Raw genomic sequence first — 115,343 nt, 5'->3', positions numbered from 1 at the left:
GACAGCCATAAAAGAATTCGACATGGATTCAATTCTCCGAACCCTTGATGCGGCAAGCAAAAACCATCCGCCCGGCTCGAAAGAAGAATCAACAATTCAGCTCGCCGCCATTTCCCTGCTCTACATACGTCGAACCAAAAAGCTGGATGACTTCTTAAAATACTATCACGAGTTTTTCGACCCGGCATTCAGCGTCCCTATTGCTCAAGCATTTCCGACGCAAGAGGAGGCGGATAAATGGCTAGTCAGCGGGCAAGCCTCTGACGGGGATCTTGTCAAAATCGCGGGTCAAGGCTTTCAGGTTATTCAGTTGCCAAGTGGTACGAGGTTTCTTCGGACGCCCCTTCCGGAAGAGCTTGCCCCCCCGGGCTCAGAGTAGGTGCTCGGCTACGGTCTATTCCCGGTGCGCAGTGGCAACCAGGGCCCATGCCGAGCACCACCTCGAGCCGTGGCGCCCGCCCGAGTTGGGCAGGCGTGCGACTCAAGTACCAGTGTACCCGGCTGGCGCGACTAATCTCCGGTGGCGCCAACTTCCCGCCAGAGCGTGTTGTCCATGTGCGTGACGTTCTTGCTCCCGCAGAAGTGCCACACGTAATCATCCATCCGCGGCGTCCAGTGGTACCAGAGCCTCGCGCCACAGCGGTTGAAGGTTGGCGGCAGGACGTGCAGCGGCGTCTGCGTGAACTTGAGCGCGAGGCTGATACACCCCTGGTCGTAGACCTCCCACGAGCGTTCGTGGGTCAGCATGTGAATGTAACGAGCCGCATCGAAGACGTTGCCGTGCTCGCGGGGAGAGAAGACCAGGACGCCTGAGTTGAGGTACTCCCGCTCGTAGTCGAGAGCGACACCCACCGAACGGTAGAGGTGCTCCATCTTCGCTTCGACGTTTTCTCGAAGTTGGTGGCCCTCCTGCTCGGAGCAGATGCCGCCGAAGGACTCGGCTGGCACGAGCTCGAACGGGCTGGGGCAATCAGCGCGCACCATCACGTCCCGGTCCAGGAAGACGACGCGCTCGTAGGACTGGGCGTGGCGATCCAGATTGAGCTTCTCCCAGTAGGCATCTGGCCAGGAGTACATCGGCCGGGTGATCTCGACGTACTCAGCGCCCCATCGTTCGGCCGCTGCCCGCTGCGAATCCCGAAGCGTCTGCCGCAGCCCGTCGCCGTACAGGTTGAGGGTCATGACCGCTTTGCCCCTGGCCAGGACGTTGCCGCGCAGTGCCCTCGCGCGGGAAGCGGACTCGCGGAACAGGAAGGAGATGAAGCGGTCCGACGTCAGCAACTCATGCCTCGTCAAACGCTTCACGTCATCGGCCATGCACTGGTTGCTGAGCATGTAGCAGAACGCAGACGGGTTTCCGGCCAGGTGCTTCCGATGCTCCTCGTCACTCCCCCGCACGCTGAACCGCTGTTGCTCATGCCAGACGACAGGTTGCGTGAGATACAGCGGCAGCAGGGGCATGTTCTCCCGCCCTACCTCCCGGACAATCTGTGTCAGCGGCTCGGTGCTGACCTCCAGCCACCGTGGCGCCCTGCCGGAGTTGACGACGGCCATCACCTGTTCGTGCTGCCTGGCGATGACGGGGGCGCGCGGCAGTGACGCCGTGAAGCCATAGCCGATGGTGTCATCCGTCGAGTCGTAGGACGCGAAGCCGACGCTGGATTTCTCCGCCAGGCGATAGAGCAGCTCGAACGTCCGGAGCGGGATGCAATCGATGTCGCACCACATTCCGCCGAAGTCGTGCAGCAGCGCGGTCCGGATGCAGTCCGACCGCTGGGCGACGTGCATGTGCGAGAGCTTCGCGGAATCGATGCCGTACCGCGAAAGTGTCTCCGGCACCACCAGCACCGCGTTGGGATGGAAGGCCTGCAGCAGCTCTGAGCAGAGCTGGATGTAAGCGGGCATCACTCCTTCCCAATACAGCCAGAGCGTCCATGGGCCGGTCGTCATCCACACGGATATAGGAGGCCTCCTGTCCTCTTGTCCATGCGTCGGCGGGAGGCGCGCCAGTGGCGTCCTATGAGAACGCCGCAATAGGCAGACTCGGAAGGTCCTGCGGGAAGCGGATGCGCTTCGGGCCTCTCCACTGCCAGATGCGCGCCGCGCCGCCAACCTTGACTTGCGGGCGCACCACTCGGACGGCCCCTCAGCGGCTCTCCTCGGCCCCTCCGCACCAGTCCTCGCCTTCAACAGGCCTCCCCCGCTTATGCTCTGGAACCATGGGAGGGCCGAAGATGGATGAGCTGCAGACCGCGGGCCTGGTGGTGTCCTCGCTGGGCATGGCGTGGGCGAGCAAAGAGGCCGCGGCCCAGCCTCCCGCCTCCGAGAGCCCTCCGGAGGCCCCGTGGGAGGAGCTCGCCTCGGTGAAGCACACCCAGGCCCCCACCCGGCTCTGGTTCAGCCCCGATGGACGCAGGCTGGCGACCGTCTTCCTGACGGAGTCCACGCCCGAGCGCCGGAACATCCAGCTCTGGGACCCGGGCACGAGACAGCCGTTGGCGCAGCTCGCCCCTGAAGACTCCCTGGGGCTGCCCGACATGAAGGTCTTCGCCTTCAGCTCCGATGGCCGGCACATCGCCACTGGAGAGGCCTACGCGACCGTCCGCCTCTGGGACGCGACCACCGGCAAGGAGCTCCGGCTCCTGCGCCACGGCCCCGAGTCCGCGGACCGCCCCTATGCGCCAATCCACGCCCTGGCCTTCAGCGGAGATGGCCAGCTCCTCATCACCGTGGCCAGTGACCAGAAGGTGCGCGTGTGGGACGTGGCCACCGGCAAGCGGAGCTCCAGCTTCGCCACCCGGAAGCCCTCCAACTTCCACCAGTTCAGCTCCGATGGGCGCTTCCTCGCCGCATGGACCGGCGAGGATGCTCGGTCCAACCGCTATTCGGTGTGGGACGTGGACTCGGGCAAGCAGCTCAAGCAGCTGAAGGGCCAGCGCTCCAGGGTGCACGAGCTGGCCTTCAGTCCGGACGGCCGCCGCCTCGCCGCCTGCAGCGGACATCATCTGGACAGCAACTTCGCCGCACAGGTGTGGGAGGTGGCATCGGGAGAGGAGCTCGCGAACCTGCAGCTCGACTGGATCAAGAGCCTGACCTTCAGTCCGGATGGCCAGCGCCTCTTCACAAGTGGAGGCCCCGGGCAGCTCTGGGAACTCGCCACGGGCAAGCCCCTCCTGACGATTCCCGAGACCGAGTACGGCGCCGTGGACTTCAGCCCGGACGGCCAGCGCCTCGTCACGGGTGGGAATGATCACGTCGCCCGCCTCTGGGACGCCGTGGCCGCGCGTGAACTCCAGACGTTCAAGCTCGGCAACACCGTCCGGGCCGTGGCCTTCAGCCCGGACGGCCAGCGCGTGGCAACCACCAGCCTCGACGGGTACACGAAGGTGTGGGGGCCGCCGCGGCTCTCACCGGAGCCGTCCTCCGCTCGCTGAGAGCTACCTCGGCGTGTTGATGACCGTCAGCCGCTGCGGCTCCGGCGTCGCCCAGTTCCGCGGGGTGTTGCCCGACATCGCAATCCCGTCGAGCGTCACGTTGCTGTCGAAGAAGTAGAGTCCCCCGCCCTCCTGGGCCTTGTTGTTGCGGAACTCGCCGCCACGGAACGTCCACTGGTTGTCCGCCGAGAGGTGCGCGGTGTTGACCGCCCCGCCCACGCCCCCGAACTGGGTTCGCGGACCGGTGCACTCGTTGTCGTGGAAGTTGTTCCCGGTGGCGACACCCGAGCTGGTCGGCGCAATCAGCATGAGCGCGCCAGCGTACGTGGGCGCCTTGTTGAAGCGGAACTCGTTGTAGTTCACGTTCACGTTCGCGCGCGAACCAATCCAGAGCGCGCCACCGGCGTCCTCGGAGTAGGAGCCATCCTCGCCCATGCCGTTCTGACCGCCGTCCTTGTTGCCGTACTCGAAGATGCAGCGTTCGAGGGTGTCCGACCCGGCATCCGACGTCGCCGCCAGCCGCAGTCCGGCCCAGCCGGTGGTGGGATTGCCGGCGGTGAAGACGATGGGGCTCGCGGCGGTGCCCTGCGCGGTGATTCGCCCATACACGGCGAGCTTGAAGTGCCCCATGAAGACCAGGCGGACGCCGGGCTCGACGGTGAGCCGGTTCCCCGCCGGCACCGTCAGATTTCCGGTCACCTGGTACGGCGAGCCCGCGAGCGTGAGCGTGCGCGTCGTGAGGTTCCCGGAGAGAGTCGCCCCACCGGACGTGCTCACCGCGACCGTGGTGTTCGCGGTGGTGCTGCCGCGCTCGTTGGTCGCCGTGAGCCTGTACGTCGTCGTCGCTGTCGGGCTGACCCGCACCGAGCGTCCGCTCACTTCACCCACGCCGTTATCGATGGAAACGTTCTGTGCGCCGGTGACCTCCCAGGACAGCTCGGCGGACCCGCCCTGAGCGATGGTCCCGGGGGTCGCGTCGAAACGCAGGACGTTCGGGGAGCCCGGTACCGGACCCGGGTCCGGGTCCGGTACCGGCTCCGACGAGGAGCAGGCGGTGGCGACCGCGATCGTTGCCAAGAGAGCCAGGACGAGGAGGGGCGAGCGGAGCATGCCCACCTTCTAGCCCAACGGTGGAATCCCGATAACCGCTAAGAGAAACCGGGTCCCTCCCCCAGGGAGGCGGGCGGCCGCTCCCCAAGCGGCCTCAGAGCCGAAGCCGGAAGGGGCCTGGAAGCCACCGCGGCGTCCAGGCCCTCCGTCCGGCTACTCGAACGTGGCCTTCACGTCGTAGCTACCACTGGTCCAATAGGTCGCGAGGTACCAGGTCCCCGCCGTCGGGGTCGTCCAACTGCACCCCTGCGAGATGCCCGTCGCCGTCGAAGCACAGGTGTACTGCGAGCTCGATGCGGGCTTGAGCCCCTTGACGTACAGGGAGAGCTGCCCCGGGTCGCTCGACGTCCCCGTCGGTCCACGGGTGGTGATGGTCAGCTTCGTCGCGCCGGACGGCACCTCGATCTTGAACTGGCCGTTGCCGGTCAGCTCCGTCGCGGCCACGCCATTCATCAAGGACGCGAAGGTCGTGTCATCGTTCCAGCCATCGATGCCATCGTTGATGGTGACCATGTTTCCCCAGGATGCGGTCGCCGGCGTCTTGGATTTGACCGAGATGCGCCGCTGCCCCGGGGAGCTGGAGTTGAAGGAGTCCAGGCACTGCGTGAAGCGACCGGACGTGTTGCAGGTGAAGACGTTGTTGTAGCTCATGTCCGCGAAGCGCACGTCGGTGGCGGGATTCACTCCCGACTGGACGTCGAGACGCACGAAGTCCGAGCTCGAGGCAATCGTGACGGAGAAGACCAGGGCTTCGCTGGGGCCGAGGTAGAGGTTCGGAACCGGGGTGCCCAGCGTCATCGGGATGATTTCGTTGGTCACGCTGTACCGGGCGGTCAGCACCACGTCCTTGAAGTCCGTCGCCCCGTCAACGCGAATGAGCCACGTTCCTGGCACCGGGTTCTCGAAGACGCAGACGTCCAGGCTGGTGAGACTCTGGCTCCGGCAGTCCGCCGCCGTCAGCGTCGGGCGCACGCCCCGGCTGACCGCGAGGTCCGCGTTGCCGCGGCCGCCCGACATGCCCACCACCAGCCGGTTCTTTCCTTCCGGCACCTCCACCTTGAAGTACTGGACGGAGCCTGACTTGCCCTCGAACGCCACCACGTTCTCCCCACTGGCCAGCGCCCTCACGCCCTCACCGGGAGTGCTCGCGAAGGTCGTGACCAGACGGGCATTCGTAAAGGCTTCGGTGCCGCGAACGGCCACGTACCAGGTGCCCGGCTGCGGGTTGGCGAACTCGCAGTGCTCCTCGTTGTTGGGGCGGGTGGACGCGCAGTCGTACGTCGTGCCCGGGACCTCGCCGTGCTTCACGTACAGGTCCGCGTTCCCCGTTCCGCCGCTGAGCACCACCCGGAAGTCGCTGAGCCCGGCTGGAACCTCGACCTTCCACACCCGCTCCAGGCCAGGGGCCCCGGCGAATGGCTGCTCCTCGAACCCCGGAGCCATGAGTGGGATGCCGGAGGAGGTCGTGGCCCGGACGACTCCATCGAGCGCGGACTCGCTGGCCACCAGGACGTACCACGCCCCCGCCTGCGGATTGTCGATGACGCACGTCTGCCCCGGCGGGACGTTGTTGTACGTCCAGGAAGTCGCCTGGCACGTGTACTGGAACGTCGCGGGAACGTCCCCGTACCGGACGTACAGGCGCGTCTGGGTGCCGCGCTGGAAGGCGTGGTCCACGCGCAGCTGCGCCTGTCCTTCCGGAACGTCGATGCGCCAGTACCGGAACTCACGCTGCGCGCCGGCCGTGAAGGCTTCGGGGACACCCTCCGTCAGCGAGCCGACCGGGCCGCCCCCATACCACCCGGCCAGGGTGCCGTAGACGATTCCTGTCGTGAAATACACCGTGACGTAATAGCGCCCGGCCTGGGGCCGGAAGAGCCGGCACGGAGACCTGCAGCCGTCGCTGACATTCGTTGACCACGAGCCCTGCTTCACCATGGCCCAGTTGTTGTGCTCGGTCGTCAGCGTGAAGTTGGCCTCCGTCTGCCCCTCCGGGATGTCGAAGGAGTAGTAGGCCGAGCTGCCGCCGTAGAGCACCGGCTGTCCCGGTGCCAGCGTCAGCACATTGGGACACCCCGCGGAGAAGCTCAGGCCTGAGAACGTGGTGTAGCCACGAACCAGGATGTACCAGGTGCCGGGCGTCGGATTCTGGAACTTGCAGCCTGTTCCGCAGGCCGTGCCCTCGCCCCGCTTCGGCGGAGTGCCCTGCTGGACGAAGACCTCGGCAAGGCCCGTTCCCTGCGTCGCCCGGACGTCCAGGCTCGGCTTGCCCTCGGGAACAGTGAGGGAATAGTAGCGGTCCTCGAGCGGACTGCCGGACAGCCCGCTCACCTGCTGGTAGTTCTGCAGCGGCGTCGCCGTTCCGGTGCCCGTGGAGGAGACCACGCGAGCCGTCAGGTTCAGACTGTAGATGGCACTGTTTGCCCGGACCACCAGGTACCACGTCCCCGCTTGCGGATTGTCGAACGTGCACGAAGCCGGGCCGCTTGAGACACTGGCGAGGCAGTCCACCGCGGTGCCATTGACGCCGGGGAAGGGGTCCCCGCGCTGGACGTAGAGCGAGCGAATCACAGACGAGACCTCCACCGAGAGCCGGGCCTGTCCCGTGGGGACACTGAGGGTGTAGTAGGTCAGGTCATCCCGCGCCGCGCTGATGCCCGTCACCGTCTGGCCGTTCGTGAGCGCCACGGTGGGCTTCACGCTCCCGGTCACCCAGGGGAGGATCTGGTTCCCCGACGTGTTGTTCGACATCAGGATGTAGTACCGGCCCGCCCTGGGCTTGAAGATGTCGCAGGTGCCGCTGCAATCGAAAAGCGTGTCGGTGGGCCGGGCGCCCAACCTCGCCTTCACGGTGCTGGTGCCCGAAGAATCAATCTTGAAGCGGCCCTTTCCCGCGGGGACGTCGACGAAGAACATCGTCGGCTTGTTGGAGTAGTGGAAGAAGTTGGTGTTCGCAAACAGCGGCAGGGGCTGGTTGAAGTAGACGACCAGCTTCGCGTTGGCGTACGCCGTCATTCCTTCGAGCTTCACACTCCAGGTGTCGGCGGCAGGTGCCTGCACGTTGCACTTCTCTTCGTTGTCGCTGCCTCGCGGGTTGCAGTCGTTGACGGAGTTGGTGGGGACCTGGCCGCTCTTGATGGTCATGTTCGCGTTGCCGGTTCCACCCGTCAGCGCGAAGGAGACCTCCTGGAGCCCGGCGGGCAGGTTGACATAGAAGTACGTCACCGAGGCCGCGGCCCCGGACACCGTGACGGGAACGCCATCCTGGAGCGCTGTTCCCGGTAGCGTGACGGCGCCCGCCGTCTGGGTTTCGAGCGCCGGTGGCGCGCCCGTCCCAATCGTGGGATCGCAACCCACGGCCAACATCCACAACAGTCCAACGACGAAAGCTCTGCGACTGCTTATATGCATGTCTTCTGTCCTGGGACCTTCCGGTCCGATGGTGAATCACAGGACATTTTCACGGTGCGTCTGACATGATTGGCGAGACAGGCATCCAGCAGTCCTGGCTCGTCAGCTACACGAAGGTGTACAGCGAGATTCGCTACCACCCCGCGCTCCTGAAGCGGACCCTCGTCCGCGAGTCCTTTCAGGGCAGCAACACCGAGCGCAGCTCCGCCACGGAGCGGAACAGGTGCGTGGGCGCATGCCGCGCCAGCGCCTCCGGCAGCGCGTAGCCCCACCCCACCGCGGCGGAGGGAAGGCGCGCCTCCCGCGCCGCCTCGAGGTCGCGAATCTCGTCGCCCACCGACAGGGCCTCGGCCGCCGGCACCTTCGTGCGCTTCAGCATGCGACGGAACCTGGCGGCCTTGCCGAAGATGGCGGCGCCGCAGTCGAAGTGCGCCACGGAGGCCGCGAGAGGGCCCAGCACGGTCCGCACCGACAGCTCGCTGTCCGAGCTGACGATGGCCACCGTCACCCCGGCGTCCTTGAGCGCCCCGAGCAGCTCCGGCACGCCCGGGAACAAGGGCGTGGTGGCGGCGGCGGACAGCTTCTCCTTGCGCATGTGGCTGACGATGGCGGGCAGCCGCCACATGGGCACCTTCGTGCGCGCCATGATTTCGCGCCCGGACATGCCGCGCATCGCCTCGAACTCCGTCGGCGTCAGCCGCGAGAAGCCGAAGCGGTCGGCCATGTCGTTGAAGACGGACCGGATCCACGGCAGGGAGTCCGCCAGGGTGCCGTCGAAGTCGAAGATGACCAGGCGATAGGGAGGCATGAGGCAACACCAGGTCATACCAGAAACGCCTCGCGGCGAACGTCACAGGCGCCGCGGCAGGGAGACCACCGCCTCCTGTCGGGGCTCGTGCCGGAACCGACTCCAGAGGACACGCTGACACTTGCGGATGCAGCGAGTAGGCTCGCGGCGCTCGCAACGAACCACCTCCCGCCTCGTGGGGCACACGTCATGCAATCCGGCCCACTGCCTCCAGCACGCCTGCCTCCAGGGACCCGGGTGGGACCCTGGCGTGTCCTGGAGCGGCGCGGCTGGGGCTCATACGGCGCCGTCTACCGTGCTCTCGGTGTGGAGGACATGCTCGGTCCCGTGGCGCTCAAGGTGGCCCTGCACCCCGGAGATGGACGCTTCGCGCGAGAGGTGGAGCTGCTCTCTCGCCTGCGCCACCCGAGCGTTCCGCGCCTCGTGGACCATGGGCTCTGGCTGCAGCCCGGGGGCGTTGCCTATCCCTACCTCGCAATGGAGTGGATCGAAGGCGTGTCCCTCTATGACTGGGCGCACATGCAGTGCCCCACCTCGCGCCAGGTGCTGCGCGTTCTGGCCAGCCTCGCGCGGGCGCTGGAGGCCACGCACGCAGCGGGCGGCGTCCACCGAGACGTGAAGGGCGACAACGTGCTCGTGCGCGCCGCGGACGGCCAGGTCTTCCTGACCGACTTCGGCTCCGGAAGCTACGTGGGCGCGGGGAGGCTCACGTCGCCGCCATTGCCTCCCGGGACGCAGCCCTACCGCACACCGGAGGCGTGGCGCTCCGTGCGGCTTCCCTTCCAGCCGTCGGACCCGCCCTATGCGCCCGGACCGGCCGACGACGTCTTCGCGCTGGGGATGACCGCCTACCGGCTGGTGACCGACGACTACCCTCCCACTCCAGCCCTGCTGAGCGAGGTGACGCACCTCTGGGGCCTGGAGGGCACGGGCCCCGTGCCTCCCCTTAGCGTCAATGCCCGCTGCTGCGTGGAGCTGAGCAGGCTGGTGTCACGGATGCTCTCCGTGCGTCCCGAAGCGCGTGGCGGTGCCGGCGAGCTGGCTGAGGCGCTGGAGCAGGCCGCGCGGAGCGCAGGGCCTGAAGCGGATGTGCCGCTCTTCACCGAGGAGGAGACGAGGCCCACGGGCCCCTCTCTTCCGGTCCAGCGCGTCACGGTGCGGCCACCTCCTCGCGTGGCGAGGTGGCCCTGGTTCGTGGCGGGCAGCCTCAGTGCATCCCTTGCCCTGGGCGTGGGAGTGCTGTTGAGCACTCGGTCCGTCGAACTGTCCGAGAAGACGCACCTCGCGGAGTGGGAAGAGGCGAAGGATGGGGGCACGATTGCCGTCGGAGACACCGCGCTGACGGCCCCGGTCGCGCCCGAGAGTGCACCCTCCGTGTGGTCGGCCATCCAGGCTGAGTTGCCGCCGAAGCCCTTCCCAAATCAGCGGAGACCCGACGGGGACGGACGATGTTCCGGAAAGGGGCTGGTCGCAATCAACGGCGGCTGCTGGGTGAAGTTGCCTGTGGAGCTGACGGACTGCGATTTCACCACGAACGGCGTTACGTACAGGGGCGCCTGCTACGTCCCCGTCTGGACACCGCAACGCCCTTCCACCTCAGGACCCACGAATGGCGACAACCCTCCATAGCCGGCACGGTCGAGGAGGGCCACTGACGGGTACCCTCGGGCTGTGCGTCAGTCCGGTGGAAAGGCCGCGCAGCTGCGTTTGGGCCCACGCTGGCCGGGCCTGACGTGTCTGCCGCGGTTGCCAGGGCCGTCGAAGGAGCAGTTCCGGTGGTCCAGTGGCGTCCTCGACTGTTTCCTGTCGCGGGGCAAGAATGTGGGCCATGCAAGGAAAGAGCGTGGTCGTGACGGGTGCCTCGATGGGCATCGGCGAGGAGCTGTCGGTGGCGCTCGCGGCGCGGGGCGCGAACCTGGTGCTGGCCGCGAGGAGCGAGGATGCGCTTCAGCGGGTGAAGCAGCGGTGTGAGGCGGCGGGAGGCAAGGCCGTGGCGGTGGCCACGGACGTAGGGGACCCGGAGGCGTGCCGACGGATGGTGGAGCGGGCGGTGGAGGCGTTCGGCGGCATCGACGTGCTCGTGAACAACGCGGGCATCTCCATGGACGCGCGCTTCGAGGACATCACGGACCTGGGCCTGTTCGAGCGGCTGATGCGCATCAACTACCTGGGCGCGGTGTACTGCACGCACCACGCGCTGCCCCATCTGAAGGCGCGGCGCGGGCTGTTGGTGGCGGTGTCGTCGCTGACGGGGAAGACCGGGGTCCCCACGCGCTCGGGCTATGCGGCGAGCAAGCACGCGATGAACGGGTTCTTCGACTCGCTGCGTGTGGAGTTGATGGGCACGGGGGTGGACGTCACGGTGGTGTGCCCCGGCTTCGTGGCGACGAACGTGCGCGCCAACGCGCTGGGCAAGGACGGCAAGCCGCTCCAGGTGAGCGCGCACGACGAGTCCGAGGGCAACATGGACGTGGGCACGTGCGTGTCCATCATTCTGCGCGCCATGGACCAGCGTCAGCGCGAGGTGGTGATGACCACCAAGGGCAAGGTGGGCCAGTATCTCAAGCTGTTCACCCCGGGCCTGCTGGACCGCATCGTGTTCAACACGATTCAGGGCCGGCGGCGGTAGGGCGCGCCGTCCCACGGGGCCAGCAGCCGTGCACGACGCGGGGCGCGCCTACTTGCGGCGCGACGGAGTCTTCGGCCGCCGGAGGTCTTCCTTCTTCTTCGGCAGCTTGGGCCCGCTGGCGAGGTCGAACTCATAGGTGCCGCCGAGCAGGACGCGGAACTGGTAGATTTCACTGAGGTCCGGCGTCACCGCGACGCCGGCAACGGCCTCCAGCACCAGGCCGGGAAACGCCTCGTGGCGCACCACCGGGATGATCTCCACCTGGGTCGCGTTGTCGCGCCAGACCGGGGTGATGACATCCTCGAAGTAGTGACGGCCCACCACCTCGAGCCCCAGCATCGTGTAGTTGTCGAGGTTGTACGTGCCCGCCAGCGCGAACTGCACCGCGTCCGGGACGTCGAACTCCGGCAGTTCGTCCCTGTCCCGCGTGCCCTGGTGGAGGTAGCCACCGTTGAGCATGAAGCGCAGGTCCTTGCTCGCCCGGAACTCGCCGACGAAGGTGCCCTCCCAGTCCCACGTTCCGTCGGACAGGCTCGGGATGATGCCGTCCTCGTCGCTCGGTCCCGTGGGCAGCGTGACGCGCCCGTAGACGCCCAGCGCCACCTTCGACGTCTCCAGGAACGTCCACTGCATGCCGATGGGAATGTCTCCGAAGGCGAGCTCGAACTCGTCCTCGCCCGGAAGCCCCAGCGCCAACACCTCCAGGAAGAGGTTCACCTCCAGGTTGTCGAGGATGCCGAAGCGCAGGCTCGGAGAAATCTGCTGGTAGGGCTGCGACTCCTCGAAGTCGAGGGAGAAGAAGCCCTGGTACCGCAGGCCCAGCTCCAGGTTTCCGCTCTTCGTGGTCTCCGCGGTGCGCGTCACCATGGCGCGGTACGGACGGGCACGCGCGCTGGAGGCGACGAGGCAGGTGGCGACGAGGACAAGGGTGGCCAGTCGGGTGTGCATGCCGCCGGACCCTAACCGGTGACGCGGGCCCCAGCAGCGTGCGCATTGTCCCACCACGCCCGTCCGCTGCACTTCTGCACCGCGAACGGAACTCCGCGAAGGGGCCACGGCCTGACGGACGCGCCGACCCGCGTTCCGGCGATACCCTCGGGCGTCTCCAGGAAGGGGACGACGTCGTTCCCGGTGAGGTCATCCTCCGCTTCACCGAGCCGAACCGGCGGACGCTGGGCGCGAGTGGGTTGAGGACAGAATGATTGAATTTTTTGAGTTCCGTCCCGTATACGCGGCTGCCTCTCGCCATCCGCCGAGAGGCTTTGGAGGTTCCGACACGTGATGGGTATGCGCTGGATGTTGAGCTGGACTCTTCCGCTGGTGGCACTGGGCTTCTCCGCGGCGGCCTCCACCCCTTCGGAGGCCCCGAAAGCTCCACCGGCCGCGAGCGAGAAGGCTCCGACCCCTGGCACTCCGGAGGCGCCGCAGCCCGTGGCGCTCGCCTACCAGCCGGCGAGCTGTGACCCGGAGAAGGAGCTGCGGTGCATGTGCGTGGGGAGCGTGGGCTCGGCGGAGGCGGCGCTGAAGGAAATCGGCCTGGACGCGCAGGTCATCCGTACGAGCGGCGTGCCCTGCATCCAGGGCGACTTCGACCGCGACGGCAATCCGGACTACGCGTTCCCGGGCGCCGGCTATGCGGCGTGCAATGGCGCCGCTCCCGTGCGCATCGTCTTCACGAAGAAGGGGCTCGTCCGGGAGGTCCAGTCGCTCCCCCGCGAGATGAGCTGCTTCCAGCTCTACCGCCCGCACAAGAAGTCCGGCCGTGACGGCGTGCCGGCCACGAAGCAGGACGCGCTGGTCGACTGGGGGGAGGGCAACGCCACCTGGTTCTACCGCTACGACGGCAAGCGCTGGCTGGCCACGAGCCATGCGTCCGAGTCGAACTGACGCGTTCTCCGCCGCGCTTCTCCACGGGCCATGAACCGCAGGGGTGAGCGGCGGGTCCTCATTTCTGTCGGGAACGCGACTGCCCCTGCGACAGAGGGCCGGGAGGCTCCGGGCCCGTGCTCGTGCGACGCTGGGAGCTCGCATGAGCAACTCCTCTCAACCTCCGTCCGACGAGTCCTCCAGGCTCGCGCTCGACAACACCCATATGGCGGCGACGCGGACCCTGTTCTCGCTGGTGAGGACAGGCGCGGGGATTGCGGGCGCAGGCGCGCTCGTCACCGACCTGCTCATCAAGGGATGGCCACGCTGGGTGGTCCTCACGCTCTCCTCCGCCTTCGTCGTCCTCGGCTACTCGCTGATGTGGTCGGCCTTGAAGACGGGCAGGCGCCTGCGCGCGCAGGTCGAGGACCAGCAGCACGGAGAAGCGTTCCTGTTCCCGCTCCGGAAGGTCACGGTCTGGACGCTGTCCCTGCAGTTCCTGATTGTGACGGTGCTGGTGCTCTATTTCCTCGGCTGACGCCTCGCATGTGCGCGGTCGCCAGGCGCGAACGGCCCCGGGTCGACGTCCCCAGAGCCATTCGGAATCGCGCCCCCGGGCCGGAGGAGGCGGCCGGGTGCCAGCAGGGCGAGTCACCCCGTTGACACCCGGCCTATCTCAGCACGCCCGTGTCACGGGGCGGGGGTCAGCTCGTAGCCCACGTCCACGTTGAGGATGGTGGGCACGCACGCTTCGTGCGGACTGGTCAGGTCGGCCCGCCAGCAGAGCTGGGAGCCCTGGTGCGCGGTGAGGTCCACCACCGCCTCGTTCTGTCCCGCCGCGAAGGTGACGGGGACCCAGGTGGGCGTGGGATTCGCGGAGCAGCTGGACGGGTCGCATACCCGGCAGTCCGCAGCGACGAAGTAGCTGACGAGCGGCGACGCCGGTGTGCCACAGACGGACGGGAGGTGCTCCACCGCGAAATCCTCCGCGCGGAAGCGCACGCGGGACACGTTGCAAAGGCCCGCGACGGAGGGCGACTCCGCGTTGAGGACCGTGGAGCGCACGCTCCCTCCAATGCCCGTGCCCTGGAGACGGAAGACGACGTCGTTGAAGTCCCGGTCATCGCCGCCATTGACGTCCTCGAAGCCGAGAATCCACTGGTCTGGGGAGGTGTACGGCGCCCCGAGCATGACATGCGGGGTGCCGCCACTGACGGGCGCCTGCGGCCCCGTACGCACCATCGGCAACCCGAGCTGGCCGTGGGCTTCGGAGTCGAGCCGCGAGAGGGTCTCCGGCTCCAGCCAGCCGCACAGCCTCTGGCTGGGGTTGGTCACGGGGCAGCTGTAGGCACCGGGTAGGACCGGGTTACAGGCGGGGTGGTACTGGCAGCCCATGTTGCGCTGGGCCACCGGAGTGCCGACGACGTCCGGGTCCAGGTTCCACCGCGACTGCGAGAAGAAGACCGACGTGGAGGTCTTCAGGTGCAGGGTGCACCGGCCATCGGAGGCCTTGCGGAGGCAGGGGTACACCAGGCCGTACTCGGGGTCGTGCGGAACCGAGGCCTGGACGACGAGGAAGAAGACAATCTCCCTGCCCCCTTCCACCCACCCCAGGTCCACCGTGCGGTCCTGGGCGCTGATGCCAGGGTTCGGGTTGGTGGCGCGCGGGAGGCCCGTGGCGTCGTAGGCGGACACGTCGTAGTCGGGGATGCCATCCTCGAGGAAAGACACGTCCGACACCGCGCCGAGCCGGTTGAAGACGGCCTGGTCCCCGTCATCGTCCGCCAGCAGGAAGGCCACCTTCCCCACCCCCTTGAAGCCATTGGCGGAAGCGGCCGGCTCCAGCAGGTTGGGAATGCGCGGGTAGAGCCCGCCATCCGAGAAGCCCGTCCCCGGATTGGTCGTCGAGAAGGCGCCCACCACATCCACCGTGTTGAGGAGGTGCGTCATCCCCGGTCGGGCGTCCGCCAGGGACTGTCCCGCGGCGAAGGTGCTGGCGCAGGTGGAGTTCAGGGCCAGCTCGGGCTGGCTGTACTGGAAGCCCCCGGAGACGAACGTCCGCGGCGAGCAGCGGCGAGCGTTGCCGATGTACGGGCGAGCCTGGAAGCCGGAGGGGGGCGACAGGTTGTAGAGGTCCTCATGCAGGTCCGCGATGCCGTTGGCATTGGCATCCCGCAGGACGTCGTCCGACGTATCCCAGGGCGTGTACCGCGTATCGACATAGCCGCGGGTGACGAGGTCGTCGTAGTAGAGCCAGCCGAGCGAGTGACTCGCGTCTGACTGCTCGCTGACGAACGACACGGAGAGCCGCCGATCGTTCATGAACAGGATGCGCTCCGCGTCCGGGACGCGAAGGTTTGTATGCAGGTGCAGCTTCGGCGGCATGTCATTGGAGAGCGCCACGTTCTCGAGAGAGAGCTCCATCGGGCGGAAGTCGCCCTGACGGTCCTCGCCCAGGTCACGCTGCACGTCGATGGAGAACTCCGCGGACGTGGAGAGCCCGAGCATGTTGGTGGCAGTGAAGCTCACGGGAGCGCTGCCCGTGGCGAGGCACAGCGGCGGACTCCACGAGACCTCGCTCGTGTTCACACCGTGCGTCGGGGTCCCCAGCAAGCCCGAGCTGGCTGACCAGTTGAAGGTGAGCGCGCCGCCCTGCGGGTCGCTCGCGACCACGCCGAACTGAGCGGAGTCCTCGGGGCGCACCTGGGCGGCGGACTGGGAGACGCTGACGAGCTCCGGCGGAAGCTGGGCCTCGCTTCGAGGGGCCAGGATGGACAGACATACGACGGCGGACAGGGACCAGGGCAATCGATTCATACGTGGATGCATTTCAATCTCCTCCCGGGGAGCACTCACGGGTAGGGGCTTGCATCCTGACCTCGACCCTTGACGCTTCCCACGCGCGCCGGAAGCTGGGGCATTCCACGCTGCGGCTGGGTGTCGCCGCAGAATGCCTCGAGGTGCGCGGCGCGGCGAAGCAGTAGGCTTGGGTGGATGGCGAACCACCTGGCCTGCATCGGAATCCACGCCACCGACCGGGCGTCCTTCGCACGCGTCCTGGACTCCCTGCTGGAGCACACCACGACCGCGGGCACGACGCCCGGCCATGAGCTGAAGCTGTGGTCCGACGCCTCGGGGGCCAGCTACGGCTTCGTCTTCACCCGCGAGGGCCAGGTGGAGTGCTCCACTCCGGGCTTCCGGGCGGAGTCGCGCCTACGGGTGCGCGCCACCGGCTTCGCCGCCAACAAGAGCTGCCGCTTCTGCGACCTGCTCGAGGCCGAGGTAGTCGACTCCGAGGGCCACGTCCTCTACCCGTTCGCCACGAAGCTCGAGGACCTCGTGCTGGTGCGCGAGCGCATCCAGGCCGGCGCGGCGCTGGAGCTGGCACCGTGCGCCTTCGCCGAGTCGCTGCAGGCCTGGCCGGACAAGGCTGCCTACGAGGCCTCGCGCAAGCCGGGCAAGGGGCAGTTGGGCTCGCAGTTCTTCATCCCCAACCCCGCCGCGCTCATGAAGAAGGGCGGCCCTCCTCCGCCCGTCGAGCCCCGGGCCCACTTCACCGGGCACGTCGAGGCTGCGGACGTGCGCACCAACGGCGTCACCGGCCAGCCGTTCCAGCACGCCCTCGTGCGGACCTACGGCGGTGTGTACGACGTGCTCGCGGCGGCCGACGAGAGGACGCCCCGGCTGCAGCCCGGCAACATCGTCAGGGGGACCTTCTGGCTGGTGGCGCGCGTGACGGCGGGCCTGGACTGAGCGGGGCAGTGGCCCCAACTGCGCCAGCCGCCGGAGGCTTCAGCCCAGGTGGACCGCACGCCGCAGGCCTTCACACCCCGCAGACCCGCTCCGCCTCGTTCACGCAGCCGCTCGTGTCCCGGCAGCTCTTGCAGCGCAGCTTCGTGTTGTTGTGCTTGTAGTAGCAGCTGACAGGCTCGGAGCGGGCGTCACGGACCTCGCAGAACACGATGGTCCCCGTGGAGCAGAGCGGCTCCGCCACCGGCTCGCCGCAGCAGCCCTCGCCGTCGAAGTGGGGCCGCAGCTCCGTGGTGCACTCCATTCCGGTCGGCGCGTCCGTCCCCTCGTCTCCAGGGTCCACGCCGGAACATGCAGTGAGAGTCAGGGCAAGGAGCCATCGCCACGGTCTGGAGTTCACGTGTTGTTCCTGTCTGGGAGGTGGGCGGGTGACGGTGCCTGTGGCACCACGGGGAAGCACGCGACCGTCGTTATTACCACGGTCCACGCCGCGCTCCTGGAGGAGACCTGCTCCGCCAGACGACACCCCGTGTAGGCGAAAGCGGCATTCCCGTGAACTCCGTGGGGCGGGCGTTCTATGATCATGGGATGACCACCCAGAACGGGCGCCCCGAGGACGATCTGGCGGCCGCCTTCAACCCGCTGGCCCCCGACCAGATAGAGAACCCCTTCGCGATGTACACGCGGCTGCGCCGCGAGCGGCCCATCTTCCACAGCCCCATGTTCGACCTGTGGGTCGTCACCCGGTACGCGGACATCGCCGAGGTGGAGCGGGACACCGCGCGCTTCTCCTCCGTGGGAGCGCTCGAGGCCCGGGCCGAGCCGCACCCCGAGGTGCGCAAGGTCCTCGCGCAGGGCTACTCCCGGTTCCTCTCCCTCGTGCAGAGCGACCCGCCGGACCACACGCGCATCCGCAACGTGTTCGGCCGGGCCTTGAGCCCCCAGCGCATCGCCGCGATGGAGCCCGCCATCCGGGCAACCACGAACGGGCTCATCGATGGCTTCGTGAACGACGGCCAGGTGGACCTGATTCAGCAGTTCGCCTATGCGCTGCCTGGCTTCATCATCTGCGACCTGCTCGGAGTGTCGCGCGCGGACATGCAGCAGCTCAAGGGCTGGTCCGACGACAAGACGGTGCTGATGTCGGCGACAGCGCCCATCGAGCAGCAGGTCGAGTGCGCGCACGGCTTCATCGCCATGGAGCGCTACTTCAAGGAGAAGCTCCTCGAGCGGAGCCGCAAGCCTCGCGAGGACCTGCTCACGCTCCTCGTGCCGCAGTCGATGGGCGGCACCGCGCCCATGAGCGAGCAGGAGGCGGTCTGCAACGCCATGGACCTGATGTCCGCCGGCCATGAGACGACGACGAGCTTCATCGGCAGCGGTATGTGGCTGCTGCTCTCGGCCCCCGAGCAGCTGAAGGCGGTGAGGGAAGACCTGAGCCTGCTGCCCAACGCCCTCGATGAGATGCTGCGCAAGGAGCCGCCCATCCGGGGCTTCTTCCGCCAGGTGACGACGGACACGACGCTCGGCGGGGTCTCCCTCCCGAAGGGCGCGCGGCTGTTCATCCTCTACGAGTCCGGCAACCACGACGAGACGCAGTTCTCCGACCCGGACCGCTTCGACATCCGCCGCACCGACGCGAAGAAGCACCTCGCGTTCGGCAAGGGCATCCACTTCTGCGTGGGCGCCCCGCTGGCGAAGCTGGAGGGGCGGATTGCCTTCGAGCAGCTCCTGCAGCGGCTGCCCAACCTGCGGCTGCGCACGGACGAGCCCGCGGTGCGCCGGCCGTACCTCATGCTCCGCGGCTTCGAGCACCTGCCCATCGCCTGGGACGTACCGGCGTAGGCCTCAGCGGAGGGCCGGGCGCCTCTCAGGGGCGCCCGGCGGCCTCCGTGGCGCAGCCAGCCGCTTCGCTTGCGCGCAGGATGCGGCCGGGCACAGGCGCCACCAGCGGCTTGCCTCGTGCCTTCCAGTGCTCGATGAGCGCGTCGCGCAGGGTCAGCGCATGGCGCTCGCCCAGGTCGATGCTTGCGGGAGGCAGCGCCTTGAGCGCCTCCTCCAGCCCGCTGCCACCGCGCGCCAGGAAGTCGGGCATGGCCACCCGGAAACGCTTCCCGGCCGGAAGGGGCTTTCCGGACGGAAGGGTGACGGAGACGAGCCGCTGCAGCCCGTTGCACTCCCCCACCCCCACCTTCAGCCCCGACACCTGGAAGGTGCCCTTGCGTCCATAGGCGGCCTCCAGCAGCCGCAGCAGCTCCGGTGCCGTGACGGTGACGACGGCGAGGGTGTTGTCGAAGGGAAGCACCTCGTAGACCGTGCCGTAGGTGAGCTCGCCGGCCGGCAGGTCCGCGCGCAGGCCGCCGCTGTTGAGCAGGGCCACGTCGGACCCCGTGACTTCGCGCAGCGCGTCCGCCAGCACGCTTCCGAGAGGGCTCTCCGTGTCGTGGCTGCGGGTGAGCGCCGCCGGCACGCGCACCCCCAGTGGGCGCCGCTGCACCTCCTCCACGCGGGCGAGCGCCTCGGCGAGCTGCGCCTCCAGCGTCGCGTCGGCCACCACCACGCGCCCGCGGAAGGTGGCGGAAACGAGCTCGAGCCGCTTCGCCTCCTTCAGCTTCCGCTCCTCACACGTGCCCAGCGCCGCGTCCACCCGCGCGCACACCGGGACTGAGCCCTGCAGCAAGGTCCGCTCGGGGAGCACCTTGCGCGTCACCGGGTCCACGAAGAGTTCCACGAGCCCGAAGGCGCGGCCCTTGCCCGACGTCTCGATGACCGGCGTGCCGCGGATGAAGTGGCCCACCGGCTGGTGCGTGTGCCCGGCCACCACCGCGTCCAGCGTGCCCTCTGGCAGCGACTCCAGGAGCTCGACAATCTCACTGTCCCCACGGTCGCACGAGGAGGCGTCGCGCGGGTCGTCCAGGCGCTTGCAGACCGCGCCAGCGTGGGCCACCGCGACCACCACCTCGGCCCCACGGGCGCGCAGGCGCTGGGCCGCGGCGAGCGCCGCCGGAGCCAGGGGAGCGAAGCGCAGGCTCGCCACGTTCACCGGGTTGGTCACCTTCGGGGTGTGGGGCGTGGCCAGCCCGAGGATGCCGATGCGCACCCCCCGCCGCTCCACCAGCAGCGTGCCCTCGTTGCCCAGCCAGGTAGGGCCCACACCCGTCTCGCTGTCGGTGACGTTGACGCCGAGCACCGGGAAGCGCGCCTGGGCAATGCGGGCCTTGAGCGCGCCGAAGGGGTCGTCCCCGGCGAGCGCCACCGAGCGCGGCCCCACGGGGCCGTAGTCGAACTCGTGGTTTCCGAGCGCCGAGGCGTCATAGCGGAGCGCGTTCATCGCGCCGATGACCACCTCGCCCTCGGTGAGGTTGGAGGCCAGCGTGCCCTGGAAGAGGTCTCCTCCGTCCAGGAGCAGCACCCCGTCCGGGTTCTCCGCCCGGAGGACCGCCACGTAGCCGGCGAGCGTCGCCAGCCCGCCCTGCTCCACCCCGGTGCCATCCGGCAGCGTGGCACGGGAAGGCATCACCCAGCCGTGCAGGTCATTGGTCCCCACCACGGTGATGCGGAGGGGCTCGGGCGCGGCCTCCGCCGCGCTGGGGCGCAGGGGCAGCGGCGCCACGGGGGCGGCCTCCGGCACGGGCGGAGTGGAGGCGCAGGCGGCGAGGAGGGCGGACAGCAGCCCGAGGAGGCGCGGACGGGTGGCGGAAGTCACACGCCCGTCTAGAACGGCAACACCGCCGGGTTCAAGCGGCCTCGGCGGAGGCGCCCGCAAAGACACGGGGCCCCCCGCGAGCGAACGCGAGGAGCCCCGGTATGCCCCTGTGGGCCACGGCTCCCGGAGTCAGGCCTCCGGGAGCGAGGACCGCAGGGCTAGTTGCGCACGCGCAGCAGCAGCTCGGCCTGCATCGGGCTGCGGCGGCTCGTCGCCGTGCCGAAGCGGTTGTTGGTGGCGCGGTACTGCTCCTGCACGAACGTGACGTCGCTGTTGTTGAGCACGTTGAACATGATGAGCGTGAGCTCCATCTTGGTCTCGTTCGTCTTCACCAGGCGGTTCAGGTCATACCGGGCCTGGATGTCGAACAGGAACTGGCTCGGCTGGCGCAGCTGGGAGACGGCCGCCGGGTCATTGAAGTCCGGGATGCCGTTGCCGGTGTTGTAGGAGTGGCCGGTGCCGCGCGGCGAGCGCACCACGCGCTGCCGGTCCACGGTGCCCTCCTGGAACATCCACATCGGGGCGCCGGTGCGGTAGTTGAAGCGCAGGCCGAAGTCGAGCCCGAAGCGGGTGGTGTACCCGATGGAGCCCTTCATCGTGTGGCGGATGTCCTCCGGCGACGGGCCCTCGAAGAAGCGCTTGAAACGGGGGTTGAAGCCGTAGCCGTCGAAGTAGTCACCCACCGTGCCGTTGCTGTAGGCCAGGGTGTAGTTCGCGAGCAGATCCCACGGGCCCGTCCTGCCCTGCACCCACAGGTCCATGCCCCGGTAGTCGCGCCAGGCGTCGTCCGGGTTGTGGATCTTCACCACCGTGTGATTCACACCGTCCACGTAGCCCACCACGCGCTGCCCGGACGGATCCCAGATGCGGTTGATCTCCTCGTCCACCCACATGTTCGAGTACTTGCGGTAGGTGAGGTCGACGCCGATGACGGACTGCTCGCTCAGCGCGTGGTGCAGGCCGAAAGCGAGCTCGTCCACGTGCGGCGGGGTGTGGCTGCCCTTGTCGAAGAAGCGGCCGGAGGGGCCGCCCGAGACGCTGCACTGGCTGTTGCCGACGGTGTCCGGCGCACAGTCCGCGAAGGCGCCGCCGCTGAAGGTGGAGCGCACCTGGAGCAGGTCCGGGTTGGCGTGCTGGGCGATGAAGACGTCACCCACCTCGTTCGAGCGGCCGTAGTGCGCCTTGACGAGCGTCGTCCGGTTGCCGAACAGGTCGTACGTGGCCGACAGGCGCGGGCCCACGCCCACCAGGTTGGTGATGAACTGGTCGTTGTCGCCGTACAGCCGGCCCACGTCCGCGCGCAGACCGGCCACCAGCGTGAGGTAGCGGTTGACGTTCCAGCGGTCCTGGAAGAAGGCGCCGGTGATGAGGTCGCCAGCCTCGGTGGTCAGCGGGGCCTGCACGCCCTCGGAGTTGTAGAAGTCGATGCGCTCGTTGCAGAACTGGAAGGTCGCCGGGTCGTCCGGGTTGCACTCGCCATTGCGGTCATTGAAGCGGCTGTTGCCAATCACCTGCGCCGTCTTCTCGCCGCTCAGGTAGCTGACCTGCAGGCCCGCCTTCATCTGGTGGTTCTTCACCTTGAAGAGCAGCGTCGGGTCGAACTGGTAGCGCATGCGCTGCTCGGTCACCAGGTTGCCCACCTCGTTGCGCAGCGCACCGGCGTTCCGGTACGTGGTGCTGTTGTAGATGTGGGCAATGTCCTGCGAGTCCTCGTTCATCGGGCCCTGCCAGATGTCCTTGTAGGTGGTGCCCGTCTGGAGCTGGAAGAGGACGTTGTCGGTGATGCTCCGGTCGTAGTTGACGATGGCGAAGAAGCCGCCGCGGTCAATCTGCGTCTCCGCTTCCGGGGTGGCGGACGTCTGGGCAACCTGGTTGGTGATGGCGTTGTTGTCGTAGTTGAACGCCAGAGACACGCGGTCCTTCGCCGTGGGCTGCCAGGTGAGCTTCAGGCGGGCCAGGCGCGTCTCCGTGTCGGTCCGGCGGTTCTCCTCACCCAGCGGCGTCTCGCGCTGGGAGAAGTTCCACTGGCCGGAGAGGTAGAACCACAGCTTGTCCTTGATGATGGGGCCGCCCACGCCCACCAGCGGACTGTAGAAGGCCGTCTCCGACAGCGGCACCTCGTTCTGCGTGTAGTTGGCCACGTTGGGGTTCTGGTTGGCCGCGCCCCGGTACTTCGCGTTCGCCCAGGCCGGCGAGAGAATCATCGTCACGTCGTAGGTGAACTTGTTGGAGCCGCTCTTGCTGACGACGTTCTCGATGAGGCCCAGCGAGTTGTACTGGGCATCCAGGCCGCCGGTGATGACCTCGAAGTTCTCCACCGCGTAGAAGCTCATCGGCGAGCTGATGCTGCCGTCCACCACGTCGGACGTGTCCATGCCGTCCACGTAGAACTTGCCGTAGCGCGACAGGCCGGCGCGCAGGCTGGGCGCGTTGCCCTGGCCCACACCCGCCACGAGCTGGGGCATGGCCTGCACCTGCGTGAAGACGGGCGAGGTGGCCGCCTTCTCCGCGTTCATCACCGCGCCCATCTGCGCGGAGTCCGGGTTGATGATGGGGTTGACCTTCTCGACGATTTCATAGGTGGCCACCGCCTGCGCCTCGGTGAACACCTCCAGCTTCACGTCCACCTGCGTGGCCTGGCCGAGCAGGACGGTGATGCCCGTCCTCTTGATGGGGGCGAAGCCGGGGACGTTGACCTCGAGCACGTAGCCCTCGCCCGGGGGCAGGGTGCCGAACTCGAAGCGGCCGTCCTCGCCGCTGGTGCGCGACTGGGGCTGCTGCAGCGCCGGGCCGCTCACGGTGAGGGGCACCTCGGAGAGCGGGGCGCCCGTCGGGTCGTACACGTAGCCGGCCACGCGGCCGTAGTTCTGGCTCGCGGCGAGCGCAGTCACGGGGAGGACCGCGACGAGCGCCAGCAGCAGCAGCGCGAGGCCGCCACGGAAGGAGGGAGTCTTCATGGAAGGGCTCACGGGAGAAAGGGTGGCGCTCACAGGGTGCTCCCCACGGCGAAGAGCACGCCGGAGTACCGGGTGATGGGCGTGATGTTGAGCTCGGTCTCCGTGCAGACGTCGATGCACAGGCCGGTGTAGCTGGAGGCCGGCTTCGCCGCGGTCGCGGTGAAGGTGCGCAGGCGCACCACCGGCGACCAGGCCTCCTCACCGGGCAGGGCGGCGAACAGGAACACGGGCGTCTCCGTGGCGGGGGCGCCCGTGGGGGGGCTCACCAGGACGCCGTCCATCACCTTCACATTGCCGGTTTCATCCACCGGCACGGTACCGCCGTCCAGGTAGGCCAGCTGCAGCCCGCGGTACCAGCCGCCCTGGGCGACGAACTCGGAGCCCTGGCGCAGCGGGTTGAGCTGCGCGGACACGTCGATGATGGCGCGCAGGGCGACGGTGTCGCCCTCCTCGGCGGCACCGCCGAAGGCGCCCTTGGTGAGCGAGGTGACATCCTTGGCGGCATTGCACTGCTGGCCGCCCGTGCCCGTCCAGCGCGTCACCTTGACCAGCGGTAGCACCGGCGGGGTGGTGTTGCCGGTGACGGTCAGCGGCAGCGCGGCGAAGAGGGGCCACTGCACCGTCTCCGGATAGCTGTCGGTGCGGAAGTCGAAGTCCGCCTTGCCCGTGATGCAGCCGTCCGTCAGGTCGTAGGACGTGCTCACCACCCTGCTCGCCGGCAGGTAGGGGCGCCCGTTCTCATCCACGGGGACGCCCGAGTTGGTGAGTACGCCCTTGTCGTCCTTTCGCTCGGTGGCCACCTGGCCCAGGTTGTAGAAGGGCACGCTCGTGCCCTTCGCCCGGGCCGTCGCGGGCCGGTAGACGCCGCTCGTGGGCCGGAACTTCGCATCAAGGGTCGAGGCGTCGATGACGCCCTGGTACGTGTCGCCGACCTCCTCGGTCGAATCGCTACACGCCACAGCACCCAGGGCTGCTACGAGCCCGAGTGCGTACATCTTGTTTGTCATCACGAAAGATACCTCTGGGGATGGGGACGAGGTGGCGGCGCTGTACCACGAGTACGAGGCCCGCTGGTACCAGTCGGGTGCCTTCCACGTGACAGGCGGGTCCGCCCCACCCTGGAGCAGGATGTACCTCCTGAGGCATGGCGCCGGGCTTGTGGTATGCCCTGCCCCAGCATGTTCGCGCAGCAGACCGATCCTCCTCCGCGCATCCTCGGCTTCGCCGCCTTCTCCATCGCCGTCCACGTCGGCATCGTGGCGGTGCTGGTGTTCCTGGTGAAACCCATCGTCATCGAGGCGGAGCAGCCCATCGAGGTGGTGCTGAACCTCGGCAGGGCCCCGCCTCCGCCCCCCCCTCCCCCGCCGCCCGCGGCGCGAAAGACGACTCCGCGCAAGGTGGAGAAGAAGCCCAGGACAGAGCTACGCCAGCCCGTGGAGGTGCAGCCCATTCCCGAGGAGAAGCCCGTCGAGGCGGCGACTCCGGAGCCCGAGACTCCAGAGCCCGAGACGCCCGCCGAGGGCGGTGTCGAGGGTGGCGTGGAGGGCGGTGTAGCAGGTGGGGTGGTAGGAGGCGTGGTGGGAGGCGTCGTGGGCGGCACCCTTGGGGGGACTGGCTCTGGCGAGCCGGTGAAGCCCAAGAATGTGCCCCCCTTCGTCATCCAGCGTGACGTGGTGCGCCAGTCGTCGCCGCGCCTGTCCGAGGTGTTCAAGCAGGCCCACCGCGGTCAGACGGTGCAGGGCATCTACAAGGTGTGCGTCGCCACCAACGGCAGCGTGTACGAAGTGACCCCGGTGAAGTCCGTACCCGGCGCGGATGACGACATCATCAAGGGACTCAAGGTGGGCTGGGAGTACAAGCCCCAGAAGGTCCCGGTGTGCTTCCTCTACAATATCCCCATCACCATCCAGTGAGACGGTAGCGGGCAAGGGGTTCGGCGCGGGTTGCCGTGCCTATGGAGGAGGTGGCCGGCGCTCGGGGACGCTCTTGTAGGCGGCCCACGACAGCGCCACCTCCCTGCCTACCGCGTCACGCCCATGGAGGGAGTCCACCACCTGCTTGACGTCCGGTGTCACTTCGGACGGGCGCACCGTGACGTGGCCGCGGAAGCCTCCGCGTCCCAGCTCCTCCTCCACGGTGATGACCTCGTGCCAGGGACGCGTCCGGACGTCCACCTGGTCATCCCAGCCCACGGTGACGCGCTCCACGCGCTCCCACGTGACGTCGCCGTCCTCCGGGACGTGCACCACCACCCGGCTCTTCCAGCCCTCCGCGCCGGAGGGCTCGCGCCCCAGCTCGACCTCCAGCGTCGCCCACGGGGGAACGTCAGCGGCTGGCTGCCCCCGGACCCGCGCGAAGGCCGTGGCGCTCAGCGCGCCGCCCGCTCCATCGCGCGCCGTGAGCCGCACCGTGAAGTCACCCACGTCCGTCGCCCCGAGCGCTCGCATGTCATAGGCATGGGTGGCCGTGGGCTCGACGGTGACCGACGACGTCCCATCGCCGAAGTCCCATTGGTACCCGGTGAGCGGCCCCCCGCCCGGAGTCACCGCCTGGAAGACGAAGTCCGCCGGCCCCCGCTGGGTGACCACGACGCGCAGCGGCTCCGCCGCCTGTGACTCCCCTGCCCCGCATGCGCGCACGTCGATGCCCACCACCTGCTCGGCCAGCACACCCACGCGCCGGCCTCCCAGGTCCCTGCACACCTGGAAGCGCACGTAGTACCGACCCGCCGTCTTCGGAGCGCGCCACTGGAGCCGCGCGCCCGGGTGCAGCTCGGCCCCCGTGTCGGAGCCCGGCCACACCCAGCGGTGCACGGCGTCTGGCTCCGGCGCGCCGCCCACGCGGGCGGACAGCATCATCGGCTCGCCCGCGCAGACCCACGGACGGTCCGCGTCGATGCCCTCGATGACGGCGCTGGACGCCAGCACCACCCGCTCCTCGTTCAAGGCCAGGGAGAGCGCCTCCCCCGTGGCAGCGGGGGGAACGGGCGCCGAGGCCACTGGCAACGGCCGTGCGCGCTCCACCGGAACCGGCGCGGACTCCGTCGCGCGCGGCTTCGCCACCACCACCGTGCCCAGGCTGGTGGGCCGCAGCGGTGCTTCCCCACCCTCGGGAAGCACCAGCGCCATGCCAATGAGCACCAGGGCTCCGCCCGCCACGAGGACGAGCCAACCCCGGACGCGCTTCCCACCGTCACGGTCGTCAGGAGGCATGGGAGCGGGGCATCAGAAGCCGAAGTCGTTGAGGTGCCGCCGGTAGCCCTGGGAGTTGGGCCGGTACCACTGGTCGTCCCAGCCCTTGAACTCGACGTCGTCGAGCAGCCGCTCCGTCTTGCCGTTGAGGAGCACCTGGTTGATCAACGGCACGGCCGTGGAGCCCACGTTGCGGGCTACGAGCTTGCTGCTCGTGTCGAGCATCTCCGTCTTGTACTTGCTGCAGTAGTCCTGCGAGAGGCAGCCCCTGTCACACGTGGCGAGGTTGTTGTAGGTCGCGTGCTTGTCCTCGGCGACGTACAGCGTGGGCCATCCCCGGTACGCGTTGCGTGAGTCGCTCGTGTCGTACTCGAGCTGCTCGTACGAGTACCAGGCCGACGAGTCACACACGCTCTTGCGGTGCGCGGACAGGTAGACCGAGTCCAGGTACCAGCGCCCTCCGGAGTAGTGCACCTCGAAGATCTGGAACTCGGGGTCCCCGTCATGGCCGGTGGTGACGCCGGTGTCCTCGAAGAAGGTGTCCAGGTAGAAGATGCGCAGCGTGCGCGTGGCGAAGGACTCGCTCTTCACCGCGAAGTAGGGCCGGCGGCTGTAGCCGCTCTCGCCCGTGTCGAACCAGAAGCGGGGCATGAAGGCCAGCGCGACCTGGTACTCGCAGTCGTCGGAGAGCCCGTCCCGGTCCGCGTCCGTGCCAGTGCCCCAGCAGTTGTCCCCATAGGGAATGGTGGAAAGGCCATCGGCCCGGGCCGCCGGGGCCGACATCGCGACGAGGAAACCCAACGACATGATGACGGTTCGGATACCGCGGCTCATGGAGGCACTCCGGGGGGGGGGACGTCGAGGGAGCCCGGAGGCTACCCCCGCCCTGCCTTGACTCTCCACTCCGTGCGGCCAATATCGAACGTGGGAGTTGAGTGATGACCCTGAAGGCGACGCACTCCAACCTGGACCACACCCTGATGGCGCTGGCGGACCCGACGCGGCGGGCCATCCTGCGGCGCCTCTACGAGGGCGAGGCGCGCGTCACCGAGCTCGCGAAGCCCTTCGACATGTCGCTGAACGCCGTCTCCAAGCACATCCGCATGCTCGAGCGCGCCCACCTGGTACGCCGACGCCGCGCGGGGCGGGAGCACCTCCTGTCCTTCAATCCGGAGCCGCTCGACGAGGCCTCATCTTGGATGGAGACGCAGCGGGCCTTCTGGTCCTCCCGGTTGGACGCGCTCGACACACTCCTTCGCGCCGAGCGCGCGGCCCCGCTCCCTCCTGAGAAGAAGGAGAAGGGCCGCACCCGCTGACCGGCTACCTCGCGCCCGAGGGCGGCGCCGTCACCGTGCCCGTTCCCAAGAACGTGGCGACCTGCCGCTGGGCGGCGTCCGCCAATGTCCCGTCGCCCACGCGCTGGAGCAGGAAGCCATGGCGGAGCTGGGCCGGCAGGTCGACCGGGTTCCAGAGTGACACCGGGCACCGGTTCTCCTGGCCTGCGTTGGCGGCGGCGATGAACTTCCCGGTCAGCGGCGTGGGGATGAAGTCATTGCCGGCGATGTACTGGATGAACACCTCGCGCCCGGCGGGAGCGCCCGGGCGGTCCGCGAGGGCCCGGGCCGCGTTCCACGGGTCGGCCGCGTCGAACGCCATGCGCTGGTACCGCAAGAACATGTCGAACGAGGGCGTCCCCTGGACGAGTCCCTCCGACGCGAGCCGTGAGAGATAGCCGCTCCGCTGCCCGGCCAGCCCGGGCGACGTCAGCAGCAGCCCCATCGGGTCGGCCCCCGGCACGTTGAGCACCGCGCGCTGGACGTCGTTGTTCACCGCCAGGAAGAGCGAGCCCACCATCGCGCCCATGCCAGCGCCCACGAAGTGCAGCTGCGTGGTGTCCAGCTTCACGGTCCCCAGCGCCGTGGCCAGCTCCGGGCTCCGGAGCACGCGGACCAGCTGGCGCAGGTCGACGGCAGCCTGCCGGAAGTTGTCGCGCGACGCGAAGGGCCTCGCGGGGTTGAGCATGTTCCAACCGGAGATGGCGGGCTGCCGCCAGACGGTGCTGACCTGCTTGAACGTGCCGCCCTCGCAGGCGCGCGTCCCCTCGCCCACGCTCACGCAGCGGCCCTGCGAGGCCTGGGCGCAGTACACGTCTCCAGGAATCCCGCCCGCGGGCGCGGTGCAGTCCAGGGCCTGACGGGGGTCGCGCGCCACGCAGCGGCCAAAGCCAGGCGATTGGGCATTCGTCTCGCAGCGCTGCGTGGCCGGGTCCGCGCAGGCCTCGTCGTCGCTCTGCGGGAAGCGGCTCCCCACGCAATGGCTCCGCTCGCCATGGTGGACGGCGTCCATGGCGGCGGCCGCGAAGCCCGCGCGCGCCAGCTCGTTCGCGAGGAAGAGCAGGGCCCCCCTCCCTCCCGCGAAGTCGTGGGCGAAGAGGACCACGGGCCAGCCTTCCGCGGGCCTGGCCGTATTCGGCACGGTCAGCACCAATTGCGCCTGCTCCAGCCGGGGCGGGATGCCGCCGATGGTGCCTCCGGGGCCGGTGAGGAGGTTGGCAACGGGAACCCAGGCCTCGTAGTACCCGCCGAGCTGGTCATGGGGCACGCCGAGCGACGGCAGCTGGTGCGACGCATCGAGGACGTGGGCCGGCGCTGCGGGCGCCATCTCCGCGAGCGCCGAGAGCCGGGTGAGCACGCTCAGCGTGGACTGCGTGCGGAAGCTGTTGGCCAGCGCGACCTGGGAGCGGCGAAGGCCCCGAGCCTCCAGCGTGTCCAGCATGGGCTTGAAGGCCTGACGCAGCGGCTCCAGTTGCAGGGCGAGCACGTCCGGCAGGTCCGTGAGCTGGCTCCGACCCTGGCCGTCGATGAGCGGGGCCGCGAGGCGCAGCAGCGCCCAGTACCGGGAGGCGGTCACCTGCCGGCCCGTCAGGTCCCGCAGAGCGGTGGTGATGACGGTTGCGTACGTGGTGCCCTCGTCCAGCGGGAGCTGGGGCACGAACTGGAGCTCCTGCGGCCCGGACGGCGGGGAGCCATCAGGCCCCGGACTGGAGGCGCAGCCGAGACAGGCCACCACGGAGGGCTCCGCGCCCGTGCCGTCCAGGCGGAGGGCGAGGGTTCCGGCCGCGAGCGAATCCGGCGCCACGAGCCCCTGGTCCAGGGCCGCGTGCGTCGGGCTGTTCTCCGAGACGATGACCGCCGTGGTGGAGAAGCCATCCAGCGTGTTGAGGCCGGCGAGGGTCTCCGTCAGCAGCACGCCCGCTCCTGGCGGGGCGGGCGGAAGGCTCACGCGAGGCCCGTTGGGGGAGAGGTACACGTTGCTCGGGAAGGGAACGATGCTCAGGGCAGGGTCGAAGGTCACCCGCGGGCGGCCCGACGTGGTGAACGTCCACAGTGCCGCCACGTCCTCCCGGCGAATGCCCTCGGCCACGAGCTGGTCCAGGTACGGTGCGTAGCGCAGGCGCAGGCGCTCCATGGGGGGCGCATCCGAATCCGGGAGCCCCGGGACGGTGCTGCGGCCGGAGCCGTCGACCAGCGGCGTGGTGGAGCGGACCCACTGCCAGGCGGGACTGCCCGTGACGGGCTGGCGCATCGTGTCCTTCACGCCCGAGTCGCCCCCGAGCACCGCCACGGCGTACTGCGCGCCTCGCGCCCAGCCTGTCGTCGCGATGGCGAGGATGCGCCGCGTGTCCTCGTTGTACGCGATGATGGGCGGCAGCGGGGTGGCAGGGCCACTCAACTGGAGCACCCGGACCGTCTGGCGGGTGACGGTGGTCGGCTCGAGCGCGGCCGACACCCCCGCCGTGGCGGTCACAATCTCCGGGAACCCATCCAGGGTGTTGAGGTAGTCGCGGGTGAACTCCTGCTGGGCGGCGGAGTCGCCGGGCACCACCGGCAGGCTCAACAGCCCCGTGTCCGGGTTGATGTGCAGGTCGTTCGGCTCGGGGATGACGGGCTGCAGGCCACGCGGGTCGAAGAGGATGAACGTGCCCTGGGGCCCCGCGTCCGGGACTCCCGCGTCCGAATCTCCCGCGTCCGAGTCTCCCGCGTCCGAATCTCCCGCGTCCGAATCTCCCGCGTCCGAGGGCCCTCCATCGCACGTCATCGGCCCGCAGGCAGATGGCTCGGGAGGATTGGAAGACTCACCACACGCGGAGGCCAGCAGGAGGACCAGGGCCACGGGGGCCATGAATGAAATGAGGCGCATCAGGGACTCTCTCGAAGGGTCGGCTGTCCAGGAGACGGCTGGACCCTAACATCGTGGTTCGGACCCGCTCGCCTCGGCCTTCGTGGCGCAAGCAACTCCCCGCCGCCACCATCCGGAGCTATCCCCTGTCATCATCGGGAGTGTAGGAAGTCGCCATGCGCGCTCCCTGGCGTCCCCTGCCCTGCTGCCTGTTGCTGTGTCTGGCGTTGCTGCCCCGAACGGGCGAGGCCCGGTCCACCCCGTCGAAGCCTCGCGCCCGTGAGCTGGGCATCACCTTCGGTGGGCGTCCCGGACCGCTCAACGCCATCACCGACGTGCCCGGCGTGGAGGTGGGCCACACCACGCTCATCTCAGGGGAAGGCCGGCTGGAGACGGGCAAGGGGCCGGTGCGGACCGGCGTCACCGCCGTGCTTCCCCGGGGACGCGACGGCGTGGGCGAGCCCGTGTTCGCCGCGATGTTCGCCCTCAATGGCAATGGCGAGATGACGGGCTCCCACTGGGTGGCGGAGTCGGGCCAGCTCTCCGGGCCGGTCATGCTGACCAACACCAACGACGTAGGCACGGTGCGCGACGCGGTGATTGCCTGGGCGATGAAGCGCGGCGTCGAGTGGGAGCTGGGCCTGCCCGTGGTAGCGGAGACCTGGGACGGACAGCTGCACGACGTCTACGGCTTCCACGTGAAGGCCACGCACGCGCACCAGGCGCTCGACGGCGCGCGCGGAGGCGCCGTCGCGGAGGGCTCGGTGGGCGGCGGCACGGGGATGATGTGCCATGGCTTCAAGGGCGGCATCGGCACGGCGTCTCGCAAGCTGCCCGAGGCCGAGGGCGGCTACACCGTGGGCGTGCTGGTGCAGTGCAACTACGGCTCGCGCCGGCTCCTCTCCGTGGAGGGCGTGCCGGTGGGCGAGGAGATCAGCGACCTGCGCCCCTGCTACACGGGCTCCCAGAAGCCGGGCAACGAGATGTTCGGGAAGATACCGCCCTGCTCGACCTCGGGCGGCGTCACCCGGCCCACAATCCCCGAGGGCGCGGGCTCCATCATCATCGTCGTCGCCACGGACGCGCCGCTGCTGCCCCATCAGCTCTCGCGGCTGGCCCGGCGCGTGCCGCTGGGCATCGGAAAGATGGGCGGACTGGGAGAGAACGCCTCGGGCGACATCTTCCTCGCCCTCTCCACCCAGCGCCTGAAGGCTCCCGAGGCGGCGCCGGTGGCCAGCGTGTCGGTGCTCGACAACGACCGCATCACCCCGCTCTTCGAGGCCACGGTGCAGGCCACGCAGGAGGCCATCCTCAACTCCATGCTCGCCTCGGGGACGATGACCGGCGCGGATGGCGTCCGTATCTTCGCCTTGCCCCAGGACCGGCTCGTGAAGGCGATGCGGCGATACGGGCGGCTGACGGCGGTGCCAGGGACTCCGCCGAAGAAGGCCGCGCCTCCCAGACCCACGCCCTGAGTCGCCGCTCAGGGGGCTCCGGCCGGAGTCCCCTTCCGCGCGGCCACCCAGGCCTGGACCTTCCCCTCCAGGACGTCCAGCGGCAGGGAGCCGTCGAGCAGCACCACGTCGTGGAACTCGCGCACGTCGAAGCGGGGGCCCAGCTCCCGCTCCGCGCGCGTGCGCAGCTCCCGAATCCGGAGCTGGCCAATCTTGTAGGCCAGCGCCTGCGCCGGCCACGCGATGTAGCGGTCGATTTCGTTGGTGACGTCCAGCTCCTGGCGCGGCGCGTTCTCCATGAAGAAGTCCAGGGCCTGCTGGCGCGTCCAGCCCTTCACGTGCATGCCGGTGTCCACGACGAGGCGGACGGCGCGCCACATGTCGTACGCGAGCTGGCCGAACTTGTCGTAGGGGTCTTCGTACAGGCCCAGCTCGTCACCCAGCGTCTCGCAGTACAGGGCCCAGCCCTCGCCGTAGGCCACGTAGTAGGCGAAGCGACGGAACTCGGGGATGTCAGTCTGCTCGGCGGCGAGCGCCGTCTGGAGGTGGTGCCCGGGCACGGCCTCGTGGAGCGTGAGCGGAACCATCTCCCATCGGGGGCGCGTCTCCGGGCGGTAGAGGTTCACCAGGTACGTGCCGGGGCGCGAGCCGTCCGACGCGCCGGGGTAGTAGAAGCCCGTCGTCGCGTCCGGGGCCATGGCCTCGGGCGTCGGCTCCACGCCGTACGGCTGCCGGGGCAGCGTCTTGAACAGCCGCACCAGCAGCGGGTCGATGCGCTTGGACAGGCTGCGGTAGCGCGTCAGCAGCTCGTCACCCGTGCGGTAGTAGAAGCGCGCGTCCGTGCGCAGGAAGCGGAAGAACTCCGGCAGCGAGCCCTGGAAGCCCGCCTTCACCTTCACCGCCTCCATCTCCGCGCGGAGGCGCTTCACCTCGGACAGGCCCAGCGCGTGGATTTCGTCCGGCGTCAGCGACGTCGTCGTGTAGCGGCGGGCGAGGAAGGCATACAGCTCGCTTCCCTCGGGGAGCCGGGAGATGCCCACCTGCCCCGAGCCCTTCGGGACGTACTCCCCGGTGAGGAACTGGTGGTAGCGCTTCAGCGCGGGCAGCACGCCCTGGGCGATGGCGGCGCGGCCCGCGGCGGCGAGCCGCTGCTGCTCGGCGGCGGGAATGGTGGCGGGGAAGCGGCCGAAGGGGCTGAAGAAGCCGCTCTTCGTGGGGTCGTCCACGAGCTGCTTCTCCACCTGGGGTGGCATGCGCTTCACGACGACCTGGGGATGGACGCGCCCCTCGCGCAGGCCCTCGCGCATGAGCGCCATCACCTGGTCCACGTACGTGCCGAACCGCTGGAGCCGGGTGAGCCAGTCCTCGTAGTCCTTCGCGGTCTCGAAGCGCAGCGTGTCGGCGAGCTGGTAGGCCGTCTGCACTCCCGGGGGCTGCTTGATTCCCTCGGGGATGCCGCCCAGGTGGTTCGAGGGCATCAGGTGCAGCTTGAAGCGGCGCTCCTCCACCCACAATTCGTACTCACGGAGGAACAGGTCGTAGTTGAGCTGGTCCGCGGCGGAGAGCTTCTTCCGGTCCAGCTTCTTCACCTGCGCGACGACCTGGAGGTTGTGCTGGTGGTCCGCCTCGAGCGCCTCCAGGCTCAGGTCGTCCCAGCGGTCATTCCACCGGCGGTCTCCCGAGACGGAGGCGTACGTCGGGCTGTGCTCCAATTGGTACTGCCACTCGCGCTGGATGAGGGCGTGCAGCGCGGCGGCGGTGGCGTCCGGCTTGCGGGCTTCGGCGGTGGAAGGGAGCATCGCGAGGAACCCCACGGCGAGGAGAAGGACTGCGCGGAACATCATGCTGCCTCTCTAGCCCAGGCTGGGCGTGTTCTCAGGGGCCGTCAGCACCGGCTCCTCCGGGAGCGGGCGCTTCAGGATGACCAGCGCCAGCGTGGTGGCCAGCGTGCCCACGAGGATGGCCAGGAGGTACAGGCCCACCGGCGCCACCGCGTTGGGGATGGCGAGCACGAACACGCCCCCGTGCGGCGCGCGCAGGCCGCAGCCGAACCACATGGACAGGGCCCCCGTCACCGCGGAGCCGAACACGATGGAGGGAATGACGCGCAGCGGGTCCTTGGCGGCGAAGGGAATGGCCCCCTCGGTGATGAAGGACAGGCCGAGCACCGCGGCGGCCTTGCCGGCCTCGCGCTCCTGGAGCGTGAAGCGGTTGCGGGCAACCACCGTGGCCAGGGCCAGCCCCAGGGGCGGCGTCATGCCCGCCGCCATCACCGCGGCCATCGGCGTGAAGGTGTTGGAGCCCAGCAGGCCCACCGCGAAGGCATAGGCCGCCTTGTTGACGGGGCCTCCCGTGTCCACGGCCACCATGGCGCCGAGCAACAGCCCCAACAGGATGGCGTTGGTGCCGCTCATCCCCGACAGGAACCCGGTCAGCCCGTTCATGATGGCGGCCACCGGCGTGCCAATCACGTAGACCATCAACAGCCCGACCACGAGCGACGAGAGCAGCGGGAGGATGAGGACCGGCTTGAGCCCCTCCAGCGTCACCGGCAGACGGATGTGGTCGCGGAACCACCGTGCCACGTAGCCGGCCAGGAAGCCCGCGGCGATTCCGCCCAGGAAGCCCGCTTCGAGGCGGCTCGCCAGCATGCCGCCGATGAAGCCCGGCGCCAGCCCTGGCCTGTCCGCGATGGAGTAGGCGATGTAGCCCGCCAGCGCGGGCACCATCAGCGCGAAGGCCGCCTGGCCAATCTGCATCAGCGCGGCGGGCAGCGTGCCCTCCTCCTTGAAGGCCTCGATGCCGAAGACGAACGACAGCGCCATGACGAGCCCGCCCGCCACGACGAACGGGAGCATGAAGGACACGCCCGTCAGCAGGTGCTTGTAGGGCCCGGCCGGCTCCCCCTTCGCGCGGGCACCGGCCTGCGCGGCGGCCTCGGCGGGCGTGGCACCTGCGGGTGCGACGGGCAGGGACAGCGCCCGCGTTATCACCGAGTCCGCCTGCTTCAGCGCCTCACCCACGGAGGTCTTCAGCAGCCGCTTGCCGGCGAAGCGCTCGGTGGAGACGTGCGTGTCCGCGCCGATGATGACCGCGTCCGCCGCCGCGATTTCCTCCGGCGTCAGGAGATTCTTCGCGCCCACGGAGCCCTGCGTCTCCACCTTGATGGTGTAGCCCTTCGCCTTCGCGGCGCGCGTCAGCGCCTCGGCGGCCATGAAGGTGTGGGCGATGCCGGTGGGACAGGCGGTGATGGCCACCAGCCTGCCCGAGACTCCGGGCACGGACGCGGGCACGGGTGTGGCCGTCACCACCGTGGCCTGCGCGGGTGGTGCCGCCGTCACCTGCGCGACGGGCGGCGCCACCATGGCCTGCTCCGGCCCCGGCGAGGGCACGTCCACGCGAGCCACGGCCTCGTCGATGATGTGGTCCGTCTCGCGGATGGCCTCCGCCGTGGAGGTCCGGACGATGCGCTTGCCCTGGAAGCGGGACTCGTCGACGGTGATGTCGGCCGCGACGATGACCGCGTCCGCCGCGGCGACGGCCGCCGGGTCCAGCGGCGTGCGCACGCCCTCGGAGCCGCGAGTCTCGACGGTGATTTCATGGCCCTTGAGCGCGGCCACCCGGCGCAGCGCCTCGGCCGCCATGAAGGTGTGGGCGATTCCCGTCGGGCAGGCGGTGATGGCTACCAGTTTCGCCATGGTCGTACGTTCCTCGTCGTCGCTCGCAGCTCAGGCACTGCCCAGGGAGTGAATCGCCACGTCCCGCATCAGCGCTTCCACCCGCTCCGGTGAGGGGGGCACCGGGCCGACGCGGGCCAGCTTCCCGGCAGCGAAGGCGGTGCCGTAGCGCGCGCACGCCTCCAGGTCCTTCCCCGCGAGCCGCGCGGACAGCACGCCGGCCACCATGGAGTCCCCTGCCCCCACCGTGCTCGCGACCTCCACCCGGGGCGGCACCGCCAGCAACGCTCCCTCGCGGCCGACGAAGATGGCGCCCTCCGCCCCCAACGACACCACCACCAGCCCGATGCCCGTCGCATGGAGCCCGCGCGCGGCGCGCACCACCTCGGTCCTGTCCGGGAGCGGTCGGCCGAGCAGCTCGGACAGCTCATGCGCGTTGGGCTTCACCATGTCGGGCTTCGCGGCCACCGCGTGCTTCAGCGGCGCGCCGCTGGTGTCCACCACCACCAGCGCGCCCCGGGCCCGGAGCCGCGCCATCAGCGTGACGTAGCTGTCCTCGGGCACCCCGGCCGGCAGGCTGCCCGCGAGCACGAAGCACCCGTTGTCGTCCGCCAGCCTCTCCAGCCGCTCCGTCAGCAGGTCCAGCGAGCCTTCGGGGACACGCAGCCCGGGGAGGTTGAGGTCCGTCACCGCGCCGGACGCGCGGTCCACCACCTTGATGTTGACGCGGCTGGAGCCGGGCAGCCGCATGCAGCGGTCCTGGATGCCGCGCTCGCGGAACAGCGCCTCGAACACCTGCGCATTGTCCGTGCCCAGGAACCCCGAGGCGGTGACGGGCGTGGAGCCACCCGCGAGGAAGGCGGCGACGTTGATGGCCTTGCCACCGGCCGTGCGCGTCTCCGCCACCACGCGGTTGACGGCGCCCGCCGTGAAGCCGGGACAGTCGAGCGTCTGGTCGATGGCGGAGTTGAGGCTCACGGTGACGATGCCGGGCTTCGTCGGCTTCATGCGCCCACCCCTGCCCTGGACAGCAGGCCCTGCACCAGGGCCCGCACCTCCGCCGCGCCCTCACAGGCGAGTGCCCGGCGAGCCAGCGCCTCCATGTCCGCCATCGACACGCTCCGCAGCAGCGCCTTGATTGCGGGGATGGTGGGAATGGCGACGCTCAGCTCGCTGACCCCCAGCCCGGACAGTGTCAGCGCACCGGCCGGGTCTCCCGCCACGCCGCCGCAGGCCCCCACCCAGATGCCGGCCGCGCGCGCGGCCTTCACGGTGAGGTCGACCATGCGGAGCACGGCCGGGTGGACGCCGTCCGCCTGGGGCGCGAGCACGGGGTGCTCGCGGTCCATCGCCAGCGCGTACTGCGTCAAGTCATTGGTGCCGATGGAGAAGAAGGACACCTCCTTCGCCAGCTGGTCGGCCAGCATCACCGCCGACGGGACTTCAATCATGATGCCCGTCTCCACCGGTGCCGCGCCCACCTCGCGCCGCACCTCCTCGGTGATGGCCTTCGCCCGGCGCAGCTCGGAGAGCGTGGCCACCATGGGGTACATGATGCGCACCGGCCCTTCGAGCGACGCGCGCAGGATGGCGCGCAGCTGCGTGCGGAACAGGTCCTCCCGCTCGAAGCACAGGCGGATGCCGCGCACGCCGAGGAACGGGTTGGCCTCCGCCGGCATCGACAGGTAGGGCACCTTCTTGTCCCCGCCGATGTCCAGCGTGCGCAGGATGATGGGCAGCCCGTTCAGCGCGCGCACCATGGTGCTGTAGGCCTCGTACTGCTCGTCCTCGCCGGGCGGGTCCTCACGCTGGAGGAAGAGGAACTCCGTGCGCATCAACCCCACGCCCTCGCCCCCGGCGTTGACCGCCTTCTCCGCGTCCTTCGCCGAGCCGATGTTCGCGGCCACCTCCACGCGGCGCCCGTCCCGGGTGATGGCCGGCTTGTAGCGGTCCAGCTTCTCGGCGTCGCGCTGCTCCCGCACCCGCTCGCGCTGCGTGGCCGCGCGCTCCCTGTCTTTCGCGGAGGGCTTGACGACCAGCACGCCGGCATTCCCGTCGAGGATGCACTCGTCCCCGTCGCGCAGGTCGAGCACCGATGGCCCGGCGGCGACGACCGCGGGGATGTCGAGCGAGCGGGCGATGATGGCCGTGTGCGAGGTGGCCCCGCCGCCCACGGTGCACAGGCCCAGCACCATCGCCGGGTCCAGCTTCGCGGTGTCGGACGGCGCCAGGTCCTCGGCCAGCAGCACCACGGGGTGGTCCGGCAGCGTCGCGACGCCCTCCACCACGTCCGCCAGCATGCGCAGCACGCGCCGGCCGACGTCGCGCAAATCTCCTGCGCGCCCGGCGAGCAGCGGGTCCGGGAGGCGCGCGAGCACGTCGGCCCGCTCCTCGTACACCCGCCGCCAGGCCCAGCCCGCGCTGGCCCCCGCGTCGAGGTGACGGCGCGCCTCGGCCACCATGTCCGGGTCGTCCAGCAGCTCCTGGTGGGCCTTGAAGATGGCGGCCCGGGGAGCCCCCGCCTTCTTCAGGAACTCCTGATACAGGTTCTGGAGGTCCGCCGTGGCGCCGGCCAGCGCCTGCTCCAACCGCTGGCGCTCGCGCGCCGCGTCTGGCGCCCGCTCCGACATCTCCAGGCGCTCGTGCTGGAAGGCCCACACCGGTCCCACCGCGATGCCCGGCGAGGCGGAGATGCCGGCGACGAAGGGCCCGTCGTAGTCGAGCCGCGCGGTGGGCACCGCCACCGGCGCGGGCGCGGCGGGCTGAGGCGCCACCTCTTCATCGAGCCCCGCATCGAACGCGGCGCGGATGGCGGCCAGCGCCGTCGCCGCGTCCCCGCCCACCGCGGTGATGGTCAGCGACTCGCCGCCCCGCGCGCCGAGCGTCAGCAGCGTCACCAGGCTCTTCGCGTTGGCCGTCCTGCCGCCGTACTGGACGGTGATGTCGGCACGGAAGCGCTTGGCGACCTCGACCAGCACCGTGGACGGGCGCGCGTGCAGCCCATGAGGCACGGGGGAGATGGCCTGGATGCACAGGCCCTTCCCGGCCGGAGTCGTCACCGCCGCCTCGGGCTCCGGCGTCGAGGCACCTCCGTTGAGCGTGGCGACGACGAGGCCCGCGTCGGTCGTCCGGGCCAACTCCTCCGCCTTGACCGCGTCCCCGAGCACTCCCGTGAGGTTGGCCAGGACCTGGAGGTGCTCGTCCGAGCGTGCCGCGATGCCGACCACGACGTGGGCCGGGCCGCCTCCCCACTCCACGCCCCGGGGAAACTGCACCACGACGACGCCGGTCTTCCTCACGAACTCCCGGGCATCGGGGGTGCCATGGGGAATGGCGATGCCGTTGCCCAGGTACGTCGCGGAGACCTTCTCCCGGCGGAGCATGCTGTCGACGTAGCCGGGCTCGATGAAGCCCTCGTCCACCAGGGCCTGTCCGACGAGGCGGATGGCCTCCGTCTTGCTCGTGGCGGCCTGCCCCAGTCGGACATGCGTCCTGCTCAATGTCAGCATCGGCGCTCCTCAGGCGAAGAGTTCGAGCAGGTCCTCACGGGTAATCGCGGTGGCGGCGGAGGCCTCGCTCAGGGCTGCCTCGAAGATGGCGCGCTTCTTCTCCTGGAGCCCCAGGATTCGCTCCTCCACTGTCCCCTGTGAGACGAGCCGGTACACCATCACCGTCCGCTCCTGGCCGATGCGGTGGGCGCGGTCCGCCGCCTGCGCCTCCACCGCCGGGTTCCACCACGGGTCCACCAGGAACACGTGGTCCGCCGCCGTGAGATTGAGGCCCGTGCCACCCGCCTTGAGTGACATCAGGAGCACCGGGGCACCTTCGGGCGACTGAAAGCGGTCCGTGACTTCGCCGCGGTTGACGGTGGTGCCGTCCAGACGCTCGAAGCCGATGCCCGCCGACTTGAGGTGCGGCTCGATGAGGTCCATCAGCGACGTCCACTGCGAGAAGACCAGCGCCTTGTGGCCCTCGGACACCGCCGTCTCGAGCGCGTCCACCAGCGTCTCCACCTTGGACGAAGTGCTGGCCCGCTGGCCCGGGACGAGCGCGGGGTGGCACGCGGCCTGACGCAGCCGCAGCAGCGCCTCCAGCGCCTTGAGCACGCTGCCGCCCTCGTTGAGCAGGGCGACCACTTCCTTGCGCGTCGCCGCCATCACCGAGTCGTAGACAGCGCGCTCGCGCTCATCCAACTGCACGTGCATCACCGAGTCGATGCGCGGCGGAAGCTCGGGCGCCACGTCGCGCTTGAGGCGCCGGAGGACGAAGGGCCGGATGCGCCGGCGCAGTCCCTCCGCGGCCTCCGGGCGTCCGTCGGCGATGGGCTGGGCCACCTTGTCCTGGAAGTGCCTCCGCCCCCCGAGCAGGCCCGGGTTGGTGAAGTGCATCAGGCTCCACAGCTCCTCCAGCCGGTTCTCCAGCGGGGTGCCGCTCAGCGCGAGCCGGAAGTTCGCCTTGAGGCCGAAGGCCGCGCGCGCCACCTGGCTGTCCGGGTTCTTGATGGACTGCGCCTCGTCCAGCACCAGCGTGTCCCAGGTGCGCGCCCCGAGCATGGCCGCGTCCAGCCGCATGATGGAGTACGTGGTGAGGGTGATGTCGGCGGCCGGGTCCAGCGCGCGGCCGGGCCCGTGGTACACGCAGACCTTGAGCGACGGGCGGAACTTCTTCACCTCGTTGGCCCAGTTGGGCAACACACTGGTGGGGCACACCACGAGCGAGCCCGGCCCCAGCGCGCACAGCGTCTGGAGCGTCTTTCCCAGGCCCATGTCGTCGGCCAGGATGCCGCCCAGCCCGGCCCCGCGCAGGAAGCCCAGCCAGCTCACGCCCTGAAGCTGGTACTGGCGCAGCGTCGCGGTGAGGTCCGGCGGGAGCACCGGCGGCGGCAGCTTCTCGAAGCCGGAGATGAGCGGCGCCAGCCTCTCCAGGCCGGGCGGAGGCGGCTGCTCCAGCGTCTCGCACAGCGCGGTCAGCTCCGGCAGGGCGTGGTTGGACACCTTGCCATCCGCCTGCCGCGCGGCCAGCAGGTCCGCGACGCGCTGGCCGTTCTTGTCCAGCCACGCCCGGGGCAGCGGGGCCCAGCCTCCGCCGTCCAGCGGCACCAGCCCCAGCCCCTCCGTCCACGCGCGGATGACGGCGGCGGCGTCCACCGCCTTGACCTCGCCCTTGGCCCCCTCCACCTGGAACTCCAGCGTGAAGCGCACGTCGGGGACACCCTGCCCCGTGACGCCGGACTGGACCTGAAGCAACGGCCGGAGCCGCACGTCCGGACTCACCAGGCCCGCCGCGTCGCCGGCCAGGTCTCCGCGCCAGCGGCGGAGCTTGTCTGCCCAGCGCACCATCTCCGGCCCCTGCACCGTCAGCCGCTTGCCGGGGACGAGGTTCAGCTCCTCGCGGAGCTGGTGGATGAGGCGCTGCTCGGCGGCCTCGTCGCGCAGCGGCACGGCGCCGCGCAGGTACGTCATGCGGCCGTTGTCGATGCGCACCGTGGGCGGCGCGCCGTAGACGAGCGTGGGCAGGACGGACAGGCCCGACTCCAGCTGGTTCAGCTCCAGCAGGACGCGCGGCCGCAGCTCACGGTCCAGTCGGGGCAGACGCCGGCTGCGGACGTCCACCGGCATGCGGCGGCCCAGCTCGGGGAGGATTTTGGAGGTCAGCTCCCCCATCTGCTCGGGCGCGTAGGTGCGGACGATGGGCAGGTTCTGGAGCCACGGGCCCGTCATCTGCGTCTCGCTCAGGCGGGCCAGCGCGTCACCGAGCAGCGCGACGCCCGGGCTCACCACCTCCGCCACGCGAGGGTCCTTCGTCACCGTCACCACCAGCTGCGCGCCCCGGTCCTCCACCACGGCCCTGGGCTGGACGGGCTCGTCCGACACGGCCACCGGGCGCCCGTCGAGCAGCACGTTGCGGGCGTTCTCCAGCACCTTGAGGATGGCCTCCAGCGTCTCCGGAGACAGCGTGCCGCGCGTGCGGCGCGCCTCCAGGATGCGGTCCGCGAGGAGGTCCGACTGCTCCACCTGCAGCGTCGCGGCCTTCGCCGGCTGGGCCACCAGCGACGTCAGGCTGCCCTCCAGGGGCTCCTCCGTGCCGTCCGCGTGCGCCAGCGAGCGGTGGAGCTGCAAGCCGCCGTCCGCGCGGGTGAAGTGGTAGACGACGCGGGACCAGCGCGCCGCCGCCGTCTCCAGGGGCGTCTCCTGCTTCTCCGCCTGCTGGATGGAGATGGCCGCCGCCACCACGTGCTCGCACGGGTCAACCAGACTGGGGCAGTCACACTCCCAGGCGTCGTCATTCGGGTAGAGGACCACCGTGAGGGCGACCGGCCGTCCCTTGGCCCGCACCCTCAGCTCCAGCTCGCCCTCCTTCTGCGACTGGAGCACCACGGCTCCGGAGCGCGCGAGGTTGACGCCATTGGACCAGATGCCCGGCTTTGCTTCCTTCCGGACGGCTTCCAGCAGTTGAGCAGTCGCTGACATGGGGCGGGGCTTCCCTACGCCCCGGAGATGCGCCGCGCAACGACCATGAGGACGCCCCGCTACCGGACAGGCGCCCCCAGAACACAGCGCGGCGCGTCGCACGCGCGGCGGCCCTGGCCGGCCTCGGGGACCGGACAGGGCCTCAACCCGCGCGGGGACGCGCCCACGCCGTCAGCGGCAGGACAGCCAGCTGCACGAGCCCGACAGGCACTCGCGGCCGTACAGGCAGGACGCGCCCTTGGCCTTCTTGGTCTGGCACTTGCCCTGGTTGAGCGCGTACCCGCAGTACCGGCCGGTGCCGCATTCCGCGTCATTGTTGCAGGTGCAGAAGCCGATGGAGCCACAGTCCCCGGAGTTGCAGGAGTTGTTGGTGCACTCCTGGTCGAACCGGCACTCCTGGCCCACCTCCTTGGACTGCGGCGCGTAGCGCTCACCGCACAGCATGGGGTACGCCGCCTCGCGGGTGGCCTTCGGCACGTAGGCGGCAACGCCGCTGGTGTCGATGTCCGCCGCCGCGTCCGCCATTCCCGAGCGCGGGCCCGACGCGCGCTCCCAGACGCGCAGGAAGGACTCCGAGGAGCCGGCCAGGGCAGTGGTCTGCGCGCCCACGCGACCCAGGTCCTTCAGCAGGTCCGGCAGCAGGCCCACGTGCGCGAGGCCGAACTCGTCCAGGCCCGTGCCCAGGCGCGCCGGCCCGCCCACGGTCTGCTGCCGCGACTGCGCGTCCGCCTCCGCCTGGAAGCCCGCCGAGCACGCGCCGTGGTCGCCGAAGCGCGGGCGCGTCTGCTGGATGAAGCCGTTGAGGTCCGCGCCGAAGGCCATGGGGACCTTGAGGCCCTGGCGGCCGAACTCGTACGCCTGCGCCAGGGAGCGGCTGGAGCCGTGGCAGTTGTTGGCGACGCCGGACTTCGTGTACGCGCGCGTCTCGTCATGCGCGGTGCGCAGGCCGAAGATGCCGCCCGTCTGCCGCACGTAGCGCACGGCCCACGCGGGCGTCGTCTTCTCGTCGTCCGCCAGCTCCGGGTTCATCACCTCGCGGAAGTGGCCGTGGGAGATGACCAGCGGGTAGTACGCGTTCGCCTGGGCGACGGCGTACGCGTCCTGCAGGCCCTTCTCCGACACGTGCGCCACGTCGATGAGCATGCCCTTGGCCATCATCGCCTGGAGCAGCGCCTTGCCGTCCGCGGTGAGCCCGCGCGTGTTGCGGCAGTTGCCGGCGGCGTCGCGGTACACGTCGAACCCGAGCGTGAAGGTGTCCGTCGTCACGCCGCAGTCGTAGTCGATGTGGCAGGTCTCCAGGAACTGCGCCGCCTGGAAGATGGCGTTGTGCAGCGCCGCGCCGCCGAAGCGGTTGTCCAGTTGGTGCACCGGCTGGAGCGAGCGCACGCCCAGCGAGTAGTAGCGGTCCAGCTCCGTGCGCCAATCCTTCGTCCCGAAGAGCTTGCTCGCCTCGATGGAGAGCACCATCGCCAGGCGGCCGGAGTTGATGATGTTGCGCGCGTGCGCGGGCGAGAGGGCAATCTCCACCCAGTCGTTGTTCGCGTCGAAGGTGCGCGCCTGCTGGAGCTGCACCTCCACGTCGGCCATCTCGTCACAGGGGCGCTTGAGGTTGTCGTACGGCAGCGCCTTGCAGAGGAACTCGTTGCTGACCAGGGACACCATCACCAGGGACATGCCGCCCTGGTGCGCCTGCCGCAGCCAGCCCTGCCAGGACTGCTGGTGCGCAATCGTGTCCCAGCGCGGCCACTGGGTGTTCACCGTGGCGCGGCCCAGGTGGATTCCGGTGTCGCCCTCGGTGCCCTCAATCTTGCCGATGTACTCGGAGGCCACCGCGCCGCCGATGCCGAAGAACGCGGACAGGATGGGGACGCCGCTCAGGTCCACGTTGCCGGAGTTGGGACAGAGGTTGAGCATGTTGCTCAGGTCCATGCGGACGCGCGCGTGGTCGCTCTCCGGAAGTCCGCCGTCACAGCTCGCCAGGGTGGCCAGGTGGTCCCCGTGGAACCAGCCGCCGCCAAATGCCTCCTCCGCGAACATGTGGTGGTGCAATTCCGCGAAGCCCGGCACCGCCAGCGGCTGCGCGGCCTCCTCGGTGGTTTCGGGGACGGGGACGGGCGGTGCGTCCTCTACCGGGCCACAGCCCAGGCCGAGGGTGAATGACAGGGCGGCCAGCGCTCCATGGCGCGCCAGACGGTGATTGCGAGGCATACGAGACTCCCTTCTCTCACTCCGAGAGACGAACGGAACCCACGCTCTTAGTGGAAGACGCCGCGAAAGACACGTCAGGCCCGCAAAACGCGTCCATTTTCATGGAAGTATTTCGACGATTTCGAGCGTGGCGCTGCGACGTCGAGAGGCTCGTTTCGTTCCTTTTTTGAAGCGCTGGATGAGCGACGTGGGCCCATGGGAGGGCTCGTGCGTGGGGCTCGCCGCGCTCCTTCGAGGGAGACATGAACAACCACCGATTCTTCTCGTTCCTCACCGCGGCGGTGCTCGGGCTGGGCACGCAGGCACAGGCGGCTTCGGATTCCCATGACTCGGCGAAGGCGTCCTCCGCGAGCCGCCCGCTTCGCATCCTCCTGACGACGGATGACGGCATCAACGGCGCGGGGATGCGCATCCTCCGGGACACGCTGTGTGCCGCGGGCCATCAGGTGACGGTGGTGGCGCCTTCCGCGGACCGCAGTGGCACCAGCGGCGCGCTCACGCTCAATGCGGTGATGCGCACCACGCGTGGCACGTTCCCCTGTGGTGAGGGGACGGGCGCGTCCTGGGCGGTGACGGGCACTCCGGCGGACTCCGTGCTCTTCGGCCTGGCCGTGGTGTTCGGCGAGCAGCGCCCGGACCTGGTGATTTCGGGGATGAACTACGGCCAGAACGTGGGGCGCGCGGTGAACCACTCGGGCACGGTGGGGGCAGCGGTTGCAGGGGCGGAGGAAGGGATTCCGTCCATCGCGGTGAGCATCGGCCTCAACCTGGCGGACTCGGGCACGGGCTTCTCGCAGACGCTGGCGGCGGCGCCCCAGGTCGCGACGTACGTGAAAAACCTGGCCGAGCAGCTTCGCGACACGGCCGACCGCGAGGGACGCCTGCTGCCGGACCGCATCGCACTCAACGTCAACTACCCCGTCGTGCTGAACGAGGCCGGCCTCTTCGACGCCTCGCAGGTGGACGGGCCCACCGTCACGTCCGTGGGACACGCGGAGGTGGTCCGCCCGACGTACCTGCCCATCCCGAACACAACGGACACGTATGTCGCGCAGGGCCCCATCTGCGGGCTCGCCACCGCGTGCGCTCCGGAGACGGAAGACGACGCGGACACCACCGCGCTGGCGCAGGGGGAGATCTCCATCACCCCCATCGCCGTGGACGGCACGGCGCGCCCGTCGCTCAAGCCTCTGCTGCGCGTGCGGCTTCGCAGGTAGTCCGGCGTGGTGCACCTCTTCCGGGAGTATCCTGGCCAGTACACCCCGGAGCGCCCCTTTCCGGGGCGCCAGTGAGGAACCATGCACCTGGATGACTACAGTCGCTTTGATGCAGTGGGTCTGGCAGAGCTCGTACGCCGCAAGGAAGTGACGCCCGAGGAGCTGTTGGAGACGGCGGTGGCGGCCATCTCACGAGTGAATCCCAAGCTCAACGCGGTCATCGACGTCCGCGAGGCCGAGGCCCGCAACCTCGTGAAGCAGGGCCTGCCGGAGGGCCCCTTCCGGGGCGTGCCCTTCCTCGTCAAGGACCTGGTCCTCCACACCGCGGGCGTCCCCACGGACATGGGCAGCAGGCTGGCCAAGGGCTTCGTGTTCCCCCACGACAGCGGGCTGGCGGCGCGCCTCAAGCGCACGGGCCTGGTGACGCTGGGCCGCACCAACACGCCCGAGTTCGGCAACAACGCCACCACCGAGCCCGTCCTCCATGGGCCCACGCGCAACCCGTGGGATTTGGAGCGCAGCCCGGGTGGCTCCAGCGGCGGCTCCGGGGCGGCGGTGGCGGCGGGCATCGTCCCCGTGGCCCACGGCAACGACGGCGGCGGCTCGCTGCGCATCCCCGCCTCCCTGTGCGGCATCTTCGGCATGAAGCCCACGCGGGGCCGCGTCTCCGTGGGCCCGGACGTGGGCGAGGCCCTCAACGGCATGGGCGTGGAGGGCGTGGTGTCCCGCACGGTGCGAGACAGCGCGGCGATGATGGACGCCACGCAGGGGCCCGAGGCGGGGGACCCGTACCAGATCCCTCCGCCGGAGCGACCGTACCTGGACGAGGTGCGTCGCAAGCCGGGCCGCCTGCGCATCGCGCTGTCGCGCACGGCCGTGTCCGGCGTCCCGGTGAGCCCGGACTGTGTCGCCGCCGTCGAGGACGTCGCGCGACTGTGTGTCGAGCTGGGCCATGAGGTGGTGGAGGCGTCGCCCACCTACGACGCGCGGATGCTGAACAAGGCGATGACGACGGTCTGGGCGACTGCGCTGTCCACCTGGGCGTATGGCCTGGGGGAGATGCTGGGCCGCCCGCCGGGGCCGGAGAACCTGGAGACCACCACGTGGGAGGTGGCGCGCTTCGGCGCGGGCCTCAAGGTGTCGGACCTCCAGTCGGCGCTCGCCACGTTCAACACGGTGTCGCGCACGTTGGGCGCGTTCTTCGTCGAGCATGACGTGCTGCTGACGCCCACGGTGGCGGTGCCGCCCTACAAGCTCGGAGTGCTGGACGCGATGGTGCCCAGGGCCCCCGAGGACTGGTACGCGCACGTCTTCGGCCTCTGCCCGTTCACCGCGCTGTTCAACGTCACCGGCCAGCCGGCCATGTCCGTGCCGCTGTACTGGAACGCCGACGGCCTGCCCATCGGCGTCCAGTTCGCCGGCCGCTTCGCTGACGAGGCCACGCTGTTCCGCCTCGCCGGCCAGTTGGAGGAGGCCCGCCCGTGGGCGGGGCGCCGGCCGAAGGTGCACGTGACGCAGAAGGCCTGACGGAACGCGCCGGGTGGGGAGCCCCTTCCCCGCCCGGTCCGGGGCAGACGCGGGGCGTCAGTCGCAGTCGTAGTTGGGCGGAGTGCCACCATCCGGCACGGGCGCCGCCGTCGGCCCGCCCTGCTTCGCCAGCGCCTCGCCGCAGTCCAGCGACGCCTCGCCGGAGAGGGCGCGGTAGAGGACGCATGAGGCGCGCTCCACGAAGAACGCCTGCTTCGGCCAGTCCGTGCCATGCGCCGCCAGGAGCGCCACGGCATAGCGGCCTCCGTCCGGCAGCCGCACCAGCCCCACCTCGTTGAGGACGTTGTAGCGCGCGTCATCCGAGCAACACCCGGGAGGCAGCCAGCCCGCCTTGTGCCGCAGCGTCGCCCTCGCCACGGGCGGCAGGCGCGTGCCGAGCCACCCGCCGCAGCCCTCGCGCCGGGGCAGCTCCATCCACCCCAGGAGCCGCGAGGTGGGCCCCGGCTTCAGCAGCTCTCCACCGTCCAGGCGCTGGAGGAAGGAAACGGCATCGGCCGCGCAGAAGTAGTTGTCGTTGTCCAGCGCGCGCGGCGAGTTCGTGGCCCGGCGGGGGCGCCCGTAGTTCCACTTCGTGAGCGCGGTGTTCAGCAGGCCCAGCGAGCGCAGGTAGTCATTGATGGCGTCCGGCCCGCCCACCAGGTCGATGACCTGCCCGGTGGCCTCGTTGTCGGACGTGCGGAAGACCTTCTCCGCCAGCGGCGTGACTTTCGCCGTGTCCACCTTCTTCAGCGCGGCGGCGACCCAGAACACCTTGGCCGAGCTGGCGGAGACGTGCGGCACCGTGTCCGCGCTGCCGGCGTACTCGCCGGTGCGCAAATCCTTCACGGCGATGGCCACGTCGGTGCCGGGCGACAGGCGCGCGGCCTCCTGGACCAGCGAGTCCACCACGGACTGGAGCGGCACGCGGGTGCCCGCGTCGGGGGAAGCCTCCGCCGCGGCGGTCGCCGCGACGAGCCACGAGACACACAGGACGGTTCGCATCACCCGTCGGGTTGTAGTGCGGGACGCGCGGGACGTCGATTCCCTACGTCACGGAGATTCGCGCCAGCGCTTCCCGGAGCCGCTCCGGCATGGCCACGGCCTTGCGCGTCAGGCGGTCCACGAAGACGTGGACGAAGTGCCCGTGGGCGGCGGGCTGCGTCTCGCCCTCCTTGAAGATGCCGATGCCATAGGTAACGGAGCGGTTGCCGAGCTTGTCCACGCGCAGGCCGGCCCGCAGCGCGTCGGGGTACGCGAGCGGGGCGCGGTAGGCGCACTTCGACTCCACCACCAGGCCGATGACGGAGCTGGCGTGGATGTCCAGGCCGCCCTCGTGGATGAGGAAGTGGTTCGCCACGGTGTCGAAGTAGCTGTAGTACGTGACGTTGTTGATGTGGCCGTACACGTCGTTGTCCATCCACCGGGTGGTGATGGGCAGGAAGTAGCGGTAGCGCTCGGCGGACTCGACCTCGGACACGGGGTGGCCTCCTCCAACTGGGTTACCAGTAGCTCAGCGCCTGGCGGAACAGGTCCGAGAGCACGGGCTTGCTCATCTCGCGCGGAGCGTTCTGCAACAGGCGCTGCTGCGGGAACGCCCCTTCCGTGAGGGCGGCGACGTCGGCCTCGGTGTAGCCGACTCCGCCCAGGCCGTTGGGCATGCCCACCGCGCGCATGATGCGGATGGTTTCCCGGGCGAGCACCTCACCGGCGTCCTCCGGCGCGGCGCCCCGCGTGTCCGCGCCCAGCCCCCGGGCGGCCTCCAGGTGGCGCTCCGGGCTGACCCCGGCGGTGTAACGGAACACGGCGGGGGCGTTCACGATGACGGCCATGCCATGCGGCACCAGGGGCTCCTCGTCGGGGTAGCCCGAGGGGCGGAAGTCGCGCACCAGCCCGGCCACCGCGTACGCCATGCCGTGCGGAGCGTGCACGCCCGCGTTGCCGAAGGCGATGCCGGCGAGCGTGGCGGCCCACATCGTCTGCTCGCGGGCCTCGGAGTCGCCCGCGTCCTTCACCGCGCGCTCCAGGTACAGGCCCAGCAGGCGCAGCGCCTCGCGGCAGCCCAGGTCGCTCCACGGGTTGGCGCCCTGGCTCATGGGCCGCAGGCTCGGTCGCGCGGGCGCGGGACGGCGCACGTAGGGACGCGCGGTATAGGACTCCAGCGCATGGGACAGCACGTCCAGCCCGCTGGCGGCCACCACCTCGCCGGGCAGGCTGGTGGTGCAGTCCGGGTCGATGAGGGCCTCCGTGGGGCGCAGCGCGGGCGACGCGATGCCCGTCTTCGCGGACAGGGAGAGCACGTCGCAGATGGTGATGCCCGTGACTTCGCTGCCCGTGCCGGACGTGGTGGGGCACGCGATGTGCGGCTTGAGCGGCCCGGGCACCGGGCGGCCCGCGCCGACGGGCGCATTGACGTACGTGAGGAAGTCGGCCGGGTACGTGGCGTACAGGTTGGCGGCCTTGCAGGTGTCGATGACCGAGCCGCCGCCGAGGGAGACGTAGCCGTCCGGTTGGACCTCCGCCGCGAAGCGCGCCGCTTCCAGGAAGGACTGGTCCGTGGGCTCGATGTGCACGTCGGTGAAGACGACGACGTCCAGCCCCGCGGCGAGCAGCGACTGGCGCACCTTCTCGAAGAAGGGCAGCCGCGCCACGCGCGCGTCGGAGAACAGCGCCACGCGCTTCATCCCGAGCGCCCGGGCCCGGTCGCCCACCTCCGCCAGACAGCCCCGACCGAAGGTGACCCTGGACGTGTCCACGGTGAAGGCGTTGTCACAGCCCTCGCCGACCGGGTGGTAGTGGCAGCAGCCCATCGCGTCCTCCTGAACCGTTGGTGCGCGCAATGTACAGCGCGACCTCCGCGCGGGGGCTCCAGGATGTGCGAAACGACGCCCGGTCGACTGCCGCCCGGGCCCGGCACCCGCTTCGCCTTCCGCTCTGCGAAACGACGCCGTCGGTTTCCGCCCGGACCCGGCCCACGCGAAGGGGCCGGGCCCAGGTGCAACGTCAGTCGTAACGGCTGTTGAGGTCCAGCGTCCACGAGCGCAGCGTGCCGCTGCCCACGCCCGAGGGGTTGGTGATGCGCAGCAGCCAGCGCCCGTTGATGGTGCTGTCGCGGGAGATGCCCCGCGTCACGGAGATGCGCGCCGGAGGCGTGCCCTCGGCGGGCCCGTTCCACAGCAGTGCGGTGTCTCCACCCGGGTCCTCCAGCGTCAGCACCAGCCGGTGCGGCGCGGTGTGCACCAGGTCCAGCTCCACGACGATGTCCTCCGGCACCGTGGCCAGCCCCACCACCGCGACGAGGGACGCGTAGTTCGTGGTGGACGCGGCCAGGTGCAGCTCCGCGTACTTCTTGAACGCGCCGGCCATCCACGCCGGCCGGCACCAGCCCTCCGAAGCGCCGGAGGGAATGCCGCGGCAGAAGAGCCCGGCCTGGCACGGCGAGAAGACCGAGCAGGTGTCGCCATCGCCCGGAACCGACGCGGGGTTGATGCAGCGGCCATAGATGCTGGAGCCGTCGTACGGGATGCCCTCGCAGACGAGCCCGGACTGGCACATGTTCGCGCCCGTGCAAGGGTCGCCCACCGGAGCCAGCTGCGTCAGGTTCTTCAACTGCTGGAGCGCGGCGTTGTCCACGTTGGGCAGCCGCGACAGCTCCACCATGTGGACGATGGGGCGAGCGGCCAGGATACTCTGCACCGCGAGCGAACTCAGGCCGTAGACATTCTGCAGATTCGGACCGGACTCCGTGTTGGCGGCCCGGAGGACGCGGCGCGCCTCGGCCAGGTTGAAGTCGAGCCCGTCGAAGACGCCCACCGACGCATCCAGCGGCAGGTCCGCCACCCGGCCGGTGCCCCGGGCATACCACTCCAGGTCCGCGAGCGCCGCGGGGCCCACGTAGGGGACGTCGTCCACCTGGTCGATGGTGACGAAGGTGCGGTCGTCGCCGGTGTGCTCCACCCCGTCGGGCCCGGCGCGCCAGGCAATCAGGTTCTGCGCGGCCAGCGCGTTCATCGGCACTTCCTGGTCCAGCACCGTCAGCGTGGTGGAGTGGTCATTGAGGAAGGCCAGCACGCCCGTGGTCGCGGGAGTGCCATCGGCCAGCGCCTGGGCCATGGACACCAGCGCGGAGGGCTCGGGCTCGGTGGAGGGCGGCGCCCCACAGCCGAACAGGGAGAGGGACAGGAGCAACGGGAGTCTGGATTTCATGGCTCCCCGTCTATCCCAGGTGCCTGACACGAGGAAGGAAGCAGGGGGCCGCCTGGCCGCGACGAGCCCCTCCCCCCTGGAGCGGCTGGGTTGGCGGAGGGGTACGCCGTCCGCATCGTTGAAGTTGGAGGTGACTTCCCACACCCACCGCTCGCTCCATGGCCCGCCTGCACGACATTCCGGAGGACCCGGTCGCACAAGCGGGCGGCGACGTGGCGGAGGCCTCGAGGCCCGTCTGGATGCGCGGGGACTTCCGGGGCGAGGAGCGGATTCTCGAGCGGGTCTTCGCCAGCATCAGCGAAGGGGTGGTGGTGGCGGACGCGCACGGCTACTTCCAGCTCTTCAACCCCATGGCGGAGCAGATTCTGGGCTCCGGGCCCACGGACGCGCCCATCAGCCACTGGCCGGAGACGTATGGTTTCTATCTGCCCGACACGATAACGCGCTACCCCGCCACGCAACTGCCGCTGGCCCGCGCGCTCCGGGGTGAGTCCGTCAACCAGGCGGAAATCTACCTGCGCAACCCCGCCAGACCCGCGGGCGCCTGGCTGAGCCTGAACGCCCGGCCCATCCGGGATGGCGCCGGCGTGCTCCGAGGCGCGGTCTCCATCTTCAGCGACGTCACCGCGCTCAAGAGCACGGTGGACAAGCTGCGCAGGAGCCAGGAGAAGTACCGCTCGCTCTACCGCAGCACGCCGGTGATGATGCACTCCATCGACTGCGAGGGGCGCCTCATCAGCGTGAGCGACTTCTGGCTGACCACGCTCGGCTACACCCGGGAAGAGGTGGTCGGCCACTCCTCCGTGGAGTTCATGACGCCCGAGTCCCGCCGGTACGCGCGCGACGTCGTCCTGCCCGAGTACTTCAGGACGGGCATCTGCCGGGACGTCCCCTACCGGATGGTGAAGAAGGGCGGCGAGCCCATTGACGTCCTCCTGTCCGCCATCGCGGAGCGGGACGCCGCCGGAAGCATCTTCCGCTCTCTCGCCGTAATCATCGACGTGACGGAGCGGAAGCGGGCGGAGAACGCGCTGCTCGAGAGCGAGAAGCGGATGCGGGCCATCCTCGACAACGCGCCGGCCGTCTTCTTCCTCCTGGACCCCCGAGAGCGCTACACCTTCGTGAACCGCGAGTGGGAGCGCCTCTTCCACCGCACGCGGACGGACGTCGCCGGAAGGACCTCTTACGAGGTCTTCCCGAAGGAAATCGCCGACCCCCTGCACGAGGCCAACCAGTCCGTCATCCAGACCGGGGCCTCCCTGGTCCGCGAGGAGCGCGTTCCCTACGATGACGGCATCCACACCTGGCTCACGCACAAGTTCCCGCTCATCGACTCCTCGGGCAACCTGTACGCGGTCTGCGGCATCTCCACCGACATCACCGCGCGCAAGCGGGCGGAGCTGGCGCAGCGCTTCCTCGCCGAGGCCAGCCGCGAGCTGGTGACCTCGCTCGACGAGGCCGCCACGCTCCAGCGCGTCGCCGAGCTGGCGGTCCCCACGCTCGCGGACCTCTGTGTCGTCTTCATGCCGGGAGACGACGCGGTGCTACGGCCCGTGGCGGTCGCGGACAGCGTCCCGTCTCGCGCGGTCCTGGCACGTGAGTTCCTCCAGCACCACCCTCCGGCCGACACCGCCCCGCGGGGCCCTGCGTGGGTGATGTCCACCGGCCGGTCGGAGGACGCGCGGGACTCGCGGGGCATGCTGGCGCCCGCGCCCCTGGAAGAGCCCCGGTGGGAGGCCTTGCGAAGGCTCCTGGGAAGGCCGTCCATCAGCGTGCCGCTCCGGGCGCGAGGCCGCATCCTGGGCGTGCTGTCGCTGGTCTCCTCGCAGTCGGACCTCGCGGAGGCCCCGGCGGACCCGTGGCTGGTGGAGGAGCTGGGACGCCGGGCGGCCTTCGCCATCGACAACGCCCAGCTCTACTGCAAGGCCCAGGAGTCCATCCGCACGCGCGACGAGTTCCTCTCCATCGCCTCGCACGAGCTGAAGACGCCGCTGACCTCCATGAAGCTGCGGGCCCAGCAGATGGAGCGGACGCTCTCGCGCCCCCATGATGGCCCCCAGCTCGCCGAGAAGGTCTCCGGCATGCTGGAGGTCTTCGACGAGCAACTGAAGCGGCTGGCGCACCTGGTGGAGCACCTGCTCGACGTCTCGCGCATCGACGAGAGCCGGCTCGCCCTGCGCGTGGACGAGCTGGACCTGGGGGAGCTGGCCCGCGGTGTCCTGGCGCACCTGACGGAGCAGTTGGAGAAGACCGGATGCGCGCTCGAGCTGGTGGCCCCCGAGCCGGTGGTGGGGCGGTGGGACCGGCTCCGGCTGGAGCAGGTGCTGCTCAACCTGCTGACGAACGCGATGAAGTACGGCGCGGGCAGGCCCATCCGCGTGGAGGTGACGCGCCAGGGGGACAAGGCCCTGCTGCTCGTCGCCGACCACGGCGTGGGCATTCCGCTGGAGTCCCAGGCACGAATCTTCGAGCGCTTCGAGCGCGCCGCCTCCCGCAACTACGGCGGGCTGGGGCTGGGGCTCTTCATCACCCGGCAGCTGGTGGAAGCGCATGGCGGGAGGATTCGCGTGGAGAGCGAGCCGGGCCAGGGCGCGGCGTTCATCGTCGAGCTGCCGCGACAGCCTCCCGGCTAGCCTGGACGCCCCTACCGTCGCCGGGTACCGTCCCCTGCCCTATGTCGTCATCCACGGTGGGCTTCTGGGGTCCGAGCACCTCGACGGTGGACTGGTGCGAGACGAACTACCAGCACCTCTTCCACGTCAGCGAGCTGTTCAACACGGCCTCCAGCCTCGTCCTGGTGGTTGTGGGCCTCATCGGCTTCGTGCTTCACCGGCACGTGCTGGAGCGGCGGTTCCTCCTGGCCTTCGCGCTGCTCTCCGTCGTCGGCGTGGGCAGCACCGCGTTCCACGCGACGCTCCAGCGTGAGCACCAGATGCTGGACGAGCTGCCGATGCTCTACCTCGCCATCGTCATCGTCTACATCCTGCTGGAGGACCGGCCCCAGCGGCGATTCGGCAACTGGCTGCCGGTGCTGCTCTTCGGGCACGCCGTGCTCGTGACGTACCTGACGGCCTTCACCCGGGGCAACGCCCAGTTCTTCCTCTTCCAGGTGAGCTTCGCGTCGCTCGAGTTCTACGCGCTGGGCCGCACGTACTTCCTCCAGCGCCGCAGCCCGGACGCGCGCGTGAAGCGCCTCTTCCGGCTCGGCATCGCCGCCTACGCGCTCGCGATTGTGCTGTGGCTGAGCGACATCCAGTTCTGCCCCACCCTCAACGAGACGCTCCCCGCGCACGGGCTTCCCAACCCGCAGCTCCATGCCTGGTGGCACGTGCTCGTCTCGTGCGGCTTCTACGCGCTCCTACTCGTCATCGCCCACCATCGGCTGGAGACCCTGGGCCGGAAGCCCCGACTCACCTCCACCGCCGGAGGGCTTCCGCGCGTCGAGGCCGCACCCCCAGTCAAGGAAACCCATACAGCTTCATTGTATTAATGCCATGCAGTTGACGTTTCGAGACGGTAGGACCGAAAGTGCGGCCTCGTTCCCCCTTCACGAGGCCTCTCCTTGCTCAAGCGTTATCGATGGCTCATCGCGACCTCCACAGTCGTAGTGGTCGCGGTCGTGGCCGTTCCCTCCGGCGCCAGTGCGTACAAGCGCTGGAAGTCGCGCAACCTGCGGACGAAGATCGCCAACTTCCTCCAGGATCCGCGCGCGGGTGAAGTCTCGCCGGAGGTGCTGCGGGAGCTGGAGTCGTCGCGCGGAGAGGCGGAGCCCGAGGCGGGTGAGGCCGAGAGCGACGACCCGATGCGCCGTCGCATCGCCGCGCGCATGTTGTGGGGCGTGCCCACCGCGGCAGTGACAGAGCACCGGGCCCGCGTCGCCCATGCCGAGGCGCGCCGCTGGGAGAAGCTCTTGCCCCGCCCGCCCGCGCCGTGGGACTGGTTCTCGGAGCCCAAGGGCGCCGACAAGGCCGTCGTCTCCGGCCTGTCGTGGGTGAACCTCGGCCCCACCAACGCCAGCTTCCAGTACAACGGCACGCTCTACAACGAGGTGGACTCGGGCCGCATCTCCGGCATCGCAGTGCACCCGGTGGACCCGCAGGTGGTGTACCTGTCCACCAGCGGCGGCGGCCTGTGGAAGACCTTCAACTTCGGCGCGGCCACCCCGGCCTGGCACCCGGTGAGCGAGTCCCTGGGCAACCTCGCCATCGGCGCCATGGACCTGGACCCGACGAACCCGGAGACGCTCTACGTGGGCGCGGGTGACTTCGTGGACACGCCGGGCGGGCACGTGGTGAAGACGCAGGACGGCGGCGCCACCTGGAGTGCGCCGGTGGGCCTGTCCGGCCAGTACCCGGCGGGCTCCGGCGGCATCTCCGTCAAGGCGCTGCGCATCCGCGCGGTGGAGGTGGACCCCGCCAACGCCAACGTCCTGCTCGTGGGCACCGACGTGGGCCTCTTCCGCTCCACCAACGCGGGCGCGAGCTTCAGCCTGGTGGACCTGCCCAACGCCGGCTCCGTCCAGCGCTCCGAGAGCGTGTGGTCGATTGTCCATACCGGTGCCGTCAGCGGAGTGAGCCGCTGGGCCATCAGCGGCACGTACGCCTGTGACGCCAGCTCGCCTCCGCCCGAGGCGGGGTTCGGCCAGGCGACGAACGTCGACTGCACCTCGGGCAACCCGGGTGACATCTGGACGAGCACCGACGCGGGCGCGACGTGGAGCTCGCGCAAGGCGGCGGGCACCATTCCCACCACCGCGGTGGGCCGCATCACCCTGGCCGCGGGCACGCCCTCCGGCGCCGCGACGCCGGTGACGGTGGTGTACGCGCAGCTCGGCAACCAGGACGAGTACAACGGCTCCGCGGGCGTGGGCTACTGGCGCTCCATCAACTCGGGCGACAACTGGGCGGCCATCACCGGCACGCTGTCCAACCGCACCAACGCCGTGGGCGGGTTCCGTGACTGCGGCACCGTCAACGTGAACGACGCGCAGGCCTGGTACAACTCGGCCCTGGCGGTGGACCCCGGCAATGACAACAACGTCCTCGTGGGCGGCATGTTGTGCGGCCTGCGCACCACCAACGGCCTGGCCGCCACGCCCACCTGGGAGAACGTGTCCCACTGGCTGCCCAGCAGCGGCTACGGCAACGTGACGGGCGGCGCCCTGGACTACGTGCACGCGGACTGGCACCGGGCGCTCATCGTCCGCTCGGCCACGGGCTATGTGGCCATGGCGGGCACGGACGGCGGCCTGTTCGTGTCGCGAAACCTCTTCAACGCCACGCCGACGCAGGTGGTGTGGGACGGGCAGAACCGCGGCATCGTCACCCACCTGAGCTACTCGGTGGCCTCGGGTGACCCGGCCACGGGCAACCCGTACCTGGCCTACACGGGCCTGCAGGACAACGGCACGCGCTTCAGGGACCCGTCCGCGGGCGCCGCGTCCACCACCTTCAACCAGGTCATCGGCGGTGACGGCTTCGGCGCGGCGGCCTCGAGGGACTCCGTGTCCGGCGCCACCATCTACTGGGCCAGCGTCAACGGCAGCCGCGAGTACTGCGTGCCCACCGCCGCCAACAGCTTCTGCAACAGCGGCACGGCCTGGAACACGCGCGACGCCGCGCTGCGCGCCGGCTGTGCCACCGATGGGCAGCCGTTCATCATGCGCTACGCGCTCGCGTCCGCCAGCCCCAGCGCCAACACGTTCCTCACGGCCACCGACAGCGCCGTCCACCGCGTGAGCGGCACGGGCTCCTGGCAGGCCATCAGCCCCTGCCTCACCGGCTACACCCGCCTGCTCTCCGCGTCCGCCAACATCGACGGCCTGTACGGCGTGTCCATGAGCGGTGGCCGCTTCTACGTCACCGGAGACTGCACGGGCACCGCCACCAACTGCACCTGGACGCGCAGCAGCATCCTGGGCTTCGACGTCAACGGCAACGGCACCATCACCCCGGACGAGCAGCTCTCCTACACGATGCAGGTCGCCTTCCCGCCCACCACCCCGGCGGGGCGCAATCCCGGGGACGTGTACGTGGCGTCGAGCGGCGCGCCCGTCGCCGGGGACGGCGTCACCGTGGTGCCGGAGGCCCTGGGCCACCTCTTCATCACCCAGGACCGCGGCACCACGTGGGCGCCGCTGCACGGCAACGGCACGGGCTTCGACCTGCCCAACGTGGGCATCGACGTGGTGCGGTACGACCCGTCGGACCTGACGAACAACACCCTCTACGTAGGCACCGAGCTTGGCGTGTACCGCTCCACCGACGCCGGCCAGACGTGGCACCGCTTCGGCCAGGGCCTGCCGATGGCGCGGGTGACGGACATGTTCATCAGCCGCACCGGCGCGATGATGCGCGTGGCCACCTACGGGCGCGGACTCTGGGAGCTGTACCCATCCGCCACCGCCGAGAAGGGCGTCAGCGGCAACGGTGACTGGAACCGCGACCAGCAGCTCGACTTCGTCGACCTGGCCGCCGCCGCCAGCCGCCTGGGGACGGACCCGTCCACCACCGCGCAGCCCTACTACGACTGGAACACCGACATCACTGGCACGGTGAACGGCATGGACTCCGCCGACCTCACCGAGCTGCTCAACCGCATTGGAGGTCGCCCGTGAGCCGCGCCTCCCAGTCCCCCTTCCTGGAGATGTCTCCCTTGAGCATGAAGAACCTGGCGCTCCTCGTCTTCACGAGCGCCCTCATCCTGAGTGGCTGCGGCGGCGACAAGCCCCCGGAGCAGCCCGTGGCGAAGCGGCTGGCCTTCACGGTCCAGCCCTCGCAGACGGTGGCGGGCGTCGCCATGGCGCCCGCGGTGCAGGTGACGGTGCAGAGCGCCGAGGGGAACACCATCCCCGGTGCGCAGGTCACCGTGTCGCTGGCCCTGGAGGCCAACCCCGCGGGCGGCACGCTGTCCGGCACCACGTCGGTGGCGACGACCCAGGGCGCGGCCACCTTCTCCGGCCTCATGCTGGACAAGGCAGGCGCGGGCTACACGCTCGTCGCACGGGCCCAGGGCCTGGAGTCCGCCACGAGCCAGCCCTTCACCGTCACCGCCGCTCCGGTGGTGACGAACGTCCTCGCCTTCGTGCAGGAGCCTGGTGAGCTGGAGGCGGGCGGCACCTTCCCCTCGGTGGTGCGCGTGGCCGTGCGGGACGCGGCCGGCAACCCGGTGGCCGCGAGCCTGCCCGTCACGCTGGCGCTGGGCGCCAACCCCGCGGGCGGCACCCTCTCCGGCACCCTCACCGTCAACACCGCCGATGGCGTGGCTGCGTTCCCCGAGCTGTCCATCGACAAGGTGGGCGAGGGCTACACCCTCGTCGTCAGCGCGGCGGACGCGGAGTCCGTCACCAGCGCCGCGTTCCGGGTGAAGCCGGGCAAGGCGAAGTCCATTGCCTTCGTCACGCAGCCCGCGTCGGCCGCCGTGGACGTGGCCCTCGCCCCCGCGGTGCAAGTGCGGCTGGTGGATGCGCATGGCAACGCCGCCACGGGCTCTACCGACAGCGTCACCCTGGCGCTCGGTACCAACACCACCGGCGCCACGCTGGGCGGCACCGTCACCGTGGCCGCCGTCGAGGGCGTGGCCACCTTCGCGGACCTCTCCGTGGACCGCGTGGGCGCGTACACGCTGGCCGCCTCCGGACCCGGGCTGGACGGCGCTACGTCCGAGTCCTTCGACATCGCCGCGGGCGCGGCCACGCAGCTCGCCTTCGGTGTGCAGCCCGCCAGCACCACGGCGGGTAGCAACCTGACACCGGAAGTGGAAGTGACGGCGCTCGACGCGCGGGGCAACGTCGCCACCACCTTTACGGGCGCGGTGACGGTGGCGCTGGCCGCCAACCCCACCAGCGACACGCTCCAGGGCACCCTCACCGCCAATGCGGTGGCCGGCGTGGCCCGCTTCAGCACCCTGTCCCTGCGCCGGGCGGGCACGGGCTACACCCTCGCGGCTTCCGCCACGGGGCTCACCTCCGCCACCTCGCAGGCGTTCGACGTGACGCCGGGCGAAGCCGACACGCTGGTCTTCACCACCCAGCCTGGCTCCAGGGTGGCGGGCACCGCCTTCGACCCGGCGGTGGCCGTGACGCTGCGCGACGCCCTCGGCAACACCGTGACGTCCAGCACCGCCACCATCCAGCTCGCCCTGGCCAACAACCCCTCCGGCGCGTCCCTCGCCGGCACGCTGTCGGTGGCCGCGGTGAATGGCGTCGCCACCTTCCCGGGTGTCTCGATGGACCGGGCGGGCACGGGCTACACGCTGTCCGCTTCCGCATCGGGCCTCACCGCCACCTCCGACGCCTTCAACATCACCGCGGGCGCGGCCACCCGGCTCGCCTTCAGTGTGCAGCCTGCCACCACCACGGCGGGCAGCAACCTGACTCCGGAAGTGGAAGTGACGGCGCTCGATGCCCAGGGCAACGTCGCCACCGCCTTCACGGGTACCGTGGCGATGGCGCTGGCCGCCAACCCCACCAGTGACACGCTCCAGGGCACCCTCACCGCCAACGCGGTGGCCGGCGTGGTCCGCTTCAGCACCTTGTCCCTGCGACGGGCGGGCACGGGCTACACCCTCGCGGCCTCCGCCACGGGGCTCACCTCCGCCACCTCGCAGCCGTTCGACGTGACGCCGGGCGAAGCCGACACGCTGGTCTTCACCACCCAGCCTGGCTCCAGGGTGGCGGGCACCGCGTTCAGTCCGGCAATCGCGGTGGCCGTGCAGGACGCCCTCGGCAACACGGTGACGTCCAGCACCGCCACCGTCCAGCTCGCCCTGGCCAACAACCCCTCCGGCGCGTCCCTTGCCGGCACGCTGTCGGTCGCGGCGGTGAATGGCGTGGCCACCTTCCCCGGTGTCTCGGTGGACCGGATTGGCACGGGCTACACGTTGTCCGCCTCCGCGCCGGGCCTCACCGCCACCTCCAACACCTTCAACATCACCGCGGGCCCGGCCACACGCCTGGCCTTCGGCGTGCAACCTTCGGACGCGGCGGCGGGCATCGCCATCACCCCGGCGGTGACGGTGCGCGTGGTGGACGCGGCGGGCAACACCGTGACGTCGGCCACCACGAGCATCACCGTGGCCATCGGCAACAACCCGGGCGTGGGCATCCTCAACGGAACCAGGACGGTGAGCGCGGTGGCCGGCGTGGCCACCTTCTCCACCCTGTCCATCACCCGGACGGGCGCGGGCTATACGCTCACGGCCGCCGCGACGGGCCTGACCACGGGCACCAGCGCGGCCTTCAACGTGACGCCGGGCGCGGCCACCACGCTGGCCTTCTTCACCAACCCGCCCAACGTGGTGACCGCGGGCGCGGCCATCACCCCGGACGTGAGGGTCGGCGTGCGTGACTCCTTCGGCAACACGGTGACGACCTCCACCGCCACCATCACCCTGTCGCTGTCCGCCAACCCGGGAGGCTCCACGCTGGGTGGCACCCTCACCGTCAACGCGGTGGACGGCGTGGCCATCTTCCCGGGCCTCACGCTGAACAGGGCGGCCAACAACTACCGGTTCGCGGCGGCATCCACGGGCCTCACCAGCACCACGTCCGCCCTCTTCAACGTGACGGCGGGCGCGGCCAGCCAGCTCGCCTTCACCACCCAGCCGACGGCGAACGTCGCGGCGGGCGCCACCTTCAGCACCTCGGTGCGGGTGACGGTGCAGGACAGCCTCGGCAACACGGTGACGACGCCGGCGCTCTCAGTGAGCATGGCCATCGGCAACAACCCCGGCGGCGCGACGCTGGGCGGCACCACCACCGTGACGACGGCCAGCGGCGTGGCCACGTTCGCCAGCATCACCCTCAACAGGGTGGGCACGGGCTACACGCTGGTGGCTTCCTCCGGAGTCCTGACGGCGGCGACCTCCAGCGCGTTCAACGTGACGCCGGGCGCGGCGACCCAGCTCGCCTTCACCACCCAGCCGGGCAATACCTCCGCGGGCGCGCCCTTCGACCCGGCGGTGCAGGTGTCCGTGAGGGATGCCCAGGGCAACACGGTGACCACCGCCACCACGAGCATCACCTTGCGCCTGGGCAACAACCCGGGTGGCGGCACCCTGTCGGGCACCACCGTCGTCAGCGCGACGGGCGGCATCGCCACCTTCCCGGGCGTGTCCCTGAATCGCGCGGGCACCGGCTATACCCTGACGGCGACCGCCACGGGCCTGACCACGGGCACCAGCGCGGCCTTCAACGTGACGCCGGGCGCGGCCACCACGCTGGCCTTCACCGTCCAGCCCGCCCTCTCCTCCGTGGACCTCCCCCTCTCTCCGGCGGTGCAGGTGGCGGTGCAGGACGGCTTCGGCAACGTCGTCACGGGGGCCACGGACAGCATCACCCTGGCCCTGGGCGCCAACCCGTCCAGCGCCACGCTGGGCGGCACGCTCACCGTGTCCGCCAGCAACGGCGTGGCGTCCTTCGCGGACCTCACCGTCAGCGCGGCCGGCAACGGCTACACGCTCACCGCCAGCGCGCAGGGCCTCACCGGGGCCACCAGCGCGGCCTTCGACGCGGTGGTGGCCGGCACGCAGCTCGTCTACGTGGACCCGGCCCCCGGCCGGAGGATTGCCCTGGTGCGCAACCCGGCCTCCACGAACACCACCGTGGTGCTGGACCTGGTGGCGCTGGAGAACCTCACCGGGTACTCCGTGGGCATGAACCTGCCGCTGGACGCGGCGCGGGTGCAGCCGGCGGGCTCCTTGATGCTGCCGGGAGCGGCGCTGCCCGCGGGTGAGAGCCCCACGGCCGCCTACGGCGCCCTGCCGGCGAGCGGTCCGCTGGCGGGCGTGCTCACCACCGGCCAGAGCCAGAAGGCGGCGGGCACGGGCGCGGTGGTGAACGACTCGGCCATTCCGGCGGGCTCGGTCCTCTACACGGTGCAGCTGGCCCTGCGTCCCGGCGCCACCTCGGGCGTGGTGTTCGACGGCGCGGCGCTCGGACCGAAGTTCCGCGCGCTGCTGCGTGACAGGCTCGGCACCGACATCGTGGATGGCGGCGAGTTCGCCATCGGCCGGCTCGAGGTGCAGTAGCTTCAAGCCCGTATCCCGGAGGCGCCCCACGGCGTCTCCGGGATGCGGTGTAGCGCGCCGAACCGAGGCAGGGCGCGGAGCCGCTCACCCGGGCTCCGGACCGAACGCGTTGCCGCTGCCAGTGGGCCCCTGGCTCAGGCCTTCCGGCCGCGGCGCTCGGTCCCCTCGTCACTGAAGCCCGTCACCTGCATCCCCAACGACTGCGCCAGGCTCACGGCCGTCTCCACGGGAACCCGGGTGCCCTTGACGCGATTTCTCGCCGGGTCGAGGAAGAGCCCCGACACCTGGGAGAAGTTCGTCTTGGTGAGCGTGCAGCCCCGGAAGTTGCTGCCCGTGAGGGTCGTCCCAGAGAAGTCCGCTTCCGTCAGGTCCAGGTCGAAGAAGTTCGCTTCCAGGGCCGTGCAGCGCAGGAACTCCGTCTTCCGCAAGCTGAGGCCGACGAAGGAGGCGTAGCGCAGGACGCAATCCTCGAACGCCACCTCGGGGTTGGCCGAGACGTCCGTGAAGTCGACCCCCATCAGCTTCGAGCCCTCGAAACGGACGCCCCGGAGTCCCGTGGCCTTGAGCTGCGCACGGGTGAGGTCACAACTGATGAAGACGCACGCCTCCAGCACGCTGTTCCGCCAGCGGCTCTCCTGGAGCTGGGTCCGCTGGAAGGTACACCGGTAGAACTCCTTCTCGCTGAGGTCGCAGCCCTGGAGTTCGAGCTCGGCGAACGTCTCGTTCTCGAAGTACGCCTCTTGCGCGAGCCGCCGCACGAGCTTCGCGGCCTGTTCCGGATCCGTGGGTACGTGCGTCATGCGGCCTCTCTTCCATACTCGATGCCCACGCGCTACCGCCGTGCGCGTGCGAAGCTGCGGCGTGATGAGACCGTGCCTGACGCACCGGAGCCTGTCGACGCGAATGAGGCGGCGAGCTCGTGAGCTTGCCGCGCGGCCTCGTGTGTGGCTCTGTGCTCTCGCCCTCGTCTCCCTGTCGTCGACTGCGTGTGCCGGTGCCAACCGGTTGTTGGCGACCTCTCACAGGTGGGTGCCATGGAATCGCCCAGCGAGCCTGGGCTGGTACGACTGCGAACCTGGAAGCACCCTGGTCGAGCGTCACACTCCCGGAGATGGCGGCCCCCCGTTCGAGCTCCGCCGGACGCGCGTCGAGCCTTCGGGAATACCTGCTCGCGTGCAAACCGAGCGGATGACGCCCCAGGGTGGACAGGGCAGCAGTTGCTGCGGGGTGTATTTTCCTGCCGGATTCCTGGGCCCTGAACCGATAGCGAGTGAGCGCTCCATCCGTCGCGACGTACTACAGGCCGGCCAGACGAAGGTGGATGTCGAGGTCGTGAGCCGCACCACCAGGCAGGACTTCGGCTGTGACACATCCCCTTGCCCCTGTGCGCATGACGTCTTGGTGGAGGAGGTCTGGTACCGCCGCCCCACTCCCGCGGGCGAGGGACCTGTGCGCGTCCGCTTTGACCCCGCCCGCTCGTACTTCGCCCAGTTTGAAGGCTGCGGCAGCCCACCGCGCGGCTCCGCTCCCGACACCGAGGGTCTCAGGGATACCCGGGTTGCCACCACGCTGGATGTGCCCGTCACCATCAATGGTGCGATTCACCGATGCCTGAGAGTGCGCACCTGGTCGTTGACGAACACTCCCGTCGAATCCCTGGAGTGTCCCAGTGTGCTGGGAGGGCGCGCGATGTGGCAGACGCCACGTGGGCACTCCACAGGCGCTCAAACGATTGAGACCGTCGAAGTGGTGTCTTTCGATTGTCGGGCGTCCCCTCCTCGAGACCCATAAAGCCGGCTCGTCAGGTTCCACCTGGCGGTGCTGTCTGTTCCGCGAGAAGACTCGCAATCACGAGAGACCACCCGCTGGCGCACACCCTGTGCCCGGAAATGGTCCCGTCAGGTCCCGCGCGCGGCGTCGTCCGATGAGCCCGCTGCCGCCACCCCTGACGAAAGGCTCGTGGATGTCTCCTTCCCGAAACCCGCGTCGCGCCCAGGCCATCCTCTTCGGCCGCAACCCCCACCAGTACGACACGTTCGACGTGGAGGCCGAGGCCGCCGAGGCGCTCGGCATCGACTCGTACCAGGTCGACCTCTCGGCCCTGCTGTCGGGCAACGCCTCCCAGGCCGTGTCCGCCGTGCCGGAGCGCGGAGCACTGGAGCTGCTCTACCGGGGCTGGATGCTCACCGAGGAGGAGTACACCGCGCTGGACGAAGCCCTCTCGGAGCTCGGGCACCGGCTGACGACGACACCGGAGCAGTACGCCGCGGCGATGTACCTGCCCAACTGGTACCCGCGCCTCGCGGCCTACACCGCGCGCTCCGTCTGGACGGACGGGCCGGACGCAACGGAGGCCTGGCACGCCGCGCGGGCCCTGGGACCGCCCCCGTACATCGTGAAGGACCACGTGAAGTCGGCCAAGGAGCGCTGGGCGGAGGCGTGCTTCGTCCCCGCTGGCGCCACGCGCGAGGACTTCGAGCGCATCTGCGCCAACCTGCTGGAGGAGCGCGGAGACCGCTTCGAGCGCGGGTTCGTGGTGCGCCGGTTCCTGCCGCTGAAGACCTACGGCCAGACACCGGCCGGGCCCGCGCACCTGGAGTTCCGCCTGTTCTTCGGGCGCGGCAGGCTCCTCGCCGCGGAGCCGTACCATGACTTCGACGTGGAGGTGCCCGACTTCACCGCCTTCGAGGAGCTCGGCCGGCGGCTCGACGCCCGCTTCTTCACGATGGACGTGGCCATGCTCGAAGACGGTGGCTGGGTCGTGGTGGAGGTGAATGACGGCGGCGTGTCCGGCCTGCCTGCCAGCCTGGACCCGAGAGAGCTCTTCTCCGCGCTGCTGCGCGCCGGGTAGGAGGGGCCACGCAGGGCGCCCGCCTCAACGCCGCCCGGACCGACGGTGCGCACGTCCCTGCATGCGCCCGTGGCCCCCCTCCCCCGCCTGTTCGAGTTCATCAGAGGTCCACGGCAGGTCGAGCTGGTCCTGCAGGTCCAGCAGCGTGTCGCCGCGGACGAGCCCACGCCGGCCCCGGCTCACCCTGAAGCGCACCGGCCTGTCGAACGGCGGCAGCTCCTCCTCCACCAGCGTGCGCGCGAGCTTCTCCGGCAGGTGGAGCCACACCACGCCGTAGGGCGTCCCCGCCTCGTCCGCCTCCACGTCGTAGCCCACGGCCACGGCCTGCTCGCGGACAATCACCCCGTTCGGGAGCGACATGAACCGTGCCCGCACCTCGGGTGGCACCAGTCCCCCGAGGTCCAGGTCCAGCGGGCGCGCAAGGAACTCCGCCATCGAGCTCACCCCATCGAGCCGCGCCTCGTAGAGCACGGTGAGCTCCGGGGCTTCGAGCCTCGGCGTGCTCCCACCCGAGCGGCGCCACACCTCGCGCACCTCGTCGATGCGAGGCTGGTTGCGCTGCACGGCCGGATGGTGGGCCTCGCCCTGCGCCAGGGCCTCCGCGAGAACCTGTCGCGCATGCGCTGCCAGCTCCGGGCCCCACGCGTCGAGCACCTCGACCTCGCGGTCCAGCTCGAAGCCGGCGTACGCCAGGCTCCGCTCCAGCACGAGGGAGTGGAGCGTGGCGTCGTAGCCGACCTCCGGCTCACCGCGCCGGGCGTACTTGCGCAGCAGGTCGAGCGGAAGCTGGGTTCCCTCGATGGACGCTTGGGTGGTGCCGGAGCGGTCGGCGAAGTAGCGGATGTTCCCCGCCACCGCGCCGAAGCTTCCACACACGCTCGTCTTGGCGACCCGGACCGGCTCACCCTCTGCCGTCAGCTCGTCGACGACGAGGTCGAAGGGCAGATGGCACGCGAGCAGGTCGGCGAAGCGGCGGTGGACGTCTTCATCCGCCGGGGGCATCCGCTCCGGAAGGTCGAGGCCCACGCTCCGGTAGACGCTCGCCATGGCCAGCGCCGCGTCCTCCACCGCCTTGACCAGCACGCCCCTCCGGTCGGCCCAGGACGCCAGCGTCTCCGCGTGGAAGACGTGGCGTGACAGCCCGTACACCTCGCCGACCGAGCCTGCCTCGCGGTACGCCTCGGCGTAGAGGTTGTACGCGGTGAGGTGGTCACTACCGGGGACCAGCACCGCCTCCAGGTCGCGCTCGTCTCGCGTCATCCGGTGCAGGGACTCGATGGCGCTGCACACGGAGAGGAAGGGCAGCAGCGCGTCCTCCGCGTGGACGATGAGCTCCGCCCAGTCACGCTCCACCGGGAGCGCCTCGACGGCGCGGCCGTACTTCGTGAGCCGGCCCTGGGCATCGACGATGTTGCGCGCGTGCAGTCGCTGGAGCGCCTGGGCATGGGCGGTCCGGTCCAGCGGTACGGGCAGGTCCAGCGCATCTGCCTGGACGCCCAGCGCGGCGGCGGTGAGGGCGACACGCTCCGCGTCCCCCGCGAGCTGGAATTCAGGAAGGGTGGGGCGCAGCGCATGGAAGTCGATGTCGCGGTCGCTGAGGATGAAGACGCGCCCACCCTCCACGCGGCCATGGACACGCCCGGCCATCTGCAGAAGCTCGTTGTTACCCAGGTGGACGCGCGTGAGGACGTTGCGCCCCTCGGAGATGAGGTTGGCGAAGCGCGTGTCATCGATGACGACGGTGTCGAGCCCTGGCACGTTGAGCGCGCTCTGCCCCGCTGCCGTCATGGCGAGGAGGTAGGGTCGGGGCTCCGTCCCTTCGAGGAAGGGGCGGATGACGCGAATGGGCTGCCCGCCGTGGTAGTACGCCGCGTTGATGCGCGGCCAGTGGGTGCGGACGTGCAGGGCCACCTGCTCCACGGCCGCACGCGTAGGGAGGAAGATGCCCACCCCGCGCTGGTCCTTCTCCACCTCGCGGAGAAACGCCCCGTCGAGGAACGAGAGCGGCACCTTGCGCTCGACCTGGACGCGGGCCGCCTTCGTCGGGTCGAAGGCGGAGACCTCGATGGCCTCAGCGCTGTTCAGGTAGCGCACGTAGAAGGCGGGGTCCACGGTGGCCGACAGCCAGATGAAGCGGCAGCCCACGTGCTTGCCGAGCGCGAGGCACAGCTCCAGCTCCGCCGACGTCTGGTGGATTTCGTCGATGATGAGCGTGTCGTGCGGCTGGATGTCGCCATGCTGGAACCAGCGCCGTGCAATGCCCGTCGTGACGATGACGACGTTCCAGCCCGGCGTCTCGGGCGTGGCCTCGCGCTCGCGGTTCACCACCCCGACCTCGAGCGGCCCTTCCCCACCGACGAGCTCCTCGGCGATGGGCCGGATGGCGAGCGTCTTCCCCGTGCCGGTGCCGGCCACGATGCCGAAGCCCTTCCCGGCACGCGCCAGCGCACGCACGTGGTGGCCGTGGTGCCGTTCGAGCCACGTGTCCAGGCGCAGCCCCAGGGCGAGCTCGATGGTCTCACAGGCGGCCCGCGTGGGGGCGATGACAATCACCCGCCCCCGCGGAGGCGCGACGCCCGGGGCGCCGGGAGGGAGGGAGTGGTCGACGGGAGTGCGCACGGCGGGCAATCACGCACGGAGGACGCCAGCGCGCAACTCAGCGCTTCGGGTCCGTCAGGAGGGGCTGTTCACTCCCAGGAGGTCCAGGCCCGTCATCGAGCCTGCGAGCCAGCAGCGCACGGAGGCTGAAGGGAACACCGCGTGAGCGAGCCAGCCGCTCCGCGCGACTCTTCAGCGCCGCGCGGGGGAGCTTCTCGCGGTGGGCCAACGCCACGAGGATGCGGTTGGACGTCTCCGCCACGTCGAAGGCGTAGAGCTGCTCGAAGCAGGCCTGGTACGTGCGGACCATGGAGGGGAACAACGGATTCGGAGTCCGGACCACGTTGCTCACCACCGCGCCGCCCGGGGCCAGCCGGGCCCGGGTGGCCAGCAGGAACTCCCGTGTCGACAGGGTCCTGGGGAGGCCGCGAGGTCCGTAGGCATCCAGGATGATGACGTCATACGGCGGGCCAGGCGTCTCGATGAAACGCCGCCCATCCGTGACGTGGGAACGAAGTACCGCATCCTCGTGGAAACCGAAGTAGCGCCGGGCCACGTCCAGCATTCCCGCGTCAGTGTCGACGGCGTCGATGTGCGCGCCGGGAAACACCGCGCGGAGGAACATGGGAAGGGCGCCGCCGCCCACGCCCACCACGAGGATGCGGCGGGGTGTCGCCACGAAGGCGAGCCCCGCGACCACCGCCCGCGTGTAGGGCAACTCCAGCCGCAGCGGGAACCCCGGGCCCACGACGCTCTGGTACGGTCCACCCCAGTCGAACTGGAGGAAGCGCCGGCCCCCACCGTCCTGGGTCACGATGAACCGGCTCTCCGTGGACCGGCCCACGTGCAGCACCGTGCGAGGGCGGGCGAGCGCGCTGGCGACCCGGGCCAGCCACCGCACACGCCGATGGGCGCCCCTCCCCGCAGGGCTACTTCCGCGAGCCAGGCGACCTCGACGCCTCCATGTCATGCCGACCCACCCCATCCCGCAATCCTCCCGGCTGCCGTTCCTTCTTGATGGACCACAGAACAGTAGACGAGGACTCCCGGGGCCGTCCGCTGTGACTCCTCCGAACTGGCAACGTCCGTCAGGGCACCCGTCTGCCCCCCAGGCCGGGCCCCATGGTCACTGGGGAACGGAGGAAGCGTCCGTAGGGCGCGAGCGTCACGTCCAACCACGGGCCGCGCTGGACGCTCGTTTCGCATTCTTGCGTGCGAGGCAGTGCCCATTTCCCAGGTGGGAACACCGTTGCGACCTGGGCTTCTTGCAACCAACTTGAAAGACGACCGACACCTGAGAGAGACACGATGAGCAATATTGCAAACGCTCTCTGTGGTCCTGATCCAGAAGGACGAGCTCTTGATTCCCAAGGGCAAGGCGCTTGCCTGAGGCGGGCTCTCGGCGCCGAACACGTGAGGCAATAACCATGTCATTTCCATCGTTTCATGCGGAAGCCGTCGCTGACTTCCATCCCGCGCCTTCGGTGGACGAAGTCGGCGCCATCAAACTTCACGTTTCGAAGACCGCTCCCGCGGACGCTGGCGTCATCGGCATCCCGATCGGCGTCGAAGGCGAGGTGCCTCCCGAGCTCGGGATTGACAGAGCCACGCTCTCAGCATCCGGTTTCGAGGGAAAGGTGGGCCAGTCCCTCGTCATCCCGCGCAAGGGTGGCCCCGCGCTGATAGCCGTTGGCATTGGACCCCAGGCCGAGCGCTCGCTGGCCTCGCTCAGGCATTCCGCCGCCACGTTCGCCAGGGCGGGCAGCCATTACAATCACCTCGCGGTGAACCTGCCTTCCTTCGTCGGCGTCGCTCCTGACGCGGCGGCCATGGCCGTGGTCGAAGGGGTGCTTCTGGCACGCTACCGTTATCGGCCGCTCAAGCGCATGACCCAGCAGGAGCCGCCACTCGGCCAGCTCACCCTCGTGTCGCAGTCACTGCCACCCGACGAGGTGAAGCGCGGCGTTGAGCGCGGTCGGCGCACGGCCCAGGCCACCGAGCTTGCCCGTGACCTGTCCAACGCACCCGCCACCCTGCTTACCGCCCGCCGCCTGGAGGAGATCGCCCGCGTCGTGGCGGAGTCGTCCGGTCTCGACATCGAGGTATTCGACGAGAAGGCGCTCTCGGAGCTCGGCTGCGGCGGCATGATTGGCGTGAACGCAGGCAGCTCCGAGCCGCCGCGGCTCATCAAGCTCATCTACCGTCCGAAGGACAGTCGCGGCCAGCCCATCGAGCCGTCAGGCCGCATCTCCCTCGTCGGGAAAGGCATCATGTACGACTCGGGCGGCCTCGGTCTCAAACCGAACGACCTCGTCCACGCGGCCATGAAGACAGACATGTCTGGCGCCGCTGCCATCCTCGCGGCGATGTCCGCGTTGTCAGGGCTTGGAGCCAAGGCCTACGTCACTGGCTACCTCATGTGCACCGACAACATGCCAGGAGGGAAGGCGATGCGGCTCGGCGATGTGCTGACCGCCCGCGGAGGGAAGACTGTCGAAGTCTTGAACACCGACGCCGAAGGCCGGCTTGTCATGATGGACGGGCTGGTGCTGGCGACGGAAGAGCAGCCGCCACCCGACGCCATCCTCGACATCGCCACTCTCACCGGAGCGTGTGAACGGGCCCTCGGCAACGACAATGCGGGCGTCATTGGGAACCACCAGGGCATCGTCGACCAGGTGCGCGCCGCCGCGGAGAAGACCGACGAGACGGTGTGGCAGTTCCCGCTCGACAGGCGCATGCGCAAGGAGCTCGATTCGGAGGTGGCGGACATCAAGAACATCGGTGGGATCAATGCGGGTCAGATCACCGCCGCGCTCTTCCTCGAGGAGTTCGTCGCCGGCATTCCCTGGGCACACATCGACATGGCCGGAACCTCTCGGGTCGAGACCGACAAGACCTGGCGCTCCAAGGGGGCGACCGGCTACGGCACGCGCCTGCTCATCGAGCTCATGCTGTCCTTCAACCCTCCCCGCGAGACCCAGCACTGAATAGATGACTCGAGCTCCGGACGCCCCGGCCGGCTACGGTCCGGGGCGTCCGGTATGCCTCCGCGTAGACCTTGGCACCGCAACCAGGGCTCGCCTGGCTGTTGCACGGCCTGGGACGACGGGAGGGTAATCCGGGAGGTCACGATGAACGACTGGACAATCACCACGTTCATGGTGCTGTCCCTGGAGCTGGTTCTCGCCATCCTCCTGCTGCTGTCCATCGAGGTGGCCCACCGCATTACGCGCAAACGAGGCCTTTCTTCCGCCCAGATCCCCTCGGTCACTTCCGTCTCCAGCGTGGTCTTCTCCCTGATGGGACTCGTCCTCGCCTTCTCCTACTCCGAGGCGGGCAAGCGCCTGGAGGCGCACAGACATCTCGTGGTCGACGAGGCAAACGCCATCGCGAGCGTGTGGTTCCGCATCGACGTGGTGCCGGACGCTGCCCAGGACTCACTGCGAGGCCTGCTCAGGCAGTACCTGGACGAGCGCATCCAGGCACATCAGGTGCTCCCACACGTGGAGGAGTTCGAGCTGCACCGCGCGAAGGCCGCGGGGCTCCAACGGCAGATCTGGTCGGAGATGGTCGCCGTCACGACAAAGGATCCGGACAAGGAGGTCTTGCTGCTTCCACCGGTGCTGCTCATCGCGGAGGTCGCGGGGAAGCGGACGCTGACCGTGCGGACACACATCACTTCCCCGACCTTCCTCTTCATGCTGGGGTTGGCCCTGGCCGGGGCCGCGCTCGTCGGCGTCACGACGGCGAAGGGAGCGGGCCGCAACTGGCCCTACCGGCTGATCTTCGTCGCCGTCGTCTCCGCGGCCATCCATGTGGTCGTGGACATGGAGTACCCCCGCACCGGCATCGTCGGCACCGAGGAAGCAGACTCCCTCCTCATGGAGCTGCGCGAAACGATGCGCTGACCGTCTCCAGGCTGGAGATGACCCGGGCCAGGGTCGCGCGTCGGTCCGGGCGGGCATGCGCGAGCTCGCCTCGGAGGATGGGCAGCGCCGTGTCCCCCATGACGAGCAGCCCGTCCAGCGCCGCGTGCGCAACCGGATTGCGGTGGTCATGCAGCAGCGCCGCCAGGTCGGCCACGGCGGGACGGTGTCCCCCGAACGCGAGCGTGCGGATGGCTCGGACGACATGGCCCGCTTCCGGGTCCTTCAGCAGCTCGCGCGTAAGGTCCAGATACAACTCTCGGGACACCAGCTCCCGCAGCAACCGGTGCGCACGCAGGCGCACCCAGGGCTTCCGGTGCGAGAGCATCCCGGAGAGCCGGTCGATGACGTGGGGGCCCCTGCGGAGCGCCATCAACTCCAGTGCCCTCGGGTCGGGCTCCGAGCCCTCCCAGGCGAGCGTCTCCAGCCTTCGTTCAACGTCTCTCAGCAGCGCTGGAGTCAGCGCCCTGTCGAGGGACGGGTCGTCCAGCACGAGCGGCGCGAGGGCCGCGACGACGTCCCCTCGCAAGGCCGGGGAGGCAACCTGGGAGAGCAGTGCGATTCGCACCTCGGCGCCCTGCCGTTCGAGTCCTCGCAGCAGGGCGTCCAGCACCCTCGCGTCACCTTCCCGATTCGCGAGCGAGCCAAGCCACCCTCCGAGACGGAAGGCCGTCTCACGGGTTCCCCACGCCGCGAGCCCCCCCAGCACCCGCAGCGCCGCCTCGCGGTGGTCCGCGTCCTCGTGGACGATGCCGAGGAGCACCTCCTCCAGGCCGTGGCCTTCGAGGGCCTGCGCGGAAGCTCCTCGCTCGAGCAGCTCCAGGAAGTGCGTCCGGTCGAGTCCCCGAGCCCGGCTGAACAGCGCCATCAACTCGGGACCCCACGCCGAGCCGCTGGCAAGCACGTCCAGCACCGCGGTGTGGCCCTCGCGAAGCATCGGCAAGAGGAAGGGCAGCACCCGTGACACGGGGAGCGAGCGAAGCGCCCCCGCCGCCATCTTCGCGGAGCGCCCGCGACCCAACCGCCACACGTCGAGCAGCAGAGCAACGTACGCGGGTGTCTCTCGCATCTTCGGCTGGAGACGACCGAGCAGCTCGGCCAGGGACTCCAGCCACATCTCCCCTTCCAGCCCCGCGTCCACCGAGCCGAGCATCGCCCGGAGGGCTTCCAAGTCCCGTCGGTCGAGCGCCCCCGGAGGAACCCACCGGAGCGGCCGTTCCGCGCCGAGGTGTTCGAGCAGCCCCTGGAGGCGGGGGAGCCCGCGAATCCGCCAGAGGTGGCGTGCGGCCTGGCGGCGGACCTCGACGTGAGCATGGGCGACCAGCTCGACCATGAGGGCCTCGTCCTCATCGGACGCGGGCGTTCCCAGCGCGGAGAGCGCGGTGAGGGCAAGCCCCTGCTCATGACGGCGCGCGAGCCGCCGCAGCGCCGCGCGGGCCGCTTCCGTTCCCACGTCACCCAGCCACCGCACGAGGATTCCCGCCGCCACCGGCCCCGCCGCTTCGGCCGCCTGGAGGAGCCCCGCGACGAGTGCCTCCTCTGCAACCCCCGCTCCCCACTGCTGCCGCACGGTCTCCAGCAGGTCCGGATGCGGCCCACGCGCCACGGCTTCGAGCACCTGGAGGGGCGGCACGGCATGCAGCGCGAACGGCACGAAGAACCGCCGCACCGGGGCCGAGCGCGACTGGACGAGGGCGTCGAGCAACTCCTGGCCGGACAGCTCACCCGCGAGGCCAAGGCGCTCGGCGCCCCAGAGTGCCACGCGTTCATCGGGCAGCGCGGAAGCCACCCGGGCTTCGTCCCGGGAGAGCACGGCCCCGAGTCGATGCATAACGGTCAGCGCTTCCCGCGGCTCAAGACGCGACGCAGCCAGCGCGCGACGCACGTCCGCGAGCGCGCCCACGCGCTCGGGCTCGGATAGACGTCCGGAGAGGGCGAGCAGCTCCAGCAGAGAGCGCGCGAGGCGCCGCAAGGCCAACCTGGGACTGTCCAACAGTCCTCGAATGACCTCGAGGTGCCGCGTCAGGACGGCAGCCCGGCTGTCGGTGAGCTCAGTGGTGACAGTCCCCGAGAGCAGCTTCGTGAAGCCCTCCTCCGCGGCTTCGAGCGAGGCCGCATCTCCGGAGGAGAGCAGGTCGTCCATCCACACCAGGTCCGCGTCCAGCCGGCGCTCACGGAGCAGCCTCGCCCGCACGGGGTCATCTGAAGAGGCGGGAAGCAGGTGCGCCAGCCCGTGACGGCGCAGGAGCACCGCCAGCGTGTCGAGCGCATCCGTCGGAAGTTCGAGGACCCCGCCGTACACCGCGTCGAGCAGCACCCTCGCCATGGGCGCGCCGCGCCGCAGGAGCGCCACCAGGGCATGGGGTGACAGCACGTCGGAGAGTGTCTCGCACAGCAACTCCTGCTCGCGAGGCGACGTGGCCTCCCGGAGCGCATCGAGCACCGTGGCCACATACCGTCGACCACAGACGCCAAGGAGCGCTCGAACCAGGGAGCGACGCAGGCCGGGGTTGTCGTGCCGCCGCAACCAGCCGAGCATCACCGCGATGGGCGCGGGCCACCCGGGGCCGGTGCTCGCGAGCGACTCGGCGGCGGTCTTCTTGATGTTCATGTTGGGGTGGTCGAGCCCCGCCGCGATCAGCGGCACCGCCCACTCCACCTTGAAGGCGCCGAGGCCAAGGAGCACCTGCCGCAGGCGGTAGATGTCCTCGGAGCGAGCGAAGGGAACCAGCCACGCTACTGCACGAGGGTCCCCGGAGCCCGCGAGGCACTCCAGCGCGAGCTTCTGCACCTGCACGCTCCCATGGCGCAGGAAGCGACGGACGCGCCGCGCGAGCGCCGGGTGCTTCCGGCCCACGAGCTGCCCCAACACCCGTTCGAGCTGGGCGTTGCTGAGGTCCGCTCGCTGGAGCTGGTCGAGCAGACACTCCGCGAGCACGAGCGCTCCCGCATCGTCCCCGGAGGAACAGGTGAGGAGGACACGGGGACGCGCGCGCCCGCTCGCACGAAGGCCGAGCCCCACGCTGGCGATGGCCCCGTGCGCAGCGGACCGGACGTGCTCATCCTCGTCGAGCAACAACGCTCCGAGCGGCACGAGCACGCGCAGCCGGGCCTCACGTCCAAGCTGGCCGATGGCCTGGAGCCGCAGTGGATGCCCCGAGTGGAGGGCGAGGCGGGCGACCTCTTCGAAGGCCGCGTCATCGAAGACGGGCTGGAGACTCGCGAACACCTCGGGACCCGGCGCGCCGCCCGCGCGCCAGGATTGAACGGAGGGAGGGGCGTCATCGAGAGCCGCCAGCAGGGCAAGCGCCTCGGCACGCCACATCACCGCCCCCTCCAGGCCCGTCTCGGTAGCACTCACTCCCGGGTGCGAGCGGAGAAAGGCCACGGTCCGCGGGCCTCCGAGGTGGCGGAGGGCATCGAGACAGGCCCAGGGCTCGACCTCGAAGCATGCGAGGAGGTCCTCCTCCGCGGCCTCATGTCCCTGATGACCGAGCGCCTCGATGACCTCGGGCCAGAGCGGCCGGGCCTCGGGCCGGAGGAGCAGCGCGCGGAGCAGGTCGAGCGCCTCGGCACCATCCAGCTCCCGCAGGAGCGTGAGGTGACGGGGGAAGTCCGGGTCTGTCGGTGGCAGGCCCCGGAGCGGCTCGACGTACTCGCGCTGCCGGAGGCTCAGCACCTCCGCGAGGACCTCGGGCTCGATGCCCGGACTGGAGAGGAACAGCTCCCGCACGAGGGGCACGTCCTCCGGCTCGCATCGCACGCCTCGCCGGTAGAGCGTCTGGAGCAGCGCCGCGCACGTGGGGCCGAAGTACAGCGGGTCCTGCCGCGAGACGAGGAGCGCGAGCCGCAGCTCCTCATGGCTCGCGAACGGAGCCAGCAGCGCCATGGCCTCGCGTCGTACCGAGCGCCACCGCTGCTCGTCTTCCAGCACGAGCCGCAGCGCGGCGGCTTCTCCCCGCCGAGCCAGGGCGCGAAGGGCGGCGATGGCAAGGCGTTCCGAGCGCCCCAGCAAGGACTGGAGTGGGCGCACGGCGGGCGCCAGCTCGGCTCTCGCCGCCCAGGGCTCCGCGAGCAACTCCGCCGCCTGGAGGGCCACGCGTGCGTCGGGAGCTTCGAGCGCGCGAACCGCCAGCGCCAGCGCATGGGTCAGCGGCACGAATCCCAAGGCGAGTGCGTCACCCAGGTGACGAAGTCCCATCCGCTGGATGTCCGGGTCCGGGTGGGCGCACAGCGCGTCGACCAGGGCCTCCGCGTCGGCCGCCTCGGCTGGAGCGAGGCGCTGGACAGCGCGGAGCAGCAGCTCCCCACCCGGGTGGCGCGCCAGCCTCGCGGGCTCGCGCAGGACCTCCGTGACGAGCCAGGCCAGCTCGGCTTCGACCGGACGTGGCCCCTTCGCCTCCGACAGCGCGGCCAGTCGCGCCATGGGAACTTCGGGAGGAAGCAGGCGGGCCACCTCCGCGAGGAGGACGTGCGTCTCGGGCGCACACGCACCGAGAGCCACGGGGAGCGCCTCCAGCAGGTGCGAGGGTGTGTCCTCGCCCTCCAGCCGCTCCAGGCGCCGCTTCAGGTGCAGCAGCGCGGCATGGACGCCGTCCGGTTCCGGCGCCGCGAGCAGTCCGCGAAGCTCAGCGAGGTCCAGACGCTCGGTCCTGAGCCGCTGTTCGAGGAGCCGGCGGCTCCTCCCTGGGGTCAGCTCGACGGGCAGTGAGTGAGGCATGGCACCTTTATAGGCGGGCCCGAGGGAGCCCGGCGCGTCCCGAGGGACGCGCCAGGCGCCGGGGCCTGACTCCTGGTGCGGGAGGGCCGAGCCGGGGACCGACGCCTCAGCCCTGGCGGATGACGAGCAGCCTCGGCTCGGTCATGTCCTCGATGGCGTACTTCACGCCTTCGCGTCCCAGCCCGGAGCCCTTCACCCCGCCGTAGGGCATGGTGTCGACGCGGAAGCTCGGCACGTCGCCCACGACGACGCCGCCCACCTCCAGCTCGTCCCAGGCCCGCATCGCCCGCGTCAGGTCCTGGGTGAAGATGCCCGCCTGGAGGCCATAGCGCCCGTCGTTCACCTCGCGGAGCGCGTCCTCGAAGTCGCGGAAGGGCTGGAGCAACAGGACGGGGCCAAAGGCCTCCTCCGCGCACAGTGGCTCGTCCGTGGGGACACCCTCCAGCACCGTGGCTTCGAGCAGCGCGCCACGCCGCCCGCCTCCCGCCAGCACCCGAGCCCCCCGCTTCACCGCCTGCTGAATCCAGCCTTCCAGGCGCCGCGCGGCGGGCTCGTCAATCATCGGGCCGAGCGTGGTCGTCTCCTCCCTCGGGTTGCCCGCTCGCAGGGCCCGCGCCCGCGTGACGAGCCGCTCGCGCAGGGCGCCATGAAGGTCCTCGTGCACGAGCACGCGCTGCACGGAGATGCAGCTCTGCCCCGCCTGGAAGAACGCGCCGTGTGAGATGCGGTCGGCGACGAAGTCCAGGTGCTCGCCCTGGTCTTGGTCCACCACGCAGGCCGCGTTGCCGCCCAGCTCCAGCACCACCTTCTTGCGGCCGGCCCGCGCCTTCAAATCCCACCCCACCTTCTCCGAGCCCGTGAAGGAGAGGAGCTTCAGCCGGTCGTCCTCGATGAACGGGCCCACGTCCTCCAGGCGCGTGGGGAGGACGGAGAAGGCGCCCTCGGGGAGGTCCGTCTCGGCGAGCACCTCCGCCATGAGCAGCGCGCTCACGGGCGTGCGGTCCGACGGCTTGAGCACGAAGGGGCAGCCCGCGGCGATGGCGGGCGCCACCTTGTGCGCCACCAGGTTGAGCGGGAAGTTGAACGGGGTGATGAAGGAGACAGGGCCCACGGGGACGCGCTGGGTGAAGCCCCGGTAGCCCGCCGTGCGCTTCGACACCTCCAGGTTGAGGACCTCGCCCCCGCCGCGCACGGCCTCCTCCGCCGCCGCCTTGAAGGTCTCGATGAGCCGGGTGACCTCGCCCCGGGCGTCGCGAAGCGGCTTGCCCGCCTCGACGCAGAGCGCGAACGCGAGCTCCTCCGCGCGCTCACGGAAGCGGCGCACGCAGTGCTCCAGCACCTCCTGGCGGGCATACGGCGCCAGCTTGCGCATGGGGCCCGCGGCGCGCACGGCGGCGGCGATGGCCTCCTGCACGGCGCCCGCGTCCGCGAGCGCCACCCGGGACACGACTTCGCCCGAGTACTTGTCGGTGACGGCCAGGTCCGCGTTGGGCTGCCGCGCGCGGTTGGCCAGATAGTACGGGTAGCGTTCAGCCAGCATGACGTTCCTCTCTTGTTCTCTCGTGCTCATGACTCAGCGCTCCGTTCCAGCCTCGGCACCGGCGCTGAGCGCGCGCGCGTTGTCCGAGTAGTCGATGGGCAGGTCGATGACGTGCACACCGCCCGACTCCAGGCAGCGGGCGAGCGTCGCGCCGAACTCGGTGGCGCTCGCCGGCCGGTGTCCCTTCGCGCCGTACGCCTCCGCGTAGCGGACGAAGTCGGGGTTGCCGAGCGTCATCCCGAAGTCCGGAAGGCCCATCTCCCCCTGCTTCCAGCGAATCATCCCGTAGCCGTCGTCGCGCACCACCACCACGGTCAGGTCCAGCCGCAGGCGCACCGCGGTCTCCAGTTCCTGGGAGTTCATCATGAACCCGCCGTCACCGCAGACCGCGAGCACCTTGCGACGCGGGTGGACCAGCTTCGCCGCGATGGCGGACGGGAGCCCCGCGCCCATCGTCGCCAGGGCGTTGTCGAGCAGCAGCGTGTTGGGCCGACGGGAGCGGTAGTAGCGGGCGAACCAGAGCTTGTACATGCCGTTGTCCAGGCAGACGATGCCGTCGTCTGGCATGGCACGCCGGACTTCCGCGACGAGCCGCGCGGGGTAGATGGGGAAGCGGTCATCGCCCGCGCCGCCCGCGAGCTGGGCTTCGAGCCCGGCCCTGGCCTTCTCGAATGGAGCGAAGTCCCAGTGCGAGCGGGAGCCGACACCCTCCGCGATGCGCCACACCGAGTTGGCGATGTCGCCCGCCACCTGCACCTGCGGGAAGTACACGGGGTCGACCTCGGCCGAGGAGAAGTTCAGGTGGACCACCGTGCGGCGGCCGTCGCGCATGACGAAGGGCGGCTTCTCGATGACGTCATGGCCCACGTTGACGATGCAGTCCGACGCCTCGATGGCGCGGTGGACGAAGTCGCCATCGGACATCGCCGCGGTGCCCATCCACAACGGGTGCGACTCATCCACCACGCCCTTGCCCATCTGAGTGCTGAAAAAGGGCATGCCCACGCGGTCCACGAAGACGCGCAACATCTCCGAGGTGAGCTTGCGGTTGGCGCCAGCGCCAATCATCAGCAGCGGACGCCGCGCGGAGGCGATGGCCTCGACGGCCTGGGCAATGGACGCCTCGTCGGCCACGGGCCGGCGGAGGACGCCGGGCGCCAGCGGAGCGGCATCGGTGGACTCTCGGGCCACGTCCTCGGGCAGCTCCAGGTGGGTGGCGCCGGGACGCTCCTCTTCCGCGCGGCGGAAGGCCTCGCGCACCGCCGAGGGGACGTGCTCCGCGGAGACGAGCGTGCGGGTGGACTTGGTGAGAGGCCGCATCATCCCGACGACGTCGACAATCTGGAAGTGGCCCTGCTTGCTGGCCTTGATGGGCTTCTGGCCGGTGAGCATCACCATGGGCATGGCGCCGAGCTGCGCGTAGGCGGCGGCCGTGACGAGGTTGGTTGCCCCCGGGCCCAGCGTCGCGAGGCACACGCCCGCGCGCCCGGTGAGCCGTCCCTGCGTGGCGGCCATGAAGCCGGCGGCCTGCTCGTGACGGGTGACGACCAGGCGCATGCCCGCCGCGCGCATCGACTCCAGCAGGTCCAGGTTCTCCTCACCGGGGAGTCCGTAGACGCAGCGCACGCCCTCGGCTTCGAGCGCTTTGACGAACAGGTCTGATGCCTTCATGGGGTCCCTCTCCTTCGTGACGAGGAAGATGTACGAGGGGCCTTCGATTCGTACATTCGTTTGTTCTCATCGACTCGATAGGCACCATCTATGATGGAGCCATGGAGCTCCGACACCTGCGGTACTTCTCCGCCGTCGCCGACACGCTGCACTTCGGGCGCGCCGCGCGGCGGGTGCATGTCTCGCAGCCCACGCTGTCGCAGCAGATCCGCCAACTGGAGGAGGAACTGGGGACGCCGCTGTTCGAGCGGGCGCGCAGCGGGGTGCGGCTGACGCAGGCAGGGGAGCTGTTCCGCACATACGCGTCGCGCGCGCTGGAGGACGTGAATGCGGGACTCTCCGCGGTAGGAGCGCTGCGTGGGCTCGCGACGGGGGCGCTGCGCGTGGGCTACCCGCCCAGCATGCGGGGCATCGTGGTGCCCGCGCTGGCCGCCGTGCTGCGCAGACACCCGGGGCTCGCGCTGAGCGCCGAGGAGGCGGTCGTGCGACGCCTGGAGCGACGGCTCGCTGACGGCAAGCTGGACGTGGGGTTGGGCTATGCGCCGGCACGCCTGTCCGACCTGGATGCGGAGCCGGTCTTCGACAGCAGGCTCGCGCTGGTCGTCGCGAGAGGGCATGCACTGGCAGGAGCGGAGTCCGTGGGCGTCCGGCAGCTCACGGAGGAGCCCTTCGCGCTGCTGTCACGAGGGCTGAGGGTGCGCGCGCGCGTGGATGCCTGGTGTGCGGCCATGCGGCTCGCGCCCCATATCGCGCTCGAATCGAACGCGGTGGCCACCGTGCTCGCCATCGTGCGCGCGGGGCTCGCCGTCACGGTGCTTCCTGAGCCTCAGCTTGCGGACGCCGAGCGACTGGTAGTGAAGCGACTGTCCCCCGCACCGCGCTCGGAGCTCGCGGCGGTCCTCTGGCGCAAGGGCGCGCCGCGCACGCCAGCGGCGGAGCTGTTCGCCACGGAGGTGCGCGCACGGGCGAAGGAGCACGGGAGCTGAGATACCTTCGACGGGTGGAGTGCGCGACACACGACTTCGAAGCGCCAGGGAGGTCCATGCCCGAACTGAACCGCTCCTCTTACAGGCAGAGCCGCCGAAGCCAGCGGTGCATGTATCCAGGGGTCATGGGGGGCAAGACGCTGCCCTCCTCGCAGAAGTACGGCTCCAGCAGCCGCGCAAGGGCACGGTATTGGGCAGGGGGAGCCCCCTTCTCCGTGTCCATGGCGTCTGGCCACTCGCCCAGCGTCAGCAGCAGCCGCTCCCCTTCCATTGGCTCCATGGACACCTCCGGGAAGGAGAGCTTGTCGCGCAGCACCTCCAGGCCGCCGAGCTGGCCGAGCAGGGGCTGCCCCAGGAACGTCAGCCAGTAGGCGCCCCGCGCCCCGGTACCGATGACATCGCTGGTCTCACTCAGCAGATAGAGGTCCAGCCCCAGGTAGCGTTCGAGGAGACCGAGGAGCTGCCTTCGGACGCCGTACCAGATTCCGGGATGGGACACGAAGGCGAGGCTGGCGTAGCCGAAGCTGAAGGGCAGCTCGCGAGCGAGCTCCAGGGCCAGCGCGCGCAGGTGGGCGGGACCGTGCTCCAGGAGGTACTCGGTGGGAAACGAGAAGGACACCGCGCTCGTGGCGTCCTTCTTGTGCGAGTTCAAGGGGTGCGCGAATTGGAGGCCATCGTAGTTGAAGTGGTACCCGCCCGCTTCTCCACTCTCCTCGCACAGTGAAACGTGCCTCGCGGCCCCCGCCCATGGGCGCTCAAGCATCTTCTCGCGGATGTGCTCCCAGCCCTGGTCGTCGAGCGGCAGGGTGTCTCCATCGTCCGCGCCGTACCAGTTCAGCGCTCTGGGAGTGATGGCACGACGATAGGCATGCAAGGCGCGCCACATCGCCGGGGCCAATTCTTCGTGTGAGCGGCGCATGAAGAAGCAAAGGATGACGCCATCGCGGACGTCCACATCGCCGTAATCGTTCCGCACGCGGATGACAGGAATGATCTCCCTCATGGAGTTACTCCTCTCCGTGGTGAGACAAGAAAAGGCTTTCCCCCCAGTGCATCCTTGTAGACTTGGCCCTGGTTGAAGTTGGGATAGGCACTGGTCTCTCCGTATCGCGTCCACCTGGGATCGTTGGTAGCGGGGCAGGGAAACTTGAAGTCCAGCGTGAGTACGGAGCGCAGCAGGTCGCCGTCGGAATGAAGCACCAGGTCCGGCTTGATGGTGCGCCACAGCGCTGCGGTGCACCCCTCCTTGATGAGTCTCGCCTCCTCCTGCCGGCTCACCGTCTCCAGCACCCTGGCATTGGGGAAGTAGCGGTAGCGCTGCTCGACGCTGTACGGCCGGCGCCACAGTTCCTCCAGCACCTGGCGCGCGCACTGGAGGGCGAGCACATGCTTCTGCTGTCCCAGGAGCATCGCCCGCGTGACTCGCGCTCCACAGCCGTCCACGTCCACCTCCTCGCCGCACTCTTGCCTCGTCGGAGCCCGGTTGCCGAAGAACTCGGCGTTGACCTGGCGCTCGGCCTGCCTGGCGCACTCCACCAGACGTCTATCGAGCTCGCTCGCCGCATTGTCGCTCTCGAGCAGGACGAGCAGGATGGGCACGGACTCCGCGAGGATGGAGGCCGCCAAGGTCCGGGTGGAGGCAGGTGCCAGCGCACTCGCCCCCTGCCGACGGCGGCGGCATGGCGCAGGCGGCCGGCCGTCTCCGTGTCGACGAAGCGCAAGTCGCCGTGCGGAGCGCGCTGGGGGCTGCCAGCACAGGCCCCGAGCAGGACACTCGCCACCAGCAGGAGCGCGGACTTCCCGCGCAAGGCCGGGCATGTGGGCAGGTTCGTCTTCAAGACGGCGAGCATCTGGAGACCTCGTCGGCAACTCCGCGACCTGACGGCCCTACTTCAAATCCGAGATGCCTTCTCCAGTAACAGGGCGCATGCTCCAACATCAGGCTGCCGTTCCAACCCGGAGAATCGAACCCAATCATGAGCCAGAGCCTCTACGACATTCCCCTCTCCTCCATCGACGGCGCCGCGCAGACCCTCGGTCAGTTCAAGGGCAAGGTCCTGCTGGTGGTGAACGTGGCCTCCAAGTGCGGTCTGACGCCGCAGTACGAAGCACTGCAGAAGCTCTATGACCGCAAGCACGCCCAGGGGCTGGTGGTGGTGGGCTTTCCGGCGAACGACTTCCTCGGCCAGGAGCCGGGCAGCGAAGCGGAGATCAAGGCGTTCTGCAGCCTGACCTACGCTGTGAAGTTCCCGCTGTTCTCCAAAATCTCGGTGGTCGGAGAGAACAAGCATCCGCTCTACCGCGAGCTGACCACCGCCTTCCCCGAGGCCATCGGCGAAGGGCCGATGCGCGCGTCACTCAAGGGCTACGGAATCGAGGCCAATCCGAAACCGGAGGTGCAGTGGAACTTCGAGAAGTTCCTCATCGGCCGGGATGGCCGCGTCGCCGGCCGCTTCGCTCCGGACGTGACAGCGGACGATTCGCGTCTCCTCCAGGCCATCGACACGGAGCTGGCAAAACCGGCCTGAGCACTCGGAGGCCCGTGGGGCATTCGCCTGCCCCCACGGGCCCTGGAGTGGCCAGGACCTCAGAGCCGTGGGTCCACCGGCTCGCTCTCCAGCGCCAGCACGCCGAAGACACACTCATGCACGCGGCGCAGGGGCTCGCCCCGGGCGAAGCGCTCCAGCCCCTCGACACCGAGCGCGAACTCACGCAGCGCCAGGGAGCGCTTGGTGGAGAGCCCTCGCTGGCGCAGCCGCTCCAGGTTCGCCGGTGTCGTGTACTCCGGGCCGTAGATGATGCGCAGGTACTCCGGCCCGCGTGACTTGATGGCGGGCTGGAGCAGCCCCTTGCGCCCCCGCACCGCGAAGTCGAGGGGCTTCACCACCATCCCCTCCCCTCCGCGCGCGGTGAGCTCCTCCCACCAACGCACGCCCTCGGCCACGGCGCCCTCGTCCCCCACCTCGACCACCCGGTACGGAGTGGCGACGAACAGCCGCTCGTCCGCGCGGCACACCCGGGCGAGCGTCTCCATGTGCCACACGTGGTCCTTGTCCACATGGGCAGAGCCCTCCGTCGCCAGCACATGGAAGGGCGCGAGCCGCACGTCGTCCAGGGAGCGCACGGGCCAGCAGTAGCGCCGGTACGACTCCACGTAACGGCCCACGTTCCGCGCCTTCTCACCGAAGCGCGCGGAGAGCTCGCCCACCGCCAGGCCACGAGCCGCCGCGTGGGCGAGCGCCGCCACCACGTCCGGGAGGGCCGCGCGCGAGGCAGCCCCCACCGCCGCATACTGCTCTTTCAGCAACTCCTGCGCCTTGAGGGACCAGGGCATCAGCTCGCAGTCGAGGCAGGCCCAGTCCGTCCGGAGCTCCTCCCAGAAGCCTGACGTCTCCAGCGCCGTCCTCACCCGGGCCAGGAAGGCCGCTTCCAGTGCCGCATCCGCGAAGAAGCGCCGGCCGGTGCGCGTGTAACAGACACCCAGCGCTCCGGAAGTCACCCCGAAGCGGCGGCGTGCGGCCTCCGCATCCCGGGCAATGACCACCACGGCGCGCGAGCCCATGTGCTTCTCCTCGCACACCACCTTCGCCACGCCCTCCTTGCGGTAGTAGGCGAACGCCTCCGCCGGGTGTTCGAGGAGTCCCTCCGCCTGGCTCGTCTCGGAGGGCGACATCGTCGGGGGCAGGTAGATGAGCCACTTCGGGTCGATGGCGAACCGGCTCATCGCCTCCAGCGCGGCCGTCGCGTTCTCCTCCCGGATGGTGACGCTCTGCTGGAGCCGCGTCGTGATGACGCGCTTGCCCAGCACGTCGTCCAGGTCGAGCAGGTCGTCATGCCGCTGCTGGGCGCTGAGGGAAGCAGTCCCGGACACGCTGTCCAGCGGCTTCACGGCCTCACAGTACGCCCGCGCCGCGGGCACCGAGACGAGCTCGCGCTCCGGGTAGCGCAGGGCGGTCAGCTTGCCGCCGTACACACAGCCGGTGTCCAGGCAGAGGGTGTTGTTGAGCCACTCGGCCTCCACCACCGGAGTGTGGCCGTACACCACGGAGGCCCTGCCCCGGTACTCGGCGGACCAGTTGAAGCGCACGGGCAGGCCATACTCGTCCGTCTCACCCGTGGTCTCCCCGTACAGGGCGAAGTCGCGCACCTTGCCGGAACCACGCCCCTGCATGGACTCCTTCATTCCCGCGTGCGCCACCACCAGGCGACCGCCATCCAGGACGTAGTGCGAGACCAGTCCGTCGATGAAGTCCACCACCGCCTTGCGGAACTCCGGTGTCTCGCGCTCCAGTTGCTCCAGCGACTGAGCGAGGCCGTGCGACACCTTCACGTCCTTGCCGCGCAGCTTCCGCATCAGCTTGATTTCATGGTTGCCGGGGACGCACAGCGCCGTCCCTGCCTCCACCATCCCCATCACCAGCCGCAGCACGCCGGGGGTGTCCGGCCCACGGTCCACCAGGTCGCCCACGAAGACGGCCTTGCGTCCGGCGGGCGGGCGCACGTCGACGCCGGGCACGCCGTCCGTCCGCGGTGAGAGTGCGTAGCCGAGCCTGCCGAGCAGCGCCGTCAGCTCGTCCAGGCAGCCGTGGATGTCACCGATGATGTCGAACGGCCCGTGCTCGTGCTTCCGGTTGTTCCAGAGCGGCTGGCGCTCGAACTCGAGGGAGTCGAGGGTCTCCGGCTTGAGGACGTGGATGTGTCGAAAGCCCTCTCGCTCCAGGCCGCGCAGCGAGCGGTGCAGTTGCTGGAGCTGGTTGCGCACCACGTGGGGACCGAAGTCCCGGTCCGGCCGCTGACGGTTGCGCTCGTGGCACGTCTTCTCCGGCACGTCGAGCACCACGGCCACGGGGAGCACGTGGAACTCGCGGGCGAGCTCGATGAGCGGCTTGCGTGACTCGGACTGGACGTTGGTGGCGTCGATGACCGTGAGCAGGCCCCGGGCGAGGCGCTTCGCGGCCACGAAGCGCAGCGTCTCGAAGGCGTCCTTCGTCGCCTCCAGGCTGTTCTCGTCGTCGGAGACGATGCCGCGGTACGTGTCCGAGGAGAGGACCTCCGTGGGCTTGAAGTGCTTGCGCGCGAAGGTGGACTTGCCCGACCCGGAAGGGCCGATGAGCAGCACGAGCGCGAGCTCGGGAATCGGGGTCTTCATCGTGAGAACACCGCCAGTTGGGTCGGCGCGCCGACTTCCGCGTCCAGAGGGCCTACGGGTTGGAAGCGCACGCTGTACCCGAAGCGCGTGCACAGGCCCCGGGCCCAGGCTTCGAACTCGGCGCGCGTCCACTCGAAGCGGTGGTCCCGGTGCCGGAAGGTGCCGGCGGGCAGCGACTCGAAGCGCACGTTGTACTCGGCATTCGGCGTGGTGAGGACCACCACGTTCGGCCGCGCGCACTCGAAGAGCACACGCTCGAAGGCGGCGAGACGCGGCGGGTCCAGGTGCTCGACGACCTCGATGACCGTTGCCGCCTCGTACCCCGACAGCCGCTTGTCCCGGTACATGAGCGAGCCGTGGAGGAGGCCCAGCCGCCGGCGCTGCAATTCGGGGAGCCGGTCGAAGTCCAGCCGCTCCTTCGCGATTTCGAGCGAGCGGAAGGACACGTCCATGCCGAGGATGTCCGTGAACTGGCGCTCCTTCATCAGGGCCTTGAGCAGCTTGCCCTCGCCACAGCCCAGGTCGACGACACGCGCGGCACCGCACTCCTTGAGTACGTCGACTACCGTCTGGAGGCGCTGCTCGTTGAGGCTCAGCCGCGACTCCAGCGCGGCCTCCTCCTCGTTGCGCACGCGCTCGCGTTCCTCGGGCTCGGCGGCCTCGTCACCCACGAGCCGCTCCAGCGCCTCGCGCGCGAGACTCCGCTGGTGGCGCAGGTAGCGACGCGCGATGAGCTCGCGCTCCGGATGCGCCGCGAGCCATCCCTCGCCATGGCGCACGAGCTTCTCCACCTCCTCGTCCCCCACCCAGTAGTGCTTGTCGTCGTCGAGCACCGGCATGAGGACGTACAGGTGCGTGAGGAGCTCACTCACCCGTGTGCGGGCCTCCACCGTCACGGTGAAGTAGCGGCTGTTGCCCCACTCTGGGACTGTCTCATCGAGCGGATGCTGCGTCGCGGTGACGGTGTAGCCCAGGGGCTCGAAGAGCCGCCGCAGGAAGGCTTCTCCGCCCCGGCAGGGCAGCACCGACAGCCTCGCGGTGAGCGGCAGCGCCTGCTCGACAAGCTCCGGCCGCTCCTTGCTCCGGCCCGCCATCGCCGAGCCGAAGAGGCGGGCGAGCGCCACGCTCATGAACGACGAGGCGACGTAGGGCCGGTCATTCACGTACTGCGCCAGCGCCCCGCCCTCCCCCGCCGGGCCATGGCGGCCGCGCACGAGCGCGACCGGGTCGACTTCGAGCAGCAGGGCCGCCGTGGTGCACTCGGCGTGGGCCTCCGGGTAGAAGACATGGGCCAGTCCGAAGGGCAGCTCGAAGGACTGCGGGCGAGCTGGATTCTTGTGGAGCAGATAGCCGAGCTCCGTGGCGGGACTGTGCGTTGTCGAGAGTGTCAGGAGCATGTTCCTCACAGTGAAGCTGGGCCCCAAGCCGGGTGAAGTGAACGGTCCCCGACCTCGGTGGGCGCATCGATGGCCGGAGGAAACACGACGGGACGGGCCCCGGCCTGACGACGCTGCCCCAGCCGCCCCGGGGAGGCCTGTGCCCCTGGACGCCAAGGACAGCCAGCTACCGGGGAGAGAACGAAGCACAGACGCGCACGCCAATCCTGGCGTCGCGCGCCGTCGGGTCACCGGGTGACAGGCCCGCGCTGGCCGCGCCGAAGGCGTCGAAGTACCAGGCGCCCCCCCGCAGCACGACACTCCCGAACTCCGGTGTCGCGGACCGCGTGAGCTCGTAGGCGTTGCCCGCCATGTCTTCCAGACCGAAGGGGCTCACCGAGGCGGGGTGGGAGCCAACCATGTCGGGTCCGAAGGCCGTGGGCAGCCTGTCGTAGGTCGCGTCGATGTTGGCGTCGTCGGGCTGCAACAGGTCTCCACCATGGGGGTAGCTGCGGCCATCCGCGCCTCGGGCCGCGTACTCCCACTCATGCTGGCTGCACAGGCGCGCACCCGGCAGGCGCTTCGTCCCGTGGAGCCAGTAGAAGTAGCCCTCCAGGTCCTTGGCGGAGACCCCGGACAGGGGAAACCGTGTCCAGTCGGCGGTGTTCCTCCGGGTCCGCCCCGCATAGACAAAGTCCTGGCCCAGCCTCGCCGTGCTGAACTCCTCGGGCGAATGATAGAACGAGAAGGTCCAGCCAGCGTCGGGGTGCTTCCGCAGCGTGACGGCCCCACCACCGCCAAAGCGCGGCTGTTCGAGAATCCTCCTCGCGGGCGCATCCGGAGGCAGGTCGTCGAGATAGGTCAGCCAGTCGCCGAACGTCACCTCCGTCTTGCCAATCAGGAAGCCCTCGTCGAGGCAGAACCGGTGAATCGGCGGGCTGTACGAGAACCTCCGCACCTCCTCCGACCCTGCGTGGCCCAGGAGGAAGCAGCCCCGGGGGACATAGGCATAGCCGTCAGGCACCGCCGTGGGGAGCGAGAGGTGGACCGTCTCGCGAGCACCGTGCGTGAGCAGCAACGGCAACTCGACCGGCACCCGCCCTGGCTTCGTGACGCGGAGCACATAGGAGCCATTGGGAAGGAAGAGGCGGGCGACGGGAGTCGGGCCCAGGGAGCCAACCTCCGGAACAGGCTCACGGCGAAGCGTCCCCTTCACCTGGGTGTAGCGCTCGAGCTCGACGTGGGCGCCCGGCGGGGTGGTCACCAGCTCGAGCTCGGCCGGGGCCCGTAGCCGTCGCAGCCACTCCGCCCCCTCCTTCGCGGCGTCCACCTCCTGCTCCAGGAGCCGCACCCACTCGTCACGCTCACGACGTTGGTGGAAGTGCTCTGCGAGGACGGCCCGCTCATAGGTGACCTCCGCGATGAGCCGGCGCGTGTCCACGTGGAGGCGATCTCTATCGAGCGCCCTCTCGAGGGTCCGGCTCGCGCGGGTGTAGGCCGCCTCGGACTGCTCGCGCAGGGCGAGCGCCTCGGTCCATTGCCGCTCGGCGGCATTCTGGAGGCCCGCGGGCCCAGGCAGGGTCTCGAGGCCCGCGGACGGAGGAACCCGTCCATCGAACAGCGCCAGCGCCGCCTCGCGGCTCTTGCTGGCCCGCTGGGCGAGAGCACGGCCCTCGGCGAGCGCCTCCCGTGCCGTGCCGAGCTCGGCGGCGATGAAGCGCGAGTTCTTGACGTAGGCGTGCAGGCGAAGCCCGCCATAGGAAGCGGAAACGGCGAGCACGAGGACCAGCACCCCGAGCCGGCGCCCCCAGCGCTCACGTGTCACGGCACGACGGGAGGCGAGGAGGAAGGCGCGCTCGCGCGAGCCCAGGGTGGAGGGGTCGAGCAGCCTCGCCTCGTCGAGCTGCCGTTGCCCCCAGAGGGCCTCGCGGGCGCGCATGAGGCGCTCCCACTCGGCGCTGGCCACCTCCACCCGCTTGCGCAGCACGCGATGGCCGATGTCGTCATCGAGCCAGTCGCGCAGCGTGCCCCAGCTCTCGATGAGCGACTCGTGGGCGATTTCACAGCGCGCCTGGCCGCTCACGGTGCGCGTGTGCAGGAGGCGGCCTTCGACGAGCGCCCGCAGGGCGGCGCGGGAGGCTCCATCCGAGGCCTCGGCGAGCTCGTCCTCGCCGCGCTCCATGCGCGTCCCCTCCGCCGTCACGAGCTGGAGCAGGAGGCGCCGCGCCGCCGCGTACTCGGTGGGGCTCAGGCGCGCGAGCACCCCGTCGGCATGCCGGGACAGCGCTCCGGCCACCCCTCCCATGTCCTCGAGCGCCTCCCGGGTGATTCGGCCCTGCGCCGGATTGCGCCGCTCCCACAGCTCGGCGAGCGCGAACTGGAGGAGCGGCAGACTGCCCACGCCGTACGCCGTGGAAGCAACGAGCGTCTGGAGGAGCTCGCCGGACTCGAAGGCCACGCCCCGGCTGCGCGCGGGACCGACGATGGCCTCGCGCACTCCTTCAGGCGACAGGGGCCGCAGGATGTAGAGCGCCCGCTCGGCCTCGTCACCCAGGCCAGGAAGCGCGCACAGGCGCGTCAGGAAGTCACCGCGCGCCGCCATCAGCACGTGCACTCCCGCCGACGGCAGCGCGAGCTCCCCGAGGAGGCGGGCGAAGTGCGCTGCCTGAACCGGCTCGGAGAGGGTGAGAAGCTCCTCGAGTTGATCGACGAAGAGCAGCAGGCCCCGCCCGTGCGAGTGCGCCTCGCGCAGCGCCTGCCCGAGCCAGGCCGGCCTGTCCGCGAGCGCGGTGACGAGCTCCGCCTCCTTCCAGCCGAGCACGGGCGCGAGCGCGGCGGCGAGGGCCTCCAGCGGGCGGTGACCGGGCCACAGCTTGACGGTGACGTACTCACGGCCCTCGTCCAGAGCGCCCGCGGCCACCCGGGGCAGCACGCCGGCGCGACACAGCGAGGACTTCCCCGTCCCCGAGTCCCCGGCGACGAGGACCAGGGGCCGGGAGCGGAGGCGCTCGAGCACGGCGCGGATGTCGGCCTCGCGCCCGAAGAAGAGCGACCGGTGCTCGGCCTCGAAGGGAGCGAGGCCGCGGTAGGGATTGCCGGCGACCAGCGGCTCGGGAGCGCAGATGCGCGCGAGCCGCTCCAGGGCCTCGCAGAGGGCATCGGCCGAGACGAAGCGCTCGAGAGGGTCGGCCGCGAGGCACCGGGTGATGAGCGCGGCGAAGTCCGGGTCGACGTCCGGCCCGAGCGCGGCGCGGGGGAGCGCCTCCTCCTGCCCGCGGGGTGCGCGACGCGGCACCTCGCCCGTGCACAGCTCGTGGAGGATGAGGCCCAGGGCGTAGATATCGCTCCGAGGCGTCGCTGGAGCCCCCGCGAGCAGCTCGGGCGCCATGTAGGGCAGCGTGCCGACGAGGACACGCGAACTGGACGCCAGGGCCGTCCCCGCCTCGAAGCGCTCCGCGAGGCCGAAGTCGAGCAGCTTCACCTCGCCTTCCCGGGTGACCAGGGCGTTGGAGGGCTTGAGGTCGCGGTGGAGCACGCCCTGGCGATGCGCCGCCGCGAGCCCCCGGGCCAGACCCACGCCCAGGGCAAGGACCCGGCGCCACGGCACCGGCAGAGGCAGCTCCGCGAGGCTCTCGCCAACGACATACTCGGAGACGATGTACGGGCGGCCGTCCACCTCACCAACGCTGAAGACGTTGACGATGTTGGCGTGCTGCACGCGCGCGAGCGCCCGGGCCTCGGTCGTGAAGCTCTCGCGGCCCCACGCGTCGGGCTGGTTCGCGGCCATGAACTTCACCGCCACGCGCCGGTCCAACGAGGTGTCGTGCGCCAGGAAGACGACACCCATGCCGCCACGGCCAATGGGGCCTTCGAGCCGGAATTCGTCGAACGCGTCGGGGGGCGTCCAGGACAGCCCTGGCTCCGACGAGGTGTCGGCCGGCTCGGGCGCCTTCGCGGCCCCTCCCCCGGTGTGCTGGATGCCGGGAGTGAATGTGGCCAGGAGGGTCCGGCAGTCGCCGCACCCGGCGGCGTGCCGATGGACACGGGCCAGCTCCTCGTCCAGCAACCGTCCTTCGAGGAGGTCGACCAGGACCTCGTCCGTCAGACAACTGGAGGTGGGAAGACGCATGGGGTCGGGGAAGCTCCAGGTTAGTCAGGGAGTAGTTGCCACTCAATGGCATGGTTGGAGCGCCGGTCGAAGCGCGTGGTATGGGACTGCGCATGGAACAGGTGCCCGAGCTGGTCGCGACGTTTCTCGCGCACACCCAGGTGCGCTTCGTGCCCCCCACGGAGGAGGAGGCCACGGCGCTCGACACGCTGCTGGTCCGCGCCTGGGAGGAGGCACACGCTCAGTGGCCGACCGTCACTCTCCCCGTCAGGCTGTTCGTGATTCACCTCGCCGAGCGGCTTCCCAAGGTGAGTCCTGACAGCCCCATCGCGCCGCTCCTCGCCAGCTTGTCGTTGGCGGAGCTCTACCTCACGTGTGCATGTCTTCAGGGCACGGCCTCCGCCCACGAGGCCTTCGAGCGGAACTACCTTGCCAGGCTGCCGGGGAAGCTCCGGAGTCTCAAGCAACCCGACGCGATGATTGACGACGTCTGCCAGATAACGCGCGTGAAGCTCCTGGTCGCCACGCCCGAGAGCGCGCCGAAGATTGGAGACTACACGGGGCGCGGTGCACTGCTGAGCTGGGTGCTTGTCACCGCCGGACGCATCGCCAACAAGCTGCGAGCCGCCGAGAAGCCCGCGCCGGACGACAGCTCGGAAGAGATTTTCAAGGTACTGCCGGGGCAAGGGATTGACCCGGAGCTGGATGTCATGAAGCGGCGTCACCACGCCGAGTTCCGCCAGGCCGTGCGCGAAGCCGCCGCCACGCTCTCGTCCGACGAGCGCCACCTGCTGCGGCTCCACTTCGCGGATCAGCTCTCGACGTACGAGCTGGCCTCGCTCTTTCGCGTCAATCAATCGACCATCTCTCGTTGGCTGAAGAGTGCCCGGCAGCGGGTCTACGAGGAGACCCGGCGCCGCCTGCAGGAGCGGCTGGGCCTGTCCACCCCGGGCTTCAAGAGCTTCCTGGCCTTCATCGGCAGCCAGCTGGACCTGAACATCAGCCAGGTCCTGGAGGAGAAGGGCGTCGTGCCCGCGCCCAAGGACGGCTGACGCAGGTGGCGGCCCCGGAGAAGCCCTACAGGCTCTTGTCCTGGGAGGCGGGGCCGTTCGAGGCGCCATACGACAGGTTCCGCAGCAGCGCGGCCCCGGGGCTCACGTCCGCTCGCCGCACCGTGCAGCGCTCCCCCTTGCCCAGCTCGACGGCAGCGCCCTTCTGGAACCGGTTGGGGCACTCCTGGAGGATGGTCTCCAGCGCACGGTCATCCCGGGTGCGCGCCAGGCAGGTGGCGCCGTCGGGCGCCCACGCCGCCTCGAATGACGCCCTCGCGGGGTCCCACTCCGCCGAGGCCACGGCCGCCTGCTCGAGCATGCCGAGCCGGTCGTAGATGTCGATGGTGGTGTTCTGACGCGTGTGGCTTCGGCCATCGCCGCAGTAGTCCGCGCGCACCAGGCGGGTGCAGGCCTGATGGAAGTCGGCCAGCGACTGCCCGTCGCGACTGGCCCAGGGCTTGTAACCCCAGAGGATGCACTTGGTGATGGCGCCGTTCTGACAGGCGAAGGTGAGCTTGCCCGGGACGTCCTTGCGCGCCCCGCTGGCATCCCAGACTCCGCTCACCGCGAGGGCGCGGGGGTCGGGCACACGGTCCACGGCGACGCAGGGGTTCTCCCACTCCTGGGCCACCGCGTTCCAGGCCTCGATTCGGTAGAAGACCATGCCAGGGTCCTCGGCGGAGGGCTCGGCGCCGCAGATGGCCACCTCCACGGGCTTGCCGTCACTGGCGGTCCCCTGGAGCACGGTGCCGACGACGCCGCTGGTGGTCGCCCCTGCCTCCGGGGCGGGAGAGGCCACCAGGTGCCCGCCCTCGAGCCGCAGGGCCGTCACCCCGTCATCCGCCCACCGCAGGGGCGCGAGGTCGGTGGAGACGAGCACGCTGCTGCGCTCCTCGGTCCGCTTCTCGGTGTTCCAGTCCCGCTTGGTGCCCCACAACATCGTCCCCTGGGGCCTGACGATGCGGTAGCCGGACTGGGACTGGCACCGGCGCGCATAGCGCTCGGCGTCGGACACCACGCCCGCGGGCCTCGCGGGCGCGGGCTTCGGAGAAGCCGGAGCGGTGGCGTGCGCCAGCACGGGGAGCTGAAGCAACAGGCAGATCAGCAGGGACTTCTTCATCGCATTCTCTCCGGTGAGCTCGGTGGGCCGAACAGCTGGCCCACAACCGTAGAGAGCCAAGGACTCGGAGAATCATGCACGGAATCCGCCCGCGTCGAGTCAGCGCTCGCCACGCCCCGTCGTGCCCAGCTCCAAGAACACCCGCAGGAGGCCGGCGCACGCCTGCCAGGTGGCAGTGTTCCTGGGGCGCAACCGCCTGCCGTCGTCACCCGAGACGTTTCTCCGTTCCTGGCGTACCCTGGGGGCTTCTCGCCACCCTGGGGTCCCGCCGGAGAGCGCCACCGCGGCAAGCCGCCGCGGACGTGGACGGCTGCCCCCTGAAAGAGCCGCATGCGCGCCGCTGCCACCCCGACCCTCTACACGCTCCAGAGCCAACCCGCTTGGGGCCGCGCGACGCTGCTGGAGGACAAGGATGGCAAGCTCTTCCTCTACTTCGAGCACGGGGGCCGCCGCATCTTCGTCAAGTCCCAGGTGAAGGGGCTCCAGGCCGTCGAGCTGAGCGCGGACGAGGCCCGGACGGTGGACGCCCGGCTGCGCGGGAAACACCCGCAGGGCGGCGCGGCGAGGAAGCCCACCAAGCCGAAGGCGGCGCGCCCACTCGTCGCCGCGTTCCCCTCCTTCGAGGCCCAGGTGCGCTGGTTCGAGACCTTCTTCCCCGGCGGCTTCGAGGGGGAGAAGTTCGTCTCCGAGGAGCGAGGAGCCCCTGAGACGAAGGGCAAGAAGGGCTACAAGACCGCGGCCATCAAGCTCGCCCAGGCGCAGCTGTCGCCCGAGCGGCTGGCGAGCGCCACCACGGAGGAGACCTTCGAGGTCTCCAAGAAGCTGCTGGGCTTCACCAACCTCGTGTTCCCCATCGAGGGTCCCATCCCCTTCGCCTCCATGAAGGAGGAGGACCGGGCCGGGTTCGTGACGGCGCTGGGCGAGCTGTTGCACGGCGAGGGCCCACACGGACCGCGCTTCGAGAAGTTCGCCAGTTCGGTCCTCATCCGGGACGCGGCGGGCCAGGGCCGCAAGGTCACCTGGCCCCTGGCCACGCTGCTGCAGGCGCTGTACGCCCCCACGCAGCACACCTTCGTGAAGCCCACCGTCTTCGAGCAGCAGGCGCTCATCCTGAACCTCATGGCGGACAAGCACGCGCCCGTCACCGGCACCTCCTACGAGCGCTTCCTGGATGTGGCGCGGAAGACGTCCGAGCGGCTGGAAGCCGCGGGGCACAAGCCTCGGGACCTGATGGACGTCTATTCGTTCATCTGGCGCTCCCACAAGGAGAAGCCCGCCGCGTAGTCCAGGCCTCGCCCTGGCGTTGGGGCGGGCAGGCGCAGCGGCGTCTCCCGTCCCATGGCGATGAAGGGCGCCCAGTAGTGGGGATGAGGTTGGGTCCGCCGGAACTCGCGCATCGCCTCGCGCAGGGCCATGGCTCGGCCCTGCCCAGCCAGCAGGTGGCGGTAGTAGGCCTCCATGAGGGCTCCGGTCGTCTCGTCATTCACCTTCCAGAGACTCATCACCACCGTCTCCGCGCCCGCCACGAGAAAGGCCCGGCGCAGGCCGTACACGCCCTGCCCCAGCTTCACATCCCCCCGCCCGGTGTCGCACGCGGACAGCACCACCAGTTGGGTGCCCCACAGATTGAGGCCCGCCAGCTCCAGCGCCGTCACCAGCGCGCTGTCAGGCCGAGGCGCCACGGGACTGGAGCCCAACGGCACCGGCGCGCGCGCCCCAGCCAGGACGAGGCCCGAGCGCAGCAGGGGGTCCGGGAGGTTCGGTTCCAGGGTGTCCTCGCCCAGCGCCCCGAACTGGGCGACGGCGCGGGAGGCTGGGGGCCCGGGCGTGTCCTCCAGGAAGAAGCCATGGGTGGCCACGTGGAGGATGCCGGGGGGCGGCAGGTGCAACAGCCGCTCCTTGGTGGCCTCTGCCCCCAGGAAGAGCTCGGCCTGGGGCAACAGGCGCTTGATGCTCTCGGCTTCCTTGCGGGTGCCGGGCAGTGGGGTGGGCACCCACGCTCGCGACGCCAGTCCCTCGCGCAGCCTGGAGAAGAAGCGCGCTCCAGGAAGGGAGCGCGTGGCCAGCACTGGAGTGTCCCCCTTGGAGGGAGGCAGCGCTGGAGCCACGGCGCTGAAGTCCGGGTCGGCGAGGACGACCACGGAGTCCGGTGCGTCGCGCTCCTGGGGGTGAGGCAGCAGGTTCCTTCCGGAGGGGACGTAGATGAGGTCGAAGGCGTCCACGAGGAACTGGTGGCCATCGTGCAGCGCGGCGAAGGGCACCAGGGCGAGCTGGCCATCCGGCGAGAGGAACAGGCGGCGGGTACTGCCCAGCAGTGGAAGCAGGGGCTGGAAGGCGAGCTGGTAGAGCGCCTGCGCGGGGGCGTGGAAGTCGACGTCGCGATTGGCCAGCGCGTTTCGCAGGCGCGAAGCGGCCAGGTCGATGGACGCCGCGGGGCCCAGGTCCACGGAATGGATGGAGGCATCGGGAAGGAGCACCAGCGCCAGGTAGCGCAGCTGACTGGAGCGCTGGGATGCGGGTGCGCCGGGCTCGAGCACGAGCGGCCGGTCCGCGTAGGTGATGAACTCGACGAGGGCCGCATCACCAGGCAGTGCCGCCGCGACCCGGTCCACAATCTCCGCGGGAGCTGGCAGGGCGGCCAGCATGCGCAGCGAGGCGGAGCGCCGGGCCAGGTCGGCTTCGAGGGAGGCGGCCTGCCCGGAGAGCTCTTCGAGACGCTGTTGGTGGGCGGGCAGTGGCAGCGAGCCGGGGCCCTGGAGTGACAGCTGGGCCAATTGGGTGCGCAGCCGCCCCAGCCCCTCGAAGGTGTCGCGGTCCTTCTCGCCCAGGCTGCGGTAGACGGCGCGGGAGATGTCGGCGCTCTCCTCGACGGAGCGGCCCTTGAGGAGGAGCGCGGCGCCAAGGGCCAGACGCCTGACGCTCGCGTCGCTGGGATGGGCGCGCAGCAGCGCATAGAGCCGCTCCTCGTCGCTGCGCAGATGATGGAGGAGGCTGGCCAGACGCGACTCGGAAAAGAAGAGCGCCTCCTGACGCAGGCGCTGCTCGGACAGGGCGAAGGCGCGGGAGAACAGTGGCAGGGCCTCGGCGAGGTCATGCTGGGCCAGACGGGCCACGGCGAGGTGGTTGAGCGTGGCGGCGACGCTGGGGTGATTCGTGCCGAGCGTCGCTTCGAAAATGGCGAGCGCGCGCTCGTAGAGCGGCCTCGCCTGGTCATACAAGCCCTGGGCTGAATAGAGGCCGGCAAGGTGCCCCAGTGAGAAGGCGACGCTGAGATGCTCCTTGCCCAGGGAGGCTTCCAGGATGGCCAGTGCACGCGCATGGAGCGGCGCGGCACGGCGATAGAACCCCTGGGCCTGGTAGACGCTGGCGAGATTGTTGAGCGACTCGGCGACGACGGGATGGCTCTTGCCGACGACTGCTTCCAGACTCGTCAGCGCGCGCTCGTAGAGCGGCTCGGCCTGACCATGCAAGCCCTGCGCTACGTAGAAATGGCCGAGGGCGACCAGCGAGAAGGCGACGTAGGGATGGTCCTCGCCGTAGGCCGCTTCCCGAATGGCCAGCGAGCGCTCGTAGAGCGGCCTCGCCTGGCCATACACGCCCTGGGACAGGTAGAGGTCGGCGAGGTCGGAGAGCGAATCGGCGACGTCGGGATGATTCTCGCCCAGGGCCGCTTCCCGAATGGCCAGCGCACGCTCGTGGAGTGGCTCGGCCCGGCCATACATCCCCTGGGCCTGGTAAGCGGCGGCGAGATTGTTGAGCGACTGGGCGACGAGGGGATGGTTTCTGCCGAGGGCTGCTTCTCGCATGGCCAGCGCGCGCGCGTAGAGCGGCCTGGCACGGGCGTACAGCCCCTGCCGCCGGTAGAGGCTGGCGAGGTGGTCGAGCGAGGCGGCGACATCGGGAGGGTTCCTGACGAGGGCCTCTTCCAGAATGGCCAGCGCACGCGCGTAGAGCGGCTCGGCCCGGGCGTACAGCCCCTGCTGCCGGTAGAGGACGGCAAGCCAGTGGAGCGGCTCGGCGACGAGGGGATGTTCTCTGCCAAGAGCTGCTTCTCGAATGGCCAGCGCACGCGCGTAGAGCGGCTCGGCACGGGTGTACATTCCCTGCTGGTGGTAGAGGCTGGCGAGGTTGTAGAGCGTTTGAGCGACGTCCGGATGGTGCTTGCCGAGCACCGCCTCCCGTATCGCGAGCGCGCGCGCATAGAGCGGTTCGGCACGGGCGTACAAATCCTGGCCCCAGTAGAGGTTGGCGAAGTCATTGAGCGACTCGGCGACCAGGGGATGGCTCCTGCCGAGCGCTGCTTCCCGAATGGCCAGCGCACGTGCGTAGAGCGGCTCGGCCCGCCCGTACAATCCCTGGGCCAGATAGAGATTGGCGAGGGTGTTGAGCGTTTGAGCGACCTCCGGGTGGCGCGCGCCCAGGGCCGCTTCCCGAATCGCGAGCGCGCGCCGCAGGAGCGGCTCGGCTCGGGCAGACTTTCCTCGAAGCAGGTGATGCAACCCCAGCCAGTCCAGACACCGGGCGACGTCGGGATGGGCGCCCCCGAGCACCGCCTCGCGCAGCGCCAACGCCTGCTCACCCCTTGCGAGGGCCTCCGCATACTGGCCCGCCTCCCAGAACGTGTTTGCCTCCTCGAAGGCCGTCTGCGCTTCCCGCAGCCGTGCCTCCGGTAACTCCTCCCCGCCCGCCACGCCTGGTGCACAGCACAGGACCACCACCACCATCCACCCGAACACATGCCGCATGTCTCCCCCATGAGTCCAAAGGGCGGCCATTGAACGTTCAACGGTCACCAGGGAGACGGTGAGCCGGACAAATCATACAAAGACATGCGCGGAGTCCTGCCTTCAGTGACCTGGACGGTTGGCGTCACGAGCACCCATCTCTGAAAGCACGCTTGCGCCCACGGCACCCGGGCCCAAGCCGTGGAGGCCCTCGGCCCGGACGTCGAGCGCGTGCTCCAGTCCCGACGGCTTGGGCCCCAGCCCGCGCAGCGGAGCGTCTCGACCCAGCGCGATGAACGGTGCCCAATCGTGTGGATGCGGCCTGGTGGTCCGCAGCCAGAGCATGGCCTCGCGCAGTGCGGCGGCGCGGCCCTGGCCCGCGAGCAGCTTGCGGTAGTAGACCTCCATCAACCGCCGGGTGGTGTCGTCGTTCACCTTCCACAGGCTCATCACCACCGTCTCGGCCCCTGCCACCACGAGCGCGCGGCGAAGCCCGTAGACGCCCTGGCCGAGCTTCACGTCGCCTCGGCCGGTGTCGCACGCGGACAGCACCACCAGCTGGGTGCCCCATAGGTTGAGGCCCGCCAGCTCCAGCGCCGTCACCAGCGCGCTGTCAGAAGGAGCGTCGGCGGGACTGGCGCTGGAGGGTGCCGGAGCGCCCGCGCCAGCGAGGACGAGGCCGGAGCGCAGCAGGGGGTCTGGAAGGCTCGGTGCCAGGGAGTCCTCGCCCAGTGCTCCGAACTGGCCCACTGCGCGGGAGTCCGGGGGCCCGGGCGCGTCCTCCAGGAAGAAGCCATGGGTGGCCAGGTGGAGGATGCCAGGGGGAGGCAGCTGGAGCAGCCGCTCCTTGGTGGCCTCCGCGCCCAGGAAGAGCTCGGCCTGGGGCAGCAGGCGTTTGATGCTCTCGGCCTCCTGGCGGGTGCCGGGCAGCGGGGCGGGAGCCCACGCTCGCGACGCCAGGTCCGCACGCAGCGTGGAGGAGGAGCGCGCACCAGGGAGGGAGCGCGCCGCCAGCATGGAAGTGTCCCCCTTGGAAGGAGGCAGTGCTGGAAGCACAGCACTGAAGTCCGGGTCGGCGAGGACGACCACGGAGTCTGGGGCGTTGCTCTCCTGGGGGCGCGGCAGCAGGTTCCTTCCCGAGGGGAGGTAGGTGAAGTCGAAGGCGTCCACGAGGAACTCGTGGCCATCGTGCAGCGCGGCGAAGGGCACCAGGGCGAGCTGGCCGTCCGGCGAGAGGAACAGGCGGCGGGTATTGCCCAGCAGCGGCAGCAGGGGCTGGAAGGCGAGCTGGTAGAGCGCCTGGGCGGGAACCCGAAAGTTGGCGTCGCGGGTGGCCAGCGCGTCTCGCAAGTGTGAGGCGGCAAGGTCGATGGACTCGGCGGGGCCCAGATCCTGGAAGTGGATGGTGGCGTCAGGGAAGAGCACCAGCGCCAGGTAGCGCAACTGGCTGGGACGCGGAGACGTGGGCGTACCGGGCTCGAGCACCAGCGGGCGGTCCTCGTAGGTGATGAACTCGACGAGGGCCGCGTCGCCGGGAAGAGACGTGGCGACCCGGTCGACAATCTCCGCGGGAGCCGGCAGCGAGGCCAGCTCACGCAGCGGGGCGGAGCGCCGGGCCAGGTCGGCTTCGAGGGCGGCGGCCTGCCCGGAGAGCTCTTCGAGGCGCTGTTGGTGGGCGGGCAGGGGCAGCGAGCCGGGGCCCTGGAGTGACAGCTGCGCCAGCTGGGTGCGCAGCCGCCCCAGCTGCTCGAAGATGTCGCGCTCCTTCTCACCGAGGCTCCGGTAGACGGCGCGAGAGATGTCGGCGCTCTCCTCGACGGAGCGGCCCTTGAGAAGGAGCGCGGCGCCAAGGGCCAGGCGCCTGACGCTCGCGTCGCCGGGATGGGCGCGCAGCAGCGCATAGAGTCGCTCCTCGTCTGAGCGCAGATGCTGGAGGAAGCTGGCCAGACGCGACTCGGAGAAGACGAGCGCCTCCTGACGCAGGCGTTGCTCGGACAGGGTAAAGGCACGGGAGAACAGCGCCAGGGCCTCGGCGAGGTCATGCTGGGCCAGACGGGCCACGGCGAGGTGGTTGAGCGTGGCGGCGACGCTGGGATGGTTCTTGCCGTGAGTCGCTTCCAGAATGGCGAGCGCGCGCTCATGGAGCGGACTGGACCGGCCGTACAACCCCTGGGCCGCATAAAGGCCGGCAAGGTTGTTGAGTGAGAAGGCGACGCCGCGATGGTTCTTGCCCAGGGAGGCTTCCATGATGGCCAGCGCACGCGCGTAGAACGGCGCGGCGCGGCGATAGGCCCCCTGGGCCTGATAGACGTTGGCGAGACCGATGAGCGACCTGGCAACGTAGGGATGGCTCTTGCCGCGGCGCGCCTCCAGACTCGTCAGCGCGCGCGTGTAGAGCGGCTCGGACTGGCCGTACAACCCCTGGGCCCCGTAGAGGTCGCCGAGGGTGATGAGCGAGTCGGCGACGACGGGATGGTCCTTGTCCAAGGCAGCTTCATCAATGGCCAGCACGCGCGCGTAGAGAGGCCCGGCCCGGCCGTACAACCCCTGGGCCATGTAGAGGGTGGCGAGGTCGAAGAGCGACTCGGCGACGGCGAAGTGGTTCCCGCCCAGGGTCGACTCCTGAATGGTGAGCGCGCGATGCAGGAGCGGCTCGGCACGGCCATACAACCCCTGCTCCACGTAGAGTCTCCCGAGCCTGCCGAGCGATTGGGCGACGAGCGGGTGGCCCTTGCCGAGGGCCATTTCCCGAATGGCCAGCGCGCGTCGAAGAAGCGGCTCGCCACGAACAAACAAACCCAGACCCGAGTAGTTGCTGGCGAGGCTGGTGAGCGAGCTGGCGACATCCGGAGGGTTTTCGCCGAGAACCGCTTCGCGAATGGCCAGGGAGCGCTCGTCGAGCGGCCCGGCACGAGCGTAGAACCCTTGCTGCACGTAGAGCCTGGCGAGGCCCGTGAGCGACTGAGCGACGTCCGGATGGTTCTTTCCGAGAACCGCTTCCCGTATCGCCAGCGCGCGCACATGGAGTGACTCGGCACGAGCGAGCAATCCCTGACCCGAGTAGAGCCTGGCGAGGTTGAAGAGCGTTTGAGCGACGTCCGGATGGTGCTGGCCGAGCGCCGCTTCCCGTATCGGGAGCGCGCGCTGAAGGAGCGGCTCGGCTAGCGCGTACAGCTGCTGGGTCAGGTAGAGGGCGGCGAGGTCGTTGAGCGACTCGGCGACAAGGGGATGGCTCTTGCCGAGGGCTGATTCCCGAATGGCCAGCGCACGCAAGTAGAGCGGCGCGGCGCGGCCGTACAACCCCTGGGCCAGGTAGAGGGTGGCGAGGGTGTTGAGCGTTTGAGCGACCTCCGGGTGGCGCGCGCCCAGGGCCGCTTCCCGAATCGCGAGCGCTCGCTGAAGGAGCGGCTCGGCTCGGGCGGACTCCCCCCGAAGCAGCTGATGCCCCCCGAGCCAGTCCAGAGACCGGGCGACGTCGGGATGGGCGCCCCCGAGCACTGCCTCGCGCAGCGCCAGCGCCTGCTCTCCCCTCGCGAGCGCCTCCGCGTACTGGCCCGCCTCCCAGTACGTGTTCGCCTCGTCGAAAGCCGTCTGCGCCTCCCGCAGCCGCGCCACCGGGGAGTCCTCCCCGTCCGCCGCGCCTGCCGCACAGCACAGCAGCACCGCCAGCATCCACCCGCGAACCCGCCGCATGTCCGCTCCTGGAGCCTGTCCGGGTTCGACTTCCCGGCCGTGACAGCTCACCCAGGCGGATAGAGCCGATGACCCGGAGAATCATGCAGGCGGGCCAGAGGAATCCGGATCGGAGCAGGAGGTAGCACGGAAGATCCGGCGGCCCACTGGGGCACATCGGCAGGACACACCGAGCCCTGAAACGACAAAGGCCCCCGAGTCTTTCGACTCGGAGGCCTTTATCGGAGTGCCCAAGGCGGGATTCGAACCCGCACACCTTGCGGCGCCAGCCCCTCAAGCTGGTGTGTCTACCAGTTCCACCACCTGGGCATTTGCTGCGCGCTCCATCTACCGAACCTCACCGACTCACGCAACGACAATTTCAACCAACGCGTGAGCCGGGCTCTTCCTGACGCCTACTGCGCCGGAGCGGGAGCAGGCGGCGCGGACGTCGGCGCCGCCGCACCCTCGGAGGGCGTAGGCGGAACGGGCGTCTCACCGCGCGGCTGCTCCATGCTGCCAGGAGCTGCGGGCGTCGTCGCACCCGGGGTCGCCGGAGCCGTCTGCGCCGGAGGCGCGGCAACCGAGCCGCCAGCCGCCACCGAGGAGCGCAGCCCCACGAAGGACAGGCCGAGCGACGTGAAGAAGAAGAGCGCCGCGAAGACGCCCGTGAGCTTGCTCAGGAAGGTCACCGCACCGCGACCGCCGAAGGCGCTCGTGGCCGCGCCGCCGCCGAGGGCCGAGCCCATGCCGGCGTCCTTACCGGGCTGCAGCAGGATGACGAAGATCATGAACACGCAAACGATGACGTGCACGATCGTGACGAAGGTCAGCATGGGAGGTCTTCCAGACGTTCCGTGAGAAGGAGGCGCACCCTACACAAACTGGTGAACGGGTGACAACTTCTTCCGCCCACCCATTCCAGCTCCGGCCCCTCTTTAAGAGGCCGCCTTGACGATGGCCGCGAAGTCGGCCGCCTTGAGGCTGGCCCCGCCGACGAGCGCCCCATCCACGTCCGGCTGGCCCAGCAATTCCGCCGCGTTGTCCGGCTTCACGCTGCCGCCGTACTGGATGCGCACCCGCCCGGCCGTCTCCCCGTCGTACAGGCGTCCGAGCAGCGCCCGGATGGCCGCGTGGACCTCCTGCGCCTGCGCCGACGTGGCGTTGCGGCCCGTGCCGATGGCCCACACCGGCTCGTACGCCAGGACGAAGGTGGCCACGTCCTTCGCCTCGAACCCCGCCAGCGCCCCGCGCACCTGGCGCTCCACCACCTCGAGCGTCTGGTTCGCCTCGCGCTCCGCCAGCGTCTCGCCCACGCAGACGATGGGCGTCATCCCCGCCGCCCGCACCGCCCGGGCCCGCTTGTTCACCAGCTCGTCCGTGTCGCCGAAGAGCTGCCGGCGCTCGGAGTGCCCCACGATGACGTAGGCGCACCCCAGCTCCGCCAGCATCGGCGCGGACACCTCGCCGGTGAAGGCACCCGACGTCTCCCAGTGGCAGTTCTGCGCCGCCAACTGCAGCGGCGCGCCCTCCAGCGCCACGTGGAGCGGCTGCAGCGCGACGAACGTCGGCGCCAGCACCACCTCCACCGTGTCCCCCAGCGGGGCCACCAGCCCCCGCAGCTCGCGAACCAGGGCCAGTGCCTCGGGCACCGTCTTGTTCATCTTCCAGTTGCCGGCGACGATCTTCCGACGACGAGCAGCGGCGGCCATGTAACCCCCCAGGGGTGTAGGTACAGGTTGCGTTGCGGGTGCGCAGCCTACCGCGTTTCCAGCGCCTTGATACCCGGCAATTCACGCCCCTCAAGGAACTCCAGGGAGGCGCCGCCGCCGGTGGACACGTGGCTCATCTTGTCCGCGAAGCCCATCTGCTCCACGGCGGCCGCGCTGTCGCCACCGCCGATGACGGTGGTGGCCTGGGTGTTGATGGCCATGGCGGCGGCCACCGAGCGGGTGCCCTCCGCGAACTTGTTCACCTCGAAGAGGCCCATGGGCCCGTTCCACACCACGGTGCGCGCGTCGCGGATGTGCTGCGAGTAGATGGCGCGCGTCTTGGGGCCGATGTCCAGGCCCATCATGTCCGGAGGAATCGCGTTGTCCGGCGTCTCCTTCGCGACGCTGTTCTCCGTGAGCTCCGTGCCGACGATGTGGTCCACCGGCAGGACGAGCGGCACCTTCAGCCGCTGCGCCGCTTCCAGCATGCGCGTGGCCAGGGTCAGCTTGTCCCCCTCCACGCGGCTCTTGCCCACTTCGACGCCCTGCGCCTTGAGGAACGTGTAGGCCATGGCGCCGCCGATGAGCAGCGCATCCACCTTGGGCAGCAGGCTCTCGATGACCTTGATTTTGTCGCTCACCTTCGAGCCACCCAGGATGGCCACGAAGGGCTTCTCCGGGTTCTTGAGCACCTTGCCCAGGTACTCAATCTCCTTGCGCATCAGGAAGCCCGCCGCCCTCTCCTTCACGAAGGGCACCATGCCGGCGGTGGAGGCGTGGGCGCGGTGCGCGGTGCCGAAGGCGTCGTTGATGTAGACGTCGGCATTGGCGGCCAGTTCGCGGGCGAAGGCCTCGTCGTTGGCCTCCTCCTCCTTGTGGAAGCGGAGGTTCTCCAGGAGGACCACCTGGCCCTCCTTGAGCTCCTTCACCTGCTTCTTCACTCCGTCGCCAATGCAGTCATCCGTGAGGATGACCTCGTGCTTGCCGCCGAGCAGCTCGGCCAGCCGCACGGCGACCGGCTCGAGCGACAGCTTGGGGTCCGCGCCCTTGGGCCGGCCGAGGTGGGAGGCCAGGATGACCTTCCCGCCCATCTCCAGCGCTCGCCGGATGGTGGGCAGCGCCTCGCGGATGCGGGTGTCGTCCGTCACGCGCCGCCCCTCCAGCGGGACGTTGAAGTCCACGCGGATGAAGACACGCTTCCCGGTCAGCTGCAGGTCGTCGATGTAGCGGATCATCTCGGTCCTTCCCCTCTCGGTGCCCTTCAACGCCCTGGGACTAGACGCCCTTGGAAACGAGGAACTTCGCCGTGTCGACCATGCGGTTGGAGAAGCCCCACTCGTTGTCGTACCAGGCCATGACCTTCAGCATGTTGTCGCCCACCACGAAGCAGTTGGTGGAGTCGAAGATGGCCGAGTGCGGGTTGCCGTTGTAGTCCACGGACACCGTCTGCTCGTCGCTGAACTGGAGGATGCCCTTGAGCGCCCCGTCCGCGGCCTTGCGGTACGCCTCGATGACGGCCTCGGCGGTGACGGGCTTCTGGGTGTTCACCGTCAGGTCCACCAGCGACACGTTCGGGGTGGGCACGCGAACGGAGATGCCGTGCATCTTCCCCTTGAGCTGCGGAATCACCTCGCCGATGGCCTTCGCGGCGCCGGTGCTGGAGGGAATCATGGACAGCGCGGCGGCGCGGGCGCGGCGCATGTCGTCATGGGTGAGGTCCAGGATGCGCTGGTCGTTGGTGTAGCTGTGGACCGTGGTCATCAGGCCCTTCTCGATGCCGAAGTTGTCCACCAGCACCTTGGCGATGGGCGCCAGGCAGTTGGTGGTGCACGAGGCGTTCGAGACGACGTGGTGCTTGGCCGGGTCGTACTCGTTGTGGTTGATGCCGTAGGCGATGGTGATGTCCGGGCCCTTGGCCGGGGCGGAGATGATGACCTTCTTCGCGCCCGCCTTCAGGTGCTTCTCCGCGCCCTCGCGCGCGGTGAAGCGGCCGGTGCACTCCAGCACCACGTCCACGTTCATGGACTTCCAGGGCAGCACCGTCGGGTCCTTCTCGGCGGTGACGGCAATCTCCTTGCCGTCCACGACGATGCCCTTCTCGGTGGACTTCACCGTGCCCGGCCAGGTGCGGTGCACGGAGTCGTACTTGAACAGGTGCGCCAGCGCCGCGGGCTTGTCGAGGTCGTTGATGGCGACAATCTCGAGGTCCTCCTTGCGGCTCAGGGCAGCGCGCAGGATGCAGCGACCGATGCGACCGAAGCCATTGATGGCGATACGGGTAGCCATGTCCAAGTGTCTCCTTGCAGGGCGTGAGCGCGAGGCCCACGTGTCGTCACGTCAATTTCGAGGGCGCCGACCGTAGGCATCCGCACCCGCCGAGTCAACGCTTCGCGTCGCTCCCGCGACGGTGCGCACGCCGAAGCTGAACAATCACCCCGAGCAACAGCCAGAGCGCGGAGCCCGTTCCCCCTCCAGCCCCACAGCCGCAGCCGGAGTCACCGAGTGGATAGAACTGAGGCAGCTCCTCCAGCACGATGGGGGTGGGAGGAGGCGGCGGGGGCGGAGGCGGCGGGGGATGCGGGTCCAGCCCGCGCGCCGCGACGCAGGCGGTGAGCAGGCCAGGGCCCGGACCACCCGGGTCCTCGGCGGGCGGAGCCGGCGGCTCGGCGAGCAGGCCCGTCCGCACCAGGAATGCGGACATCAGTGAGGCGCGCCGGGAGGGGCTGACCATTCCCTCGAAGGGGACGCCCAGCAGCAGCACCTGTCCGCCCGGGGCGGAAGCCACGCCCGCCACCAGGTCCGTGCCCGTGTAGCGCAGCACCGGCGAGCCCCCGGAGGCTGGGGTGAGCACGTCAGTGACGCCCACCGGATAGGCCCCGCGCGTGCCGTCATCCAGCGCCCCGCCAGACAGGCCCGAGAGCCAGTCGCCCGGCAGGCCCTCCACCGTGAGCGGCGGCGTGCCACCGGCCACTGTCGCGCGCAGGATGTCCGCCAGGAAGGCCTGGTCCTCCGCGCTGCCCACGGCGAGCGCGGACGCCACCTGGGTGCCGGACAGCATCAGGTGGCCCCCCGCGGTGACGAAGGCGCGAAGCGCGTCCTGCTCCTGGCGCGTGGGCCGTGCCCCATCCGCGCCGCCCCGTCCGGTGAACCAGTCCACCAATTGATACGGAGCGGCCAGCGTGACGAGCCCCGCCCCCAGCGCCGCGCTGGTGGCGCTGTCGAAGGGCCAGTTCGCGTAGACCAGCGCCTCGCCATGGCGGCGCACGTAGGTGCCGTCGTTCATCGCCTCCACCAGCACCCGCACCGGGGCCGCCAGGTCATACGCGTCCAGCGCCTCGGCGCAGGTCAGCGCGGAGTCCAGCCGCTCGAAGGCGTTGACGAGCAGCACGGGCGCCTGCGCGCCCACCGGCGTCCGCACCCCGACGCTGGAGGACGGAAAGCCCTCCCCGCCCGCGTTCAGCGCCGCCACGCGGAAGTAGCGCACCGTGCCCGGTGCCAGCGTCGTGGTGAAGGAGGTGGCCGTCACCTCGGTGCCCTCGTCCCAGCCCAGGCCGTCCGCGCTCTGATAGACGCGGTAGCCCGTGGGCGCGTCGCGGCCCTCCTCATCCGGGTTGGCGCCAGGCACGGCCCAGCGGACCCCCACCGCGCCCGCCGTGCCGTTGCGCGCGGCGACGGCGTCCGGGGCCTCCGGCGGCAGGTGCACGGGCTGGCCGTCCCGCGCGGCGAAGTACTTGATGAGGCCCTGGAGGATGGCGCGCGCCGCCACGCGACGGAAGGCCGGGTCCTTCAGCCGGTTCGAGTCGGTGATGTTGTCGTGGTAGGCCATCTCCAGCAGCACGGACGGCATCTCCGGGTTGTGCGTGGGGTTGACCTCGCCCAGGTTGGCCGAGCGCAGGTTGCGCATCCGCCAGTTGGGGTCCACCTCGCGGCGGAAGTCCCTGCCGATTTCGTCCAGCAGCGCGCGGGCCATGACGTCACTGCCCGCCACGCCGGTGAAGTTGAGCGTGCCGTCCACCGGGTTGGGCCCGTACACGTAGGCCTCCGTGCCCATCACCGTGCCGGTGCTGCCAGCGTTGGTGTGCCAGGCCAGGTACACCGCGTCCTCACCCTCCTCGTGCAGCCACGCCGCGAAGCGCGGGCGCGCGGTGACGTCCGCGTTGCGCTCGTTGGACAGCGCGTTGGCCCCGGTGGGCGCATACACGGACGCGGGCGCCCCGCTGAACTGCACGTGGTAGCGCGCTGCCTCCTCGTAGCGGGGCCGCTCCAGCGCGGCCACCTGGGCATCGCCGATGAGCCCCCGGCCCCCGCCGAAGCGCACCGCGTCCAGCGACACGGTGCCGCCCTCCGCGGTGTCGTTCATCGCCACCACCGACGCCGTCTCCGGGTGCCGGCCGGCCTTGAAGTAGAAGCGGCCCAGCAGCACCCACGTGCCGCCATGGCGGCGCTGGTTGACGCGGAAGTGACTCTCCCCGCCCGCGTGCCGCACCACGTAGTGCGCGTCCACCGCCCGCGCCGGGTCCGCCGCGTACGAGACGTACACGTGGTAGCTGCCGTCCGCGGGGACTTCCGGCGCCCACGTCGCGCTCGCGGTGACAGTGCTCGCGGTGCTCATGACGCGGGTGGTGCCCAGTGAGAAGGGCTCCACCGCGTTGCCCATGGGCACCGGCGGAGTGCCCCACCCCGGCTGAGCGGAGTCCTGGAAGAGGGCCGCCTCCCCCGTCTCGGTGTAGCCCTCCTGCCCCGCATCGAGCAGGGCCATGCGCGCGTTGAGGTCCGGCTCGCGCACCGGCACCACCGTGGCCCCCGCCCCCATCAGCATGGGCAGCAGGTACTGGTTGAGCACCTCCGCCGAGACGAGGTCCTCCACCACCGCCCACGAGTTGGGGCGCTGCGTGGCCCAGCGGTCCAACGGGGCGCTGCGGTAGAAGCCGTGGCCGGGGCTCAGGTACACCACCTTGCCGGACAGCGCCCCACCGCGCACCCGCGTCTGCGGCACACCGGCGAGCGCCCTGCGCACCGCCCCTCCCCGCTCCTCGCGCCGCACCACCGGCGGCTCCGAGGCGGACCACCGGCGCGTCTCGTGCGCGCGCGGGCCCGGGGTGGGGACGTATTGCACGCCGGGCGGCTCCAGGCCGCAGGCCCCTTCGTCCAGCGAGGCCTCGGAAGCGACGGGCGCGGCCGGGGCGTGCGCCCGCGCCAGGGTGGAAGTCAACAGCAGGGACAGGGCCGCGCCCCCCAGGCGGGACCAGTAACGATAGGAAGCGGAATTCACGGGGTCAGACCATACCCCTTCACGTCCGAGGGGCAACGGGAGCCGCGAATGCTAGGGTGCCCGCCCTTCAATCACCGATGAACGTACCTGTCCGGCCACCCTCCGCCTTCCCTCCCCGTCGGGGCTCGGGGCTGTTCGCCTCGTTCGGCCACGCGTGGGCGGGGCTCATCCACACCGTCGTCCACCAGCGCAACATGCGCGTCCACCTCATCTCCGGGGTGCTGGTGGGGCTGGTGGGCAGCGGCATCCCCCTGGGGCTCGCGGAGAAGGTGACGCTCATCTTCTGCGTCCTCCTCATCTTCTTCGCGGAAATCCTCAACAGCGCCCTGGAGCACCTCGTGGACCTGGCCGTCCAGCAGTTCGACGAGAAGGCCCGCCTCACCAAGGACGCGGCCGCCGCCGGGGTGCTGGTGCTGGCGCTGGGCACGGTGGTCATCTTCGCCGCCATCCTCGTGCACAACTGGGAGACGGTCCGCGCCAGCACGGAGGCCATTGAGCGGCAGGTGAAGCTGGGCCTGCCCCTCACCGCCTGCGTCATCGTCCTGGTTCTGCCCCAGCGCCGGCCCCTCGCGGTGGACGTGGGCGCCTTCCTGGGCGCGAGCGCGCTGCTGACGCTGCTGGCGCTGGAGACGGCCAGCATCGTCTTCACCGCGATGACGGGAGGACTGCTCGTCGTCGCCGGCGCCGCCGCGTACGTCCGGAGGCAGGAACTGCGCCGCTCCGCGGCGGTGACGGCCGATTCAGCAGTCAGTCGAAACAAAAAAACCGGCTGAGGCCGGTCCGGGTGCTGCCTCCGCGCGGGCGGGAGCCCCGAAACCAGTCCGGAGCCCGCGCGCCCGCGGGGTTGATGGTGCGAAGACTACGGACTCAGGCGCGCTGGCGCCACTCGGAGCCCTGCTCCTGTGTTGCCTGGACGGCAACGGCCTTGTCGCCTTCCTTGAGGTCCGTGGTCACCAGATCGAGCAGCTCCGTGGCGATACCGATGACCTGGTGCGGCGTGTAGCCGCTCGCGCGCAGCTGGTTGAAGAAGGTGCGCGCCAGGATCCGGGTGCCCTTTTGATCGGTGCTCACAGTGATTGCCTCCAGAAAGCGGCGTTGAAGGGGCGCCGCATAAGCATGCGGCCTCAACACTTCAACCCCCGTGCCAGACGTTCTCTTCCAAACGGATTCCCCAGCATTTCCCAGGGGTTGAAGGACACCGGGGCTCGGCATGGCCCTTTTTCGGGTGCGAAGCCTGTTACGCACCCGTCGTCGGCACGGGGGGATGGCGGAGGGGGGTGCATCGGCGGGTACGCACCCACGCAGTGCGTCGAGGCCCTAGTTGTTTCAAGTGCTTGCAATCTTTCACGGGGGCGGAGCAGATACGCGCCCCCACCAGGAGCGAATGGCAATGGCGTATCGGGTGAACAACATCGGGCTGTGGCTGGACGAGCCGGAGGAGCTGCTCGGTCAGCGCGCCGCGGAGAAGCTCGGAGTCACCCGCTCCGACCTCGCCGCCGTGCGTGTGGTGCGCTCGGTGCTGGACGCGCGGAAGAAGGGCAGTCCCCGCTACATCTACACACTGGAGGTGGAGCTGGCCCCCGGCCGCAAGCCCGGCCGCCTGCCCCCGGATGTGGGTGAGGCACCTCCTCCGCCGGAGCCCCTGCTTCCGGTGAAGCCGCCGGAGCGCTGGCCCATCATCATCGGCACCGGCCCTGCGGGGCTGTTCGCCGCCCTGGGCCTGCTGGAGCGCGGCGTGCGCAGCATCCTGATTGAGCGCGGCCGCGAGGTGGTGCCGCGCCGCAAGGACGTGGCGAAGCTGATGCGCGACGGCTCGCTGGACCCGGAGAGCAACATGAACTTCGGGGAGGGCGGCGCCGGTGCCTACACGGACGGCAAGCTGTCCACGCGCATCAACCACCCCATGGTGCGCAAGGTGATTGAGGCCTTCGCGAAGTACGGGGCGCCGGACCACATCCTCGTCGAGGGCAAGCCGCACATCGGCTCGGACCTGCTGCCGGGCGCGGTGGCGAAGCTGCGCGACGAGCTCATCGCCGGCGGCTGCCAGGTCCTCTTCGAGCACCGGGTGGATGACCTCCTCTACCAGGACGGGCGCGTGGCGGGCGTGAAGCTGTCCGACGGCCGCACCCTGGAGAGCGACCGCGTCGTCCTCGCCCCCGGCAACTCCGCGCGGGAGCTGTACGAGCGCTTCGCCGCCGACGGCCGGGTGAGCGTGGAGGCGAAGCCCTTCGCGCTCGGCTTCCGCGCCGAGCACCCGCAGGCGCTCATCAACAGCATCCAGTACGGCAACGCCGCCAAGAATCCCAAGCTGCCCCCGGCCGACTACAAGCTGGCGGAGAACCTGGACGTGGACGGCGAGGTGCGCGGCGTCTACTCGTTCTGCATGTGCCCCGGCGGAATCGTGGTGCCCACGCCCACCCAGGAGGGCCTGCAGTGCACCAACGGCATGAGCAACTCGCGCCGCAACGCGAAGTACGCCAATGCCGGAATCGTGGTCTCCGTGTCGGTGGCGGACTTCGAGCGAGAGGGCTTCCGGGGACCGCTGGCGGGCCTGGAGTTCCAGCGCCACTGGGAGTCCAAGGCGTATGAGCTGGGCGGTGGGCGCTTCTACGCCCCGGCCCAGACGATTCCGGACTACCTGGCCGGCCGCGTGAAGAAGGACCCGGGCGACACCAGCTACCGCCCCGGGCTGGCGCACACGGACCTCAACCGCCTCTTCCCCGAGCGGCTCACCGTCTCGCTCAAGCAGGCCCTGCGCACCTTCGAGCGGAAGATGCGGGGCTTCATCAGCGAGGAGGGCAAGCTCATCGGAATCGAAAGCCGCACCTCGTCCCCCGTGCGCATCACCCGTGGGGAGGACCTGCAGTCGGTGTCCCTCAAGGGGCTCTACCCGGCCGGTGAGGGCTGTGGCTACGCGGGCGGCATCGTGTCGTCCGCCATTGATGGGCTTCGCGTCGCTGAGCAGATTGCCATCGAGTTGTCCTAGTCCGGGCAACCCGGGAGGAGGGCCCCATGCGCTACGTGGTGCGCACGCCGGAAGGTGAGCTGGTCTACCCCAGCCTGTTGGACGTGGAGCGGGCCTACGTCCAGGGGCTGGTGGACCCGGAGGACGAGGTCCGCGAGGAGACCGCCCTCACGTGGCGCAAGGCGGGCAGCCTCCCGACGCTGGCCCAGGCGCGCCGCACGTCCTCCGGGGCCGCGGCCCGGGGGCAGGCGCTGATGGTGATGGGCGTGGTGCTGCTGGGCGGGCTGGCCCTGTCGCTGCTGTTCCGCGACAGCTGGAACCTGCGCCTGCTGGGCATCGTCCTCGCCCTGATGGCCAGCTTCATGCTGACCCGGGTGACGTTCAAGGCGTTCAAGCGCCCGCCGCCCGCGGGCTGAAGTCCGGGCCCCGGGCCCGCTCGCTCCCCTGCCCTCCTGCGCGGCGTCCCGGCGCCCGCCGCAAGCTACCGGCCGACGGCACATGTTCTCCCCCGGGAGGACGCCCGTGGGCGGCGGTGCCCACGGTGACTCGCGAGAGGGAGGACACACTTGCTCAGCACCTATCTGTCCCGAGACGCCGCCCGCCGGCTGCGCCACGGTGCCCCCTGGCTCCGCCGGGAGGACATCGTCTCCATGGAGGGAACGCCGCAGCCCGGGGAGGCCGTGCAGCTCCGGGACGAGGATGGCTCGGTGCTGGGCCTGGGGGACGTGGACCTGGAGTCCTCATACGCGGTGCGCCGGCTGGGCCAGCCGGACGAGGCCGTGGAGGGGCTCATCCCCCGCCACCTCCGCCACGCCTACGAGCGGCGCGGCCGGATGGTGGACGACCCGCGCTTCTGCCGCATCGTCAACGATGACGGGGACGGGCTGCCCGGCCTCATTGTCGACCGGTACGACACCCACTTCGTGGTCCAGACGCTCACCCGCGCCATGGACGCGCGGCAGGGGGAAATCACCCGCGGGCTGGTGGAGGTGACGGGCGCCAGCTCGGTGCTGCTGCGCAACGACACCCCGCGGCGCAAGGTGCTGGGCCTGCCCTCGCAGCGGCCCCACGTCCTCTACGGGACGCCGCCCCGCTGGTGCCGGCTGCTGGAGCTGGGCGCGCGCTTCACCGTGGACCTCAACTATGGCGCGGGCACGGGCTACCACTACGACCAGCGCGAGCTGCGCCGCTTCGTGGGCCGCCTGGCCAATGGCGGCCGGGTGCTGGACGCGTGCTGCAACGTGGGGGGCCTCTTCGTCCATGCCGGGCTGCATGGGGCGCGGCAGATTCTGGCCTTCGACAGCAACGGGGACGCGGCGGACCTGGCCCGGGAGAACGCCGAGGCCAACGGGCTGCTGGGCCGGGCGACGGTAGAGACGGGCCAGCCGCTCCAGGTGCTCCGCGCCCTGCGGGACACCTTCGACCTGGTGCTCCTGGACACGCCCGGTGTGGGTTCGGAGGAGGCTTTCGTGGAGCAGCTCCGGCACGCCCTGCGCCGCACCCGACATGGGGGACGGCTGCTGGTGGCCGGCTACCACCCGCCCCTGGCCCTGGGGGGCTTCGACGAGCTGGTGGCCACCGCCTGCGAGGGGGAGGCCCGCATCGCCACCCGGCTGGCCCGGCTGGGCCTGCCCCCGGACCACCCCACACTGGTGGGCTCACCGGGCTCCGAGTACCTCGACGCGGTGGCGCTCGAAGTCAGCTGACGCAGTTCCCCTCGAAGCGCCTTCCTGGTGCTAGTGTCCGCCGCCGAAATGACCAACGAAAACACGCCCGAGACCGCCCCCCCCACCCCGGAGGGTTCCGTGGAGACCGTCCGCAAGGTGTACGCGGCGGATCTGCGCGAGAAGGACCGCGTCAACACCGTCTTCCGCGTCACGAAGAAGGAGAAGGTGACCGCGCGCAGTGGCAAGGTGTTCCTCGCCATCACCCTCGTCGACAAGAGCGGCGAGGTGGATGCCCGCATCTTCGACCAGGTCGACGCACTGGAGCCCACGTTCCAGTCCGGCGACTTCGTGCTGGTGCAGGGAGGCGTCATCAGCTTCCACGGCCGCACCCAGGTCGTCGTGGAGGCCGTGGAGCGGCTGGACCCGGAGCCCTTGGACCCCAAGGAGTTCGAGCCGCCCCCGGCCCCGCCCCCCGAGGCGAAGCCCGCCGCGGAGGCCAAGGCCCCCGAGGCCCGCGAGCCCCGTGCGGACAAGGCCGAGAAGGCCGAGGCCCGCGCCGCAAACGACGGCAAGGAAGGCAAGGAGCCCCGGGGCGGCGAAGGCGCCCGGGACGGCTCGGGCGGCGCGCGCGCCGCCGGCCTCATCCGGGAGATGGTCTCCGAGCGGGTGAATGACGCGCACGTGAAGCAGCTGCTGCTGGCCTTCCTGGACGACCCGCAGATTGCCGCGGGCCTGCCGATTGCGCCGGCCGGAAAGGCCATGCACCACGCGTGGCGCGGCGGGCTGGCCGAGCACCTGCTGTCGGTGATGCGGCTGACGCTGCGGGTGGCGGACCACTACCCCATGGCGGACCGGGACCTCCTCCTGGCCGGCGCGCTGCTGCACGACGTGATGAAGGTGGCGGAGATCTCCCCCGACAAGGGCTTCGACTACACCGATGAGGGCAAGCTCGTCGGCCACCTGGTCATGACGGCGCAGAAGATTCGCGAGAAGACGCTGGCCATTCCGGGCTTCCCGCCGCTGCTGGAGCAGCACCTCACGCACCTCGTCCTCTCCCACCACGGCCAGCTGGAGTACGGCAGCCCCAAGGTGCCGATGACGCTGGAGGCGCACATCGTCCACGCGCTGGACTCGCTGGACTCGCGCATCGCCTCGTGGCTGGAGGCCATGCAGCGCGACTCCAACGACAAGTGGACGGACGTGCTGCGCCACTATGACCGGCAGCTGTGGAAGGCCCCCGCGCCCACCTCGCGGGGCCGCGCCCCGGTGGAGGGCGGAGGCGGCCGCCGCAAGTCGCGCGACGAGAAGCGCAAGGCTCGGGGCGACAAGCCTCGTGAGCAGGGCGGCGAGAAGCCCCAGGGCGGCACCCCGCCCGAGGGTGGCGCGCAGCCCGAGGCGGGGGCGCA

72 protein-coding genes and 1 tRNA gene are annotated in these 115,343 nt (G+C 70.1%); 29 read left to right on the top strand and 44 right to left on the bottom strand.

Annotation, left to right across the window (positions count from 1 at the left end; translation table 11 throughout):
- Window positions 1–22 precede the first annotated feature (22 nt).
- Window positions 23–379: a hypothetical protein gene (locus G4D85_RS26710; protein WP_205525718.1), complete on the top strand. Its 357-nt coding sequence runs from the start codon at window positions 23–25 to the stop codon at window positions 377–379.
- A 131-nt stretch (window positions 380–510) separates the two neighbouring features.
- Here G4D85_RS26710 and G4D85_RS26705 read toward each other — a convergent pair whose 3' ends face one another.
- Complete coding sequence (locus G4D85_RS26705) at window positions 511–1,950, bottom strand: glycosyltransferase (RefSeq protein ID WP_240359531.1); 1,440 nt, start codon at window positions 1,948–1,950, stop codon at window positions 511–513.
- 284 nt (window positions 1,951–2,234) lie between these two features.
- Here G4D85_RS26705 and G4D85_RS26700 point away from each other — a divergent pair, with 284 nt between their 5' ends.
- Window positions 2,235–3,434: a WD40 repeat domain-containing protein gene (locus G4D85_RS26700; protein ID WP_164016827.1), complete on the top strand. Its 1,200-nt coding sequence runs from the start codon at window positions 2,235–2,237 to the stop codon at window positions 3,432–3,434.
- A gap of 3 nt (window positions 3,435–3,437) precedes the next feature.
- Here the strand turns inward: G4D85_RS26700 and G4D85_RS26695 are convergent, their stop codons facing one another.
- The 3 genes from G4D85_RS26695 to G4D85_RS26685 all read right to left on the bottom strand — a co-directional run bounded on the left by G4D85_RS26695 (window position 3,438) and on the right by G4D85_RS26685 (window position 8,763).
- Window positions 3,438–4,322, bottom strand: a complete 885-nt coding sequence (locus tag G4D85_RS26695; RefSeq protein ID WP_240359513.1) for a hypothetical protein — start codon at window positions 4,320–4,322, stop codon at window positions 3,438–3,440.
- A 375-nt stretch (window positions 4,323–4,697) separates the two neighbouring features.
- Window positions 4,698–7,901: a PPC domain-containing protein gene (locus tag G4D85_RS26690; RefSeq protein ID WP_164016825.1), complete on the bottom strand. Its 3,204-nt coding sequence runs from the start codon at window positions 7,899–7,901 to the stop codon at window positions 4,698–4,700.
- A gap of 232 nt (window positions 7,902–8,133) precedes the next feature.
- Window positions 8,134–8,763, bottom strand: a complete 630-nt coding sequence (locus G4D85_RS26685; protein ID WP_164016824.1) for an HAD hydrolase-like protein — start codon at window positions 8,761–8,763, stop codon at window positions 8,134–8,136.
- Between the two features lie 189 nt (window positions 8,764–8,952).
- Here G4D85_RS26685 and G4D85_RS26680 point away from each other — a divergent pair, with 189 nt between their 5' ends.
- On the top strand, window positions 8,953–10,392 hold the full coding sequence (locus G4D85_RS26680; protein WP_164016823.1) for a protein kinase domain-containing protein: 1,440 nt from the start codon (window positions 8,953–8,955) through the stop codon (window positions 10,390–10,392).
- Window positions 10,393–10,582: 190 nt separating this feature from the next.
- Entirely contained in the window at window positions 10,583–11,392 is an 810-nt protein-coding gene (locus G4D85_RS26675; protein WP_164016822.1) for an SDR family oxidoreductase, read from the top strand.
- Between the two features lie 48 nt (window positions 11,393–11,440).
- On the opposite strand, the gene G4D85_RS26670 is transcribed toward G4D85_RS26675, so the two are convergent.
- Complete coding sequence (locus tag G4D85_RS26670) at window positions 11,441–12,340, bottom strand: hypothetical protein (protein WP_164016821.1); 900 nt, start codon at window positions 12,338–12,340, stop codon at window positions 11,441–11,443.
- 333 nt (window positions 12,341–12,673) lie between these two features.
- Between G4D85_RS26670 and G4D85_RS26665 the strand changes: the two genes are divergently transcribed.
- Together G4D85_RS26665 and G4D85_RS26660 are read left to right on the top strand one after the other, a co-directional pair.
- The gene (locus tag G4D85_RS26665; RefSeq protein ID WP_164016820.1) at window positions 12,674–13,279 is read left to right on the top strand and encodes a hypothetical protein; all 606 of its coding nucleotides are present in this window, start codon (window positions 12,674–12,676) and stop codon (window positions 13,277–13,279) included.
- Window positions 13,280–13,421: 142 nt separating this feature from the next.
- Complete coding sequence (locus G4D85_RS26660; protein ID WP_164016819.1) at window positions 13,422–13,796, top strand: hypothetical protein; 375 nt, start codon at window positions 13,422–13,424, stop codon at window positions 13,794–13,796.
- A gap of 152 nt (window positions 13,797–13,948) precedes the next feature.
- Here the strand turns inward: G4D85_RS26660 and G4D85_RS26655 are convergent, their stop codons facing one another.
- Window positions 13,949–16,075, bottom strand: coding sequence for a DUF4114 domain-containing protein (locus tag G4D85_RS26655; RefSeq protein ID WP_164016818.1), 2,127 nt, complete (start codon window positions 16,073–16,075; stop codon window positions 13,949–13,951).
- A gap of 177 nt (window positions 16,076–16,252) precedes the next feature.
- Between G4D85_RS26655 and G4D85_RS26650 the strand changes: the two genes are divergently transcribed.
- Complete coding sequence (locus G4D85_RS26650; RefSeq protein ID WP_240359511.1) at window positions 16,253–17,011, top strand: hypothetical protein; 759 nt, start codon at window positions 16,253–16,255, stop codon at window positions 17,009–17,011.
- 70 nt (window positions 17,012–17,081) lie between these two features.
- Here the strand turns inward: G4D85_RS26650 and G4D85_RS26645 are convergent, their stop codons facing one another.
- The gene (locus tag G4D85_RS26645; RefSeq protein WP_164016817.1) at window positions 17,082–17,351 is read right to left on the bottom strand and encodes a hypothetical protein; all 270 of its coding nucleotides are present in this window, start codon (window positions 17,349–17,351) and stop codon (window positions 17,082–17,084) included.
- A 245-nt stretch (window positions 17,352–17,596) separates the two neighbouring features.
- Here G4D85_RS26645 and G4D85_RS26640 point away from each other — a divergent pair, with 245 nt between their 5' ends.
- Window positions 17,597–18,853 carry a cytochrome P450 gene (locus G4D85_RS26640; RefSeq protein ID WP_164016816.1) on the top strand — a complete coding sequence of 419 codons (1,257 nt, stop codon included), beginning with the start codon at window positions 17,597–17,599 and terminating at the stop codon, window positions 18,851–18,853.
- A gap of 25 nt (window positions 18,854–18,878) precedes the next feature.
- Here the strand turns inward: G4D85_RS26640 and G4D85_RS26635 are convergent, their stop codons facing one another.
- The 3 genes from G4D85_RS26635 to G4D85_RS26625 form a co-directional block, all read right to left on the bottom strand.
- The gene (locus G4D85_RS26635; RefSeq protein WP_164016815.1) at window positions 18,879–20,714 is read right to left on the bottom strand and encodes a bifunctional metallophosphatase/5'-nucleotidase; all 1,836 of its coding nucleotides are present in this window, start codon (window positions 20,712–20,714) and stop codon (window positions 18,879–18,881) included.
- A 158-nt stretch (window positions 20,715–20,872) separates the two neighbouring features.
- Window positions 20,873–23,671 (bottom strand): TonB-dependent receptor, encoded by a 2,799-nt coding sequence (locus tag G4D85_RS26630; protein ID WP_164016814.1) that lies wholly within the window; start codon window positions 23,669–23,671, stop codon window positions 20,873–20,875.
- A 29-nt stretch (window positions 23,672–23,700) separates the two neighbouring features.
- Window positions 23,701–24,678 carry a hypothetical protein gene (locus tag G4D85_RS26625; RefSeq protein ID WP_164016813.1) on the bottom strand — a complete coding sequence of 326 codons (978 nt, stop codon included), beginning with the start codon at window positions 24,676–24,678 and terminating at the stop codon, window positions 23,701–23,703.
- 171 nt (window positions 24,679–24,849) lie between these two features.
- Between G4D85_RS26625 and G4D85_RS26620 the strand changes: the two genes are divergently transcribed.
- Window positions 24,850–25,584, top strand: a complete 735-nt coding sequence (locus G4D85_RS26620; protein WP_164016812.1) for a PaxA — start codon at window positions 24,850–24,852, stop codon at window positions 25,582–25,584.
- Between the two features lie 39 nt (window positions 25,585–25,623).
- Here G4D85_RS26620 and G4D85_RS26615 read toward each other — a convergent pair whose 3' ends face one another.
- Together G4D85_RS26615 and G4D85_RS26610 are read right to left on the bottom strand one after the other, a co-directional pair.
- A complete protein-coding gene (locus tag G4D85_RS26615) occupies window positions 25,624–26,883 on the bottom strand; it encodes a PKD domain-containing protein (protein WP_164016811.1) in 1,260 nt (419 codons plus the stop codon).
- A 12-nt stretch (window positions 26,884–26,895) separates the two neighbouring features.
- A complete protein-coding gene (locus tag G4D85_RS26610; protein ID WP_164016810.1) occupies window positions 26,896–27,696 on the bottom strand; it encodes a hypothetical protein in 801 nt (266 codons plus the stop codon).
- 104 nt (window positions 27,697–27,800) lie between these two features.
- On the opposite strand from G4D85_RS26610, the gene G4D85_RS26605 reads away from it, so the two are divergent.
- On the top strand, window positions 27,801–28,178 hold the full coding sequence (locus G4D85_RS26605) for an ArsR/SmtB family transcription factor (protein ID WP_164016809.1): 378 nt from the start codon (window positions 27,801–27,803) through the stop codon (window positions 28,176–28,178).
- A gap of 4 nt (window positions 28,179–28,182) precedes the next feature.
- Here G4D85_RS26605 and G4D85_RS48960 read toward each other — a convergent pair whose 3' ends face one another.
- Window positions 28,183–31,062, bottom strand: a complete 2,880-nt coding sequence (locus tag G4D85_RS48960; protein WP_205525743.1) for a hypothetical protein — start codon at window positions 31,060–31,062, stop codon at window positions 28,183–28,185.
- A gap of 155 nt (window positions 31,063–31,217) precedes the next feature.
- On the opposite strand from G4D85_RS48960, the gene G4D85_RS26595 reads away from it, so the two are divergent.
- Entirely contained in the window at window positions 31,218–32,516 is a 1,299-nt protein-coding gene (locus G4D85_RS26595; RefSeq protein ID WP_164016808.1) for a DmpA family aminopeptidase, read from the top strand.
- An 8-nt stretch (window positions 32,517–32,524) separates the two neighbouring features.
- On the opposite strand, the gene G4D85_RS26590 is transcribed toward G4D85_RS26595, so the two are convergent.
- From G4D85_RS26590 to G4D85_RS26565, 6 genes are all read right to left on the bottom strand, one after another.
- Window positions 32,525–34,336 carry a DUF885 domain-containing protein gene (locus G4D85_RS26590; protein WP_164017078.1) on the bottom strand — a complete coding sequence of 604 codons (1,812 nt, stop codon included), beginning with the start codon at window positions 34,334–34,336 and terminating at the stop codon, window positions 32,525–32,527.
- 12 nt (window positions 34,337–34,348) lie between these two features.
- A complete protein-coding gene (locus tag G4D85_RS26585; RefSeq protein WP_164016807.1) occupies window positions 34,349–36,193 on the bottom strand; it encodes a PTS fructose-like transporter subunit IIB in 1,845 nt (614 codons plus the stop codon).
- A gap of 30 nt (window positions 36,194–36,223) precedes the next feature.
- Entirely contained in the window at window positions 36,224–37,180 is a 957-nt protein-coding gene (gene pfkB / locus G4D85_RS26580; RefSeq protein WP_164016806.1) for a 1-phosphofructokinase, read from the bottom strand.
- Window positions 37,177–39,681 carry a phosphoenolpyruvate--protein phosphotransferase gene (ptsP, locus tag G4D85_RS26575; protein ID WP_164016805.1) on the bottom strand — a complete coding sequence of 835 codons (2,505 nt, stop codon included), beginning with the start codon at window positions 39,679–39,681 and terminating at the stop codon, window positions 37,177–37,179. Before ptsP ends, pfkB begins: the two co-directional genes overlap by 4 nt.
- 9 nt (window positions 39,682–39,690) lie before the next feature.
- On the bottom strand, window positions 39,691–42,642 hold the full coding sequence (locus tag G4D85_RS26570) for a DEAD/DEAH box helicase (RefSeq protein ID WP_164016804.1): 2,952 nt from the start codon (window positions 42,640–42,642) through the stop codon (window positions 39,691–39,693).
- A gap of 171 nt (window positions 42,643–42,813) precedes the next feature.
- Complete coding sequence (locus tag G4D85_RS26565; RefSeq protein ID WP_164016803.1) at window positions 42,814–44,850, bottom strand: membrane dipeptidase; 2,037 nt, start codon at window positions 44,848–44,850, stop codon at window positions 42,814–42,816.
- Window positions 44,851–45,092: 242 nt separating this feature from the next.
- Here G4D85_RS26565 and surE point away from each other — a divergent pair, with 242 nt between their 5' ends.
- Window positions 45,093–46,067: a 5'/3'-nucleotidase SurE gene (surE, locus tag G4D85_RS26560; RefSeq protein WP_164016802.1), complete on the top strand. Its 975-nt coding sequence runs from the start codon at window positions 45,093–45,095 to the stop codon at window positions 46,065–46,067.
- An 81-nt stretch (window positions 46,068–46,148) separates the two neighbouring features.
- Window positions 46,149–47,594: an amidase gene (locus G4D85_RS26555; RefSeq protein ID WP_164016801.1), complete on the top strand. Its 1,446-nt coding sequence runs from the start codon at window positions 46,149–46,151 to the stop codon at window positions 47,592–47,594.
- Window positions 47,595–47,651: 57 nt separating this feature from the next.
- Here G4D85_RS26555 and G4D85_RS26550 read toward each other — a convergent pair whose 3' ends face one another.
- The 4 genes from G4D85_RS26550 to G4D85_RS26535 all read right to left on the bottom strand — a co-directional run bounded on the left by G4D85_RS26550 (window position 47,652) and on the right by G4D85_RS26535 (window position 51,797).
- Complete coding sequence (locus tag G4D85_RS26550) at window positions 47,652–48,596, bottom strand: serine hydrolase (RefSeq protein ID WP_164016800.1); 945 nt, start codon at window positions 48,594–48,596, stop codon at window positions 47,652–47,654.
- Window positions 48,597–48,639: 43 nt separating this feature from the next.
- Window positions 48,640–49,071 (bottom strand): acyl-CoA thioesterase, encoded by a 432-nt coding sequence (locus tag G4D85_RS26545; protein WP_164016799.1) that lies wholly within the window; start codon window positions 49,069–49,071, stop codon window positions 48,640–48,642.
- Between the two features lie 22 nt (window positions 49,072–49,093).
- Window positions 49,094–50,401 carry a hydroxyacid-oxoacid transhydrogenase gene (locus G4D85_RS26540; RefSeq protein ID WP_164016798.1) on the bottom strand — a complete coding sequence of 436 codons (1,308 nt, stop codon included), beginning with the start codon at window positions 50,399–50,401 and terminating at the stop codon, window positions 49,094–49,096.
- A 193-nt stretch (window positions 50,402–50,594) separates the two neighbouring features.
- Window positions 50,595–51,797 (bottom strand): proprotein convertase P-domain-containing protein, encoded by a 1,203-nt coding sequence (locus G4D85_RS26535; protein ID WP_164016797.1) that lies wholly within the window; start codon window positions 51,795–51,797, stop codon window positions 50,595–50,597.
- A gap of 158 nt (window positions 51,798–51,955) precedes the next feature.
- On the opposite strand from G4D85_RS26535, the gene G4D85_RS26530 reads away from it, so the two are divergent.
- The 4 genes from G4D85_RS26530 to G4D85_RS26515 all read left to right on the top strand — a co-directional run bounded on the left by G4D85_RS26530 (window position 51,956) and on the right by G4D85_RS26515 (window position 62,825).
- Window positions 51,956–54,430 (top strand): PAS domain S-box protein, encoded by a 2,475-nt coding sequence (locus tag G4D85_RS26530; protein ID WP_164016796.1) that lies wholly within the window; start codon window positions 51,956–51,958, stop codon window positions 54,428–54,430.
- Window positions 54,431–54,471: 41 nt separating this feature from the next.
- Window positions 54,472–55,287: a ceramidase gene (locus tag G4D85_RS26525; RefSeq protein ID WP_164016795.1), complete on the top strand. Its 816-nt coding sequence runs from the start codon at window positions 54,472–54,474 to the stop codon at window positions 55,285–55,287.
- 129 nt (window positions 55,288–55,416) lie between these two features.
- Window positions 55,417–58,413 (top strand): WD40/YVTN/BNR-like repeat-containing protein, encoded by a 2,997-nt coding sequence (locus G4D85_RS26520; protein WP_164016794.1) that lies wholly within the window; start codon window positions 55,417–55,419, stop codon window positions 58,411–58,413.
- On the top strand, window positions 58,410–62,825 hold the full coding sequence (locus tag G4D85_RS26515; protein ID WP_164016793.1) for a beta strand repeat-containing protein: 4,416 nt from the start codon (window positions 58,410–58,412) through the stop codon (window positions 62,823–62,825). Before G4D85_RS26520 ends, G4D85_RS26515 begins: the two co-directional genes overlap by 4 nt.
- Window positions 62,826–62,959: 134 nt before the next feature.
- On the opposite strand, the gene G4D85_RS26510 is transcribed toward G4D85_RS26515, so the two are convergent.
- Window positions 62,960–63,625, bottom strand: a complete 666-nt coding sequence (locus G4D85_RS26510; protein ID WP_164016792.1) for a pentapeptide repeat-containing protein — start codon at window positions 63,623–63,625, stop codon at window positions 62,960–62,962.
- Between the two features lie 1,163 nt (window positions 63,626–64,788).
- On the opposite strand from G4D85_RS26510, the gene G4D85_RS26505 reads away from it, so the two are divergent.
- Window positions 64,789–65,676 (top strand): ATP-grasp domain-containing protein, encoded by an 888-nt coding sequence (locus G4D85_RS26505; protein WP_205525717.1) that lies wholly within the window; start codon window positions 64,789–64,791, stop codon window positions 65,674–65,676.
- Between the two features lie 24 nt (window positions 65,677–65,700).
- Here the strand turns inward: G4D85_RS26505 and G4D85_RS26500 are convergent, their stop codons facing one another.
- Both G4D85_RS26500 and G4D85_RS26495 read right to left on the bottom strand, forming a co-directional pair.
- The gene (locus tag G4D85_RS26500) at window positions 65,701–68,295 is read right to left on the bottom strand and encodes a DEAD/DEAH box helicase (protein WP_164016790.1); all 2,595 of its coding nucleotides are present in this window, start codon (window positions 68,293–68,295) and stop codon (window positions 65,701–65,703) included.
- Between the two features lie 37 nt (window positions 68,296–68,332).
- Window positions 68,333–69,175, bottom strand: a complete 843-nt coding sequence (locus tag G4D85_RS26495; protein WP_240359510.1) for a spermidine synthase — start codon at window positions 69,173–69,175, stop codon at window positions 68,333–68,335.
- A 526-nt stretch (window positions 69,176–69,701) separates the two neighbouring features.
- On the opposite strand from G4D85_RS26495, the gene G4D85_RS26490 reads away from it, so the two are divergent.
- Window positions 69,702–71,264: a leucyl aminopeptidase gene (locus G4D85_RS26490; protein ID WP_164016788.1), complete on the top strand. Its 1,563-nt coding sequence runs from the start codon at window positions 69,702–69,704 to the stop codon at window positions 71,262–71,264.
- A gap of 144 nt (window positions 71,265–71,408) precedes the next feature.
- On the top strand, window positions 71,409–72,185 hold the full coding sequence (locus G4D85_RS26485; RefSeq protein ID WP_164016787.1) for a bestrophin-like domain: 777 nt from the start codon (window positions 71,409–71,411) through the stop codon (window positions 72,183–72,185).
- Here the strand turns inward: G4D85_RS26485 and G4D85_RS26480 are convergent.
- The 3 genes from G4D85_RS26480 to G4D85_RS26470 form a co-directional block, all read right to left on the bottom strand.
- Window positions 72,157–76,923 carry a HEAT repeat domain-containing protein gene (locus G4D85_RS26480; protein ID WP_164016786.1) on the bottom strand — a complete coding sequence of 1,589 codons (4,767 nt, stop codon included), beginning with the start codon at window positions 76,921–76,923 and terminating at the stop codon, window positions 72,157–72,159. The genes G4D85_RS26485 and G4D85_RS26480 overlap by 29 nt on opposite strands.
- Window positions 76,924–77,029: 106 nt before the next feature.
- A complete protein-coding gene (locus tag G4D85_RS26475; RefSeq protein ID WP_164016785.1) occupies window positions 77,030–78,463 on the bottom strand; it encodes an aldehyde dehydrogenase family protein in 1,434 nt (477 codons plus the stop codon).
- Between the two features lie 33 nt (window positions 78,464–78,496).
- Window positions 78,497–80,134: an acetolactate synthase large subunit gene (locus G4D85_RS26470; protein ID WP_164016784.1), complete on the bottom strand. Its 1,638-nt coding sequence runs from the start codon at window positions 80,132–80,134 to the stop codon at window positions 78,497–78,499.
- 101 nt (window positions 80,135–80,235) lie between these two features.
- On the opposite strand from G4D85_RS26470, the gene G4D85_RS26465 reads away from it, so the two are divergent.
- A complete protein-coding gene (locus G4D85_RS26465; RefSeq protein WP_164016783.1) occupies window positions 80,236–81,120 on the top strand; it encodes a LysR substrate-binding domain-containing protein in 885 nt (294 codons plus the stop codon).
- Window positions 81,121–81,199: 79 nt separating this feature from the next.
- Here the strand turns inward: G4D85_RS26465 and G4D85_RS26460 are convergent, their stop codons facing one another.
- Both G4D85_RS26460 and G4D85_RS26455 read right to left on the bottom strand, forming a co-directional pair.
- Window positions 81,200–82,123, bottom strand: a complete 924-nt coding sequence (locus tag G4D85_RS26460; RefSeq protein ID WP_240359509.1) for a type VI immunity family protein — start codon at window positions 82,121–82,123, stop codon at window positions 81,200–81,202.
- Complete coding sequence (locus G4D85_RS26455; protein ID WP_240359508.1) at window positions 82,120–82,746, bottom strand: hypothetical protein; 627 nt, start codon at window positions 82,744–82,746, stop codon at window positions 82,120–82,122. Before G4D85_RS26455 ends, G4D85_RS26460 begins: the two co-directional genes overlap by 4 nt.
- A 350-nt stretch (window positions 82,747–83,096) precedes the next feature.
- Here G4D85_RS26455 and G4D85_RS26450 point away from each other — a divergent pair, with 350 nt between their 5' ends.
- Window positions 83,097–83,648 (top strand): glutathione peroxidase, encoded by a 552-nt coding sequence (locus tag G4D85_RS26450; protein ID WP_164016782.1) that lies wholly within the window; start codon window positions 83,097–83,099, stop codon window positions 83,646–83,648.
- A gap of 59 nt (window positions 83,649–83,707) precedes the next feature.
- Here G4D85_RS26450 and G4D85_RS26445 read toward each other — a convergent pair whose 3' ends face one another.
- The 3 genes from G4D85_RS26445 to G4D85_RS26435 form a co-directional block, all read right to left on the bottom strand.
- Complete coding sequence (locus tag G4D85_RS26445; RefSeq protein WP_164016781.1) at window positions 83,708–86,269, bottom strand: polynucleotide kinase-phosphatase; 2,562 nt, start codon at window positions 86,267–86,269, stop codon at window positions 83,708–83,710.
- Complete coding sequence (locus G4D85_RS26440; RefSeq protein WP_164016780.1) at window positions 86,266–87,666, bottom strand: 3' terminal RNA ribose 2'-O-methyltransferase Hen1; 1,401 nt, start codon at window positions 87,664–87,666, stop codon at window positions 86,266–86,268. The genes G4D85_RS26445 and G4D85_RS26440 overlap by 4 nt, the downstream gene beginning before the upstream one ends.
- 166 nt (window positions 87,667–87,832) lie before the next feature.
- Window positions 87,833–91,774 carry a bifunctional serine/threonine-protein kinase/formylglycine-generating enzyme family protein gene (locus G4D85_RS26435; protein ID WP_164016779.1) on the bottom strand — a complete coding sequence of 1,314 codons (3,942 nt, stop codon included), beginning with the start codon at window positions 91,772–91,774 and terminating at the stop codon, window positions 87,833–87,835.
- 80 nt (window positions 91,775–91,854) lie between these two features.
- Between G4D85_RS26435 and G4D85_RS26430 the strand changes: the two genes are divergently transcribed.
- Window positions 91,855–92,805, top strand: a complete 951-nt coding sequence (locus tag G4D85_RS26430; RefSeq protein WP_240359507.1) for a sigma-70 family RNA polymerase sigma factor — start codon at window positions 91,855–91,857, stop codon at window positions 92,803–92,805.
- A gap of 25 nt (window positions 92,806–92,830) precedes the next feature.
- On the opposite strand, the gene G4D85_RS26425 is transcribed toward G4D85_RS26430, so the two are convergent.
- A complete protein-coding gene (locus G4D85_RS26425) occupies window positions 92,831–93,925 on the bottom strand; it encodes an ADYC domain-containing protein (protein WP_164016778.1) in 1,095 nt (364 codons plus the stop codon).
- Between the two features lie 330 nt (window positions 93,926–94,255).
- Between G4D85_RS26425 and G4D85_RS26420 the strand changes: the two genes are divergently transcribed.
- Window positions 94,256–95,209 (top strand): hypothetical protein, encoded by a 954-nt coding sequence (locus tag G4D85_RS26420; protein WP_164016777.1) that lies wholly within the window; start codon window positions 94,256–94,258, stop codon window positions 95,207–95,209.
- On the opposite strand, the gene G4D85_RS26415 is transcribed toward G4D85_RS26420, so the two are convergent.
- The 8 genes from G4D85_RS26415 to G4D85_RS26380 all read right to left on the bottom strand — a co-directional run bounded on the left by G4D85_RS26415 (window position 95,164) and on the right by G4D85_RS26380 (window position 109,305).
- Window positions 95,164–98,670, bottom strand: a complete 3,507-nt coding sequence (locus G4D85_RS26415) for a CHAT domain-containing tetratricopeptide repeat protein (RefSeq protein WP_205525716.1) — start codon at window positions 98,668–98,670, stop codon at window positions 95,164–95,166. The two genes, G4D85_RS26420 and G4D85_RS26415, sit on opposite strands and share 46 nt — an antisense overlap.
- 102 nt (window positions 98,671–98,772) lie before the next feature.
- Window positions 98,773–102,342: a CHAT domain-containing tetratricopeptide repeat protein gene (locus G4D85_RS26410; protein WP_164016776.1), complete on the bottom strand. Its 3,570-nt coding sequence runs from the start codon at window positions 102,340–102,342 to the stop codon at window positions 98,773–98,775.
- 227 nt (window positions 102,343–102,569) lie between these two features.
- Window positions 102,570–102,651 (bottom strand) — tRNA-Leu (locus tag G4D85_RS26405).
- A gap of 86 nt (window positions 102,652–102,737) precedes the next feature.
- Window positions 102,738–103,157, bottom strand: coding sequence for a preprotein translocase subunit SecG (secG, locus tag G4D85_RS26400; protein ID WP_164016775.1), 420 nt, complete (start codon window positions 103,155–103,157; stop codon window positions 102,738–102,740).
- Between the two features lie 102 nt (window positions 103,158–103,259).
- Window positions 103,260–104,033 carry a triose-phosphate isomerase gene (gene tpiA, locus G4D85_RS26395; protein ID WP_164016774.1) on the bottom strand — a complete coding sequence of 258 codons (774 nt, stop codon included), beginning with the start codon at window positions 104,031–104,033 and terminating at the stop codon, window positions 103,260–103,262.
- Between the two features lie 47 nt (window positions 104,034–104,080).
- Window positions 104,081–105,268, bottom strand: a complete 1,188-nt coding sequence (locus G4D85_RS26390) for a phosphoglycerate kinase (protein WP_164016773.1) — start codon at window positions 105,266–105,268, stop codon at window positions 104,081–104,083.
- Window positions 105,269–105,308: 40 nt separating this feature from the next.
- Window positions 105,309–106,319: a type I glyceraldehyde-3-phosphate dehydrogenase gene (gene gap / locus G4D85_RS26385; protein WP_164016772.1), complete on the bottom strand. Its 1,011-nt coding sequence runs from the start codon at window positions 106,317–106,319 to the stop codon at window positions 105,309–105,311.
- A 94-nt stretch (window positions 106,320–106,413) separates the two neighbouring features.
- Entirely contained in the window at window positions 106,414–109,305 is a 2,892-nt protein-coding gene (locus tag G4D85_RS26380) for a golvesin C-terminal-like domain-containing protein (protein ID WP_164016771.1), read from the bottom strand.
- 77 nt (window positions 109,306–109,382) lie between these two features.
- Between G4D85_RS26380 and G4D85_RS26375 the strand changes: the two genes are divergently transcribed.
- Window positions 109,383–110,078 carry a diacylglycerol kinase family protein gene (locus tag G4D85_RS26375; RefSeq protein WP_164016770.1) on the top strand — a complete coding sequence of 232 codons (696 nt, stop codon included), beginning with the start codon at window positions 109,383–109,385 and terminating at the stop codon, window positions 110,076–110,078.
- A 94-nt stretch (window positions 110,079–110,172) separates the two neighbouring features.
- On the opposite strand, the gene G4D85_RS26370 is transcribed toward G4D85_RS26375, so the two are convergent.
- The gene (locus G4D85_RS26370; RefSeq protein ID WP_205525715.1) at window positions 110,173–110,376 is read right to left on the bottom strand and encodes a hypothetical protein; all 204 of its coding nucleotides are present in this window, start codon (window positions 110,374–110,376) and stop codon (window positions 110,173–110,175) included.
- Window positions 110,377–110,695: 319 nt separating this feature from the next.
- On the opposite strand from G4D85_RS26370, the gene G4D85_RS26365 reads away from it, so the two are divergent.
- The 4 genes from G4D85_RS26365 to G4D85_RS26350 form a co-directional block, all read left to right on the top strand.
- The gene (locus G4D85_RS26365) at window positions 110,696–112,291 is read left to right on the top strand and encodes an NAD(P)/FAD-dependent oxidoreductase (RefSeq protein WP_164017074.1); all 1,596 of its coding nucleotides are present in this window, start codon (window positions 110,696–110,698) and stop codon (window positions 112,289–112,291) included.
- A 26-nt stretch (window positions 112,292–112,317) separates the two neighbouring features.
- A complete protein-coding gene (locus tag G4D85_RS26360; RefSeq protein WP_164016768.1) occupies window positions 112,318–112,686 on the top strand; it encodes a hypothetical protein in 369 nt (122 codons plus the stop codon).
- Window positions 112,687–112,836: 150 nt separating this feature from the next.
- Window positions 112,837–113,976 carry a class I SAM-dependent rRNA methyltransferase gene (locus G4D85_RS26355; RefSeq protein WP_164016767.1) on the top strand — a complete coding sequence of 380 codons (1,140 nt, stop codon included), beginning with the start codon at window positions 112,837–112,839 and terminating at the stop codon, window positions 113,974–113,976.
- Between the two features lie 48 nt (window positions 113,977–114,024).
- On the top strand, window positions 114,025–115,343 hold a 1,319-nt coding region (locus G4D85_RS26350; RefSeq protein WP_205525714.1), incomplete at its 3' end, for a 3'-5' exoribonuclease YhaM family protein.

Origin of the sequence: Pyxidicoccus trucidator, from assembly GCF_010894435.1 — a bacterium.
Lineage (GTDB): Bacteria > Myxococcota > Myxococcia > Myxococcales > Myxococcaceae > Myxococcus > Myxococcus trucidator.
Note: the sequence above shows the minus strand (reverse complement) of the source record. Positions and strands in the feature narration are given on the sequence as shown.

Bases quoted from the DNA above. Each gene is read 5' to 3' on its own strand.
- G4D85_RS26390 (WP_164016773.1), bottom strand. From the start codon at position 105,268: ATGATCCGCTACATCGACGACCTGCAGCTGACCGGGAAGCGTGTCTTC.
- G4D85_RS26450 (WP_164016782.1), top strand. From the start codon at position 83,097: ATGAGCCAGAGCCTCTACGACATTCCCCTCTCCTCCATCGACGGCGCC.
- G4D85_RS26670 (WP_164016821.1), bottom strand. From the start codon at position 12,340: ATGCACACCCGACTGGCCACCCTTGTCCTCGTCGCCACCTGCCTCGTC.
- G4D85_RS26570 (WP_164016804.1), bottom strand. From the start codon at position 42,642: ATGTCAGCGACTGCTCAACTGCTGGAAGCCGTCCGGAAGGAAGCAAAG.
- G4D85_RS26615 (WP_164016811.1), bottom strand. From the start codon at position 26,883: ATGCCTCCTGACGACCGTGACGGTGGGAAGCGCGTCCGGGGTTGGCTC.
- G4D85_RS26675 (WP_164016822.1), top strand. From the start codon at position 10,583: ATGTGGGCCATGCAAGGAAAGAGCGTGGTCGTGACGGGTGCCTCGATG.
- surE (WP_164016802.1), top strand. From the start codon at position 45,093: ATGAACAACCACCGATTCTTCTCGTTCCTCACCGCGGCGGTGCTCGGG.
- G4D85_RS48960 (WP_205525743.1), bottom strand. From the start codon at position 31,062: ATGCGCCTCATTTCATTCATGGCCCCCGTGGCCCTGGTCCTCCTGCTG.
- G4D85_RS26435 (WP_164016779.1), bottom strand. From the start codon at position 91,774: ATGCGTCTTCCCACCTCCAGTTGTCTGACGGACGAGGTCCTGGTCGAC.
- G4D85_RS26590 (WP_164017078.1), bottom strand. From the start codon at position 34,336: ATGTTCCGCGCAGTCCTTCTCCTCGCCGTGGGGTTCCTCGCGATGCTC.
- G4D85_RS26610 (WP_164016810.1), bottom strand. From the start codon at position 27,696: ATGAGCCGCGGTATCCGAACCGTCATCATGTCGTTGGGTTTCCTCGTC.
- G4D85_RS26420 (WP_164016777.1), top strand. From the start codon at position 94,256: ATGCGCGCCGCTGCCACCCCGACCCTCTACACGCTCCAGAGCCAACCC.
- G4D85_RS26630 (WP_164016814.1), bottom strand. From the start codon at position 23,671: ATGAAGACTCCCTCCTTCCGTGGCGGCCTCGCGCTGCTGCTGCTGGCG.
- pfkB (WP_164016806.1), bottom strand. From the start codon at position 37,180: ATGAAGCCGACGAAGCCCGGCATCGTCACCGTGAGCCTCAACTCCGCC.
- G4D85_RS26595 (WP_164016808.1), top strand. From the start codon at position 31,218: ATGCGCGCTCCCTGGCGTCCCCTGCCCTGCTGCCTGTTGCTGTGTCTG.
- G4D85_RS26485 (WP_164016787.1), top strand. From the start codon at position 71,409: ATGAACGACTGGACAATCACCACGTTCATGGTGCTGTCCCTGGAGCTG.
- G4D85_RS26480 (WP_164016786.1), bottom strand. From the start codon at position 76,923: ATGCCTCACTCACTGCCCGTCGAGCTGACCCCAGGGAGGAGCCGCCGG.
- G4D85_RS26640 (WP_164016816.1), top strand. From the start codon at position 17,597: ATGACCACCCAGAACGGGCGCCCCGAGGACGATCTGGCGGCCGCCTTC.
- G4D85_RS26685 (WP_164016824.1), bottom strand. From the start codon at position 8,763: ATGCCTCCCTATCGCCTGGTCATCTTCGACTTCGACGGCACCCTGGCG.
- G4D85_RS26440 (WP_164016780.1), bottom strand. From the start codon at position 87,666: ATGCTCCTGACACTCTCGACAACGCACAGTCCCGCCACGGAGCTCGGC.
- G4D85_RS26700 (WP_164016827.1), top strand. From the start codon at position 2,235: ATGGATGAGCTGCAGACCGCGGGCCTGGTGGTGTCCTCGCTGGGCATG.
- G4D85_RS26510 (WP_164016792.1), bottom strand. From the start codon at position 63,625: ATGACGCACGTACCCACGGATCCGGAACAGGCCGCGAAGCTCGTGCGG.
- G4D85_RS26705 (WP_240359531.1), bottom strand. From the start codon at position 1,950: ATGACGACCGGCCCATGGACGCTCTGGCTGTATTGGGAAGGAGTGATG.
- G4D85_RS26470 (WP_164016784.1), bottom strand. From the start codon at position 80,134: ATGAAGGCATCAGACCTGTTCGTCAAAGCGCTCGAAGCCGAGGGCGTG.
- G4D85_RS26360 (WP_164016768.1), top strand. From the start codon at position 112,318: ATGCGCTACGTGGTGCGCACGCCGGAAGGTGAGCTGGTCTACCCCAGC.
- G4D85_RS26460 (WP_240359509.1), bottom strand. From the start codon at position 82,123: ATGAGGGAGATCATTCCTGTCATCCGCGTGCGGAACGATTACGGCGAT.
- G4D85_RS26655 (WP_164016818.1), bottom strand. From the start codon at position 16,075: ATGAATCGATTGCCCTGGTCCCTGTCCGCCGTCGTATGTCTGTCCATC.
- G4D85_RS26465 (WP_164016783.1), top strand. From the start codon at position 80,236: ATGGAGCTCCGACACCTGCGGTACTTCTCCGCCGTCGCCGACACGCTG.
- secG (WP_164016775.1), bottom strand. From the start codon at position 103,157: ATGCTGACCTTCGTCACGATCGTGCACGTCATCGTTTGCGTGTTCATG.
- tpiA (WP_164016774.1), bottom strand. From the start codon at position 104,033: ATGGCCGCCGCTGCTCGTCGTCGGAAGATCGTCGCCGGCAACTGGAAG.
- G4D85_RS26525 (WP_164016795.1), top strand. From the start codon at position 54,472: ATGTCGTCATCCACGGTGGGCTTCTGGGGTCCGAGCACCTCGACGGTG.
- G4D85_RS26415 (WP_205525716.1), bottom strand. From the start codon at position 98,670: ATGCGGCATGTGTTCGGGTGGATGGTGGTGGTGGTCCTGTGCTGTGCA.
- G4D85_RS26445 (WP_164016781.1), bottom strand. From the start codon at position 86,269: ATGAAGACCCCGATTCCCGAGCTCGCGCTCGTGCTGCTCATCGGCCCT.
- G4D85_RS26505 (WP_205525717.1), top strand. From the start codon at position 64,789: ATGTCTCCTTCCCGAAACCCGCGTCGCGCCCAGGCCATCCTCTTCGGC.
- G4D85_RS26410 (WP_164016776.1), bottom strand. From the start codon at position 102,342: ATGCGGCGGGTTCGCGGGTGGATGCTGGCGGTGCTGCTGTGCTGTGCG.
- G4D85_RS26365 (WP_164017074.1), top strand. From the start codon at position 110,696: ATGGCGTATCGGGTGAACAACATCGGGCTGTGGCTGGACGAGCCGGAG.
- G4D85_RS26565 (WP_164016803.1), bottom strand. From the start codon at position 44,850: ATGCCTCGCAATCACCGTCTGGCGCGCCATGGAGCGCTGGCCGCCCTG.
- gap (WP_164016772.1), bottom strand. From the start codon at position 106,319: ATGGCTACCCGTATCGCCATCAATGGCTTCGGTCGCATCGGTCGCTGC.
- G4D85_RS26680 (WP_164016823.1), top strand. From the start codon at position 8,953: ATGCAATCCGGCCCACTGCCTCCAGCACGCCTGCCTCCAGGGACCCGG.
- G4D85_RS26530 (WP_164016796.1), top strand. From the start codon at position 51,956: ATGGCCCGCCTGCACGACATTCCGGAGGACCCGGTCGCACAAGCGGGC.
- G4D85_RS26540 (WP_164016798.1), bottom strand. From the start codon at position 50,401: ATGGGCTGCTGCCACTACCACCCGGTCGGCGAGGGCTGTGACAACGCC.
- G4D85_RS26550 (WP_164016800.1), bottom strand. From the start codon at position 48,596: ATGCGAACCGTCCTGTGTGTCTCGTGGCTCGTCGCGGCGACCGCCGCG.
- G4D85_RS26585 (WP_164016807.1), bottom strand. From the start codon at position 36,193: ATGGCGAAACTGGTAGCCATCACCGCCTGCCCGACGGGAATCGCCCAC.
- G4D85_RS26475 (WP_164016785.1), bottom strand. From the start codon at position 78,463: ATGCTGGCTGAACGCTACCCGTACTATCTGGCCAACCGCGCGCGGCAG.
- G4D85_RS26490 (WP_164016788.1), top strand. From the start codon at position 69,702: ATGTCATTTCCATCGTTTCATGCGGAAGCCGTCGCTGACTTCCATCCC.
- G4D85_RS26710 (WP_205525718.1), top strand. From the start codon at position 23: ATGGATTCAATTCTCCGAACCCTTGATGCGGCAAGCAAAAACCATCCG.
- G4D85_RS26555 (WP_164016801.1), top strand. From the start codon at position 46,149: ATGCACCTGGATGACTACAGTCGCTTTGATGCAGTGGGTCTGGCAGAG.
- G4D85_RS26535 (WP_164016797.1), bottom strand. From the start codon at position 51,797: ATGAAATCCAGACTCCCGTTGCTCCTGTCCCTCTCCCTGTTCGGCTGT.
- G4D85_RS26665 (WP_164016820.1), top strand. From the start codon at position 12,674: ATGGGTATGCGCTGGATGTTGAGCTGGACTCTTCCGCTGGTGGCACTG.
- G4D85_RS26605 (WP_164016809.1), top strand. From the start codon at position 27,801: ATGACCCTGAAGGCGACGCACTCCAACCTGGACCACACCCTGATGGCG.
- G4D85_RS26620 (WP_164016812.1), top strand. From the start codon at position 24,850: ATGTTCGCGCAGCAGACCGATCCTCCTCCGCGCATCCTCGGCTTCGCC.
- G4D85_RS26660 (WP_164016819.1), top strand. From the start codon at position 13,422: ATGAGCAACTCCTCTCAACCTCCGTCCGACGAGTCCTCCAGGCTCGCG.
- G4D85_RS26375 (WP_164016770.1), top strand. From the start codon at position 109,383: ATGAACGTACCTGTCCGGCCACCCTCCGCCTTCCCTCCCCGTCGGGGC.
- ptsP (WP_164016805.1), bottom strand. From the start codon at position 39,681: ATGCTGACATTGAGCAGGACGCATGTCCGACTGGGGCAGGCCGCCACG.
- G4D85_RS26430 (WP_240359507.1), top strand. From the start codon at position 91,855: ATGGGACTGCGCATGGAACAGGTGCCCGAGCTGGTCGCGACGTTTCTC.
- G4D85_RS26625 (WP_164016813.1), bottom strand. From the start codon at position 24,678: ATGACAAACAAGATGTACGCACTCGGGCTCGTAGCAGCCCTGGGTGCT.
- G4D85_RS26425 (WP_164016778.1), bottom strand. From the start codon at position 93,925: ATGAAGAAGTCCCTGCTGATCTGCCTGTTGCTTCAGCTCCCCGTGCTG.
- G4D85_RS26650 (WP_240359511.1), top strand. From the start codon at position 16,253: ATGGCGAACCACCTGGCCTGCATCGGAATCCACGCCACCGACCGGGCG.